The sequence below is a fragment of the Rheinheimera sp. F8 genome, from assembly GCF_001518915.1.
The window spans coordinates 1,286,750-1,400,972 of sequence record NZ_CP013656.1 but is presented as its reverse complement, the minus strand read 5'-3'; the positions used below and the strand labels follow the sequence as shown (position 1 = coordinate 1,400,972).

Below are 114,223 nucleotides of genomic sequence, written 5' to 3'. Positions count from 1 at the left end.
CTTGTGACATCGAGTTTAATATGACCTGCCTATTCCTATAGCTATGCCACTTCGGATCGTCATAACGTCCGATAATCTCTATATTCCCGTCCGCATCCAGATCTACAATTTGAATAGCAGTAAAGGGAGTCCAACGCTCATCCGTATAATCTGGAATACGATGAATTATAATTTGATTAGTCAACTTCGCTCTGTAGATACTCCTTTCAGCACCTTTAGATTCAAATTTTTTCAGATAATTTTGAATCTCTGCACCACAAACCGCTTGGGCGTATGACATTACCGGGCTCAGTAAACCAGCCAACAATATCCATATTTTTATTTTCACCCTACCACCATTCATACCCTAAATTTCAAGGATTATATTTCCCACAATTTTTTGCGTTTAACCTGCATTGTAAAAAACTTCGCTACGACTACCTTCAGTTTTGTTTATAGGGCTGCATACAGACAGTTCTTTACCAATCAGAGTAATGCCTTACTGCGCCTGATGGAACTGTTTGTCCAGCCGACGCACACTCAATCCAAGTCTGAAAACAGCATAACAATAAAGCCATTCTGTTAACATATAAAAAGCATATCCGGCCCTGTCGGGAATTCTTACCAGCTGTGCAAAGCCGTTTTCAAACAAAGGTTCAGTGACCTCATGGTCTCAACGACGCGTGCCCATGGCTTCACCACCAGCACATAGCGTTTTTGCTGCCGGGCTGAAACACGTCACTGGCAATAAAAAAGCCCTGTTTTTCAACAAGGCTTTGCTTCAATTAAAACACCGCGAATGCTTCAGTTGCTGTGTGATCAGAACCGGTAGCCCAGCGACAAACTCACAGTTCTTGGGTCACCGTAGTACGCGGTGATGGTTTGCTCGGCCGCCAGCAGCGGGAAGTTGTAACCGGCGATGCGGGTGATCTTATCGCCTAAGTTACGGCCCTGCAGTGACACATCCCAGTGACCATCGGCGGAATACCAGGTGGCACCGGCGTTAAACAGCGTGTAACCGCCGTAGTCCAGCATCGATGGCAGTTCAAAGATCTGTGTTTCGCTGCGGTGTGACAGGTTGGCATTCAGCACCAGTTCGCCGCCGTACATTGCCACTGTGTATTTGCCGCCTAAGGTGGCAGTCAGTTCCGGCGTGTTGGCAAAAGACCACAAACCAGATACGTCTGACGTAGTTTTAGTCACGGCATCATAAAACAGCACTTCGTTAAACTTGGCGTCGGTATAACCGACAATCAGATTAAATTGCAGTGCATCGGAGGCAACTGCAGTCGCTTCCAGTTCGATGCCGTTAATATCGGCACTGGCCGCGTTCAGTACTTGGGACGCTACCGTGTTATTGACGGCGCGTTGTACTGTCACCTGCATATCATCATAAGCCGAGGTAAATACTGCGGCATTTAAGCGCAGGCGACGGTCCAGCCATTCGCTTTTCACACCCAGTTCATAGGTATCAACCGTTTCTGGCTGGTACGGGTCGCCGGCATTCGGGTTGACTGACTGGTTGCCGCGCATATCAAAACCACCGGATTTAAAGCCGTCGGTATAAGAGCCGTACACCATCATGTTGTCATCGGCCTGATATTCAAAGCCCACGCGTGGCGAGAAATGGCTGAAGTTTTCGCTGCCTTTAAAATCAGATTGAGTGCCGATTTTGGTCGCACTAATACGTGGCAGTTTGTAACCGAGATAAACATAACGATAGACGTTGGCGTCTTTGTCATCTTCGGTGTAACGACCGCCCAAAGTGAACGACCACTGATCATTGACCTGATAAGTCCCCTGTGCATAACCGGCGAAAGAGTCAGTTTGCACACAACCACCGTTTTCAATGGTCACACCAAGGCCAGACACCAGCACAGTGCCAAAAGCACCACAGGCATCGCCTTCAAATGAATACAGGCCTGACGCAAACTTCAGCGGGCCGCTGTTATACAGGAACTGCAGCTCGTGTGAGGTTTGTTCATCTTCATAAAAAGCCGGTACGTCCAGCGACGGCAGTTTGGTGGCATCAAAGTCGATATTGGTGTCGGTGACGCCTTCACGTTTGGCCGTGATGGCTTTCATCGTCCAGTCGGCATTGATATCCCACGCCATCGTCAGCGAGTGACCTTCAGTACGCACCATGTTGGTGGCTGGCATGCTGGTGTTGGAGTCATACACATTTGACGGCGGAGTTTCTTTAGTCAGCAAACTAGGCGTTAAACGGTGGCCGCCTTTTGAATTCGAATCATCTTTGGTTTTGTCGTAGGCGAAGTTGAAACGCAAATTGTCCAGGGCTTGATACTGTGCGCTGAAACGGCCGGTGATGATGTCTTTGTTGTAGTTTTCTGCGCCGGTATTGAGGTATTTACCAAAACCGTCGCGGTCATAAAATGCCCCGGCAGCGCCAACAGAAAACTTATCAGTAATGGCTTTTTGCCCCGACAGTTTTAAATCACGTTGATGGTAGCTGCCGACAGTGCCGCGAATGGCAAATTCGTCTTCACCGCTCAGTGGCTTAGTGACATATTTGACCGCGCCACCAATAGTGTTACGACCGTATAAAGTGCCTTGCGGGCCACGTAATACTTCGATGCGTTCGACATCATAGATATCCATCGCCGCGCCTTGTGGCCGCGCCATGTACACGTCATCGATATAAATGCCGACGCCCGGTTCAAAGCCCCACAGCGGGTCTTGCTGACCAATACCGCGAATGTATGCCGTTAACGTACTATTGGTGCCACGCGACACCTGCAACGTGGTATTTGGTGATTGTTGCTGGATAGCCGTCAGGTTTTCGATACCTTTTTGCTTTAAGTCTTCCGCGCCAATCGACGTCACCGCCACTGGCACCGATTGCAGATTTTCGGCGGTGCGACGTGCAGTGACCTGGATCACTTCCAGTGCCGCCTCTTCTTTTTTCGCCGCAGGTTCAGCGCTTTGCTCAGCCGCATAAACGGGGCCCGCCAGCACGGCGCTGATAGTCAGTGCCAGCAACGCAGGTTTAAACGAAGTGTGAGTGGTACGGTGCAATTTATAATTATTCTGGGCCATCGGGCATCTCCTGCTGATCTCGGCTATCACTTATCTTTCTGATGTATTTCAGTTACTTGTTATATGTCCCCCGAACGGTCGGCTCTGATACTAACCCGCTTGGTTGCCGCTGTCATAAAAATCGGGGCACGGGTAAATCAGTGACGGCACGCTCAGACTGATAGCGTTACTTTAGGCTGAACTGATGAAATGTTAATCTGTACCTTAGTACTATAGAGATACCTGCCCTGATGGCTCAGACTCAGAAAAAACCGAAGCAAGGACCATTTTTATGCTGAGTTTAACCGGCTTGTTGCTTGGCCTCTGCCTGCTAATCTGGCTGACGATGCGGGGGCTGAACCTGTTTATTCTGGCGCCTTTGTGCGCGTTGTTTGTCGCTGTCACCAATGGCATTCCGTTTTGGCAAACGACTGGCAACGCCGATTTTATCCACGCCTACATGAACGGTTTTTCCGGTTTTGTCGCGGCCTGGTTTCTGATGTTTTTGTTAGGTTCGCTGTTCGGCAAACTGATGGAGCACAGCGGCGCCGCTGATGCCGTCGCCCTGTGGATCGTGAAAAAACTGGGCCGGGCGCATGCAGTCGCAGCCGTCGTGCTGGCCTGTGCCGTGCTGACCTACGGCGGTGTGTCGGTGTTTGTCGTGGCGTTTTCCGCCTATCCGATGGCCGTCAGTTTGTTTAAAGATGCCAACTTACCACGCCGTTTTATTCCGGCTGCACTGGGTTTAGGCTCTGTCACCTTTACGATGACCTCAGCCGGCTCGCCGGAAATTCAGAACTGGATCCCGATTCAATACCTGCACACCTCGCCTTATGCCGGCTGGGAAGTCAGTATTGTCGTGGCGATTTTTATGGCGGCTTTTGGGTATGCCTGGTTAAGCAAAATGATTAAAAGTGCCGTGGCGCAAGGTGAAGTCTTTATCGGCCGCGACAGCGACCCGCAACTGACCGACCGCGCCCTGCCGCATCCAATGATGGGGCTGATCCCGCTGCTGGTGGTGCTGGGCTTGTCGAACTGGCTGCATCACAGCCTGCAACAAGCCGCACTGATTGTGGCCTTAAGTGGCGGTGTGCTGGCATTGTATTTGTTGAACCGGCGTTTTATTCAAAGCCTCGATAAAGCATTGAACGAAGGTGTGATGGGATCTTTACTGGCGATTGGCAACACTGCCGCAGTCGTTGGTTTTGGTGCCGTCGCCAAACTAACACCGGCTTTTACTGAGATTGTCCAGACCATGACACATCTGCCAGGGCCAGAACTGTTAGGCGCAGCGGTGGCCGTCAGTGCGATTGCTGGCCTCACCGGCTCAGCCTCTGGTGGCCAGGCCATTGCGCTGCCAGAACTGGCACCAGTTTATCTGGACCGTGGCGTCGACGCTGAAGAGTTGCACCGTGTTGTCGCCATTTCCTCCGGCGCTTTGGATTCCTTGCCGCATAACGGTTATGTGGTGACGACGATTCGGGCGATTTGTGGCGAAACCCATCAACAGGCCTATTGGCCGGTGGCGGCGGTCACAGTAGTCGTGCCGGCACTTGGCACTGGCCTCGCGATTTTATTATTTCAGTGGTTTTAAACAGGATAGTTTCGCATGCGAAATCTAATAAAATCCGGCGCTCTTTTACTGAGTTTGGTACTGAGCTTGGCACTCAGCCTGCTCTGCGCTCTGTACAGTCAGGCCGCAGAGCTTCCGCTGGTGCAAAAACAACGCTTTGAACTGGCAAATTTTACTACCCAAAATGGCGTTGAATTAAAACAGGTGCAGGTCGGTTGGGAAGCCTACGGCAAGCTCAACGCCGACAAATCGAACGTGATTTTAATTACGCATTTTTTTTCCGGCACTTCGCATGCGGCCGGCCGTTATCAGGCGACAGACGCCGCCCCCGGTTATTGGGATGCCATTATCGGCCCTGGCAAAGCCATTGATACCAATCAATTTTATGTTCTTAGCGTTGATACGCTGGCCAATGTTAATGTCAAAGATCCCCACGTGATCACGACAGGCCCCGCCAGCATTAATCCAGCGACTGGTAAACGTTATGGCCTGAACTTTCCGGTGGTCACCATCACCGATTTTGTTGAAGTACAAAAAGCGGTATTGGACAGCCTTGGCATTCACAAACTGCATGCAGTGGTCGGTGCCTCGATGGGGTCTTTTCAGGCGATAGAATGGGCGCAGCGTTATCCTGAGCGGGTGCAGCGGCTGGTACCGGTGATCGGCACTGCTTATATGGACGCCTACAGCGCCATCAAGTTAGAACGCTGGGCTTATCCAATCAAAACCGATCCGCACTGGCAACAAGGCGATTATTACGACAAACCGCAGCAACCAACTGCAGGGCTTGCCATGGCGCTGGCCTGGATCACGTTAGATGCGTTAAATCCAGCCGGCTTTAACCAGAAATATCCGGATTTACGCGCAGATAAAGCCGCTCATCAGGATATCCGCGCCAGTTTCAGCGCATTGGACCAGTTGCTCGCGGTCGCCACACAACGCGCGGCGCTGCAGGACGCTAATCATTTGCTGTATCTGGTGCGCGCCTCGCAATTATGGCGCGCCGGCATGGGCGATAACTGGCAACAAGCCATCCAAAACATCAAAGCACCGGTGTTGTGGCTGCCCGCCGCCGGTGATTTATTGCTGACGCCGCAGATGGCGCAGCAAAGCCAGCAAGCGCTGAGCGCGGATGGCAGCCGCAACACAACGAACCAGCTGTCGCTTATTCCTGGTAAGAATGGTCATTTAGACGGTTTATTCAATATCCAGGCAGTCGCGCCTGAACTGAAAGCATTTTTACAACAACCGCTGTGATTACCCCTTTTCTTCCTTGTCCTGCCTGCCCCGGCGCAACCTGAATCAGACGCGCTGTTTGGGCCAACCGTGGCAAAGTTATGCCTCTTTGCCCGGTTTTTTCTTCTGTGCGAAATCTGTGCGATACTGCAAGTCCGGTTGTCTTGGATAAAGTGCTGTGCTGCGAATTTCTGCGTTGCTGAGCTTATTACTGACCACACTGTTCACAGCCAATCTTCAGGCCGCGCAAGTCGTTGTGCCGGCGAAAAATCAAGTGCTGCTGCGTTTCTGTTATGAAGATAAACCATTGGAACCCTACTACCGCGGCCACGGTGCAACGATCCCCAAAGACAATCCCGGCGCTACTATCGAACACTTACAACAGCTGGTAGCCAGCCTGCCAGGTATCAGCCTGCAGCTGGAACGCCGGCCCTGGAAGCGCTGCCTGGCCAAACTGGAAAGTGGCGAGACCGATGCTGTAGTCGCCAGCTACAGACCCGAGCGCGAATCCATTGGCCGCTTTCCGATGTTGGATTTACGGCCGGATCCACAGCGCGCTTTCAGCGAGCATCACACTTGTCTGGTGCAGAAAAGCGGCAGTTCCTGGCATTGGGATGGTAAAAGGGTCAGTGGTATCGACAGTCTGGTGGTCGCCCGGCCGCTGGGTTATGCCCCTTTGCTTGTACCGGGTCCGAAACAAGTACTGATGCATTACACCTTATCCGGCACGATGGACCTCGAACTGCTGCAGGCCGGCCGGGTGCATGCCGTCACCACTTTATGTCAGATCGCCGGACAGTCTGTGGTGTCACCGAACATCATTGATCGCGGTCTGGTAGTGATGCAGCCGGCATTACATGTCAATGTCGGTTATCTGCTGTTCAGTCACCAGTTTTATCAGCAACATCAGGCCAGTGCCGATGCGTTGTGGCGGCAGCTTGGATCTGACAAAGGCTCCGCCATTTACCGTCGTTATCTGTCCTGGTCCTATCTGCAACCAGCGCCGGTCACGCCCGCTGCCGTGCCCCCACCGGTGCAATAACAAACGTCGTTGGTCAGGCTGATAGCGCAGACTGTCCGCTTTTGTTGCCTGCATAGCGTTGCTTGCCCTATGCTAGCCTCATTGATGTGCCTTTTGTCAGGACAATTCCGATGAAATTATGCTTGCCATTCAGTCTGTTGTTTACTCTGTCCAGTTATGCCTTACAAGCGGCCCCGGCTGCGCCACTGACCGCCACCGACCTTTACCAGGTGCAAAAACCAACCGGTATGCAGGTATCACCGGATGGCCAACGCGCCGTATTCAGTCTGAACCGCTATGATCTGGCGAAAAATAAAAGCAACGCTGATCTGCATCTGCTGGAGCTGGGTTCCGGCAAACAAACCCAACTGACCTTTCATCCGGCGGCGGACAATCAGCCAGCCTGGAGCCCGGATGGCCGTCAACTGGTGTTTGTCTCCAAACGCGATGGTGAAAAAAACCAGCTGCAATTGTTGACCCTGGGCGCCGGCGAAGCGCGCCAGCTGACCGATTTACCGGTTGGCGTCAGCAATCCACGCTTTTTCCCGGATGGTAAAAAAATCCTGTTCAGCGCTGAAGTGCCGGCCGGCTTTGCCGGCGATTTTGCCTTGTTAAAAGCTGAGAAAAAACCGCTGCATTCGGCCAAAGTCAGTGAAAACCGCATGTATCGCTATTGGGATCATTTTCTGACCGACGACAAAGTCACACAGTTTTTTGCCTATGACCTGAACAGTGGTGAAGTACAGGCGCTGACCCCGGGCTGGACGCAATGGACCAGTCTGGATGGTGGGGTGGAATTTGATTTATCACCGGACGGCCAACAGCTGGCGCTCAGTGCTGTCAGTAGCAAACCGCCGTATAACAGCCTGAATTTTGATGTGTATTTAGTGCCGACTGATGGCAGCGGTAAAGCGGTGAATCTGACCGAAGCCAACCCGGCGGACGACAGTAAACCTGTGTTCAGCCCGGATGGTCGCAGCTTGCTGTACGGCGCACAAAAACGCACCGATTTTGGTAACGATAACGTTAAAATGACCCGCTTTGACCTCGCTGCCAAAACCGCCACAGTGCTGGCCGGCAATATTGATTTGTCGCCACAGCAATGGTTTTTCAGCAAAGACAGCCAGATGCTGTATTTCCTCGCTGAAGACAAAGCGCGGGTGTCGTTATTCTCAGTGCCAGCCGCCGGCGGACCGGTGAAACAAGTGCTGCGTCAGGCCAGTAATGAACAAGTGCAGGTGGCAGGACCGGCCCAGTTTGCGCTGGTGCAACATGGCATCAGCCAGTTGCCGGAGATTTTCCTGCTCGACAATAAAAGCCGCACATTAAAACAAATCAGCCAGATCAACAGCGCGCTGCAACAAAATACCCAATGGGGTAAAGTCGAAGAGATGAACTATCCGGGCTCGGATGGCAAACCAATCCAGATGTTTGTCATTTTCCCACCGAATTTTGATACCAACATACGCTGGCCGTTACTCAGTCTGTTACACGGCGGCCCGCATGGTGCATTTAATGATGCCTTTGGCACGCGCTGGCATCCACAGGTATTTGCCGCCATGGGTTATGTCGTCATTATGCCAAATTTCCACGGTTCTACCGGTTTTGGTGAAGCCTTTACCGCGTCGATCCACGGTGACCATGCGACCAAGCCGTTTTTTGACAGTGAAGCCGCCATTGATTACATGGCCTCACGCGGTTATATCGACGAAAGCCGTGTTGCCGCGGCCGGTGGCAGTTACGGTGGTTATCTGGTCAGTTGGATCGCCGGTCACAGCACTAAGTACAAAGCGCTGATCAATCACGCCGGTGTCTACGACCTGATGGCGCAGTTTGCCTCAGACAGCACACTACTGCGAACCTACGCTTATGCTGGCTCACCGTGGAAAGACAAAGACAATGTGCTCAAAGCCAGCCCGGCTATGTTCGCGGAAAACTTCAATACACCAATGCTGATCACCCATGGTGAACAGGATTACCGCGTGCCGGTCACGCAAGGTTTAGCGCTGTATGGTGTGCTGAAAGGCAAAGGCGTTGATGCCCGACTGGTGTATTTCCCGGACGAAAATCACTGGATCTTAAAACCACAAAACTCGATTTATTGGTACCACGAATTTGGTCAATGGCTGGAGCGTTATATTGGCAAAGGGCCAAGTGAATAATGATTTCAGCGAATAAAGGTACATAAGTTACATAATTTGACAATGTTGTGACTAAATGTTTCTAATGAGGGCTTACAAAAATGGAGCCCTCAGATGGAACTACAAACGACTTCGCTTGAACCTCGCACCACGCAAGTACTCTTCACTGGCAATGGCCGCGAATATTTTGGCATTTGGATCGTCAACCTGCTGTTATCAGTGCTGACTTTAGGCATTTATTCCGCATGGGCCAAAGTCAGAACCCTGCAGTATTTCTACGGTCATAGCCGTGTTGATGGTCAGGGTTTCCGTTATCTGGCAACCCCGCTGCAAATTCTGAAAGGTCGGTTGATTGCCGTTGCATTTTTCGCCGTCATTTCGCTGCTCAGCCATTTCTTTCCGATCTTTGCCCTGATATTCGCCATTGTATTTCTGTTTCTGACCCCATGGTTACTGAATCAAAGCCTCAAATTTAACTTCCGTATGACCAGCTACCGCAACGTGCGCTTTGGTTTTAATGGTACTTATCTGGGTTCATTGCTCAATTTTGTGATCTACCCATTGCTCAGTTTATTTACGCTGTTTCTGGCATTACCTCTGGCGATGCGGGCGCTAGACAAATACATCGTTCAGCACAGCACTTATGGTAAAAAATCGTTTCAGACTGCTCCGGATGTCAGTCCTTATTATGCCGCCACTTTCTTGTCTGGTCTGCTCAGCATGGGGATTGTCCTGCTGATGGGCTTCATCATTGGCACCAGTATTTATGCCGACCCAGCGGCGGCGGCCCCGGAAAACAGCATGCTGGTCACAGCAACGATGTTTTTCAGTTATGCGCTGATTGGCACGTTATCAGGGACGTTGTATCAGATTTGGATCCGCAACCACCTGTTCAGCCGGACCCGACTTGAAGGCCTGGTTGAACTGGAATCTACCGTACCTGTGTCAACAGCGCTGTATGTCGCCGTCACCAACCTGTTGTTATTACTGGTCACTGCCGGTCTGGCATTTCCTTGGACCAAAGTCCGTAAGGCGCAATTGCTGGCCGCTGGTACCAAAATCACCTTATATCCGGCGCTGGATCAGTTATACGATCAATTGAGTACACCATCCTCTGTTGTCGCTGAAGAACTTGCTGACTTGTACGACGTTGATTTTGCGTTGATTTGATGATGCAGATTATTCAAGGCAGCTATTTTTATCCGGGGCAAAACCGAAAGGTCGACGCAGAGTTGCGGCTGGACGACAGTCATTTTGAACTGTGGCAAACGTCTGAAGCCCTGTTGATCACGACTGGCTCTGTCAATACCTTACATCTGCAGGCGCTGATCCCTGGCTTGCCGGCAGAATGGCAATTGGCGGATGGCGCGCTATTTTGCGCTGCCGATGCCAGCTATCGGCCGGCCCGGCGCTCTGCTGCCGGATTCAGCGAAAAACTGGAGCAAAACAAAGGTTTAATTCTGGCATCTTTGTTACTGCTGCCATTGTTGGGCTGGTGGTGGTTAGCTGTTGGCATGCCAGCCACCGCCGAACGGCTGGTGCCGTTGTTTCCGGACAAAGTGTACCAAATCACCAGTCACCAGACTTTAAACATACTGGATCAGCTGCATCTGGAACCTTCAAAACTGCCTGCCGAACGTCAGCACCAATATCGTTCTCAGTGGCTGCAGGAATTGTCCGGCCTTGAATCGTTATTGCCGGCGCAAGGCCAATACCGTATTGAATTCCGCGACGGCGGGCGTATTGGCGCTAATGCTTTTGCCCTGCCCGATGGCACTATCGTTTTTACCGACCAGTTGATCGACCTGCTGCAGGACAAACCGGATGCGCTGGTGGCCGTGTTGTTGCACGAAGCAGGTCACAGTATTCACCGGCATGGCATGCAATTGCTGGCCCGCTCAATGGCATCAACAATGCTGCTGACCTTAGTGACCGGCGATTTGGAAGGGGTCGCTGATACGCTGATCGGTAGCGGCACAGCATTGTTAGATGCCGCATTTTCACGCGATATGGAGCGTCAGGCCGATTTGTTTTCGGCGCAGCAATTAATAGCGCGTGACAAATCCCCCGCCGCTTTTGCAGATGCGATCAGTGCGTTAAGCAAAAAAAGCAGCACCACGAGCCAACTGGAGTCATTGCTGCGTTATCTGAGCAGTCACCCGAGCAGTGATGAGCGGATCAACACGGCAACAAAATTGGCGGAAAAACCACAATAAACGCTTGATCCGGACGCGGTCACTGTTATGCTCGCGTCATTTTGACCGTGCCGGACTTTTTCATGACTATTCACGCGGTACTACCGAAGCCCGTTATGCAACTGGACCAGCAGCAACAGCAGGTCTGGTTACAGCTGCAACAATTGTCGGTGCAGGTCGCTACAGTTCCAGTCCGACAAGGGCTTTATATTTATGGCCCGGTTGGTCGTGGCAAAACCATGCTGATGGACTGGTTTTTCGACAGCACCGCAACGCCACGTAAGTTGCGACTGCATTTTCACCATTTTATGGCGGCGGTGCATCAGGAATTGCGCGCCAGGCAAGGTGAGGCTGACCCGCTGGTGCATGTCGCTCGCAGCTGGGCAGAGCAGTATCAGCTGCTGTGTTTTGATGAGTTTTTTGTCAGCGACATTGGCGATGCGATGTTACTCGCCACATTATGGCGCCAGCTGTTTGCCGAAGGTGTGGTTTTAGTCGCCACGTCGAACTGCGCGCCGGAAGACTTGTATCAAAATGGCCTGCAGCGCGCCCGCTTCCTGCCCTTTATCGATTTATTACAGCAACATTGCCACATTTGCAGTCTTGATGCCGGCATTGACTACCGCCGCCAGCAACAAACCGACTGGCGCTATCTCGGCATAAATAAAACGAGCGTCTGGCTGCAACAACAAGCAGAGCAGCTATTTGGCGCTGTTGAGCCCTGCCCGCTGATCCAGCTGCATGGCAGGCCGATCCCGGCGTTGTGGCGCAATGACCAGGTGATTGCCTTTGATTTTATGGCGCTTTGCAGCGGTCCACGCAGCCAGCTCGATTACATGACGCTGTGTCAGCCAGATCAGGGCAAGCAGGATCAAAGCAAACAGTATCGGGCCATCGCGCTGGCGGATATTCCGCAGTTTCTGCCCGAAAGCGACACCGCCATTTTACATGGTGTCGAAGAGAGTTATCAGCGCGAGCACAGCAATGTTTTTGTCAGCAAACTCGACAATGAAGCCCGCCGGCTGATCGCGCTGGTCGACGAATGTTACGAGCGCGGGGTGTTGTTACTCTGTACGGCAAGCACGCCCCCCGAGCAATGGTATCAGGCCAGTCAGCTCAGTTTTGCTTTTGAACGCACGGTATCAAGGCTGCATGAAATGCAGCGCTGGCCGGCTGCGGATCCGGCTTTCCAGACCTCACAATAGCGGGCGATTCAGTGGGCTTTGTGCCAGTTGCGGGCATAACCCAGGGTCTTAATTGTACGGCGGCGCGTTGCTTGCCGGTACCTACTTCCCCGATTTGAGTGTAGATACTCTGTTTCCGGTCAATGGTTCAGGTGCTTTTCGCTGAACAACAAACTTGAGTCGAAGGTAGTCTGGGTCTGCATGCAGGCCCAGATGCCAACCAGATATTTCCGCATTACGGCGCATTGTGCCTGGATTTTCTTTTTGCCACGCCCGGTTAACGCCTCATAAAACGCTCTGGCTCTGACATCATGACGAACTGCGCTCATTGCTGGCATGTACAGAGCTGCACGCAGATAGGCATTACCCGCTTTGCTCAGGCGCCCGGGTTTGTTGACGCTGCTACCAGATTCGGTTTTGCGTACGTCCAGTCCCGCATAACGACTGACCTGCGGGGCTTTCATCGTCGATGGCAATACGCACAACTCCGCCAATATCGCGATGGCACTGGTCTCGCCAATGCCTTTGGCGGCCGTCAGTCGGTCAAAGTGTGCAGCTAAGATTTCATTACTGACAATCAGTGTCAAAGCTGCCTGAGTCAGACGTTTGATGCGTCGTTCCAGTTGCTCAATGCCTTCCTGCTCGTCTTCAATCAGCATTGGCAACGTCATCCCTTTGGACATCAACGCATGCAAACGATTYTTTGCCTGAGTGCGACTGCCTGTTAACCGGTTGAGCTGCCGGCCAATATCGCGAAGTCCAAGCAGTTCATCTTGAGGCAGCGTCCATAAGCGCGGTCTCATGCACTGCGCGAACTCTGCCAGTAGTGCAGCATCGACCGCATCTGTTTTGTTGCCATTAAGCTTAAGCGCTGCAAAGTGATGAAAACTCTTGGGATTAATCACTGCCACGGGCAAATTTGCCTTCGCTAACGCCACCGCAAGGTCGAGATAATAAATCCCGGTTGCTTCCATCACGATGAGTTCAGGGGCTAGCTTTTGTAGCTTGCGCACCACAGCAGCATGGCCATCAGGTGTTTGGCTGAACTGTTCGGACTTACTGGTTTTGTCATCATCTCTGACTACCAAATCAACAGTCTTCGCAGCAACGTCAATCCCAACAAAACCACTCATATGCTTCCCCTTTGAACATCAAATAGGCCAGAATAGTCACCGGCTCCCCGACCTCGCACTTGATGCCCGGCTCGACCTTGTGATGCGAAGTCCTTGTAATACAAGGCTTCCGGATACTCTTCGAGTTGAGCAATGAGGCGGGGGGCTACTCTACGAACGAGGTCAGAATAAACAGCCTCAAGGTACGGACAGCCTCCCCGGTAAACTGGTTTTATTATCAATTCATTAAGGTTCAACATACAAGGTACGGTCAGCGAAGCCCGCTGGGCGTCACACGCCGTACATAACATATTGGGATTGTCCGCAAGTCACTCAGGCTGTGTGAAAACTGCTGATCACCTTTTGGTCTAAATGGTCGGTTTTTATGATCAATCATTCTGGATATACCTGAACTGTCGTAGGTCAGCAGCTCTAAACTTATCTGCATACGAATCAACCTAGTGTGCGCAGCCATGACAGAACATATCAAAGGTCAAGACAGATACCAGGTCACTCTGTTGCCGGAAGCGTTGGACGACTTTGTCAGTGGTGATAATCCAGTCAGAGTCATCGATATCTTTGTGAATGGTCTACAGCTTAAAGCGCTTGGCTTTGACGGCGTGGAAGCAAAACAAACCGGACGTCCCGGCTATCACCCTGCCACGATGTTAAAACTCTATATTTACGGTTATTTGAATCGTATCCAATCTTCACGTCGGCTGGAAAAGGAAGCCAATCGTAATGTAGAACTGATGTGGTTGCTGGAGCGGCTGACACCTGATTTTAAAACCATTGCGGACTTCAGAAAAAACAACAGTAAAGGGATTAAGAATGCTTGCCGTGCCTTTATTGACCTATGTCGACAGATGCAAATGTTCACGGATATCACTGTGGCCATCGATGGCAGTAAATTTAAGGCAGTGAACAGCAAACAAAATAACTTCACGCCGCAAAAAGCGAAAGACTATATAGCGAGGGTCGAACAAAGCATAAGTAACTATCTTGAAAAGCTCGATAAAGCTGACCGCGACGCACAGACTGATGTAAATGCTGAGTTAACCGCAACAAAACTGGCATGGCTAAAGAAACGTTTAGGCGAACTACAAGAAATCCAACAAACTGTTGAACAGCAACCAGATAAGCAACTGTCTTTAACCGATCCTGACTCCCGGTTAATGAAAACAAATAACATGAATCGGCAAGTCTGTTACAACGTGCAAACTGCGGTGGATACGAAGAATCATCTGATTGTTGCCCATGAAGTCACGAACACCACTGACCGTGGCCAGCTGCACTCGGTAACTCAGTTGGCTCAGGCAGCTGTTGGCAAAAAGGATATAACCGTACTCGCCGACAAAGGCTATTACAGCCGCAACGATATTAAAGCAGTGCTTGATACCGGAGCTGTAGCCCTGGTGCCAAAAGGTGATACTTCTGGCGCTGATCGCAAAGGCCTTTTTAACCGCTCGTTGTTTAAGTATGACCAGGAAAAAGATATTTATATTTGCCCGACAGGTAACGAGCTTCAGAATAGGTTTGTAGGTGTTGAAGACGGTTTGGAGCTGCAAATGTACTTTAACTGTATCGCCTGTCGCGACTGCAGTCAGCGTTCGAAATGCACCACATCCAAAGTAGCCGCAAGGCGTATAAAACGATGGGTTCATGAAGATGAAATGGAAGTTATGCAGGCAAGGCTGGATGCATTACCGCAAACTGCGCTTGTACGTAAGCAAACGGTAGAGCACCCATTTGGAACGATCAAAATGTGGATGGGAGCCACTCATTTCCTGATGCGACGATTTAAAAACGTCAGTACAGAAATTAGTTTGCATATTCTGGCTTATAACCTGAAAAGGATGATATCGATCTGGGGGACGGCAGGATTGGCCAGTAGGCTAGAAGAACTCTACGGCTAGCAGCACTTGCCATTTTTACCGCTGCTTAGCGCCGTATCGCAACAAATACCAGGCCATATAAACCTCCCTTTAATACCTGTCTAAAAATCACAGCATGTAGAGTCATTTGTAACGCTTGATGCTGGGGAACATGCCGCGATACAGCAAAAATGAGTTTTTACACAGCCTGGGTAGATACTCTGTTTCCGGTCAATGGTTCAGGTGCTTTTCGCTGAACAACAAACTTGAGTCGAAGGTAGTCTGGGTCTGCATGCAGGCCCAGATGCCAACCAGATATTTCCGCATTACGGCGCATTGTGCCTGGATTTTCTTTTTGCCACGCCCGGTTAACGCCTCATAAAACGCTCTGGCTCTGACATCATGACGAACTGCGCTCATTGCTGGCATGTACAGAGCTGCACGCAGATAGGCATTACCCGCTTTGCTCAGGCGCCCGGGTTTGTTGACGCTGCTACCAGATTCGGTTTTGCGTACGTCCAGTCCCGCATAACGACTGACCTGCGGGGCTTTCATCGTCGATGGCAATACGCACAACTCCGCCAATATCGCGATGGCACTGGTCTCGCCAATGCCTTTGGCGGCCGTCAGTCGGTCAAAGTGTGCAGCTAAGATTTCATTACTGACAATCAGTGTCAAAGCTGCCTGAGTCAGACGTTTGATGCGTCGTTCCAGTTGCTCAATGCCTTCCTGCTCGTCTTCAATCAGCATTGGCAACGTCATCCCTTTGGACATCAACGCATGCAAACGATTYTTTGCCTGAGTGCGACTGCCTGTTAACCGGTTGAGCTGCCGGCCAATATCGCGAAGTCCAAGCAGTTCATCTTGAGGCAGCGTCCATAAGCGCGGTCTCATGCACTGCGCGAACTCTGCCAGTAGTGCAGCATCGACCGCATCTGTTTTGTTGCCATTAAGCTTAAGCGCTGCAAAGTGATGAAAACTCTTGGGATTAATCACTGCCACGGGCAAATTTGCCTTCGCTAACGCCACCGCAAGGTCGAGATAATAAATCCCGGTTGCTTCCATCACGATGAGTTCAGGGGCTAGCTTTTGTAGCTTGCGCACCACAGCAGCATGGCCATCAGGTGTTTGGCTGAACTGTTCGGACTTACTGGTTTTGTCATCATCTCTGACTACCAAATCAACAGTCTTCGCAGCAACGTCAATCCCAACAAAACCACTCATATGCTTCCCCTTTGAACATCAAATAGGCCAGAATAGTCACCGGCTCCCCGACCTCGCACTTGATGCCCGGCTCGACCTTGTGATGCGAAGTCCTTGTAATACAAGGCTTCCGGATACTCTTCGAGTTGAGCAATGAGGCGGGGGGCTACTCTACGAACGAGGTCAGAATAAACAGCCTCAAGGTACGGACAGCCTCCCCGGTAAACTGGTTTTATTATCAATTCATTAAGGTTCAACATACAAGGTACGGTAAGCGCGAGCGCCACCGTACGAACTGGCCGTCTGCACCCGCTTGCTCCGCCGCTTAATGCCGCATAAGCTGCGTTTATCACTGCCACAAAACAACACCCGATGACCGCGTCCACCCAGCAAATCCAAACAGTTTTACAACCGCAACTGCAGCAATCGTTGCCGGGTTTTCAGCAGCGCGCCGCTTGCACTCAGTTGCAGCCCTGGGTGCAGTTGTACTGGTCGTTGCGCATACCGGCGGACAGTGGCGAGGTACCAAGCCATGCGCTGTATCCGGACGGCGGCAGCAATCTGACTATTGAATTTACCGCCGGCCAGCTGCCCCAAGCCTGGCTGCAGTATGCGCCAAAGCTGACGCACAGTCAGTTCCGCGCAGGTCAGCAGTTGCTCAGTGTGCGCTTTCAGCCGACCGGTGCTTTCCAGCTGCTTGGCATCAGTCCGGCCGAACTCACGGCGCCGCAGCTTGACCTGCAACTGGCCAATATAGCGGGGCTAACTCAGTTGCTGGACCTGTTAGCTGACCAAAGCGACGTCGCAGCGCAGCTGAATGCCATTGAATGCTGGTTACTGGGCTTGGCCGAAGCCATCATCTCTGGCCAACAGCTTGTACTGCATAGTCTGCAGCTGCTACAGCAGCCGGCGGCGGATTTACAGCACTTATATCAGCAGTTACCGAAAAGCCGGCGTCAGTATGAACGACGCTTTAAGCTGGAAACCGGTTTGTCACCGGCACAATTACAGCTGATGCTGAAGGTGCGGTTGGCGCGGTTTATCCTCAGCCAGAACCCGGCTGCCGAGCTTGCCAGCGTGGCGCAGCAGGCCGGCTTTTACGATCAGGCCCATCTGCATCTGCATTTTTATCGCCTGACCGGCCAGACGCCGGGCCAGTATAAAAAACGCAAGATGTCGCAAATCTCCAAGGCCGGGCGTTAGCAGATTTATAGACTGAGCACCTCAACCAATGGAGGTGTTTATGTCAGAACGTATCAGCCGGACTCAGGTTTACAAAATGCAGCCGGCACTGCTGCAACATATGATGGCTTTGGCCAAAGCGACTGAAGCGTCCGGCTTGCCGCACAGCTTGATTCACCTGATTAAACTGCGCGCATCGCAACTCAACGGCTGTGCTTTTTGCCAGCATATGCATGCCGGTGAAGCACGCAAAGACGGCGAGTTGCAGCAACGGCTGGATGTATTGCCGGCCTGGCGCGAAGTGGGTGGGGTGTTCACACCGGCCGAACAGGCCGCGCTGCGCTGGACCGAAGCGCTAACGCTGGTGGCGCAACACGGCGTGTCAGATGCTGATTTTGCTGCGGTTGCGGCAGAATACAGCGACGCGCAAATTCTGGATTTAACCGTGATGATCACTATCATCAACAGCTGGAACCGCATCGCTGTGGGCTTTCACTTTCAGCCGGATTTTTAACCTGAGGAATCTTTCATGCAGCAAACCAAGATCTTCACCACCACCGCCGGTCGGGCCCTGTTTGCCCTGTTTGCCCTGCTGCTCATGAGCCTGTCGGGTTTAGCCAGCGCCGCAGAACCGGCTTATCGCGAAGTTCCGGCGTATCGCACCGTACCGCTGCAGGCGTTTCCGGGCGACAAGGTGAGCAACCTGACTAGCTTAGATGCCAGCAAGCCGGTTTACATCAAAATGTGGGCAACCTGGTGCCAGCCCTGTATGCAGCAAATGCCGCATTTTCAGAAGCTGTATCAACAGTTTGGCGACAAGGTGAATTTTGTCGCAGTGAATATCGATATCAACGAAGCGCCTGAGGATATCCGGCAGGTGGTCAACAAGTTTGGCCTGACTATGCCGGTGTGGCGCGATGTTGAAGGCAAGCTGGCGGTGCAGCTGGGTTTAGTCGGCACACCGTTTTCAGTGCTGCTAAATACCGCCGGCGAGCAGGTTTACAGTACTCATGAGTCGGACCAGGCGCTGGATGGCTTTCTCGCGCGGTTAGCGCAAGGTCAGCAGTTGCCGCCGGCGTCCAGCGAAACCCTGAGCGCCGCAGCACAACAACAACGGCTGCAGCCTTTTTTAACCGGCGAGCATTATCTGTTTATCAGCGCCACCTGGTGCGACTGGTATTTAAAAGAGTCGCGGCCTGTGATGTCGGCGCAGTGCCAGCAGGCGCAACAGCAATTAAACGCGCTGGCGGCTAAGTTTCCCAAAGTGCGCTGGACCGGCGTCGTTAATCACCTGTGGACTGACGACAAAGCCTTGGCCGAATTTAATACACTGTACAAGATGCAGGTGCCGTTTCAGATTGACCACCATGGTGTGTTATTTCAACACTTTAACGTGCGGCAAATTCCGGTATTGTTAAAGGTCGCCAATGGCAAAGTGCTGCAGGAAATCACTGATTTCAGCAATCCGGCACAGGTGATGAGCCAGCTGGCGGCCCGTTAACTGCTGAACTGCAGCGGCATTGCCGGGGTTTAGTGGCTGGTACTGACATAAGGCCCGCATTGCTGCTCGAGTTGCGGCAGGCGTAAATCCTGCTGCGGGTTGAGTGCTGGTGCCGGCGTGATGCCGCTGCCGGCACCGGCTTGCTGTAACAGCAGCGCCGCGTTTTGCACCAGCCCCGGAATACGCAAAGGCGCCGCCAGTTGCTGCAGCTGTCGCAGATCTGCCGGTAGTACAGGCCGCGTAGTCTTACGCAAGGCCTGCAGCAGCGCCAGGTAGTGCTGTAATTCGGCCGGCGCTTTTTTATCGATAGTGCTGCTGATACTGCGGGCATAGCGGTCAAACGCCGGCCAGTCCTGCTGCGACACCACCACTGTCAGTAAATTCAGCGACGCCATCTGCAGGGAATAGCGTTCCTGCAACTGGGTATAACCATACATTGCCTGGCGTAACTGCTTCAGGGCCGGCTGGTACTGCTGCTGACGCCACAACACCAGGCCGAGATTGTTTTGCAGCAAAGCCACCAGCGCCGGCTGTTTGTACAGAGTTGCGGCCGCAAGGCTTTGCTCGAAATAGGTCGTGGCTTTGGCAAAATCGCCCTGAATGTAGCTGATTTGGCCGAGGCTCATGTCAACCCGCGCCTGTTCCACCGGCGGTAAATCAAAGTGGGCGCTGCATTGATACCAATAAAATGCTGCCGGATACTTCTGCTGCATAAAATTGACGAAACCGGCGGCCAGTAACAAATCGGTTTTACTCAGTCCTGCATTTAACAACGCATCAGCCCGGCGCAGGTTATGCTCAGCTTCGCCAAAACGCTGCAACCGGGTGTAGGCCCGCGCACTTAAGACCAGCCAGTCGCGCTGATACCAGGCCGGCGTATCGCTCAGTACCGGCAGCTGCGCTTCAAATAAGGCGATGGTCTCCGCAGGGCGGGTCAGCGCCGCCGCACGCGCTTCGTCAAAGGCGTCTGCCGCAGCACTGGAATGAGCGTGAAGTAAACACAAGGCCAACAGGATCTCTTTCATTATGCCTCTGAAATGAGACAAAGCAGGGACAAGGACAGGCCGCATATCTCGCCGTGGCAGGCCCGCTGGTTTATTGAAAAATAGCAGACAAGTTGGCCGACTGTGCAAGCCCGGAGCGTTCCGTTAATCTGAGGCATGACAATCGGCAAATCAGGGTATTCAGATGCAAACAACGACCGGTACCAGCCCTGGCGGCAACTGTTTATGTGGCAGCTGTTTATGTGGAGCGGTAACCGTTGAAATTCAGCTGCCACAGCCAGCATCAGCCTACGCGCCACGCCGCTGCGACTGCGACTTCTGCACCAGCCGCAACCTGCAGTATTTATCCGACGCCAAAGGCCAACTGCAGATCCACAGCTCCAGGCCGCTGCAGCGGCTCCGGCAAGGTTCAGCACAAGCCGAATTCCTCGCCTGCAGCCAATGCCAAACCATCGTCGCCGTCTGCTACCGCGAAGCAGAGATCTGCGTCGGCGCCGTTAACGCTTCTCTGCTGAAGCCGGGAAGCCCGTTTGCTGAAGCGGTGACAGTGCAACCCAGATTATTAGCAGCAGACACCAAAACCGAACGCTGGAAACAGCTGTGGACACCGTTGGTGGTGGAGGAGGGCGAGTGAGGTTGGTGAGGGGAATTGTTGGGTTATTCTGCTTTTGATGTGAGTAAATTGTCGAAGAGGAGTAAGCCGTACTTTATCTGGTGGGCATCTACTGCACGAAAATATGTTGATGGTGATAAGCCAGATAGGGCTGGTGGGCTTCCCGCAGTTTTAACCGCATATTAGAGTGGATGCCCAACACATCAGGTTGCTCCAGCAACGGGGACAACATGATGTCGCCACTCTGAGCGAAGCTGATAAAGCCTTTATCAAAAGCCTTGTCGAGATTGGCCAGCAGTAATAAACCGTTATTCGGATCCAGACGCTCTAAATTGTTGGCGGCGCGCCAGGGTTTGATATGTGAAGCGACCAGCATGGCCGGCATTGGATAACCAGTCACAGCGCAGCCTTGCCACTGTTGGATCAGGTTTTCACGGAAAAGACCCTGTCCTAATCGGGTGTTGACCAACACAGTTTTTTCAGTAGGCGACAAACCTGGGGACGCCATGATCTCGTCCACATCTGCGGCGACGTCCACCTGACCTAAGTCTGCCAAAAACTCGCCATAACTTTTTAACGCACTGCTGTACATCTTTTTGCCACGTTCATCCTGAGCTTTAAACTCCGCCAGTTCACGTAATGGCGTAGTGGTGCGCTGATATTGATGGAATGAGGCAAGGTCTGTCAGATTGCGATCGGCCAGTCCATGCGCTTTGGCCATTTTGCTCAAATTGCCTTGCACCGCATTCAGATAATTGCTGACGGTTTTTTCCGATTTACCCAGACTTTGCGCCCAGCGCTGATAAAGCTCCGGCAAACGTGTCAGATTCATCGTCAGCGCTAAACGCAGGTCGCTGCAAATAATACTGCTTTTGAAAAATTCAAAGAGTTCAGCGTCGAGGCTGGCATAAGCGATTTTACTTTTACTGAAGCGGTCGACCGTGCTGGCATCAATACCGGGTTGATAATGCAGATGCCAAAAGCCGTCGGAGCGTAAATGGAAGAATGGGTTTTCCGGTGTGTCGGCATCAGTCCCTGCCCGTAACCGCTGAAAATGGCTGCTGAAGCAATGCTTTAAGGCGTCATTGAATTCAATTTTGTTCTGATGGATAGCCCCGATACTGATTAAATCCATCACTGCCAGCAACATACAGACTTTATGTGGTTTGCTGTGGCCGTTTTGCCGGAGTGTGTTCAGATCCTGAAACTTCTGCAGGTAAAATTCGAGACTCATCCGTGATTGACCTATTTATCCCTTTTTCAGAACCACAGTCTGCCATGCCACATCGCTGCGGCCAAGGGTATCGCTGACTAAATCACTGACAAGGACTGGTGTCAGTAGCAGCTGATGCTGTTGTACCAGCGCGAGAATTTCAGCACTTGTTACCGGATAACTTAGACGGCCGTCATTAAAACTGCCGTGGCGCAGTGTCAGGACCAGCAAGCCGTCGTGCGCTAATAAACTGCATAACATTGGCAGAGTCTGCTGCCGTTCGTCAGACGACAGATGCATCCAGACGGCAGAAAGTAACACTAAATCAAACTGTTGCTGTAGCGCCTGCACTTTGGGTAAGTCCGGTAACAAATCCGACAACCATTGAATGGGTAGTTGTTGCGAGAGTTTTTCGGCCAGAACACGCAACGCATCTGCAGGTTCAACTGCAGTAACAGCAAAACCCCGGCTAGTCAGAAACCGTGCATCCCGACCAGAACCCGCACCAACATCAAGGGCCTTACCGGGCTTGATGTTATTCAGCAATGCTAACCACTGCTGATGCACTTCTTCTGCGTTGACCGATTCATATTGGTAGACAAATTCTTCTGCTTTGTCGTGGTAAAGGCTCATCACAACATCCTGTTTGAGACGGATTAGTTGAAATCATCACGCTACTTTACTGGGTGTATGGCTTGCTTACTATGCTGTTGTTGGTTGAATCTATATGACCTTGCAAGCCTCAAAGCTCCGCTCCAATTTCATCTAACCATGCCTGATATTCAGCACTGTGATCGCCACTAAAATTTGCCATGCCCGGTTTGGTTAAGGTGCCTTTGCTGTCGCCAATATAGCTTTTAATGATTTTTTGCGGTTTTTCATGCCATGACAGGTTAAAGGCAGCAAGTTTGGAGTAAAAACACATGTGGGAATAATCTGGCAGATGGTCGTGGATCCACCAGGCCAAAGCCTGCCACTGGCCGGTACGCTCGTAATAAGGCACAAATGAATTCACGACGATGCAGGCAGTTGCGCCCATGCAACCATCGGCATCACGATAGTCCCATATATGACCCGCATAATTGGCTTCATTCCGCGAGCAGTTGTACTGGTTGTTATTCTCCGCCCCTTTGGCATTCACTGCTGGCGAGCGATATGCCGAGCGAATACTGATGCGACCAAACTTGGTTTGTAATGGTTCTAACAGACGCTGGCATAATTCACGTCCGGCCGCGATTGCAACATCTGGATAATCCGGCATATTAGGGATGCCTTCGATTTGAGAGATCTCTGAATACAAAAAATCTCGCATAAAAAATGAAGGGGAGAGCTGTATACGGCCAAAGTCTTCCAGGCTTTTAACGGTTTTTGGGGTTTTCATCAATGTGCTCCTAGCTGATGCATGTTTATATCTTGTTCCGTTTTTGGCTGCAACTGAATGTACTGAAGCTATTTCGCCGATAGCCATATGCCGCAAATTTGATGCTGCAAGCAGCTCCCGGACTGGCCGACAGTTGTTTAAGCACGCCACCTTACCCACCGCATGAAAAAAGCCTTATTTGCTTCATATATTTTTTGGGGCTTGTTTATATTTCGCTATCCGGTAATGCCAGCTGTCTTTCACTGCGCCAGACCCGAATGAGTAAAACCTCGTTGGCCTGCCTGAGGTAGATCAGCCGAAATGGCGCATGGATCAATTCGCGAATTTGCTCCATGTTGAACTCGGGGACAATGCGGCCGGCGGCAGGGGGGAGAAGCAACATTTCGCTGCGCTGCAGCATAGCAGTGAAGAAATCTTTGCCAATATGTGGAACGCCCTGTTGCTGTTAGTACAGCTGAATCTGGCGCGCTATCACCCGTTACCTGCATATCTTCAATTGCATCTGCTGAGGTGAATAGATTTGCTATTCACCTCATTAATTGATTAGATTATCGATGTTATTCCCCTCAATCAGCAGGAGTCCTGTCTATGTGGATCTGGCAACAACCGGACTGGCCTGGCGGTCAGCAAGAGGTATCGCCGGCTTTTCGTTATGATCTGGCTGAACTGTCGCCGATGTTACGTGAGCTGCATTTTTTGCAAGGGTTACTGCTGGGTAAAATGGGTGTGCAGGCAAACGAGGAAGCTGCTCTTGATACCATGCTGGCAAATGTCCTCACGTCCAGCGCTATTGAAGGCGAGAAGCTGAATCACAGCGTGGTGCGATCGTCTTTGGCCCGTAAGCTTGGTATCGCAGAGCCGCAGCCATATGCAACAACGCTGCAATCTGATGGCCTTGCCGCTATGGTGACCGATGCAATTGGCAACTGGCAGCAGCCGTTAACTTTAGAGCGCTTATTGCAATGGCATGCCTGGTTGTTCCCGTCTGACAGTTCACTGGTGCAGCGAGTGCAGGGTGGTCAGCTGCGCGGTAATGAACCCATGCAGGTTGTTTCTGGTCGCATAGACAAGCCTAAAGTACATTTCGAAGCGCCCCCCCGGCAGCTGTTAGAGCGTGAACTGCAATGCTTTATCGACTGGTTTAACCGCTCAAGAGAAAGTAACGATTTAGACCCGTTGCTGCGCGCCGGCATCGCGCATTTCTGGTTTATCACTATTCACCCGATGGAAGATGGCAATGGCCGGTTAGCCAGGCTGTTGACCGACCTCGCGCTGGCGCAGGCAGAGCATCAGTCCATCCGCTTTTACGCCATGTCGGTTGCCATCCTGGAACGTCGAAATAGTTACTACGATATCCTTGAGCAAAGCCAACGAGGGGACACTGACATCACCGCCTGGTTAAGCTGGTTCCTCGATACATTGGCTGCCAGCATGCGCCAGGTGCTGGCGGATATCGAACAAACGCTGCAAAAAACCAGATTTTGGCAGCGCGTGGACCAAACCCGACTGAGCAAGGAACAAGTCAAAGTGCTGAACCGGTTATTGGACGGCGATTTCAGTGAAGGTATTAACAACAGTCAATACAGTAAAGTTGCCAAAGTAAGCCCGGCTACCGCTACACGCCATCTGGCCCAGCTGGTTGAGTTGGGGTGTTTGGTGAATACTGGGGCAGGGGGTAGGAGTACGCGGTATCGGCTGGCTCAGTCTTAGCTTCTGCAAAAACAAAACTGGCTACCTATGTGGTAACCAGTTGTCAGCGGCTGAATGGCTGTAGGCAGTTGTAAAGCTTTATAAATCATTAAGATATGATTTATAAAAGTGGCTTAGTCCTAGCCAGAAACATCACTCCACGTTCTGGATCTGTTTATTGAGTGAAAACTGTAAATCATTGATATATATAGTCATCAAGCGAAAACGTCTCTCGACTGGTAACCATACTGGTAACCATGTTTGTGATGCTGAATGAGGCAGTTTGGTTGGCCTTGAGTGGTGCGCATAGGACGATGCTATAGGTCATCAAATATCATAACTCCTTCGGTGGCCCAATGCTAGTTGTCACCGACTGTGATGGACTGAATCAGCGAACCGCAACTGTGTTGAGTCAGTAGTCTTGCAAGCATCCGACCTGTCATCGAACAAACAGCACAGTAGCTGCCACTCCACCACATCTTTCTGAATAGAGCTGGTTTACTGGCATATTATTTAACAGCGTGTGTTAACAGAATTTAAATGGGCTCAAGAAAAGAGTTGGGTAATTCTTATGCATGCCAAAATTACTGAAGATGCCATTCCTTTATCAGACCTTAAAATCACGTCCGAAATGTTGATTCTTCCAGTACAGGACACACCCGCTAATTCTGCTGAATAGTTGTATCGTGCAAAGTATCGAAGATTTTGAGAGGGCAAGGGTAGAGTAGAGTTTTGCTCTTGCTATAACATATGGACTAATGGATATTTGTGATGGGTACACTGTATCGTTAGAAGACGCCAAAAATGCATTAGGTATTAAGGAAATCGAATTGCGAACCGCAAAGTCCTTTCTTGAAGCCTTATGACTGATTTTCAGGTTGATCGCATATGCGCTAATATCGATTGCCGAGTTAACCAAGGACGATAATATGGCTCGTTTTATTTTTATATCTCTGACTCTCTTAATGATTTCTTGCAGCAAACAGGAATCCCCAGAAGAAAAAATAGAGAATTTTTACACTACACCGGATTACAACCTCTTAAGTTCTGCTGATAAGAGCTCAATGACGTCTGAAGAGTGGGAAAAGCTGGATTACAATCGTCTTAAACCTCGATTGTCAGGTGCAAGTCGGTATTTTGAGCTAGAGAGATTTCTTTATAGCAATTCCTCCTCAATTGTTCATCCACACACTGTTGATGGTGATAAAAAATTAATCAAAGTAACTTTTAAACACCCAGCGCTACTACATGAGCTTGGTTTTTTCAATGAGTTCGCTTTGGAGTATTCGAAAGACAAAATTGAACAAGCGCAGGTTAACTTTGAAAAAGGTTTGCTTACCGTGCAAACACTCGAATATACCACAACTGAAGAAACTTTTACTCTAAATAATGATGGTGTATTTCTTGATCTGGCAGGAGTAAAGGAAAGGAAGGAAAAATATCGAAAGATCCAGCTATTAACTGAATCTTTGAGGGAGATAGACCAGCTAATACTAAAAAACCATACACATTTTCATTTTAATAGCTCCGAGTACACAAAAGCGATTGAAGAACTCAGGCTCAGAGGTGAGCAGCAAGTTGCTTCTGACTTTCAAACATATAACAATACGATTAAGAAATTGGCAGAGCTTGATCCCGATTATATTGTCTCTATTGATCTTGGCCGTGCAGCTGATGCCTATAGACGACTGATAGTTATTCAAGCTGATAATTACTTTAAAAATGCTCTGACAATTTCGAAAGCAAAGGTTGCCGATTCGACATCTCGAGAAAAAGCTTTGTTTTTTGAGTGGGAATTAAAATCACCACCTGAAAGTAAATTATATGGAACATCGGCATCTTTTTCAGCGGTATTTTACGATGAAGTTGGAAGACAAATTGGATATCAAGAATTGATTTACAATGATGGTCCTAATGGGAATGGTATTGTAGCTGGGACAATAGGTTCTAAAATAGAAAGTCAAGCTATAGCTAGAAAGACAAGTCGAGTGGAAGTTAAATACCTACAGCCTGTTAGTGTGCCAATGATAAAGTGCTCACTCAATGTGCAGATACAATGCGATGAATTATGAGTATTTAGAATACTTGACTCACCTGCACGCTCCGAGTTAAGGAAAATTTATTAGCATGCTCAATATTTGTCTGTATGGTTCCATATCAGTAAATATGTGGTGGATTTCTGCATCGTGGGTATTTTCCGCAATACTTTCAAAGTGCTGACCAGTTCTGTGTCAGAAGCTAAGCTTTCCGAAAGATATATCAAACTTGAATAACTACCACTAGACACAAAGCAATATATTTAATAAGGTTAGTGAAAGATTGACTGTTTTATTTTTTTTGAAAAGAGAGAACTATGGCGAAAAAAGCAAGATTTTACGAAGTCACTACTAAAAATGGCTATGGCGAGCAAAAGAAAATAGTAAGCGCTCCAAAAAAATCACTGATAGCAAGTGTATTTGAGACTCCTGACGTCCAAGTTTCTAATATTGAATATTTAGGATTTAAAGAAGTAATCGCACGGCCGAATGCGGAAAATAATGATGTGAGCTTTGTTGTACCATCTTTAGATGGACTGACTATTGATAGAAATCAACCAGGGCACAAAACTTTATCCTTGCAATTTGACGATAAAGTAAAGCAAGTTTATAAATACCTTGATGCGTATCAATCAGGAGAGTTGAGTTAAAGTGAATAAGTAATACTCGCCTTTATGTAAGTTTTATTGCCAGTCATATTGAGTAATTTTTTTAAAATTGCCAATAAATGGGCTGTGTGTATTTTAACATGAATAGCAATAGGAAGGTAATGGAAGGTAATGGAAGGGAATCTGGTTGTAAAGATAACTGAAATGATTAAACTTGTTGATATATACAAGCTTGAAATTTTTGATGAAAATTTAAAAATCCGTAACCGAGCAATTGGAATTGATTTAACCAACCACGATGCCTTGTTACGCCATCTAGCTATTCTTGTTGTATATAGTCAACAAGCTCAATCAAACGTTGTAAAAAATGTTATTGAAAGCGGCTCTCTTGATAAAGTATTTTATAACTTCGATACTAAAAAAGTTTCTAAAATTAATCCATGCGATTTAGTTGACGAACACTGGGAAAGCATCAAGGGGATACGCCAGCAAACAAAAATATTTCAAATAGTTATGCTTGCTAGAAAAATACCTCTCATTAGCAATTCTTTGATGAATTCAAATATTTCAAAACATATCACTTGCAGTGATGACTTGAGTAATTTTTGGGCTGGATTTAGTACCCTAAAAAAGGAATTTCAACGTACTAGCATTCCATTTTTCAGAGAAACTACATCTCTGCTACATTTGCTAACTTCATTAGGGTATGACTGTATCAAGCCTGATTCAGCTGTATTAAAATCCGCACGAAAATTAGGCATCTTGTCGTCTGAAAATCCCAGTAACAAAGAATTAATCAATGTTGTAAAAACAATACAGTCTTATTCAATTCATATCAATAGAGCAAAGCCCCCTCCGGTACTTGATCTTTATTTATTAGTTCATGGAAAACAAACCGAGGCATCAAATTTTGTATCGAATGAATACTACCAGCATACATAAAAGACAAGTGTTATCTAACTAGTCTTTTTGTACGCTCTATCAAAGCCGTAAAAGCAGGCTCTAATTTCAGTTACTCGCTCTTAACTGCAAAACGATAGGCCAATTTACAATCCAGACCACAGGCTGCTTACCACCAGTTGAATTTTCAAATAACCACCAGTTTCGGCAATCATCCATTTAATTGATAGTCAGCTTTGAGCGAAAAACGGCAATTAACGCCTCAAACATCGGCTCAGATTGCTGCGTCCTTGTTATATGTTATTCGGATCATGACCCAAAATCCAAAGACACTAATGAATCACATTTCCAAACTCCGATCATTCTTATTAATTCTGTATAGCTCAGATTTCCTTTTATCAAACAATAAAGTTTCTCCACTACTATATCCCTCCGGCAGAGAATCCCTGAGATTAGAAATAAAGAAAAATTTTCTAACCTCTTTTAGCCATTTTGGATAATTATATTGCTTGGTGAATGGGTCAATGCATAAATTCAATTTTAGGATATCTTCGATGAGATTTGGTCTTTTTTTGATAGCTAAAAGAAACAGAGCCATGTGTGTTTCATTCAGATAGTCTTTGTCTCTTAGAAGGCTGACAAATAAATCAGAATTTTGATCGACGCTTATTGCATCAACATCCATCAGAGAAATTAGATTGTTGATCATCCATGTAAAAATTACTCTTTCTTCTTTCAGCATTCTTCGGAAAGAACAACTTATAAAATCATCAGAGATGAAGTGAATCAATTGATCCGACTTTATCTCGCGAGAGCGGAAATATTTATATAGGCCTTCAATGTTAGAGCGCGGTATTATTAGAGGATTATCATTTATGACGGCAAGCCCAACCCCAATAGACACCAAATATTCATCCTCCGACACAAGCAAATTATAAATATCATTAATAGTATAATGCTGATATGTCACCAAATAAGCAGCTATTACATTTTTCTTATCGAGCTTTGCTATATCCAATCTCTCTTGGATATTAGCTTTGCCATCTACTAGATTAATAATTTCTGCGCTCAATGAGTGTCTTAAACCATACGGATTTACGTACCTTGAAGCGTCAATGCAGGCATCCGTTACATCACCGGTAAAACTATAGGTATAGTCTGCGCCTTCTCTAAATAAATTTCCATTTTCAATTTTAGAAAGGTCAGCCTCATCGTTTTGATTGTTCAATGATTTATCGCCCATCTTCCCACTCTCTAATTTCATTGCCGCTCTGAATACAGAGGTCCGCCAGCTTCAGAACTTGTCTTTTAAATGAATTGTTTTCTATCTTAATAATGCAGCTATAGCTCTGAAACAGCATATTGATAGATGTTCCAAGAGACAGGCAGGGTGAATTCGTACTCAGATCTTCAGATATAAAATATCTATCATGTATTGGAATATTGGCTTTATAGATCTTGAATTCAGAAAATATTCCTTTTTTCTCAACCTGCTTAATAGCTTCCTTGAAATTAGACTCGTGTGTTTGTTTTTGCTCGACATTCTTGGGATCAGCAAGCTTGGTTAGGATCCTGATTTTCCTTCCATGCAACGATGCGAATGTATGAATTATGAAATCTATATCAGAGGGAAGAAAATACTGGTCAATTATAGTTATTCTTTTGCAATCAAGTCGATCAAATTCATTTCTAATTCTTGCTTGCATTACGGTTAAATTGTCAGATCCCCCCTCAATCATAGGGATCGTAGTTAATGGATCATAGTCTAATGACGTACTTAACTTCTTCTTCCGCTCTTTCCAGCTATTCACTATCGCCACCTATTGTAAATGATGAAGAGCTATGCGTCGGAACCGTCCCGCTATTTGTCTTTATGCTTCCTGATATGATTTTCATATTTATGTTAATCGATTTAACAAAATAACACTTTTCTTCAAATACAACTTCTTCGCCATGTTGAATGGATATCTCCATATAATCTGGGTCAAATCGGGTGCTGATTATTTTTGGTTCATCAGACAGCTTGAAACTACCTTTATCGTTTTCCCCCTCACTGCTAAGAAGAAAATTTACCTGACAATCTTGATACTCACCGAAAATGTCATTTATATGAAATTCAACTCCTGTTATATGATTCTTCTGATCTCTAACATTCTGCAAAGATGTTTCAATTCTTGTTGGTGTGTATATTGCAAAGGTATTCAGCAAGTGAGGATTCTTAGCTAAAGGAGTAATATATTCTTCCTCTAGTCTGGATATAGACTCTTTCTTTTCGCGAAGAAAATCTTCTATGAACTCACTCTCTATGGTTGAGTAGTAGTAGATTGCTTTTGAACATAATGAAATGAATGGCTTATATTCATTATCGCTAGCGTCATTGATTAAAAAATTTGCATCGCTTTGTTCCCATTGGAAAATCAAGATGTGTTTTTTTGCGTTTGCATTTATTTCTAAGCGCTTACTGCTAATCAGTTGATCAATTGCATCAAAGCTTGGCAAGTCAACAAAGAAGGCGTATATATCGCCTTGAATATTTTTTCTCTTCCATCCATCAATCACATAGTCTAAGCTCGTCAATTTCCAATAAATCGAATGACCATAAAAAATATTGTAATTGTCGTTAACTCTTTGACAGAAGAAAATAGTCCTATAAATACTTTCCATTTAAATTTATAGCCTTCAATACAGTCTTTTTAAACTTCCGATTTTGGTCGAGTGCTGATGCACACTGCATCGTATAACGCCTCAATAACCGCACGCTTTAGCGCGCCAAGCGCCGAATGAGCGAAGTTAATGGACTTGTTATATCTTCCTTGCGGAAGGAATTGCACGTGATACCCAATCACTTTTGTCTGTCTGAACCATAAACGGAATATAATCACACCCCATATGTCTAGCCACCGTTAAGCGGTGCTTACCATCTGCTACTAAGGCCATATCTTTACTTCCGTGCTTGACAAAAAACAATGGTGAAAGTGCTTTTTTATTTTCCCAAGCTTCAATAACACGAGCAATTTTTCCACTATCATGTATATCTTGCCACAATGTACCTTTATCATATATTTTTGGCTGGTAGATCCCACACCATACATCCGAATGCGAAGCTGTATAAATATCTATTCCTGCCTTCAAGATCTCATCACTGATATCATTAAACTGAATTGAGTGGGGAGTCGAATCCCAAATTGGAGTTACATTTGGAGTAGATTTTTTATAAGTAGAGATAAGTTCATCAGTAAGCCTCGATTTCCTCATAGCTCTACCTCTCTCTTCAAGAAATTTATTGATGTCTAGTTCAGTATTCATAAGATAAAACAATCCATTTTCAAAGGCAGGCTGCCCGCAAGCCGAACGTTTTTAAGCCTTATTTTCCGAATTTAGCTCGTACCAAACTAACGCTGATGTACCTCTATTTCAACAGATTTTTCTGGAGTTAGAAAATTTGCGACCGGCAAAACTTATACATACAGTACGCTAGTTGTTCTTGAATTTACTCAAGCTGGATCCTTGAGAATTTATCCAGCAGTTTGTACTAGTAAAAGAAGTAATTATTAGGCATTTATTACAACGCTGCATGTCCGTTTTGGCACAAAGCCGCCATCCGATAATGTGGTACTTTCCGTGAAAATGTTGGTGCGATTGATTTGCAACACGTGATAAGGGCAGGTTGCAATGAGGTGGTAAATCAAATGCAATTACCCATCTTAACTGACTATCAGGTTAGTTCGAAGATATTTTAGTGAATAAGTAAAACCTGATATAGCCACAAAGGTTCATATTTTATCTAACAATCACCAATTCCGACCAAATCGTCGTGCAAGTAGATGATAGTAAATTCCGTCCCAAGACCAATTCTGTGCTTTTGATTGCAATGAAGATAGTGTTTTTGCCATGTTGCTGGTTGATTTACTCGACTACATTCATCAGGTTGGTATTTGCTGCAATTGGTGATACCGCAAAGAATAGTTCATATTGCGTGCTGTCGTTTTCGCACAGTTCAGACATCATCACGCTTGCCTCTACATCTTTGGATCCATCTTTCTATTTTGGCATTAGCTTGTGACGAAATGCAGAAATCTCTTTTAGAGCAGGCATGAACCAACTGGCCGTTAATAGAATTAGCGTATTAAGTGAGGGATCGTTTGGTGGTATTGAACTGAACGGATTAATTTGGACGAATGCAAGTACACCCATTGACGATTCCGTTTGTTTTTTATTTTTTCCCCCTATGCTTTTTTAGCTTAACAGACTCAATGCAGCTTGAGGTCTCTGATTAGCTTGTCCAAGCAAAGAAGTTGCGGCTTGCTGTAAAATCTGCGAACGAGTGAGTTCAGCAGTTTCGCGTGCGTAGTCAGTGTCACGTATCCGGCTTCTGGCTGCAGAAACGTTTTCAGATACGTTGCTTAAGTTACGGATAGTAGATTGAAATCTGTTCTGTTGTGCTCCTAAATAAGCTCTGGCGCTATCAACTTTTTCTAATGCTCTATCAATAATTGATGTATTGAAATCAGTGCTACCGTAGGGTGTATTTCCAGATAAATTCCAAATACCGGTAAGCATAAAAAGTTCTTGTTCCCGCGCTGTAGCTTCGGTAGCTGTGGCAGCTAACCCTTCATAGGCAAACTGGAAAGTGGCGTCTTCTTCCACTCGAACACTACCGAATGAATTTGCATGAAGTACGTTCCGACCGAAGGTATTGTTAAAAGCATTTACGAAATCTTCTCGCGAACCGGTTGCAGTAAAATAGCTTGGAATTTTAGTCCAAGGGCCGTCATTCAGACGTACCACAATACCCGAGACAGTAGTACCAGGAGTACCAGCATAAACCGTCGGTGGTGTTACGAAATCGAAATGCTGATTCTGATTGTAAAAAACGCTATTCGAGTAACCATCAAATTCAGAACCTACATAAATTCGCTCTCCATCACTCTGAGACTTTGTCTGCGTAACATCTACTTCAGATACCCATAAATCACCAGTATTCATCGCACCATATGCTGTTAAGTCAATATCGATTGTTTGGCCAGCATTCGCGCCTACAAGAAAGGTACTTTTATAATTGCCATCCAGCAGTTTTTGGCCACCGAATTCGGTAGTAGTGGCTATGCGATCAATCTCTTTTTGCAGAGCTAAGACTTCCTTTTGCAGTGCTTCTCTGTCAGCAAACGAATTAATACCGTTTTCGGCCTGAACTGCTAAGACACGCATACGCTGTAGCGCATTGGTGATTTCTTCCATTGCGCCTTCTGCGACTTGAGCTAAGGAAATGCCGTCATTTGCGTTTTGAATTGCCTGATTTAAACCGCCAACTTGAGAAGTCAGGCGATTACTGATCTGTAAACCTGCAGCATCATCTGCTGCAGAGTTGATTCGCAATCCAGACGACAGACGTTCGAATGCTTTGGTCAAACTTACTCCGGAGCCGAGTAGTTGCCGCTGCGCATTTAGGGCAGATACATTTGTGTTGACGTACATTCCTGAGCTTTCCTTATTATAAGCATTTGAAGCAAGGCTGATCAGCCTAGGTGTAAATGCCTTATTTGTAAGGATGTATCGTCGCTACCTGTAGTATCTTTAGGTAAATATATTTGCAAATCGAGCTAAAGAAATTTTAAGTTGTGACGGTGTAAAGCTAAGGAACTTATCAGTTTTCTAGTTTGTGATGTCTTCGATGGAGTATTGAGCAGTATCTGGAATCAGATCTTTAAGGTCGCAATCTAGACCTTTAGCAAGTTTGAGAAGTGTGCCAATGCTTGGATTGATCGTTCCACGTTCAAGACGACTAACAAGACTAAGATCGAGACCTGCCTTTGAAGCTACGTTCATTTGCGTAAGTTTTTTCTGCTGACGCAAGCTACTCGCGTTGCGGCCCATTTGGGTTAAAAAGTCTTTCATGTCCATCATAAATCCCACCCATATAAGTGCGGACTATGATTAAAAACTAGGTTTAAAATCTACAGCGTAAAAGCCGTGGCGTTTGAGTCTAGGCTTATAAGCCTTTTTTATGTGATTAATCTTAAAACGTTAAATTGATAACGGCTAAATTTTTGGTAAATCCGACCATTTAGTCGTGTATGAAGGCGAAAGTAAGCTTCTTTTCATAGACCAATTTTGCTGCGTGCCTTTAGCAGCAAAAAAGATGGCATTCCTTTTGTGTTGCTGATTGATCTGGTCAATCACTGCCATCAGTGCTGGATTGCATTCGGAACCTGATTCATCTGCAAACAGTTGCTGCTGTAAGATATTTTCGTCATAAAAATCGGTCAGCATGACACCTGACTTAGCGTACCGATAACCATCTTTCCAGATCTTCGACAATAATTCGGCGGTTAAATGCAAAAAGTCTCGCGTATCGCTACTTGGGTAAACGAGCTGGCCTGAAGCGGAGTTTGCGTAATAAGGATCGGTTTGGTGGTCGCTAAACGGACTTGTACGGATGAAAACAGTCAGTTGCTTGGCCTTACATTGCTGTGCTCTGAGTTTTTCACAAACTCTATGAGTGTATTCTGAAACCGCCTCAATCATTTGTTTTTGGTCAAGAATTCGTTCGCTGAACGAGCGAGAGCTCACTATTTCTTTTTTCTTACTCTCTACTTCGATAAGGCTTAAACAGGATTCGCCATTTAACTCTTGCACTGTGCGTTCAACAACAACGGAAAATTGCTTTCTAATTTGTTTTGCTGGAGTGTCTGCGAGTTGCAATGCAGTGTGGATACCCATTTCGTTAAGACGTTTAGTGATTCTACCGCCAATGCCCCAAACTTCGCTGACAGGTAATAAAGCCATCAATTTTCGCTGTCTATCCCTGTCTGTTAGATCAACAACTCCACCGGTTTTACTCCATTTTTTGGCCGCGTGATTGGCTAATTTCGCCAAAGTTTTGCTTGGTGCAATACCTACGCAAACATGAATACCAGTCCAATTCAAAATTGTTGTTTTGACTTGTTTAGCAAATTCGTTGAGCTCTGTGCATGAGGAAATACCAGTGAGATCTAAAAAAGCTTCATCAATAGAGTACACCTCAACAGATGGCGCAAGTTGCTCCAGTGTCGTCATCACTCGTGCAGAAATGTCGGCATAAAGTGCATAGTTTGATGAAAATGCTACGACGCCATGCTTTTCTACCAGTTCTCTGACCTGAAAGTAAGGAACGCCCATTTTTATACCGAGTGCTTTTGCCTCCTTTGAACGAGCAACCACGCAGCCATCATTGTTTGATAGGACTACCACTGGTGTATTGGCCAAGTCAGGTCTGAACAACTTCTCGCAAGAAGCATAAAAGTTATTACAGTCTACTAGTGCAAAAACCTTACTCATAACTATTAATTCTTCGACGAGCGCGTCATCTGCCTTAGTACATTGGTTACCACACCAAAAATCTGCAGCTCTGCTTCGTCAGCAAGTTCTATTGGGGAGAAAGCGCTATTTCGTGGCACCAACATCAGCTTTGGCTTTAGTTGTAATTCTTTAACTGTAAATTCGTTATTCACCTGAGCAACAACGATATCACCATGCGCAGGACGCACAGAGCGATCCACTATTAGGATATCATTCGACAGGATTCCAGCCTCGATCATTGAGTCACCTTCAACGCGTACGAAAAAAGTTGCAGCAGGCCGTTTGACGCATAGCTCATTCAGATCGAGTGTTTGCTCTACGTAATCTTGTGCTGGTGACGGAAAACCTGCTGCTACTTTAGACATATACAAAGGCAACTTCACTATCGTCCTGCGCTCAATTTTTCCGAGAATACTAATATTCATAATCACTTAATAACTGTATATGTATACAGTTATTTTCGCATGCTATTATGAAATGTCAAATCAGTTCATTACTGGCAAAATGTACAAATCTTCAAGTAACGTGAGGTAGGTTTGTTGTGGAGTACAACTCAAATGCAAGCTGTGAGATCTCACGCAAGACTGGGCTAATGGCCTCTATTGTTAAGTGTTGCATTGCTGTGAGAGTTACCTTTCGATAAGTAATTTTAATCGATAATTCGTTCGCTGCTACTTGTTCGTAGTTACTAAAGGTTGAGCTGACACTCACTTTTTAGCATGAAGAGTTGGGGGCAGCTTACCTAGCACTTTCTAAGTGCTTGACTCGTTGCACACAGAAAGCAAAACATTCAGCAGAATGTTTGAGGCAAAAATTCGTGTAAGGTGAGTTTTGGTCAGTCGTATCATCTCTGTATGACCGCCCACAGACGGAGATACTTTTTGCTTGTGCCACTAATTCTATTCTCGATATTCAAGAGCTAACAACCAATAAGTTTACAAAAAATAAACGTTATCTGTTGCAAACTCATCTTCATCTGAAGATTAATTGGTCAGCTTTGCGAAGTTCGATCCCAACAGAAAACACTTCGTTTGCTATCTACCTTTTGAGAGCGTAGGTTGAAAAATCGCTGATAAAACCCTTCTGCTTTTACTCAACGTGATTCCTGAGATACATCGACTTAATAGTGAGATCTGACCATTCAGAATGTGGCAGATTGCTGCGAAACTTTAGGCAGGTCACATTAGTATTAGCAAATTACCATATGAATGAAATTTGCATATATGCAGCATTGTGCTCAAATTGATTTAGAGTCCAGTAGAGTTCAATTTCTGAGTCCAGCAATCGATTTTGCAAGGAATGAACATATGAATCAATTTCGGTAATTCTTATTTGAGTCGTAACAGTGAGTGAAAACTGATTAACTGTAATCCTCACTACTTAATTTTCCGCAGTTGAAAATTGGCGAAAGCCGATAGAACGTGCAACTCTCTTGCGACTTGTTACCCCAATTTTTGACGAGTTAATGAGCCAGATTTCTGACACCGATTGGTAAATTAGACCCTTAACAGATCCGAGCAGAATGCTTAGAAAAAAGAATTAATTTCCATAAAAATGTACGTCCAAAAATTAAACTAAAAGAAAATCTTTTAAAATTTGTCCTTTTGACAAGTTTAAACTTTATCTAAAGTTTGAAATCAGCGTTTTTCTGCAGAAAAATGGCATTTCTAACATTTACAGATATGAATAAACTTTTTTGTGGTTATTTTTTGAGCATTATTGTGTGATGTGATCTATTGACGAAAGATCACATCATTTAACTTTCATCATGACTTTTCAGTTCGTATTGTCGTTAGGTTGAGGAAGGATTCCTGACTTGCGATACATAAAAACTAAAATCTCAGACAGCATCCAACGGTTTTTCTTGAACCCCGCAAATGGTTTAGGAACTTCTTTATCCTTCGACATCCGGTCCCAAGTTGATCTTGAAATACCGGTGAGCTTACAACGTATACCCTCATCAATCGCTTTGTCTGTATGGCCAGCAAGTCTGAGTGCTTCAATTCTCTCTGCAGGTGAGGCTATTTGATACTTCTTTTCTGCATTTTTATTCTGATAAAACGGTTTGAATTCTGCGTTCACTTGTTTCATAAAATACACCTTACTACTGAATTTTGGACAAAAGGAAACCGCCAGATATTTGGTTCATATCTGGAAAAAGTTGGTTTTGGCTTAGTTAATGTTGGTTATTCGTTGTGAGCAAAGAGGCTGAATTCAGTCTGTCTGAGTGCATTGAATTCGTACTCAGCGCAGAACCAATCCATCAACTTTTTCAGGTTAGTCAGGTATCGGTTGAGCACACTGGTTGCCTTGAGTCGATGAATCTTAATTGAGTTTGTAATAAAATTGTATGTGGCAATTTTAATGTGATTGCCTTGGTCGTACTTAAAGATGCGCAACTCAAGAAGTGTAATTTGCCCTTTGGATGTCATTGTGTAGTCAAACTCGAATTGTCCTATTGGCTCGGATTGCTCATTCACTTGGAATGAACCGCAGTAGATGTTTTCGGTTTTTTTAGTCGCTTGCCATCTCGCAATCGTTGAAAAAAACGAGCAGAACTTTTTGTTCCGACTTATGGTTGGGTTGGTAATCTTAAAGACATCCATAAAATTTCCTCATGGTAAATTTAGGCAATAGCATTCGCCAAGCGCAGCCCAAATGGATTTGGTTTGCACTTCATTTCACTAGTTGATTTACAGTTTTTCTCTCAGTAGCTCAGCTACTGTCTGCTTGTTTGGATTTACAGGTTTGCTTTCAGTAGCTCAGCTACCGTCTGCTCAGTTGGATTTACAGTTTTGGTATTCGTAAGCGGTTACAACTTTGAGGCAGTGATTTCAAACACCTCCATTTTTAGGTAAGCCATAAAGTTGGTTTGCCACAGCTTAAACATCTCAAGACCTGCACTTAACTCAGAGCATTGATATAAGTCCTGATACACATTCTGGCCGACATCAAAATCGAGGCACTTTGCCAATTCAGTAAAGTCACCTTGGCCAACAAAACAGAAATCGGTGATGTATGAAATTTGCCAATGATTGCTGGTTAATAGTCGAAGACTAATCTCTACTGGATGGTAACCTCCGGTTTCAGGTGAATATGTGCTGTCGCGAAAATTCAATACAACGGATTTATCCGCTAAACTTTTTGGGATGAAATTCGCGAGCTGTTCTGCCAGTTCTGGATTAAGTGGCAGTTTGGAGGATGAAATTGTTTTCATCATTTCCTTCCTTATATTTACAGTTTTGCATTTTGTAAGAACGAGCGAATGTGCAGCGCTTGGTCAGGCTTATTAGTTCGCTCTTACTTGGGATAAAGATGAGTTTGCTGCAGCAGCGATTTAGGATTTCCGAGCAGTCTTTGGCTTAGTCGATGAGTGAACGGTGTCACTATCCAATTTATCGATTTGTTCGGTGCTATCAGTGCTATCAGTGCTCCGAAGAAACTGATCGAGTTCGCTTTTCTCGACTGCTTGGATAAGCAACGCAATAAGTGCAGGCAAATTACTCAATGCACCAACATCAATCGTTGGTTTGCCACTTTCAACTTCAAATGTTTTTCCGGCAAAACGCACCTCAAAATAAAAGTGGCCAGCATTGTCAAAAAACCACTGACGAACTTTTCGTGGTATCTGCTTGATGTGTTTGTCACCGGTAGTAGGATCGGTGATTGTCTTCTCTCGAATAAAGCTAAACGGCTGATTCGCTAGCTTGGCATTTACCATTGCTAACTGTTCTTCTAGCCGTTCAATTAGCTTCATCCGTTTGGCCAAAACTGGCGATTTGACGATTTCAGGACGAGCGATAGCCTTGAGCGAACTCAATAAAGTTGTGGTCATGATGTTTTCCTTTGGCTTAGATAAAGCCGATTTGTGGTTTGATGGCCTTGCGTTTGTTTTCTTCGTTCAACAGTTGCAGCGCTGATGAACGATGGTTTTGTGCTGGCAGAAACTTGATCCGCCGAGCGAGAATTGCAAAATCTCCAACTGTTAGATTTCGCAGCTGTTCAAGGTACGATTGCTCAGTGGCCGTGAGCGTTTTAACCGCGAGAAGCTGCTTATATAACTGCTGTACCTGATGCGTTTTCAGGTAATCGCAATCCAATTTGAAATCGAATCGTCGCAGCACTGCTTTATCCAGTAACGAATCAAAGTTGGTTGCAGCAAATAGCGGTTGCGTAAAACATTCCATTTGCGTCAGTAACTCGTTTACCAACTGAATTTCATACTGGTTGTGCAATCGTTCACGACTACTTAGCAGTGAATCGACTTCATCCAGCAGCAATATCTGTTTGTCACGATGCGCGGTCTGGAATAGGCGAGCCACATTCTTTTCGCTTTCACCAACGTACTTATCCAGTACATCGGAGCATTTCACTCGATTGATATCACGCTGACACTGTTGTGCTAAATAGTGTGCAAATGCCGTTTTGCCAGTACCAGCAGGACCACTGAGTAACACGCGAATAGGTTCATTTCGTTCAATCGCATAACGGATCTGTTCCAGTTCTGCTGCAGCCTGTTTGATGTTTAATAGGGTGATATCAAAATCAAGCGCTTGCTGATAACTCGGTTCGTCATTCCACAGATCTGCAGCACGTAAGCTCGACTCAACAACATCCATAATGATTTGTTCAGCCTCTTTGCCTTTACTACCAATGGTTTTGGCAACATGAGCAGCGTTGGCTATCAGAGCATGTGATAAGTTCGCCGTCGGCACTAATTGTTGAACAAACTTATTGGATACCTTTAAGCCTGCAAAGGCCTCAGTTGCTAGCGATTGCACCATTTGTCGTGTTGGTTGCGGAAATTCCAGTACCAACTTAAACCTGCGCAAAAAGCTCTCTTCAATACACTCCACATGGTTAGTGATCCAAATACTCGGCACATTGTTCTTCTCCAGTAACCGATGTAGTTGCTCTTTCGAATACTGTAAATCAGCAGATATAAACAGTGATTCACATTCATCGATCAAAAGCATGGACTGGTTATTGGCATTCAGCATCTGATTGATAAATTGCAGATAAGACACTCGCTGCTTATCAATCTTTGGTGCGCGCTCATCATCGGTAAACTGACCATCTTTGATACTGACGGCTCTCACTTCGAACAAGTAACGCGATAGATGGTCAGACAATGCGCGAGCAAATTCTGATTTGCCTACACCAGGCGGCCCATAAAAAAGTACATTTATTCCGGTTAATTCAGCGAGTACTGCATTTTCCAAATAGTTGCACACCAGATTGCTGTTGATGTGTGGAAATTCGTTGATATTGAAGGCTGCAGCATCGCTTTCAATAAGCACAGCAGATAGCAGCTCTTCTTTACTGGATATCTTGGTTTTACGTAGCTGCATTCGTAAATGCTCTGGTATTTCAAGATCTGACGGATGCATCAAGTTCATGTCTTTAAGTAGACCAAAGCCAAATAGGGTCTTTACGACTTCACGAGCTTGGTCAACATCAATGGCTAGTTGTTCACACAGTGAAATCTCCAGCTGATCGTGCAGGTCATTAGCTTCAACCGCAGACAACATATGTCTCAGTGGCGCATGAGCATTAAGTACCAAGATAAATGTCACTAACTCCAATGCATTGGCTGGCAGCGAAAGGCATTCGATTAGAAAGTTTGCGTTGTGCTCAATCAACTGTGTTGATTTAACCGACTTATCTGCAATCGCCAACTTAGCTACACATTCCTCAAAGCTCAGCTTCGAATAACGCAGTGCGCTGATACCAGACAGCCTTGCCAAGCTTGCTCGATGGATGCATTCATCAAGCTCTGTGAAGTCTCCACTCTGCAAAACGCCAATAGCATACCTGCAGGCTAAGAACTCAAAGCCTGTTCTTTGTTTTTTGACCATATCGTTTTCCTATAAAAGAGGAATATATGTTCTGTGTAATGCCTTTATATGAAAGGCAAAGGTGTTTATGTAAAAAAGGAAACTGTAAATTAATATCAAGTGGATTGTGGTTATATTATATAATTTTATATTAATCCTGTAATTAGGTGTTTTTGACACAGCTCGAATAGTTCAATCTAATAGCACTGTTAAAAATTAGGCTTTTTGTGAGTTGTTTAATGCGGAGGTAGTGGAATTGAATGATTTAAGTGCATCTAAATGTAAGTTAGAATCTTTTTCTAATCGTGAGGTCGTGAAAAATAAATTAATTCATGTTTTATCTGGTAGGTTTGTTTTTGTTAAAGATTTTTATTGTGAAATGCAAGGTTATTATGATGAGTTGTCAAATGCTATTTCAAGGTCTTATAACGAGAATGGGGGGATGTCTGAATCTGCAATGGAGGTTATGGCTGAATTCATTGCAAACAACTATAGCGGTGTTTCACACCAAATTAATTGTATTTTAAATGACAGAAGAATGTATAAGGTAGGACTAGATAAGGTTGAGTTTACTGTTGATTTGCCGAAAGAAAAATTTTGTGGCCTTGTTCGTTATTTGCAGTCTGATCCCGATGTTTGTGTCAAATCTTATAGTTTGCCCGCCCACAAGGCAAATAGAATAAAGTTTCTTCATTGCATAGAAGTAACCTGTGATGTCGCAAAGGTTGTACTTCATTATCAGCCGTTTGGCAGAAGTAAAGAACAGGAGAATCGATTTGCAAAAATCAGCTTAAATTTTAGTGGTAAAAGAAAATCTGGATTATCTCGGATAGTTGTATTGCTGAAACACTGGTTTGGCGATTCATACTATTCCGCATTGAAAAATGCTGTGCCAACTCATGTTGAAATGAGAGTAGACTTTAATGGCATTCATCCATGTATGCTGACATTTAGAGGAAATTCGAGAGGTAGATCAAAGTCTGATTATCAACCTAGGCATAAGCGATTAATGGAGTCAGCAATTGTTTCTTCACAAAGCTCAAAAGGGAAAAAAGCATACTTCAAGACATCTCAGTACGCTGCTGAAAATAATAAAAATATGGGTCTGATAATTGTTTCAAGATTTGAGTTTGTGGCAAAGCAATATAACTCTAACAATAAAGGCTTTAACGGTAAACGCAGATATTACAGCATGAATCAGTTGGATTGCAGTTTCTTCTATAAGAATGACCATGGCTTTAAGTTCTATGATATGAACTTTTTAAGTGATCCTGATCTAGGTCATGATGATTTTCAATGGCTAGTGCTGAGTATAGTCAATAGAGGATTCCACATGACATATGTAATGGCGCAACAGAGAATCAGAGTAGTTCTTGATCGGTATATTGTGGACACTTCGAAATTCATGGATGATATTACTCGCAGATTTGCCAAAAGTCTGAGAAATTGTAAAAACTTACTCTGTGATAGATAAACCTTCTGATAGCAATCGGTTTATTTTTACCCAACTTCAAGCACCTCAAGTTCCTATTGTGCTAGACAAATAAACAATAGTATTGATACGTTTATCCACGTATGAACAAATAGAGATTTAAAGTGAACCAGTTTGAAGAGCTCTGTAAGTTAGCATCATCGGAAAATTGGTGTTGGAAGCTATTCTGCACAACCTGCGGCCATATGCATTTTCGGTATGCGTTTGCTGAACTGGCTAATGGTAAATCACCAACGGATCCTGACTGGCCAATTCATGCCGAAAATTCTGAGTTTCGAACACTTGGTCAATACCCATACAGATTTAGCAAGGCACAAATACAGGCCATTCTAAAAATTTGTCATGATGCTGATTTATTGGCGATAGCTCAAATGTGTCGATTTCCAGATTGGCTTGGTTACCTTGGTCTAATCCTAAAACATTGTGAGGGAAATTCAGACTATCCGCAGCTTTCAGCAACTTGGTCTGCACAACTAGCTGACGTTGTAACAAGCGAAACACCTATTCATGCAAAGCTCTTAAATATAGCCAACGGCAAAGGTGAGCTTTCGATTGCTGATCTAGAAATGATTGAACAGAATATTGACATCAGATTTCGTTTCAAATCAATGCGAGATATCTAAACATGGCTGCATTTACTGGTACTCACAAGGAGTTTAAACGCATATCGGTCCACGCTTACGCAATCGGGTGCAACAACTGACTAAAAACCATAAGGCTCAAATTTCCGCCTGCCAGCATTGTGATGCAAAAGAAAATCTTGAGTCTGCTCATGTGCACGGTCGAGACAGAAATGACATTATTGAATCAATTCTGAGTCAAGATTCTATTGATGGTATTGTCTCTGTAAATATTGAAAAGTTCGAAGAACGTTTTATCGAAGAACATCAACCACTTGAAAAGTCTATCTTGATTCTGTGTCGCGAATGTCACCGCAAATATGATGCAAAACCCAAGCAAGCTAAACAGAAGCTTCACAGTGCAGAAAGCACGCCTAAAAATTCCACGAAACGCGCAGGTGTATTAACAATCACCTTTGAACCCTCAGATGAACAAGTTTTTAAACAAAAGCTTTTACTGAATAAGCAAGCCGTCATCGAGACTCGTTACGCCAATGGTACTGTTGAGTCAAAAGTTTGGAATGCCGATAGGTTTAATGCTTCATCCAACTTACTTGGTAATCTGCGTTCTCGTCCTGAATTCCGAGCAGGAAAATGGCAAGAAGCCGGTATCACTCGTGTTCATCTCTACTTCTCTAACGAGCCAAACTGATTTCGTATACTGAATTTTGTTGGCAAATATTCAGTTCATCAGCCAATGTAACTCTATAAATAGCTATAATAGTATCCATACAATGAATTTTATGAGAAAAATGGATACAGATGTATCTATTGAGGTGCTATGGAACACTTAAGCCTGTTGTCAGTCCACGATGTGCAAACTGATCTCTGTCAGTGGTTACGTGATCAGCGTAAGCAGCGTAAATGGTCACGAGACGACTTAGCGGAAAAAAGTTTAGTGCCTGCTGCCACGATTAAAAAGTTTGAAACAACCGGTCAGATCTCACTAAGACAATTTCTGATGTTGTGGCAATCGGTTGACGAGCTCTCGCGGCTGCAACAGTTAACGAATACAGGTCATGTAAAACCATTACCAACCAGCATTGATGAGGTATTAGCGAATGAGCCTCGATAAAAATGCATTCAAGCGAACCAACCGGTTAGATGTGTACCGCACTCTAGCGACTGGTGAGCAGGTATTGGTTGGCGTGATGGCGCAAAACCGTCAAGGTACGTTCTTTCAATATCAGGCGGACTATCTGCAAAAGTTTGGCAATTTGTCGCCGTTTAAACTCAAAGCTGATACTTCACTGCAACTTGCACCAGCTGAACCGCATTTCGGTTTGCATGGTGTATTTGCAGATTCCTTACCTGATGGTTGGGGCATGCTGCTGATGGACAGATTGTTTCGACAACATCAGTTACTGCCTTCACAAGTTACTGCAATGGATAGACTCGCCTTCGTAGGCAATCGCGGCATGGGTGCACTGTCGTTTCAGCCAGTGTCTGAACTTAGTATGCAAAATCCGCATGAGTATTTTGACCTGAATACTTTAGGCACAGAAGCACAGCTATTTTTTGATGGTCATACCGAAGATGTGCTGGCTGCGTTAGTACAGGCTGGTAGTTCTGGTGGAGCTCGTCCTAAAGCACAACTTTATTTTACACCAAACGATAGTCAGCGCTGCAGCACCACCACTTTTGAAAATGCTGAAGCTTGGTTGGTTAAGTTTACTTCTGAGCGATTAGCACTTGGTCATGAAGAAGGGATGTGCGAGGCTACTTATTTACAGCTGGCAAAAACTGTTGGTATTGATGTGCCTGGCTGGAAATTGCTTGAATCTACTGACGGTGCAGTAAAGCGACATTGGTTAGCATTAAAGCGGTTTGATGTAACTTCCAATAAGCATGTCGAAGGTCGCTTGCATTTGCTCAGTACCTGCGGACTGCTTGATGCTAATTTCAGACTGCCAAGTTTGGATTACGAAGATCTGATTAAAGTCAGTAGCGCACTCTGTAAAAGTCCTGCTGCAGGCCAACAACAATTTAAGCGTGCGGTATTTAACCTGTTTGCGCTGAATCAGGATGACCACAGCAAAAACTCTGCATTTTTACAGGATGACAACGGCCAGTGGCAACTCGCACCTTTTTATGATGTTACCTTTAGTCCATCCGCATATGGTGAACATGCAACTGCCTTTGTCGGCTATGGTAAAACACCCACGCTCAAAGCGATGCAAAAGTTAGCAGCACAAGCGAACTTTGCTAATTGGTCGCAAGCACAGCAAGTGATTAAAGAAGTAGTTGAACTGATGCAGCAATTCGCGGTGGTGGCTAAGGCGAATGGCGTTTCTGCAAACACGATTAAGCTTATTTCGAATCAGTTGGAGCGTGTCCGAATCGAAAACAGATCGATTTTCATGTAGAAAGTATCAAGCCTATCACTCCATTATGATGTTACGTATGAATGTTAGTTTGGTACCAAAACTTATGACAAGTTGTAAATAGACATAAGTTTTTTTATATTTAATGTAGGCAGGATATACTATGAGATTGTATCATTATACAAGTGTTGCAGCAGTTTATTCCATTTTGAAAAACAGAAAGATTTGGATAACCGATATTCGGTTTTTAAATGATTCAAAAGAATTACATATTGGAATGGAATTGTTGCTTAAAAATATCGTGTCTGCTTCTCCTAATATTTATTCTAACCATGAGTATTGGGAAATGGCTAAGTCGTTTTTGCTCAATGAAATATCTAATTCTAGAATGTGTGTTGTGGGGGAGGATCCATTATATGTTTTCTCATTAAGCTCCGATGGTGATTGCTTAAGTCAATGGCGAGCTTACGGCTCCTATGCAATTGAGTTTGATTCAACAATCATTGAAAGCGAAGTATCAAAGCTCCAAAAATGCTTATACCGAGATGATGAAAAATTAATTAGCGCTCAGGAGCATGCTTTGGATTCAATTGTCTCTACAAGCAATGCCTTCCGTAAATACAATGGTATGCACGGGCCAGACACAATTAATGCTTCTTTTTCGTTATATCTTCAAGCGGCTATTTACAAACACATTGGATTCCAAGAAGAAAAAGAATCCAGAATAATAATTTCTCCCTACATGCATGATTTCGAATATGAAGTGAAATACAGACCAAAAGGTGATTTGCTTGTACCATATGTAGAATTAGATTTACCTTTAGAGTGTATTAAATCGGTGACTGTTGGTCCTCACCCAAGTCAAGAATTGGCATTGGCATCGATGTCTGAATATGTCAGGGCAATTGAAAAGGATTGGCAGATTAGCCAAGGAAACATAGAATTTTTTATTGATGTAAAAGCATCAAAAATCCCATATCGTCCTGTGGGTTAACAAATTTTTTATCGCTGACTATTTTCGGGTGAAAACTGCGTGCAGTCATAACAAATAGAGAGTCTAATAAAATCAATAAAGCACTGCCGGCAGTGATTTGTTATGAACGTTTACGAAGCGTAAACAACCATCTAATTGGGCTGCTAGAAGAACACTCAAGCTATGTTCGTGAACATGGAGCAAACTTTTCCGAATTCGACAACGATGCCATTGTATATTCGTTTATAAATGTTTGACATGACGCGGACGTTGAGCAACCGTTGACTGTGATACCGCTAGAAGCCTTACTGATAAATAACTGAAGCTCCAATCTTAAGCGAAACTCAGACACCAGAATATGACGAAAAGCCATATATACACAGCTGTGTATGTGAAAATTCATTGAACTATACGGAATGACTGATGTAAAAATACTTAAGAGTTACATCAATTAACTGCGTCAAAGTATAAAATATTCTCATATATTAGGGTGTTTTTGGCCGGAGAATTCTGTTAAACATGCAGACAGTGTGCTACTTTATTAATCGTATTCTGCTAGCAGGCAAGTATTGAAGCGCAGGGTATGGAGAAGAACAGTTAGGCCGATTTTGATCTTTAAACGGTAGTTTTAAACAATGCGCATTAAAGTTTATTAGCGTTTATCATGAGGACTATTGACTGAAGGCGCTCTCGCAACTATGACTCATACGCTTTGTCTATAGCTAGGTGTAAAGTTATATATTATTTAGCAAAATTGGAATTAAGACATTTATCATAAAATAAATTTGCGTGTTTCTATCCACACTCGATTGGATTATCAAGGCAATAAATTCTAAGATGTTAATTGATTGCTTGTTGGAATTATATATTTAATTTCAGTTGTTAATACTATCATTGGCGAAATTTTTTAAAAACGGATTTTAACGTTACATATTGAAGAAAAGATATGACCGATAATTTGAATCAGTATTATACAAGAAATGAATTCAGTGACAGCCTTGTTAATACAATTAGCATGAATAATCCATTAATTGCTCTAGATTTGGGTTTTGGTTCAGGTGATCTATTACTTGCAGCTAAAAGAAGGTGGCGAAACATTAGTTTGGTCGGTATTGATCTAGATTCAAAAAATGTTACTGAAGCAAATGAAAAAAAATTAATCGAGGCAATCCATCTTGATGGTTTTTGTTTAGAACTTCCCGATTATATTAGATTAAATTACGGGAGTGTAGATTTACTATTATCAAACCCTCCATTCTATTCCAAAAGTATAGATAGAAACTGCAGGGAAGTTTTAAAAAAAGCTGGATTAGAGTTTTGCATTGGGAAGAATACAAAAACCATACCGGCAGAAATAATTTTTTTAGCACAAAACATTAGGCTTCTTACAGAAGAGGGCCAGATTGGCATAATACTACCGGCTGGTCTCCTAACCGGAATACGTTGGAGAAAGTTAAGAAAGCATATTTTCGAAAATTACAAGGTTAATGAAATAATACAACTTCCAAGGAACAGCTTTCATAAAACAGAAGCTGAAACATTTATACTTAATATCTCAATGAGGAAAATTGATGACTTCGTGTATGATATTAAAATCACAGATTACCTAAGTAAGAGTAGTATTTTTATAGAAAAATCTTGTGCAATTTTACGTGCAGATTACTCATATCACAATAAATCACATTCAACATTACCTGTTTACAAAAATGAAGATTACAAAATTTTTAGGGGTAGCCTCAGCAATAAGAGCTGTTCACTGAAGTATAAATTTCACATTCACACATCAGATCTCCCAGTAGCACCTACTGAAATCTATATTCCACAATTCGATGAAGAGCATGAAAGTTTTGCAAAATCCGGTGATATCTTAATAGCTCGTGTCGGAACCAGATGCATTGGAAGAATTGCATTTATTAAAGATGGAAATGCACCGGTAAGTGACTGCGTAATTGTAATTAGACCTAAAAACTTAGTAATTGGACAATATTTATGGAGTAAAATATCCTCCAGTGATGGTGTTGAATACATTACAAATTCAGCACTTGGTGTAGGTGCGAAATACATAACGCAAGAATATATTTGTCGGTTATTAGGATAAAAAAATGGAATTACCGGATAATTATGGAGTTTTCAAAAGTTTAGTAAAATCTAGAATTAGAACTTATTGCGATACGAAAATATGGCCATTTGATATTGAAGTTGTACATGCTTGGCTTGGGAATTTTGATAGCGAGATAGATGAATATGTTGCTTTACAATTACTTGATAGCCTTATAGTTCGCAGTAAAGAGATGGCTATATCAAGTTACCAAACACTGTTTAATTCTTTACTTTGGCAGGTATTAAAAGAAAATGATATTTTACGCGATACAGATTTGCTCGAATGGATTTCAAAGTTAAAAAGTGGAAGATTGGCCCATCTAATTAAATTTTTGCCAGTGAAAATTGAGAACGAACATGGTGAGTCCGGTAGCACTATTTACAGGATGTTATCCTCTATACTTGAAACTAACTATTACGCATTTACGCCATCTACCAATGCACCTAAGGCATTAATATTAATAGATGACTTTTTAGGTAGTGGCAGACAATTTACAGATCAGTTTGCGGCAGAGTTTAAACTTGATGAACAGATTAAACACATGACAATAATATACTGTCCACTCGTTGCTCTTGAGTCAGGAATTTGCAATCTGATCGAAAGATTTCCAAAATTAATAGTTCTACCATGTGAAGTTCTCAAAGACGAGCACGCCTTTTTAAATGTAAATCAAACATCTTTATTCAAAAACGACCAAAAAAATACGGTAAAAGATGTTATAGCTCATTTCATGACGATGAAAGAAAAATATGCGCCAAAAAGTAGCTACTGGATGGGTGATAATGATTCATGTATACCTATTGTTTTTCAATGGGGATGTCCAAACCAAGCACCTTCAATTCTTTGGCATCGAAGCGATCGTGGAAACTGGAATCAACTTTTTGGACGGAGGTTATAACTATGCTTCTAAATGAATTAATTAACAAACTATCAACAGCTCGCCTCGAATTCCAAAGCAATAATGGCAGTGTATTAAATAAATTTGTTGTTCCTTTCTTCATTGATCGGCTCGATTTAAGAAATTTGTCGCATTCAATTGCACTAGTTGGTTCTAGAGGCTCAGGAAAAAGTACATATATTCAACATTTTTCTCATGCAACTAGATTTGATGTTAATTTAAAAAATGTTGAACCAAATGAGTTGAAATACGTTTTGTTTTACTGGAAACCAGATATTGCATATTGCCAAGGGTTAAAGTCTAGCTGGCTAGGTGATGATGCTTTGAGATTTTTTTCTGTGCATTCGACTTTATCACTAGTTGAAGAAATATGTAAATTTGTGAAGAATGCATCTTTCCACTTTGAAAATATTAAAAATGAATTACTAGAAAATGGAAAGTTCTGGCGAGTTTTAACCATTATTTCAAAACAAAAAGTCTCAAACTTCAGTGATATTTTTACATGGATTTCTGACCAAAAATACCAACTTTCTACTAGACTGAATCCGGTTAATTTAGATGGGTTACCCTCGTTTGAAACAAAATATGTTGTTCAATACCTATTAGATTGTATAAGAAATGAGTGTTCTGATTTTTCTGAAACAAATTTTAAAATTTTTATCGACGAATTCGAGTTACTAACAGAAAATCAGCAGCGATTACTTAATTCTTACCGTAAGGAATCTACAAGTTCACTGAGTTGGAATGTAGCATATAAATCCAATGCAGCGCCAACGAATGAGACAACTACAGACCAATGGCTTCAAGCTCCTGATGATTACGTGTCCTATAATCTTGATGAATTCATAAAATCTGACTATAGAATATTTGCGGCTGAAATTTTTCTACTTACATTACAGAATGCGGGTATAAAGTGTAATATAGAAGAGTTGACTCCAGAGTTCTTAGGAAATAGAGATAATATTGAGTCTAGGAAGAACCCTAGTTACCAAGACTCAGTTGTAAGTTTATTGAACAGAATACTTCCTACTCCATCGGTTAAGGACATATCAAGTACAGCAGTAGCAAATACAGCGATTAGAAATAAGTTACTAAGATTACTAGAAACGTTGAGTTTTTCTAAAAATCAGATTGAAAAAATTTTTTCAGATCCGAGCTTTGCTATCACAATTTTGGGTACGCATAGGCAACGAAATTTCGATTTAAAAGAAATAGCTGCATACCTAAACGAAGAAAAATCAAATGAGAGAAATAGAAGATTTTTAGATAAAATTAAAAGTTATGAGTTTAGTACTTTAATTTCTTTAAACTTACAAAATGCTTCCGTTAATCTGCCTGTATATGCTGGTTTCGAACGTTTTATCACAATGACATCACCAAATGTCAGACACTTTAAAGAAATCTGTTTGAATGCTCTTAAAATGTCCAATGACATAGATAGCAAATTAAACTATATATATTTGGAAGATATTTCTCCCATTTCTCTATCAGGAATGCATTTAGGTGCTGTTTCAACTAGTTCCGATTTGGTTCGAGAAGTCATCAGTTATCCTCCATTTGGAAGAAAACTATCTCATCTTGTTAATAGAATTGGAGAGCTGTTCAGGATTTCTCAAAAAAGCAGCTACCAAACTGAGCCCGAAAGAACTGTTTTTTCTCTTAAATACGATTTTGCAGGCTCGGATGTAGATCTTGAGAATATCATTGAGTCAGCCCTTAGTTGGAGAGTAATTGTTGCAAGCGATTCTCGCAGGCAAAAGGACGAAGCTGATTCGTATAACATTGAATTCCAATTGAACCCAGTCTATGCACCAAAATTTGGCATATCTTATAGGAAGATGCGAGGTGTTCTATTAACTGTAGATGATTTTAAAACTATAGTTGCTGGTAGTTCCGAAGAGTTTGATAGTTTAAGGAAAAAATTTCAGATTAAGTGGAAATGCACTGAGGATGAGGTTGTTCAGGGTGTTTTATTATGATTTCAATTTATGATTGGTTAAATAAAACTGCCCATAAAATTACAAGTTTTGTAAGCGATAAGTATTATGACGTAACATTTACTAGTGCAGAAAGCTTGGATGAGAGAAGTGGTTGGGTTTCTGAATTCTGCAGTCGTGTCTCGCATAAATTAGTATCTGTTGAATACAATCCAGATCTAGTCAAACTTAAATTAGGTGATTCTATATATAATCTTGCTGATATTGCAAGTATACCGGTGTTGAAAGGTAAATATTTATTGGATGCTACATCTTTAGCGTTGCCAGAGATATTGCAGTTATTTCGCATTTTTGACATGAAAAAAGTCGATTTTGATGTTCTCTATGTCCAGCCGACTGGATACAGAGAGCACGTTTCAACTGATGTATCAGATTCAAAAGTTTTTGATCTGTCAGATGATGGTCATGGTCTACAATTAATTCCTCCTTTTGTAGGTACAACGGCTGATTCACAAATATTTGTGTGTCTCGGATTCGAAGGCCATAGACTTGGCACTTTAATCCACTGTGAAGAATACATAACGGATAAAACATTTTGCCTAATCGGAGTACCGGCTTTTAAATCTGGCTGGGAAAATATTACTCTATCGAATAATAGTGAACAGCTATCTAAGTTATTAGGCTACAACAAATTCGGGATTAGATATGCAGGTGCTAATGATCCTATATCTACTTATGAATCTATTAATAAGGTTTATTGTTCTCTAAGCTACGAGCGAAAAATCCTATGTTTAGTTCCAATTGGAACTAAACCTGCAACTATAGCAGCTGCGCAGTTTGCGATTAATAATAAAAATGTAATAGTGGCTTTTGATTTTGTTAGGAAGAAAAAGAATAGAACTGAAGGCTCAGATATAGTGCATATATGGAAATTTAAGGTTGATTAAATTTTTAGTAATTTCGTTAAGTTTTGAGTAGCTACTCACTCATAATTTAATCAATATTTGATAAGGTAACTATTTCTATTTTTTCACTATTGTTAAGTTATTTTTTGCATTTCAAATATATAAAATAATTAATTTTATTGCAGATGCATTGAATAAAGTGAAGATAATAATGAAAGATCTAATATGAACTCATCTCTAGAGTGAATTAGATCTTCCATATTTGTATCTACTTCTGAGTTAATATCTCATTACCATTCTGCTCTGCCCAAGCATTCCAAATTTCAACCTTAGAGTTAAAGCTTTCTGTCGCTTGAGCTACTGCTTCAGCAATCAGTGGTGATATCTCACTTTGAAATTTCTTTTCGACCTTAGCAAATGGCACAACTTTAATACCACGTTCTTCCAAGCCTTTTTTCATGGTATGTGTTTTCAGCAAGTGTAACTTGCCATTTTCAACATAGAAAAATTGGCTTTCTGGATTCAGCGTTTTGAACTTAGGTTTGGTTGGACGTTTTCCAGCTTCGACTTTTTCTTCAACCACTTCAGCAACGACATTGGTTGTCAGTTGCAGGCCGAGTTGCTCAAGAGAGAAACCTTGTGCTTTTGCCAGTTGTTTAATTTGTTCGATGGTATCAATTTCTTTTTGACGATCAGCGATGACTGATTGCAGTACTTCAATCGCTTCATGAATTTTGGCAACAGAGATTTCTTTGGCGGCTTTTTTCAGTTCTTTTTTATCAAGCAGAATAGACATGGTATTTCCATTGGTTGGTGAGATCGAATACCTTTAGGTTACTCAATTTCTGCGTGTCATGCACTATTGTTTGTTCATTCATATGGTTAAAGAGGCTTAAGTTATGGCAACTATTAAAACACGCGTATTCAAGGATGGCGCAAAATCTTTAATCAAGAAATTGCGTAGCGATGTCTCACCTGAACATTCAGCATTTAAATTTGTTGATCAATGTCTTGTGCTATTGGATGGCTTCGGCAAACAGAAGAAAAAAGATCAAATGGATGTAGCTGTAAAGCTGAATAAGTTGATCGATAAAATTTCCGATAAAGCTGATTTACCAAAATTGAAGAAACAGATCATCGATGCGGAAAAGTCGCGTCGTTATGCGTTACCGAAAAAGAAAATTACTTTAACCAAAGAAGTAGCTGCGCTATTGCAGTCATCAGTTGCTACTTATTTGAATAAGCGGCGAGTGTCTTATCAAGTTGCGGTTACCACACTGCTGGATTTGGCTGCTGACAAACTCACAGCTGCCGACGAAAAGGACAAAATCCGTAAAGCATTTTCCAAGGTGCATGTCGTCAAGAAACTGCCTGAACGGGTTAAAAGTGAGGTGACGGTAGCTCCTCCCGGCACCCTCGATAAAATGGTGATGGACGTAATCAAAGGTCAATAAATTCTGATGTCAGACTTTTGAGGTCAAAGTATTGCTCTAATCTGTCAGCAACTCTTTGATGAGCAATTCTGCGCTCTTCAAGGTAGTCGTGACGGTCATAAATACCCTCAACACCTTTGAGCTTATGGTTCAAACAACGTTCTGCCACATCACCTGAAATGCCTAACTTGGCACACATGGTGCGGAAGGTTCGGCGAAGGTCATGCACACTAAAACAGGTGATATCTCCCATCAAATTGGTTGGTTGAACCTTACGGCCAGCCTCATGACCAAAACATTTGGTGATTGCTCGGTTTAACGTATCTGAGCCAACATGAGGTTTTTTGCTGTGTTGTCTGGCTGGAAACACGTATTCAGAAAAACCAGCAAACACTTTAAGCGTCTTGAATAGCAGCATTGCTTGTGACGGTAATGGAATAGTGATGGGGACACCGGTTTTCATCCTTTCTTTTGGCAGGTGCCACAAGGCATTGTCTAAGTCGAATTCAGACCACTTGGCTTCACAAAGCTCCGATTTACGAACGCCTAACATCAAGAACAGGCAGCAAGCGATGTAGTTATCACGCCCAAAACTGCTGATGTTTTCGCGAAACACTCGAAACACTTCGGCTATTTCTTCTTCAGTCAAAGCCCTGCTTTTCGCTTCTTCGATGCCACCTGCATCATTCGTGGTAAAGGTTGCTGCAGGGTTGTTAGTTAGNCTTATCAAACTCAACAAAAAATCAGTGGTGATCGTCAGCGAAGACAAAAAACAATGGAAAGTGCCGCCTGCAATGGTCAATGTAGTGAAAAGTGTTTAGCTGTTAATCTGACCAGTCAATACGCCGTAGAGTGAACGGTTACTTGCTTGTGACGGTAATGGAATAGTGATGGGGACACCGGTTTTCATCCTTTCTTTTGGCAGGTGCCACAAGGCATTGTCTAAGTCGAATTCAGACCACTTGGCTTCACAAAGCTCCGATTTACGAACGCCTAACATCAAGAACAGGCAGCAAGCGATGTAGTTATCACGCCCAAAACTGCTGATGTTTTCGCGAAACACTCGAAACACTTCGGCTATTTCTTCTTCAGTCAAAGCCCTGCTTTTCGCTTCTTCGATGCCACCTGCATCATTCGTGGTAAAGGTTGCTGCAGGGTTGTTAGTTAGCAGACCGATCTTGATGCCATGCTGAAACAGCTGCTTCATATACATTAGAGCATCGTTGCAGACCGTTGGTCGCTTTGATTCGCGAATATTTACCAGTATTTTTCGGATATCCAATGGCGTGACGGACGCAACCGATAGCTCACCGATAACAGGATGAATATCTTTGCCGTAGATGCGATAGGGAATTTGTGGGTGTTTTAACCGTGGCCGCAGGTCATGTTCGAACCAGTCATCAAAAAGCCGATCGCAATTGTAGGCTTGAGCAGATTGCGCTCGGTTTTTCTCAACCAGTGGATCTTTGCCTTCATTCCTTAGCGCTGTCATTTCACCAGCTTTTCGGTTGGCTTCAGAAAGCGACATCTCAGGGTATTTACCAATAGTCATGTAGCGCCGTTTGCCATTGATGACATAGCGGAATTCCCAACTAGCCACACTGTATTGGTTCAGACGGAAGTAGAGGTTACTACCAACAGGCTTACGGACAGGTAAGCCTGCACTGATGATTTTTTTGAGCTCAGAAACTGTGATCATGCGGAAAAAGCTCCATAAATTCGACACTTATGGAGCTTATACTAGTAACCATTTTGATGTATTGCAATAGTGCAACTGGTAACCAAACTGGTAACCATCTGATTGGTGCTGCTTGGGTTATAAAGATACAGTATGATTATGTAATTATTTTTAAATCAGCTACTTATGATTCAATGAAGCAGTTTGAAACAGTTTGGAAATTTATTCGACATTCTGGATCTGCTCCCGCATCTGCTCAATCAACACCTTCAGCTCCACCGCCGTATTGGTGATCTCGGTAGAAATCGCCTTTGACGACAACGTATTCGATTCGCGGTTAAATTCTTGCATCATAAAGTCGAGACGACGGCCGATGGCGCCACCTTGTTTTAGGTGATGGCGGGTTTCTTTGATGTGGGCGTCGAGGCGGTCGAGTTCTTCGGCGACGTCGGATTTTTGTGCCAGGAAGGCCATTTCCTGCTCGAGGCGGTTTTGGTCCATCTCGGCTTTGATTTCCTGTAAGCGGGTCAGCATTTTGTCGCGTTGCCATTGCAGTGCTTGTGGCAGATGTACGCGTAAGTTGGCGACGTGGGTGGTGATTTGGTCGAGGCGATCACGGATCAGCTGTTCAATCGCCACGCCTTCGCGGCCACGGCCGGCGAGGAAATCTTTCATCGCGATGTCAAAACCGGCCAGCAATTCGGCTTGCACTGAGTCCATGTCTTCTTCTTGTGTTTCCATCACGCCGGGCCAGCGCAGGATGTCGGCGATATTCAGCTGGGCTTGCGGGCACTGCGCCGTTAACGCCTGCGCCGCTTTGATTAACTGGCCGGCGAAGGCTTCATTAATCTTTAAATCGCCGCTTTGCTGTGCTGCGTTATAACGCAGATTCACTTCCACTTTGCCGCGTTGCAGGCTCTGGCGCAGTTTGTCGCGCAGCAGGCTTTCCATGCCACGGAATTGCTCGGGTAACCGAAAATAACTCTCGAGATATCTTTGGTTAACTGAACGGATCTCCCATACGGCGTTGCCCCAGGTCGCTTTAATTTCGTGACGGGCAAAAGCGGTCATGCTGTGGATCATGCGATTATCCTTTTATACATCTGGAATAGCGGAAATTCCGAGTATACCCAGAACATCGGCGTTAGGCGAATATCGCCAAAATCATCGCAGATCCGGGCCTGTTTCGACGGTGTTGTCGTTAGTGGATGCGACGAGGCCCTCCGGATCTCAAAGCAAGAAGGGTATAGATGGCAGGATGATGGTGAAAGCCCTATAATGCCGCCATCATTTTTCGCTCATTCAGCGACCACCGAGGTTTCCCATGCGTCCAAGCGGCAGAACAGCCAGTCAGATCCGTCCTATCAGTTTCACCCGTCAATTCACTGCCCACGCCGAAGGTTCGGTGCTGGTTGAGTTTGGTAACACCAAAGTGTTGTGCACCGCGTCGGTTGAAGAAGGAGTGCCACGTTTTATGAAAGGCCAGGGTAAAGGCTGGATCACCGCGGAATACGGCATGCTGCCGCGTTCTACCCATACCCGCAACGACCGCGAGGCCGCCCGTGGTAAACAAGCCGGTCGCACCATGGAAATCCAACGTTTAATCGGTCGCGCCCTGCGCGCTGCAGTCGATTTAAAACTGCTCGGTGAAAACACCATCACGTTCGACTGCGACGTGATCCAGGCCGACGGCGGCACCCGCACAGCAGCCATCACCGGCGCTTGCGTAGCTTTATGTGACGCACTGAACTTTATGCGCGCCAAAGGCATGATTAAAACCAACCCATTAAAATACATGGTTGCTGCAGTGTCTGTCGGTATCTACAAAGGCGAACCTGTGGCTGACCTGGAATACGTTGAAGATTCAGCCGCTGAAACTGACATGAACGTGGTGATGACCGAAACCGGCAAACTGATTGAAATTCAGGGTACTGCCGAAGCCGAGCCATTCAGCTTCGAAGAAATGCAGGCGATGCTGGCGCTGGCGAAAGACGCGATCCGCGAAATCGTCGACGAACAAAAACGTGTTTTGGCATAACGAATCTGTCTAAAAGGTCTTCCGATGAAAGCTTTTCAACAAGAATTTATTGAATTTGCCCTGTCGCGTCAGGTGCTGAAATTTGGTTCATTTACGCTGAAATCCGGCCGTACCAGCCCGTATTTCTTTAACGCCGGTTTGTTTAATACCGGCGGCGATCTGGCGAAACTGGGCCGCTTTTATGCTGCGGCGCTGATGGATGCCGGCATTGATTTCGACGTGTTGTTTGGCCCGGCCTATAAAGGTATTCCGATCGCGACGACCACAGCCGTCGCCTTAGCGGAACACCATGACCGCGACGTACCGTACTGCTTTAACCGCAAAGAAGCTAAAACCCATGGTGAAGGCGGCAGTCTGGTAGGTTCGCCATTAAAAGGCCGCATCATGCTGGTCGATGATGTGATCACCGCCGGCACTGCGATCCGCGAATCGATGGAAATCATTCAGGCGCAGGGCGCGGAACTGGCTGGCGTGCTGATCGCACTGGATCGGCAGGAACGCGGCAAAGGCGAACTGTCGGCCATCCAGGAAGTGGAACGTGATTTTGGTACCAAAGTGGTGTCGATCATTGGTCTGAAAGACTTAATCCAATACCTCGAAGGCAAACCAGAAATGGCTGCGCATCTGGATGCGGTCAAAGCTTACCGCGCTGAGTTTGGCGTCTGAGATTGGCGTAGGGATCGGACAGATTTGTCTTCAGGAATTGTTAAGCTTAAGCTGCGATAAATGAAAGCGTTCTGTCATCTGTACAGGCCAGCGATGCTGGCCTGATTGTTTTAAAGCGGAGTCTGTGTTGATCAACAAACCAAACGGCAGCGGTGTTGGCCGCATTCTGAAAGCAACTGAATGTTCACGTAAAGGCTTTGTCGCCGCCTGGCGGTTTGAAGCGGCGTTCCGGCAGGAAGCTTTGCTTGCGATGCTGATGTTTCCATTATCTTTTGTGCTGGCTGAATCGGTTGGCCACTGGGCTTTGCTGGTCGGTGTGTTGTTATTGGTGCTGATAGTTGAGCTGCTGAATTCAGCAATTGAAGCGCTGACCGACCGTGTGAGTCTGGAACGCCATGAACTGTCCGGCCGCGCCAAAGACATGGGCTCTGCTGCGGTTACCTTAAGCCTGACTATTGTTGCCTTGGTATGGGGCGCAGCGATCTGGCAATTACTGCACTGAGTGAATGCGGGTGATGGTTCCTAAAATGGATACGCTGCAGCAATGCAGTTGTGCTATGGTGATATTTTACCAATGCCGGAGCTGTCCACCTGATGTTTGTGCGCAGGTTCTTTTTACTCCTTTGCTTATTGCATCCGCCGCTGTTTGCGGCGGAAACCTTTTGTTATGACGGACCTGTCGACAGCGTCAACCAACAACCTGTAGTAGTGGCCGGCCAGCGCATTTATGGTCAGCATACCGCCCGTGTAGCGGGCTGGGTATTGCAGCAATTACCTCAGGCGACTTTTATTAATTTGCCCTGGCAGCGTTGCCTCGCTCAAGTCCGGACCGGACGCGTGACCGGTTTGTTGTCGATAGGCTGGACGGCGGAGCGGGCAAAGGAATATCAGTTTCCCGAACGCAACGGCGCGCCGGATCCAAGCCAGGCCTTGTACGACGTGCCTTATCTGATTTTTGTACGCAAAGACAGCAAAGTGCAATGGGACGGTCAGCGTTTTCTCGGTCTGCAATATGGCCTGATCACACTGAAAGGTTATGTCGCCGAGCAACGGCTGCGTGACCTGAATGCGTTGTCACCGCTGGAGCTGGATATTAATCAGGGCGTTGATTTACTGTTGAATCGTCGCATCGACGGTTACGTCATTCCACCCGGTACCACCTTGCAGCAGTTCCGCCAACATCCGGCTGCGGCGCAGGTGCGCCAGCTCGAGCAGCCGCTTTTCAGCATGCCGCTGTATTTAGCCTTTTCGCCGAAATATTGTCAGGAAAATCCCGAACGTTGCCAGACCGTCTGGCGTCATCTGGCGGCGCAGCGTCAAGCCTACGAAGCCGCCCGGCAAAGTGCAGCCAGTGGTCAATAAACAGCTGGCACCGACCATTTCTGTGGCAACAAAGGTTCGCCTTGTGCTGTGTACAAGCTCAGCTGCGGCTGCGCGGACAAACCATACAGCAATATGCTGGTTTCGGGCGGCAGTTGCAGCAGGATCTGCTGACCATCGGCACTGAGTTCTGCCTGCACTTCGCGAATCTGCCCCTTTGCATTCATGCAATAAAACCCTGTGAGTGGAGTCGTGCGACCCTGCCAGCGTGCGGCGCCGGCTTGCACCGGCAATTGCAGGAAAGTGCCGGCGCTGTGGTGTTGCAGTGTTGCCAGCCACAAGCCGGCAGCGCGCTGGCCGCTGAGTAATGCAGCCAACGCCAGCACCAGTCGCCGCGCCAATTCGGCTTTTAAAGGCGGATGAATATCCTTCTCGTCGCCCAAATCAGCGGCCGACACTAAAGCACAGTTGGGTGTCACCGCAGCAAGTTGTTGCTGTGCGAGGCGCACCTGGACAAAACCATGTTGCAGGTCCGGCAAGCCCGGCTTGCCAAAGCCGGCGATTTGTACCAACAACAGCGGGAAATCCCAACCGGCGTAGCGGCGGCAACTGTGTAGCCATTGCTGCAGTTTGTCAGCATAGTGAGCAGCCTCTTTGCCCATCGCATCCTGCTCGCCCTGATACCACAACAACGCAGCAAAGGGCTGTTGCAGCCAGGGCGCCAGCTTTGCGGCGAATAAAGCGCCCGGTTGCCACGGGCTGCTGGCAGGAACAGAAGCTTCGGTCCAGGCGTCAATCGCAGAACCTGGCCAGCTCAAATCGACCAGACCGAGCATCATCGGGCTTTGCGAACTTAAAGTGCTGGCCACGTATTCATGACTGAAGTGATACAGCAGCGCCGGCCAGTGCGGATAACTGGCACTATTTTGTTGCAGCCATTGCCCGGTGCCGTGCAGATCGGCCGCATCGGTAACATAACAGCGTACGTTACACAAAGCGTCAGCAGCCGGAAGTTGCAGGGCTGCGGAAAGCTGGTCAGGATAGCGCGCCAGCGGCCAGCCAACATTGGACTGACCGGCAAATAACAGCAATTGGCCAAACCACAGGTCGTGCAAACTGATAAGCACAACGTCAGCCAACGTGATGGTGCAAGTCCAGGGGCCAGATGGCGGCTGTGGCGGAATGTCGACGCTGAAAACACCTTGGGCGTCGGTGTGGGTTTCGACCTGATAAAGCTTGTGTTGGGATTGTAAGGTGACGCGCAGAAGTTGCTTTGGCGCGGCAGTGCCGCTCAACTGCTGCGGCTCGTTATGTTGCAGCACCGCGCCTGATGACCATCTCGCGGTCAGGCGGATCATGCTCATCCGCGCCATGTTAGTCCTGCGCGAACAGTGCCGCTTTCAGTGCGGGCCACTGGCTGGCAAAACTCTGATGCGGCGGTTCTTTAAAACCGCTGCGGACATACTGAAGCAACCGGCCTTCGATAAAGGCGAGCAACAAATTGGCCACCGCCGCTTCGTCACCATGGCGTTTGCCGGTGCCGAGTTTACGCTCACGCAAGCATTGCTTCAGTTGTTTTTCCAGCCCGTCGAGCAGCTGACAGACCCGTTCGCGCAGCCGTTCCTGTTCACCCTGTAAGGCTTCACTGGTCAGCAGCCGGCATAAGCCGGGCCTGCGGCCGGCGAATTGCAGCAAAGCTTCCAGCATCAGCTGAATACGCGCTTCGGCTTGTTTGTGGGTTTGAAAAATGATGCGGAATTCGTGTTGCAGTTCGTGCTCAATCAGGTCAAGCAAGCCTTCAAACATCCGCGCTTTGCTGGGGAAATGACGGTATAACGCGGCTTCAGTGACGCCCACTTGCACCGCAAGTGCGGCGGTAGTAATACGCTGACCGGGGCTTTTTTCCAGCATCACGGCCAGCGCATCCAGAATTTCTGCTTTGCGATTGCTGCTTCTGGGCGTCGACATCAGCGGTTACGACCGGCCTGAGTGGCCAAATCCACCTTCACCGCGCTCAGAGGTGTCGAATTCTTCGACCAGTTCAAATTGCGCCTGCACGACTGGCATAAACACCAGCTGGGCAATGCGGTCGCCCGGCTGAATAGTAAAAGCGTTTTGACCGCGGTTCCAGGTTGAAATCATCAGCTGGCCCTGATAATCCGAATCAATGAGGCCTACCAGATTGCCGAGCACGATGCCGTTTTTGTGGCCCATGCCGGAGCGCGGCAGAATCGTCGCGCACAGGTTGGCATCGCCGATGTGAATGGCAAGGCCGGTCGGGATCAGTTCAGTCTGGCCTGGTAACAGCGTCAGCGGTTCGTCTAATAACGCACGTAAATCCAAACCGGCAGAACCTGGCGTGGCGTATTCCGGCAACGGGTATTCAGTACCAATGCGGCGGTCGAGGATTTTCAGTTCAATGCTTTTTTTCATGTTGGTATTGCTCATAAATCAGGGAAATTAAGGCTTGGGCCAGGTCGGTTTTGCTGCGTTGGCCCAGCGCGAATTCAGCCGTGTTGCTGTACACCGTGATGGCGTTTTGTTCGCTGTTAAAGCCAAGCGCCGGATCAGACACGTCGTTGGCACATATCAGGTTGAGGTTTTTCTTTTGCAGTTTTTGCCGGGCATATTCCGCGACTTTTTCTGTCTCGGCGGCAAAACCGACAGTAAAAGGCCGTTGCGTAGTGAGCGCCGCGACACTGGCGATAATGTCCGGGTTTTTCACCAACTGCAGCGTCAGGCCGTCATTGTCGGCAGTTTTTTTGATTTTCTGTGACGCGAGCGCAGCCACGCGAAAATCAGCTACAGCAGCGCAGCCGATAAAAATGTCGCTGTTAGGCGCTTGTTGCATGCTGCTGACATACATCTGTTCGGCGGTGGTGACATCAATGCGCGTTACACCGGTTGGCGTGGCCAATTGCACCGGGCCACTAATCAGCGTCACTTCAGCACCAAGTGCTGCAGCAGCGGTTGCGAGGGCATAACCCATCTTGCCGGAACTGTGGTTGCTGATGTAACGCACCGGGTCAATCGCTTCACGTGTCGGCCCGGCAGTAATGGTCACTTTCACGCCTTGCAGTGGTTGCTGCGCCGGTGCAGCCAGCACGCCAATCATGGCATCGACCAGCTGCAGCGGTTCCAGCATCCGGCCCGGCCCGACATCGCCGCACGCCTGTTCACCGGCATTAGGCCCAAATATGTGAATGTTTCGTGAAATTAAAGTTGATAAATTGGCTTGGGTCGCTATGTTCTTATACATCTGCTGATTCATCGCCGGTGCGATCGCCAGCGGCGCGTTGCTTGCCAGGATGCAGGTGGTCAGCAGATCATTTGCGAGGCCATGGGTGATGCGGGCGATCACGTCCGCCGAGGCGGGTGCTACTAAGATAAAGTCGGCCCATTTGGCCAGCTCGATATGGCCCATCGCAGCTTCAGCCGCCGGGTCCAGCAACGACTGGCCCACCGGATTGCCGGACAGTGCCTGTAGCGTCAGAGGGGTAATAAATTCAGCAGCGGCTGGCGTCAGGATCACCCGGACGTCAGCGCCACGCTCTTTAAGGCGGCGGACCAGATCTGCAGATTTGTAGGCAGCAATGCCACCGCTGATCCCAAGCAGGATCTTTTTACCAGCAAGGATGTTGTGCATAAGGAAACCATCAGCCAGAAACTGGCCGATAAGATACCACGAACTCAAGGACGAGTAATCATGACCATCAAGCAATGGCCGACGGCCGAACAACCGCGGGAAAAACTATTAAGTTACGGCGCCGGCGCTTTATCCGACGGCGAATTACTGGCCATTTTCCTCGGCCACGGCTGCGCTGGCCTCGATGCGGTGGCGATGTCGCGGCAGCTATTAAACGACTTCGGTGGTGTGCGGGCGTTTTTCGCTGCGCCACGCGGCCAGTTCTGCCGGCACAAAGGGCTTGGCGTGCATCGGTATGTGAAAACCCAGGCGGTGCTGGAGCTGTGTAAGCGCTGTTTATATCAGCATATGCAGCGCGATACGGTGTTCTCTGACCCCGGCATGGTGAAACATTATTTGCAATACAGCATTGGCCTTGAAACGCGGGAAGTCTTTATGACTTTGTATTTAGACAGCCAACACCGGCTGATCAAAGCCGAACCGTTATTTTATGGCACGATAGATGCCTCGCCGGTCTATCCGCGTATTGTAGTTCAGGCTGCTTTAGCGCATAATGCCGCCGCCGTTATTTTGGCTCACAATCATCCATCCGGAGTTGCTGAGCCGAGTCGCGCTGACAGAGCGATAACGGAGCGCCTGACCCAAGCTATGGCTTTGGTCGACATTAAGTTATTGGATCACTTTGTGGTCGGCGACGCCGAGGTCATATCCTTTGCCGAACGCGGCTGGCTTTAAGATCTGAAAGGATCAGCACGATCTATGCGTAAAGTTCAGGCATTATTGCTTGAGTTTTTTTAGCTGATCGTGTATAAATTGCGCCCTTTCAGAAATCCGGGGCATTCTTCTTGGCCAGAAGGATGACGATAGCTCGAGCTGAAGTAATTTTGGAGATTTATTGACATGTCTAGAGTATGCCAAATCACTGGCAAAGGTCCGATGGTAGGTAACCGTCGTTCACACGCCAACAACGCAACTAAGCGCCGTTTCCTGCCAAACCTGCAAACTCACCGTTTCTGGGTTGACAGTGAAAACCGTTTCGTCACGCTGCGCCTGACAACTAAGGCTATGCGTATCATCGATAAAAATGGTATCGATGCCGTTTTAGCTGACCTGCGTAAGCAAGGTCAAAAGGTTTAAGGAATTAGCAAATGCGCGATAAGATCCGTTTAGTTTCTTCTGCTGGTACTGGCTTCTTCTATACAACTGATAAGAACAAGCGCACCATGCCAGAAAAAATGGAAATCAAAAAATTCGATCCTAAAGTGCGCAAGCACGTGATTTTCAAAGAAGCGAAAATCAAGTAATCGGATTTATTTCCAAAAGCAAAACCCGGCCTTGTGTCGGGTTTTGTTTTTTTAGCCTGTGGTAAATCCGCAGCCGTTTGAAATACCTCTCTCTGAAACGATCGCAACACTCGAAGCCAGAGATCAGACAAATTGGCGACTGCAACTCTATCCGGTACACTGCCAGCATCTTCAGGTCATCAACGAATGCTATGCTGAGATTATCCCGTCAATCCTGGAACAATCTGATTATCTTCGGTGTGCTGGCACTGTTTTTCCTGTTTTACATAGCGCCCAGCCATCTGGCTTTTATGTTAAACCGCGACCAGACCATCAGCATCGTTGCGCCGGGTCAAAAACTGCTGCAAGTGCAGTTCCCGCGCGCGACGCTCAAGCAAGCCGGGCCGGCCTGGCGCTTCGAACCGCAACTGGAGCTGCCAGCAGCAGAAACGATTTTGCAGTATTGGCAAGATTTTCAGTTACCTGCCGCAAAAGAGGATGGCCCACAAATTCTGGCGCATGTGTGCCGCGTCTTGCTTTATCAAAGTGGTGAGGCGCAACCGATGCTGTGGCTCATTGCGGTTGACCAACAGCAATGGTATCTGCAGCATCAGCAAGTGTTATTCCCGATCGATCAGGCTACCGCTGACAAGCTGTGCCCGCCTTCTTTACGTTAAACCGGAGTTGTTATGCCTGAATTGCCAGAAGTCGAAGTCTCTCGGTTAGGCATCACGCCACACCTGTCGAACAGAACCATTCGTCGTATTGATGTGCGCCAGCCAATGTTACGCTGGCCGGTGCCGGCAGAAGTGATGAATGTGACGAATGCGCCGGTGCTAAACGTCAGCCGCCGTGCCAAATATTTGCTTATTGAAGTGCCTGGCGGCAGTATTATTTTGCACCTCGGTATGTCCGGCAATCTGAAGATCCTCAGCGCCGATACGCCCACCGGTAAGCATGACCATGTCGATATTGTGCTGGATAACCAGACCTTATTACGTCTGAACGATACCCGTCGTTTTGGTGCTGTGCTGTGGCAAGCAACCGGCACTGATCATCCGTTGTTAACCACTTTAGGGCCAGAACCACTGACGCCTGCGTTTCACGCGGAGCAGTTGTTCTCGCATTGCCAAAAACGCAGTAGCGCCATCAAACTGGTGCTGATGGATAATCATGTCGTGGTTGGCGTGGGGAATATTTACGCCAATGAATCCCTGTTTAAAGCCGGCATCTTGCCGACCAAACCGGCTAATCAACTGACTTTGGCGCAATGCGCAGTGTTGGTCGAAGTGGTGAAACAGATCCTGGCGCAGGCCATCACGCAAGGTGGCACCACGTTAAAAGACTTTAGTCAGGCCGACGGCAAACCGGGTTATTTTAAGCAGGAACTACTGGTGTATGGACGTGGCGGCGCAGCCTGTATCAGCTGCAACAGTCTGCTTGAGGAGATCCGTTTAGGCCAGCGCAGCACGGTGTTCTGCCGGCATTGTCAGGCCTAGCGGGTCGGCATTAAAACGGCTTTTTCGCGATCAGACGCCAGCGCCAGCCGGATAATTCCGGATTGTCGCTGACTGGTTTTGCCAAATCGATACTGATCACACTGCCGCGGCTGGAGTGGCTGGGTAACAGGCGGATGCCGATGCCATAACCGGCCAGATTCTGATCATCGTCCGGGCCTGCCGGTCGCTGCGGATTATCCCAGGCCCGCCCGGCATCAATAAAACCTGCCAATGCCACATCCAGCAACTGATACACATGCCAGTGCGTGATATAGCGGTACTCCAGCGACGCTATCGCGGCTTTATCGCCGGTTTGATAATAAAGCGGGAAGGCGCGCATGCCTTCGTCACCGCCGATGGTCATACGCTGGTCGCGAAACAGGTTTTTACCCACCGACCATTGCAGCTGAGCGATTAGTACTTGTTGTGCCGACAAATGCCGGACATAACGCAACTCGCTTTGAAACAACTGCTGCTCCTGCAACTGGTTACGGTGTAACTGTGAATAGCTGATTTGGCCGACTAACCAGCTGATATCATTGATCTCAAAGTTCTTTTGCACTTTGGCCTGCCAATGCCAGCCGCCTTGGTCTGCGCCCAGGCTTTCCAGCAAGCGACCTAGCCGCAGGGATGCCTGCCAGCCAAAATTGACATCCTCGACCCGGTTCCACAAAAAGAAGTTGGTGAGCTCGCGATAATCCGATTGTAAAAACTCCCAGCTGAGCCAGACCTGAGATAAATCGCGGTTCTCCGGCGGCGGCTGCGTACTGTCGTTGTTCAAATCAAATTTGCGTTCGTCCAGCGTCACACCGGTATTCAGGTGCTGCACACTGTCGCTGTCCCGCCAGAAACTCCAGCCGCTGCTTAATTCGATTAACTGTTGGTTACTTTTGTATTCGTTGTAGACATCTCCGCGGGCATATTCACTGATATCTTTGATTTCTTTGAAAATATCCAGATTGTAGGCGCGCTCGGAAGACAGCCGGTAAAAGGGTTTTGCCAGATTTAGCCGGTAACTTTCACCGTCTGAAGTATCGGCATATTGCATAGTCGTTTGCCAGTGACTGCCACTGATATTGGGGCTATGAAACTGCAGCTTGTAACCATCGCGCTCACTGTCGGTGAAGTATTCAATTTGTGCCTGATTGCCGGTGCCCCACAGGTTATCTTCGGCCAGGCCCAGATTGGCTTTGGTCGCGCCACCGGTGTGGCCGAGAGAAATTCGCGGCAATAGTGACCAGTTGTCCCAGGTTTGTACTGTGACCTGCACGGTCTGGCTGGCCGGACAATAGGCGTAGATAGTGATTTCGGCATGGCGCAAATATCGTCTGGCGCGCAACAGGCGTTCGGTTTCAGCCAGTACGGCTTGGTCCAACCGGTCGCCTTCCTGAAACAACAGGTCTTCACGCAGTGCGGACTCGCTGGTGATCACATGATACTCATTGGCAAAGCGGTGAAACCAGACGCTGTGTTTGTTGTTCAGATCAAAAATGTCGTTACGGGCAAACAGGACTTTAGCGATACGCCAATGTTGTGCCGCAGTGGGCAGGGTTTCAGTTGCAGAGAGTGTGGTGCAGTCCTCTGCAGCCATTGTTTTGCCGCTGAGCGTCAGCAATACAGCCATGCTCAGTAAGATCGGCAGGGATCGGATCCGTCGCATCACAGCTTCCTTGGTTCCGGAACGATGCGGCTCAGTTAATGCGCTTTGACACAGAAATGCAAGAGGGAAGATAAAATTGTGAGAAATAACAAGGAGATCAGCTCTGCCAAATGGCAGAGCTGAGCAGGCGACTTACATTTTGCCGTCTTTTTTCTTCAGTGATTTTAATAATGCGACCTGGCTCGGTGACAGCTTGATCACGCTGCCCGGATAAGCACGACCGGCGGGATAATCCCATTCACGTGGCCGTGATTCTTCAACGATTTTTTTGAAGCTGGCGCAAACTGAATTGGTTGGTTTAGCGCCAAGTTTTTTGGCGTAGGCTTTCAGATATTCGTCTGAGGCGCCTTCATTGGATAACAGGCAATAGCCTTCGGTAGAGTAAACAACTTCTTCTGATTCCTCAGCAAAAGCGATGTTGCTGGTCAGAGCCCCGGCTGCCAACAGGATGATAAGACTTTTTTTCATAGTTTTCCTCTTGTTATAACTGCACGTCAAAAATGACGTTCTGATTAACCCTAGCTGCTGAAAAATATTTTGCCAGCTTGTACCCAGATGAATTTTTCTGATTTCTTGCGACTGTACAGAAAAGCCGCTAAACTGCCGGCCAAACCAAGGGGTGCGAAAGCTGAGATGCCGCAAGGCAAACCCTTAGAACCTGATCCGGGTCATACCGGCGGAGGGATGGTGTGAAAACTTCCAGCTGCGCGCGCATGATCCCGGTCCCAACCGGAGTAAGTTGATGTTACGTGCATTCTCGCCTTTATCTGTCGGTCATTTTTCGTCTGTAACTCTTCAGCGTCCGCCGTTTTTACCGGCGTTATCTGCTATTGCCTTGCTTGTGTCCGGCGCAATACATGCTGAAGAGCAGGCTGTCACTGTGCAGGATGTCGAACGTATTGAGGTGCGTGGGGATTTTCGCCAGACCAATCTGCAAAAACTGCCGGGTAGTGTCGTCGTACTGGGCGAAACCGACATCAAACGCCAATCTGCGCAGCATCTTGATGATTTACTTGCCAATATCGCAAACTTGAACGCGTCCGCCGGCGCGTCGCGCAGTCGTTTTTTACAAATGCGTGGCGTGGGTGAGCGCAGTGAGTTTGTCGATAACATCAATCCATCGGTGGGCTTGCTGGTCGACGGCATCGACTACTCAGCCCTAGGACTGTTGTCGCTGGCCGACACCGCACAGCTCGAAGTATTCCGTGGCCCGGAAGCGACTCGTTTTGGCGCCAATGCACTGGCAGGTATGCTGAACCTGCAAACAGCTGACCCGATGTTTGCCAGCGAAGGTCGCGTACAACTGACCGCTGCGAATTACGACAGCTGGCAGGCCAGCATGACTTTAAATCAGGCGCTGACAGAACAATTTGCTGTGCGACTGGTGGCTGATCAGCAAAAATCTGATGGCTTTATCCGTAACGATTTTCTGCAACGCGAAGACACCAACGGCATCGATGAAACCACGTTCCGCTTGAAAACGCGCTACCAACCGAATCAGGATTTAACACTCGACTGGTTGTGGAACCATCACAACATCGACAATGGCTACGATGCTTTTTCGCTTGATCGTAATCGTACAACCTTGTCAGACCAACCCGGTCAGGATAAACAAGATGTCGATGCCAGCGCGCTGAAATTGCAGTACCAAGGTTTTGCCAGCGTAGATAGCCTGACACAGCTTAGCCTGTTAAAAGCCGACACTGATTATGGTTACGACGAAGATTGGGGTTATGTCGGGTTGCACCCGGATGAATATTCATCGACTGACCAATATTTACGCGATCGCGATTTTCTGAGTCTTGAACAACGGTTCATCAGTAAAAATCAACAAGGTCACAACTGGGTGGCCGGTCTGTATGCCAGCCAGCAAACGATTGATTTAACGCGCTTATATACCTGGCTTGAACAGAATTTTATCAGTGATTTCGAACGGCAGAATCTGGCTGTTTATGCAGAGAATGAACAGCAATTAGCATCAGACCTGACGCTGACTTATGGTGGCCGTTTGGAGCAATATCAGGATGAATATACCGACAATAACGGTATCCGTACTGAAGGTGATGACCAGATGTGGGGCGGCAAACTCAGCCTTGCCTATCAAGTCAGCCCGCTGAGTCAGATTTATGGCTTAGTCTCCAAAGGGTATAAGGTAGGTGGGGTGAATGGGGAAGCCCTGGCTGAAACCCTGAACCCCAAACTGACCGGGTTAAAGGATTTCTTACTCAGCAAAGCCACTTTCGCGCCGGAGCAGCTGATTAACGCTGAATTTGGCGTGAAAGGTCAAAATGCTGACCACACGCTGGTCAGCCGGGTCTCGGCGTTTTACATGTGGCGGGACGATATGCAGCTCAAAGCCTGGATTAATCAAGGTACGAAGTTTGTCGGTTATATCGATAATGCATTTAGTGGCCGCAATTATGGTCTGGAAACCGAAAACCGCTGGCAGCTGACCCCTGCGTTGGTGGCGCATTTCAGTGGTGCTGTGCTGAAGTCGGAGATCCGCGGTTTTGTCACCAAAGGTGGCCTCGATATGAGTGGTCGCGCTCAAGCGCAGGCGCCTGAGTATCAATTCAGTGTCGGCGCCGATTGGTCGCCGCTGGAAGCACTGCAAATTTCGGCGCAGTATGCACACAAAGATGGCTATTACTACTCAGATTCTGAAAACATCCGTGCTTCGCACAGTAATTTGCTGAATCTCCGGGCAAGCTATCAGTGGTCTCAGTGGGAATTGGCACTGTGGAGCCGCAATCTGCTGGATGAAACCTACGGTGTGCGTGGTTTTTATTTCGGTAACGACCCGCGTGATGGTTATACCGACCATTTATATGAGCAATTTGGCGAACCACGCCGGATCGGTCTGACCGCGACTTATCAGTTCTGAATCAATTAAAAGGACATCGTGATGCAACTTTCGATCGAAATCAGTAAATATCCGCTGACCAGCGATTACATCGAGCCTATTAAAGGTTTTATCGAAGAACTGAATAAAGAAGCCGGCCTGCACGTGCTGACCAATACCATGAGCACACAGATTTTTGGTGAATACGATACGGTGATGGCGGCGCTGCAACGCTGTATTCGCTGGTCGTTTGAACGTTATGGCAAAGTGGTGTTTGTCGTGAAGTTCCTGCACGGTGACCTGCGGCCATGATGGAACTGTGGCAGCAGTTGCTGAATCAATGGCAGCTACAGACAGCGCTGGAGCTGATTGCGACAGTGCTGGCGCTATCGTACACAGTGCTGGCGATCCGCCATAGCCTGTGGTGTTGGCCGGCAGCATTGGCCAGTACCGTGCTGACGTTGCAAATCATGCTGAGCGCGAATCTCTACACCGATGCACTGCTGCAGCTGTATTACGCCGGAATGGCGCTGTATGGCTGGTGGAACTGGCAGCAACTGCGCAATCAGAGCGGTCAGGCGCAGCAGGTGGTGGAGTGGCGTGGTTCGCAGCATCTGCTGCTCATCAGTCTGACGGCGGCTGCCGGTTTGTGTCTGGGCTTTGTGATGCAGCAATTCACCAGTACCGATTTTGCCTGGCTTGGTGCGCAAATCAGTTGTTTTGCCGTGGTGACAACCTACCTGGTCGCGAAGAAAGTCGTCTCCAATTGGTTGTACTGGATTGTCATTGATGCGGCTTCTATTTATATGTATCTGCAAAAAGATCTGTATTTTTTCAGTGCGCTTTTTGTTATTTATACGCTGACCGCAGCTTCGGGATATTTCGCATGGCGCAGCAACTACCGGCAACAGCAACTGAACAACGCATCTGGCATCTGTGTCAGCGGCTAGAGTTTTTTGCTAATCATGTGCCGCTGGCATTGCAAAAGCTGGCGGCCAGTAGCACCAATGACAATTATTATGTGCATACCCAGCGTGGTCATTATCTGGTGCGGCACTATAAACCTGGCGTGGCCGGCGTGTGCCGGCAACAGGAACTGCGCTGTCAGCATGCCGCAGCTGCCGTTGGCGTCGCGCCAGCGCCGTTGTGCCTGAACAACCACCAACGCATTCTGATCAGTGATTTTCTGACTCACAGCCGGCATTTTGACTGGGAGCTACACCATACGCATTTATTGCAGCTGGTGGAAAAACTGGTGCGGCTGCACAAGCTGAAAGTGCAGACGCCGGTGTTAGACCCCTTTATCTATCTGCAACAACTGCGCGACAAAGTGTTTAACGATGCCTGGAGTGCGGGTGATGAGCAGGACTGGCAACGACTTCGCACTGCAGCCAGCGCATTCAGCTTATTACCGGGTGACCAGGTGTTGTGTCATATGGATTTGCACAGCGGCAATATTTTGTTGCAGCACCAGCAGTTATGGCTGATTGATTATGAGTATTGCCAGCAAGCCGACAGTGCCTTTGATTTGGCAGCGTTATGTTTGAATCTGCAGCTGAATGCGAAGGAGCAGGAACAATTGCTGAGTCTATATCTGCAATTCCGCCCCCAAGCGCGGCAAGATTTAGCCGAGCGGTTGCAGTTAGCGTCATTGTTATATAGTGGGTTTTGCTGGTTGTGGTACAAATCGCTGGAAGGTGGTGCAGATAAAGCAAAACTGGCGCAACTTACATTACGCCAGTTCCCTTGTCAGCATTCAGATGCCGCCAAGACGCTCAGCTAACACCTTGTAACGCTTCACGTCTTCTTCTTCAAACATCGGTTTGCCTGCAGCATCCTTGTCGGCCGGTACTAATAAATTTTCCCGTGCCAGTCGTTCGACCCGGATATCCTGAATTGATAAAAAAGCCGCTACTTCGGCTACAGTCATTAAAGCCATGATGGTTTCCTGCGTGATGTATCTCAGTAATATAAGCGCAGATATTCTGGTTTGTGAATACTGATTGCCGGAACAGGCGAAATTTAAAACGATTAAGTCGGGAAATAATCCTTAGTTACACTTTATAAGGCGGCCAACGCTGTCGTTTGAGCGCATTCCAGTGGGCAGCCTTGTGTCAAATATGTTAAACAAGCAAAGTTGTAAATGTATGAGCATGAAGCAAAAAAATAACAGGAAGCGAAAATGGCAAATCGACCTCTCTCTCAATGGACCGCACTATTGGGCGCCGGCGCAATGTTAATCAGCGGCATCAGCCAGGCTGGTCAACCAGTGCAGGCTCCCGTGGCGGAACAAATCCCTTATACCGTAAAATCAGCCAACGGCGACCGCGTGGATCCGTATTACTGGATGCGCGATGACAAACGACAAGACCCGAAAGTGTTGGCGCATCTGCAGGCTGAAAACGCCTATTACCAACAATATGCCGATAAGTATCAGGATCTGACCAATAAACTGACTGACGAAATTATTGGCCGCATCAAGCAGGACGACAGTTCAGTGCCGGCGAAAAAAGGCGATTACAGCTTTTATACCCGTTATGAAACCGGCCAGCAGTATCCGGTGTATTTGCGGAAAGTGCTGAAAACCGGCGAAGAACAGGTGCTGCTGGACGTCAACAAAATGGCCGCCGGCAAAGATTTTTATCAGGTCGGTAATTATGCCGTCAGTCCGGATAATAATCTGGTTGCCTATGCCGAAGACACGAATGGCCGCCGCCAATACACGGTGCGGGTTCGCGACCTCAGAACCGGCAAAGATTTACCGGATGTTCTGACCGGCGTAGAAGCGTCGCTGGCGTGGTCATCCGACAGCAAGCATCTGTTTTATATTGAAAAAGACAAACAAACTTTATTAGGCAATAAAATCCGCCGCCATCAGCTCGGTGAAGCGGTGGCCAAAGACGTGCTGATGTATGAAGAAAAAGATACCAGCTTCTACACCGGTATCGGTAACAGCAGTGATGACCAGTTTGTTGTGTTGTGGCTGGGTAGTACGGTGTCCTCAGAGATCCGCGTACTTCCGGCCAACCAGCCAACAGGCGAGTTTAAGGCCATTGCACCGCGCCAGCGCGACTTCAAATACGAAGCGGACCATTTGGGCAAACGCTGGATCATCAGCACTGACTGGAATGCACCGAATAACCGCATCATGGCCGTGTCTGACGATCAAATCGGCGACCGCGCACGCTGGACTGAATTACTGGCGCATGACAAGAACGTGTTTATCGAATCTTTTCAGTTGTTTAACGACTATCTGGCAATTAACGAACGCAGTGAAGGTTTAAACCGCATCCGTGTGTTGCCGTGGCAAAACCCGGCGAAAGCCAGCTATATCAGTTCGGATGAACCTGTGTATGTCGCAGCAACCGATGTGAATCTGGAACAAAACACCGAATGGTTGCGCTACAGCTATACCTCGCTGACCACGCCGAATTCCGTTTATGAAGTGAATTTACGCAGTGGCGAAAAACGTCTGCTGAAGCAACAGGAAGTGTTAGGTGGTTTTGACCGCGCCAACTATCAGACCGAACGGGTCTGGGCTGAAGCCCGCGACGGTACCAAAGTGCCGGTCAGTTTGTTATACCGCAAAGGCTTTAACAAGGATGGTTCAGCGCCACTGTATCAGTACGCTTATGGCTCTTACGGCTCTTCATCTGCGCCAAGCTTCCGCGCCAGCGTGTTGTCATTAGTCGACCGTGGTTTTGTTTATGCCATTGCTCATATCCGTGGTGGCCAGGAAATGGGGCGTCACTGGTATGAAGACGGCAAATTACTGAAGAAAATCAATACCTTCACTGATTACATTGATGTCACCGACTATCTGGTCAAACAGCAGTATGCCGCGAAAGACAAAGTCTTTGGCATGGGCGGTAGCGCTGGTGGTCTGTTGATGGGGGCTGTTGCCAATATGGCGCCGGAGAAATACCGCGCTTTAGTGGCCAACGTGCCTTTTGTTGATGTGGTCACGACGATGCTGGATGAATCAATCCCACTGACCACCAACGAGTTTGATGAATGGGGCAACCCAAAACAAAAAGCCTATTACGACTATATGCTGTCCTATTCGCCTTATGACCAGGTGAAGAAGCAGGCTTACCCGGCACTGCTGGTGACAACAGGTCTGCACGATTCACAAGTGCAGTATTTTGAACCGGCCAAGTGGGTGGCGAAGCTCAGAACTGAAAAAACTGACGCGCAACCGTTATTATTCCGCACCAATATGGAAGCGGGTCACGGTGGTAAATCCGGTCGTTTCTCGCGGATGAAAGAAGTGGCGCAGGAATATGCCTTTATTCTGTCGCTACTGGATAAGAAATCCTGATATATCAGCAATATAAGATGTATAAAACAAAGCCCGGCGTGTTTGCCGGGCTTTTTTTTGCGATGGACTATATAACAACGCACAGATGTTGGTCGGCGACAAGGCTGGTAAACCGGTCGCAAATTTCAGGTTGTATTCACAATTGTCATGGAGCTGCCATAGACATATTTGCTTTAACTCAGGTATAAGAATCTGACGTCGTTGATGTTTTTCGGGACTGGACCGTAATTTACCCTTTGGCAGGGCAGGCGAATCATCTCAGTTACGCTACATTAAACGTTGACGAAACTGCCGTTGAAGATCAAATCAGATAATAACAAGTGAGATCCGCTATGAAACCATCTGGCACTGCGCTGGCGTTGTACACCAATTTTCTCGGGCAATCGCCCAACTGGTTCAAACTAACCATAATTGCCTTTCTGTTTTTGAATCCATTGGTATTTATTCAGAACCCTTATGTCGCCGGCTGGTTGTTGGTGCTGGAATTTATTTTTACGCTGGCGATGGCATTAAAGTGTTACCCATTATTACCCGGTGGCTTGTTAGCAATTCAGGCGATCGCAATGGGCATGACCAGTACTGAAAAAGTCATGCATGAAGTCTCCGTCAATATTGAAGTAATCCTGCTGCTGGTGTTCATGGTTGCCGGCATTAACTTCGTCAAAGATCTGCTGTTGTTTGTGTTTACCAAGTTGTTGTTGCGGGTGAAATCCAAAACCGGCATTTCGCTGGCGTTTTGTGTCATGGCGGCATTTTTATCGGCCTTCCTCGATGCGCTGACTGTGGTGGCCGTGGTGATTAGCGTAGCGGTAGGCTTTTACGCGATTTATCACAAAATATCGTCAGGCAAGACTTTTCTGGATAGTCACGATCACAATGCTGATGGTGAGGTCCGTGAGTTGTCGCGTACCGATTTGGAGAATTTCCGTGGTTTCCTGCGTAACCTGCTGATGCATGCCGGTGTCGGTACTGCCTTGGGCGGCGTAGCGACTATGGTGGGTGAGCCGCAAAACCTGATCATCGCAGAAGCGGTTGAGTGGGGTTTTGCTGAGTTTGCGCTGCGGATGTGTGCGGTCAGTGTACCGGTTCTCATTGCAGGTTTGTTGACCACTGCGCTGGTAGAGAAGCTAAAGTGGTTTGATTTTGGTTACAAAATGCCGGATGCGGTGCGCACAGTGCTGGTTGACTATGATGCACACCAAAGCGCAAAACTGACCGCTTCGGATATCTCCAAGCTTTGGGTACAAGGAGTTATTTCCGTATTGTTGATCCTGTGTCTGAGCCTGCATATTGCGTCGGTTGGCCTGATTGGTCTGATGGTGATTATCCTCGCAACCACTTTTTGTGGTGTCACCGACGAACATGCCATCGGCAATGCATTTAAAGAAGCGCTACCTTTTACCGCCCTGTTGGTGGTGTTTTTTGCCGTAGTCGCGGTAATTATTGACCAGCATCTGTTTACCCCAATCATTACCTGGGTACTGACGTTTGACGGGCAGTTGCAACTGGCAGTGTTGTTTATGGCAAACGGTGTGTTATCAATGGTCAGTGACAATGTCTTTGTTGGCACTGTTTACATCAACGAAGTAAAAGCTGCGTGGGAAGCGGGCCGGATCAGCCGTGAGCAGTTTGAAATGTTGGCTATTGCGATTAATGCGGGTACAAACCTGCCAAGTGTGGCGACGCCAAACGGCCAGGCAGCGTTCCTGTTCCTGTTGACCAGCGCGTTAGCACCGCTCATCCGGCTGTCTTATATGCGGATGGTGTGGATGGCAGTGCCTTATACCATTGTTCTGACGATTGTAGGGTTAGCGGCTACGGTGTTTGTGTTACCGGAAGTGACCCATTATTTCTACAGCGTAGGTTGGATCCATCACTATGTGCCGGGTGCGGCGCATTAATTCAGCGTTTGGATTTGGGCATTCATCGGCCGGAATGCCCTGTTGAGCGATTGGGGGCTTGTTTTCGCCCCCAGCCACCCAGACAAATCAGGATAACTTTTAATCTGTTGTGTGAGCCTGTACCGGGTTTTGACTGCGCATTGCACACACAACCCTGCTAAAGAGGCTATGACATGGTGTCGTTACTCCCCTGGATTTTGTCAGCGCCTCTGATCAGTATTTTACTGCTGCTGTGTGTCCGGCAGCTCAGCCGAAATCAACAAACCGCTGTTGCATTAGCAACGCCATTACTGGGCTTGCTGCTGTTAGCACCGTTGATGCCATCAGTCTTACAGGGCGAGGTGCTGCAACAACAATGGCAATGGTTGCCATTATTGGGGCTGCAATGGACGTTGCGCTTAGACGCACTGGCGCTGCTGTTTGTCCTGCTGATCTTCGGCATTGGCCTGTTGGTGATTTTCTATGCCCGCTATTACCTGAGCCCAAAAGACCCGATGGGCCGGTTTTATGCGTGCCTGCTGCTGTTTATGCAGGCGATGCTTGGCATCGTATTGTCGGGCAACGTTCTGCAACTCTGGCTGTTCTGGGAACTGACCAGTATCAGCTCATTTCTACTCATTAGTTACTGGTCGCATCGGTCTGATGCGCGCAAAGGCGCCCGCCTGGCGCTCACAGTGACGGCCGCCGGTGGTCTGGCGTTGCTGGTCGGCCTGGTGTTGCTCGGGCAGGTTGCTGGCAGTTATCAGCTTGATGTTATCCTCAGTAAAGGATCGGAGATTGTTGCTCATGCCCAATATCCGCTGATCCTGACCTTGGTACTGCTGGGCGCTTTTACCAAATCCGCCCAATTTCCGTTTCATTTCTGGTTACCCAATGCAATGGCGGCGCCAACGCCTGTCAGCGCTTATCTGCATTCGGCGACTATGGTCAAAGCCGGGATTTTCCTGTTGATCCGCTTATATCCGGCACTGGCAGGAACCGATTTGTGGTTCAGTCTGGTGAGTCTCGCGGGATTGCTGACACTGCTGACTGGCGCCTATTTCGCTTTATTTCAGCACGATATCAAAGGCCTGTTGGCTTACTCGACCATTTCGCATCTGGGGCTGATTACCTTGTTACTGGGGTTGGATACTGACCTCGCGACAGTCGCCGCCATTTTTCATATCATCAACCATGCCGTGTTTAAAGCGTCGTTGTTTATGGCTGCCGGTATTATCGACCACGAAACCGGTTCGCGTGATATGCGTAAGATCAATGGTTTATGGCATTTTATGCCAGTAACTGCCAGTCTGGCGATGGTGGCAGCTGCATCAATGGCGGGCGTGCCGCTACTCAATGGTTTTTTATCAAAAGAGATGTTTTTCAGTCAGACCTTGCATCAGAGTGTGCTGGGGTCACTCAGCTGGTTATTGCCGTTGCTGGCGACGGTCGCGGCGATGTTTTCAGTGGCCTATTCCGCCCGCTTTATCCACGACGTATTTTTTAACGGCAAGCCAATAGGTCTCGACAAAACCCCACACGAGCCGCCGCGGTATATGCGGGTGCCGATGGAGATTCTGGTGGCGCTGTGTATTGGCGTCGGTTTATTTCCACAGTGGCTGGTGGGCGATATTTTGCTGGCAGCCTCAACAGCTGCATTGCAGCAAGCGCCGCCGGCTTATAGCCTGGCGTTATGGCATGGGCTGAATCTGCCGCTATTGATGAGTGCAGTGGCGTTTTTTGCCGGCATTGTGCTGTATATCAACCGTAAACAGTTGTTTTTGTTTCAGGCCGGTTTCCAGTCGACATTGGCAATCTATCGCTTTGAAGCGCTGGTACAACGTCTGGTGCACACTTGTCGCCGGATCAGTCAATGGGCCGAGCCCGGTCGTCTGCAGTGGTACATTGCGATCATCCTGTGGGCGATGGTCTTGCTGGCGGGTTATCCGCTGTTGCAACTGACCGATTTACAGGGACCGCGGCCGACGCTGGCTCCGGACCTGCTGACTGCCGCGTTATTACTGGTGATGGTACTGGCTGCTGTTGCAACGGTGCTATGGCAACGACAACGGCTGCTGGCACTGATCATGGTGTCGGTGGTCGGGCTGATGCTGAGTTTGTTGTTTATCCGCTTTTCCGCGCCGGATCTGGCGTTAACCCAGCTGGCCGTGGAGGTTGCGACTGCGGTGTTGCTGATGCTGGCGCTGTATTTTTTACCGCACCGCAGCCAGAAACAAAGCGCACATTCGACCTTATTGCGTGATCTGGTACTGGCTGGCGCTTGTGCCATTGTGATCGGCAGCCTGGCGTATCTGATGCTGACACAACAGGTGGATTCGGTGTCGGCTTATTTTCTGGCCAATGCCAAAAGCGGTGGTGGCGGTACCAATGTGGTTAATGTGATCCTGGTCGATTTCCGTGGTTTTGATACCTTTGGTGAGATCACAGTGCTGGGGATTGCAGCGCTTGGAATTTACAAGTTGCTGACCGGCATTCCCCGGTTTAAACCCAGTGCTGACGCTGATGGCCGTAACTGGGCACTGGATGCGCATCCGTTGTTATTGCGGGTGGTATCTCAGGGCTTATTACCGCTGGCGCTGCTGGTGTCGGTATACATCTTTTTCCGCGGCCACAACCTGCCTGGTGGCGGCTTTGTGGCGGGTCTTGTCACGGCCGTTGCGCTGATATTGCAATACATTGCCCACGGTGTGGATTGGGTCAAACCACGGTTAAACCTGCGGTTTTCCGCGCTGATCGCGAGCGGCATTTTAATTGCGGGACTGACTGGTGCTTTCAGCTGGCTATTTGGTAAGCCGTTTTTAACTTCCTGGTTTGATTATTTCCAACTGCCATTGCTGGGGCAAATTGAGCTGGCCAGTGCGATGGCATTTGATTTAGGGGTTTACCTGACAGTGGTGGGTTCCACGCTGTTGATCCTGGCAAATCTGGGCAAGCTGACAACCAGATATAAACCGGAACATAAGGAGCAAACCTGATGGAATTATTACTGGCGGTGGCCATCGGCCTGCTAACCGGCTGTGGTGTGTTATTACTGCTGCGGGGGCGTACCTTTGCCGTAATGCTGGGCCTGACCATGCTGTCATATGCAGTGAATCTGTTTATTTTTGTCAGTGGTGGGCTGACTACTGGCGCCGGCGCTGTGCTGGGGGCTTCTGCTCGCTACGCTGATCCGCTGCCGCAGGCACTGGTGCTGACCGCAATCGTGATTGGTTTTGCCATGACCGCATTCCTGGTCGTGTTGGCGATCCGTTCGCGGGCCGAGCTTGGGCACGACGAATTGGATAACCAGCGCGCGCCGAAGCGGGGGATGCCCTGATGTCGCATATAGTCATTCTGCCGATTTTATTGCCGGCTTTGTTTGCGGTTTTATTGTTGCTGCAACCGCTGACGGGGGCTGCACAACTGCGACGTAGTTTTAGTGTCGTGGCAATGCTACTGACGTTGTTCGTCAGCTCGATGCTGTTGTGGCAGCAGACGAATGTGCCGGCACAGCATTATTTACTGGGTAACTGGGCGCAGCCGTTTGGCATTTTGCTGGTGGCGGACCAACTGTCGGTGCTGTTTGTCTGGCTGACGTCGCTGTTAGCGCTGGCGGTGACGCTTTACAGTTGCGGTGGCGATGATGAAAAAGGGGCGTATTTCCATACGTTATTGCATTTCTTGTTGATGGGGCTCAATGGAGCTTTCCTGACCGGCGATTTGTTTAATCTGTTTGTATTTTTTGAAGTGCTGCTGATTTCGTCCTACGGCTTGTTAGTGCATGGCGGTGGCAAAAAACGCATCCAGGCGGCGCTGCATTATGTGGTGCTGAATCTGGTCGGTTCGGCGCTGTTTTTACTGGCGCTGGCGCTGCTTTACGCAATGCTCGGGTCTTTGCATATGGCCGACATGGCGCAGCGCATCAGTATGCTGGAGCCGTCGCAGGCGTTGGCAGTGAAAGCGGCGGCGGCACTGTTGCTGATCGTGTTTGGTTTAAAAGCTGCGTTGTTGCCGTTTCATTTCTGGTTACCAGCGGCTTACAGTCAGGCCAATGCCAGTGTGGCGGCGATTTTTGCGGTGATGACTAAAGTCGGTATTTATAGCCTGCTGCGGGTGTTTGGTCTGTTGTTTGGCGCAACAGCCGGTACGCTAAGTGGTTATGGCGATACATTGCTGTGGTGGGGCGGCATGCTGACGATGCTGCTGGCCACGGCGATGGTGCTGGCTGCGGTGGATTTAAAAGGCATGGCGGCGGCGCTGGTATTGTTATCAGCCGGCACCTTACTGACTGCGCTGGGCAGTGGCGTGGCTGAAGTCAAAGCTGCTGCCTTGTTGTATGCCGTTCATTCCAGCTGGATTGGTGCGGTCTGGTTTTTATTGGCCGACCAGATAGGCCAGCAACGCGGTAGTGTCGGCGATCGCCTGGTGCCAGGCCCCAGGCTGGTCCAGGCGCAACTGTATGGTTGGTTGTTTGCACTGAGCGCACTGGTAGTGATTGGCATGCCACCTTTTTCTGGTTTTGTCGCCAAGTTGTGGCTGCTCCAGGGCATGACCAGTCACTCGTCGGGGATGTTGCTGATAGCGGTGCTGTTACTGAGTAGTCTGGCGGTTCTGATTGCATTGAGCCGGGCCGGCAGTATGCTGTTCTGGCGGGCCAACTCAGCGGCGCAGGATTTAAATCCGGCCAGCCGGCTGCCGGTGAGCGCAGTGGCTCTATTATTGTTATCTGGCCTGTCGTTGGTGCTGTGTGGCAACTGGTGGACCCAATTTTGCCTTGATGCCATTGCGCAGCTGCAGGCTGGCGCGGGAGTACACTGATGAAACAGACATTATTTGCCACGCCGTTGCGCAGCGCGTCGTTGCTTTTGGTCTGGTGCGCGCTGCACAACAGTTTCGCACCGCTGATTGTGTTGACGGGCGTTTTGTTGGCACTGCTGATCCCATGGATCAGTCGTGGTTTTCGTGAAACCCAGCCGGCAGTGCGCCGTTATGGCTTGTTGCTGCGGTATCTGCTGATAGTGTTATGGGACATTATCGTTGCTAATTTGCAGGTGATCAAAATCGTACTCGGGCCAAACAGTGCAATGCGGCCAGGTTTTGTCTTACTGCCACTGGACTTGACTGAGCCGTTGCCGCTGACAATTCTGGCTGGCACGATTTGCCTGACTCCCGGCACTGTCAGCGCCGAGCTACTGCCGCGTAATGCAGACAAGCCACAGTTTTTGTTATTACACGTGTTAGATCTACAGGATGAAGCGCGTTTGATCGCGGAGCTGAAACAGCGCTATGAAATGCCGCTGAAGGAGATTTTTGCATGTTCAGTCTGATCCTGATTGGCGTGATGAGTGTGATCGTGTTTGCGCTGCTGCTAAATGGCTTGTCGTTATTGCGGGGGCCGGATCTGGCTGACCGTTTGCTGGCACTGGATACCATGTACATCAACAGTATCGCGTTGTTGCTGGTGTACGGAGTTTACGTATCGACCCAGCTGTATTTCGAAGCAGCGCTGCTGATTGCGATGCTGGGGTTTGTCAGTACAGTTGCGATCTGCAAGTTTATGCTGCGCGGCGATATTATCGAGTAGGAGGCGGGATGAGCATACTGGAGTGGGTGATCAGTGTTTTTTTACTTTTAGGCGCAGTGTTTGTGTTGCTGGGGTCGGTGGCGCTGCTGAAGTTACCAGATTTTTATACCCGGCTACACGGTCCAACCAAAGCCACAACGCTCGGGCTCGGTAGCCTTGTTCTCGCGTCGCTGTTGTATTTTAATCTGCAGCAGCAGACGCTGAGCCTGCAACAACTGCTAATTGCGTTATTTTTGTTTATTTCAGCGCCTGTGACCGCGCATATGCTGATTAAAGTGGCGTTACATCATCAGCTGAAAGCCTGTGACAACGCGCAGGGACAGGACAGAATACCGAAAGACTGAATCCGTAAGGCTGGAATTTAGCTCGGTGAAGGTATCAGTTTTCGTCGAAACCGGCGCGGATCAATGTGGTTACCGCGACCAGTGCCGCTTCAGCCTGTTCACCGCTGGTAACCACATCAACATTTTTGCCCTTGCTGCTCGCCAGCATTAATAACGCCAGCACACTGCTGGCATCGGCGCTGCGGCCATCCTGCTGCAGTTCGATTTTGGCATCAAACTGCATACACAGCTGTGCCAATTTAGTGGCGGCACGGGCATGAAGGCCCAATTGATTGACGATGGTCACAGTGTCTTTAAAACTATTTGCCATGGTGACGAACTAACTCCCGGTGGCGGATTTGTACATCCTCGCGTAAAGCGCGGAAGCTTTCTGCCAAAGACTCAACAATATAAACCGAACGATGTTGTCCACCGGTACAACCGATGGCAATCGTCAGGTAACTGCGGTTATTGCGTTCGAGGTGTGGCAACCAGGTGCTGATAAAGCTGTTGATTTGCCAGGTATATTTAGCGACCACTGGCTGGGCTTCCAGATAATCTTTTACCGGCTGGTCTAAACCGGTCAGTATTTTCAGTTCCGGTTCCCAGTGCGGGTTAGGCAGGAAGCGGGCGTCAAATACAAAATCTGCGTCTTTTGGGATGCCGTATTTAAAGCCAAATGATTCAAATAACATCACCAGACGACCGGTTTTTTGCCCGAGGATCCGTTCGCGTAACTGCTCGGTCAGCTGATGCACGTTCAGTTCGGTGGTGTCGATATACAGGTCAGCGCGACTGGAGATGGGGTCAAGCAGCTGCTGCTCGCGCTGAATCGCTTCATCCAGTGACATCGCCTGATGCGACAACGGGTGTAACCGGCGCGTTTCACTGAAGCGCTTGATCAGACTGGTGTGGTCGGCGTCCAGATACAAGATGGTCAGTTCAACTTTACGTGGCAGGTAAGACAGGATCTCGGTGAGTTCCTCTGGTTCCTGCGGTAAGTTGCGCACATCAATACTGACGGCGACCCGTTCATATTGTCCCATCACCGCATTGGCGAGTGTGGGCAACAAATTGACCGGAATATTGTCAACGCAGTAGTAACCCAAATCTTCCATCACCCGTAACGCGACGGATTTCCCTGAGCCTGACCTGCCGCTGACAACCAATAGTTTCATTTGGGGGTGCCTGTGTCAGCATGGCTGAGCAGCAACTGATACAGAGCCTGATCAGTGCCGGCATGACGGATTTTTCGCGTCAGATCCTTTTGACTAAGCAGACGGGCGATGCCGGCTAACGTCGTCAGATGCGTCTGGCACTGATTTTCCGGAATGAGGATGGCGCAGAAGATATCCACAGCCTGGTTATCAATTGCATCGAACTGGATGGCATCCTGACTGACGACAAACACCAGTACAGGAGTCGTCACGCCTTTGAGCTTGCCATGTGGAATGGCAATGCCACCACCGATGCCGGTAGAGCCAAGCTTTTCCCGCGCCATCAGCGCTTCGAATACAGTGGACTCTGGCAATTCCGGCATATGCTGGTGTGCAAGCTCCGCGATGTACTCAAGGATGCGTTTTTTACTATTAAAAAGGACCGCACTTTTTGTGCAGTCCTCCGACAACATTGAGCTTAGGTTCATAAATCCAGAGTTCAGTGACGAGAAATTTTCTCTTTGTGTTTGATGACCTGACGATCCAGTTTATCGATCAACAGGTCAATCGCGGCGTACATGTTATCATCTTCACACTGCGCAAACACCTCTCCGCCGTTTAAATGCAGTTTGGCTTCGGCGATTTGTTTTAACTTCTCGACATTGAGCACGACATGCACATTGTTGATATGGTCAAAATGTCTCTCAAGCTTGGCAAATTTGCTGTCTACATATTCTCTCAGTGCTGCAGTAATTTCTACATGACGACCAGTTAGATTAATTTGCATAGACATTTCCTTCTTAGGTGAGCACTTACTTAGAGCAAGCTCTTACGTTGATTAGACGGCGGAATATAAAGAGATTCCCGATACTTGGCGATGGTACGCCGCGCGACGTTTATCCCCTGTTCCGACAGGATCTCGGCCATTCTGCTATCACTGAGCGGTTTGGCCGGATTTTCCGCCGCCACCAATTTCTTAATAAAGGCACGGATCGCGGTTGACGAACATTCGCCGCCGCTCTCTGTACTGACGTGACTGGAAAAGAAGAACTTAAGTTCAAAAATTCCGCGCGGGGTATGCATATATTTCTGGGTGGTGACCCGGGAAATCGTTGATTCGTGCATGCCGACCATCTCTGCCACATCATTCAGCACCATCGGCTTCATGGCTTCTTCGCCGTGTTCAAAAAACGCCTGTTGTTGCTGAACGATACAGTTGGCCACTTTTAATAACGTTTCGTTGCGACTCTCCAGACTCTTCAGGAACCACTTGGCTTCCTGCAGATGCGAGCGGATAAACTGGCTGTCTGATGAATTGCGTACTTGTCGCGACATCGCCGCGTATTGTTCATTAATTCGGATCTTCGGAAAGGCATCGGGATTCAGTTCGACCATCCAGCGGCCTTTAACTTTCTTCACCGACACGTCCGGCACCGTATACTGCTGTTCCTGCCGGATCACATCCGCGCCAGGGCGGGGATTCAGGCTGTGGATGAGTCGCATTACTTCACGCAGATCATCTTCTTTCAGTTTAGACACGCGCATCAGAGAACGGAAATCACGATTGGCTAAATATTCGCTGTGATGCTTAATTATTTCGCAGGTTTCTTTCAGGAACGGTGTATGCGGGTCAAACTGGCGCAACTGAATCAATAAACATTCCTGGATCGTGCGGGCACCCACACCAACCGGGTCAAAAAGCTGGATCCGTTTCAACACGGCTTCCACTTCGTCCGCTTCGATGTCATCAAGGCCCAGCGATTCGAGCACGTCCTCACAGCTGATAGTCAGCAGGCCGTTTTCGTCGATGGCTTCGATAATAATTTCGGCAATGGCACGGTCCGTTTCGCTAAACGGCGTCAGCTGCATTTGCCAGCGCAGATAATCCTGTAAGGTTTCCGTGGTTTCGCCCTGGAACACGGTATCTTCGTCAGGTGAGCCTGTACCGGAAACCGGGGCTGCACTGACCAGGTCGTCCCAGTTGCTGTCGAGGGGCAAATCTTCTTTGATGTTCTGTTCGGTCATCGACTCGCTGCTGTCCGGTACTTCTGGTTCAGCATATTCATCAGCGCTGTTATGTTCAGGTGCAGGGTCAGTATTCTGCAATTCATTGCCGCTGGGGGCTTCGGAAAAACTAAATTCATCTTCGGCTTCAAGCAGGGGGTTGGCATCCAGTGCTTCCTGGATTTCCTGTTGCAATTCAATGGTCGACAGCTGAAGCAGCTTGATGGCTTGCTGCAGCTGAGGCGTCATTGTTAGTTGCTGTCCAAGCCGAAGTTGTAAAGATGGCTTCATGTACTTCTTGTCACTCCTGACGACCAGCTGGGGACTGGTTTTTTGCTAACTATAGCCTGAATTGATCACCGAGGTATACATCTCTGACTTGCTGGTTGGCCAATACCTCAGCCGGTGTACCAGAGGCGATCAGCTCCCCATGACTGACGATATAGGCGATCTCACAAACATCAAGGGTCTCGCGGACATTATGGTCGGTAATTAACACACCGATGCCACGATTACGCAGGTGCTGAATGATTTTTTTGATGTCGAGCACTGAGATTGGGTCTACACCGGCAAAGGGCTCATCCAGCAGAATGAATGCCGGATTGGCCGCCAATGCCCGGGCGATTTCGACGCGACGCCGTTCGCCACCGGACAGACTCATGCCCAGACTGTTGCGGATATGGGTGATATTAAATTCATCCAACAGTTCGTCGGCAGTTTGTTCGCGCTGATCTTCGGTCAGATCTTTGCGGATTTGTAAGATTGCCATCAGGTTCTCAAACACCGTTAATTTACGGAAAATCGAGCTTTCCTGCGGCAGATAACCAATCCCCTGCCGGGCGCGGGCATGGATCGGATCAAAAGTGATGTCATTACCGCCCAAAGTGATTTGGCCTTTGTCAGACGGCACCAGGCCTACAATCATATAAAATGTGGTGGTCTTGCCGGCGCCATTTGGACCTAATAATCCAACAATCTGGCCGGCACCTACTTCCAGACTGACGTCTTTGACTACCTGGCGGCCTTTGTAACTCTTCGCCAGGTGCGCAGCAACAAGCTTTTTCACCCTATTTTCCTTCAGAGGTAAAGATAGTTGTGACCCGTTCTTTGCCTTTTTCACCTTCGGCACTGAGTTGTTGTTTCAACAGGTCATATTCAATTTTGGCGCTTCGTACCAGGCTGCCACTCTGGGTGATTTCCGCTTTACCGGTCAGGGTCAGCACCCGGGTCGCCATGGCATAACGAATTTCTTCGGCGCTGGCCTGGATCGGTTTGTCACCATCCAGCACTTGTGAGTACACCGCAGGTTGCCCAACAGCGATGAATACTTCTTTACCTTCTCCGGCGGAGCGATCGACTGTCAGCTTTTCCGCTTTAATCAATAAAGTGCCTTGTTTGACGATGACATTGCCGGAGTAAACCAGCATTTGCTGTTTCAGGCTGGCTTCGTTGCGGTCCGCGTTGACTTCAATAGGTTCGCTGAAGTCGGTTGTTTTTGCTGTAGCGGTTATACTGATTAGCAGCAGGCACAAACAACCCAGCTTATTGATTTTCATGTTGATATACCGTCCCCTGATGCTTGAACAGGCGCAATTTTTGCGCGGCTAAATCAGCTTGCAGACCCTGACCATGGATTTGAAAACTCTGGCCCAGTACCAGTACCGGATGGTCGGTTTGCAGCATTTGCGTATCGAGCAGCATTTCCAGCTGTTCGGTCTGAATTTGTTTAAACATTTCGTCAGAATGCAGGTTATCCACCTGGACATTCTGCTCCAGAATGACCTTATTATCCTGATAAAACACGCCCTGGGCACTGCTGATTTGCCAACGCGGCTGCCGATCTTCATACAGCGTGTAGGCCGGTTGTTCAAACTGGATCTGACCCAGCTGTTCAAAATGTGCCATCTGCGCGGCTTTGACCTGACCGGACAAATTGCCGTCTTTATCAAAACTGCGCCGGGTTAGCTGGTAGGCAACAAAATCCGGTACCAGTTCACGTTCGACTGGTTTTTGCTTTGGTTCATCAGCCGCTTCAATCCAGCTGTATAACACTGTGGCGCCGGTGAGTACCAGAAATAACCAGAACAATTGCCTGATCATGTGCTGCTTCCTGAAAAATTACCAAACTTGTGCTGAGAGAGTAATAACAGGTCACAAAGTTCGCGTACAGCGCCAAAACCACCCGGCAAGCTGGTCGTCAGAGTCGCCCGCTGGCGCAACAATGGATGCGCATCAGCGACGGCAACAGACAGACCCACATGTTGCATCACGGCCCAGTCAGATAAGTCATCACCTATGTATGCGATGTGTTGATCGGCCAGCATCATCTGCTGTTTTAATTGCTGATATGCCGGCATTTTATCTTCCTGGCCCTGAAAAATATGCTGTACCGTCAAAGCCTGCATACGTTTTTCGACGATCAATGAACGTCGTCCGGTAATAATAGCCACTTCAATGCCGGCCTGGCGCAGTGCTTTGACGCCGTAACCATCGCGTGTATGAAACGCTTTCAGTTCTTCGCCGTCGTTACCCAGATAAATACGGCCGTCGGAAAAAACTCCGTCAATGTCGCAAATTAACAGTTTGATCTGGCTTGCTTTTTCTTCTGCTTCGGCGCTTAAAGGCTGATAAAGTTCTCGATAACCCAATGTCATTCAGAGCACTCCTGCGCGCAATAAATCGTGCATGTTCAGTGCGCCGACCGGCACTTTGTTGGCATCGACGACCATCAGGGCATTAATTTTCTTTTGCTCCATAATTTTCAGCGCCTCAGCGGCCAGCAGCTCTGACCGGATTGTGACACAGTTCCGCGTCATCACGCTGACAATCAGCGTCTGATGAATGTCAATGCGCTGGTCAAGGATCCGCCGCAGGTCACCATCGGTAAAAATGCCGGCTAGTTGACCTTGCGCATTTAATACCCCAGTCATGCCGAGGCCTTTACGGGAAATTTCCAGCAGTGCGGCTGAAATGGTCGCTTGCTCGTCAACCAGTGGAATTTGATTGCCATCGTGCATCACATCACTGATGCGCAGTAACAGACGCCGGCCGAGACTGCCGCCCGGATGGGACAAGGCAAAATCATCAGCGGAAAAGCCCCGGGCTTCCAGTAAAGCAACGGCGATAGCATCACCCAATGCCAGCGCTGCGGTGGTGCTGGCAGTTGGGGCCAGACCAAGCGGGCAGGCTTCCTGTTCGACGCGGGCACACAAATGTATATCCGCCAGCTTTGCCAGTGTGGAGTCCGGGTTACCAGTCATCGCGACAATCGCAATACCCTGGCGTTTGAGTACCGGCAGTAACTTCAGAATTTCTTCGGTTTCACCGGAATTAGATAAGGCCAGCACCACATCGGCTTGGGTGATCATGCCGAGGTCACCGTGACTGGCTTCGCCCGGATGGACAAAAAAGGCCGGTGTACCTGTTGATGCCAGCGTGGCGGCAATTTTATTGCCAATATGGCCGGATTTGCCCATACCACTGACAATGACCCTGCCGCGCGTATTGAAGAATAAATGGCAGGCATCATTAAAGCTTTGATCTATATATATTTTAAGGCCAATGATTGCCTTAGCTTCGATATCCAGCACCCGCGTGGCGGTCTCGCAAAAATTCGTGCTCACCCCAATCCTCCAGCCCATTCGTGCCTGACACCACAGCTCTATTAAGCTGATATTCAGTTAACGCCGGCAAAATGCGAATTATAAGCAAATGCAATCAGCCAAAAGCTGAAAGCAGGCGTTGATAACGCAGCATTTTCCAGTTTCTGTCCGGTAATTGCAAAAAAACCTGAACCGATGGCCGTATTCAAGCAGCACAAGCTTGTTGCGATGACAACTTTTCAGCAGCTGATAAGTGGCCAGTGCCACACTTGTCGGAGCTACCGGTGAGGTAAAGGCCGACAGTTCTAAATTCTGCAACTGATAATTACAATTTTTCAGAGCGACGCCGGTGCTGAATGCGGTTAAAATGCGGTGATTAATTAGGCGTTTGCCTTGCATAGTACTGTCAGTCACCGTATATTGCGCCGTTTTTTCCCGCCTGCCAGTGCAGGGACCGGAATCAGCACTCCGGCCAGGAATGTGCATAGCGAGAAACGAATGGAGTTTGGTTTGGATAAGCCATTGGTTGATATTCAGAATTTGACTTTCCGCCGCGGCGATCGTGTCATCTATGACGACATGAGTATGCAATTTCAGCGGGGCAAAGTTACCGCGATCATGGGGCCAAGCGGCATCGGTAAAACGACACTGCTACGGCTGATAGGTGGTCAGTTAAAGCCGGACAGCGGCAAAATCCTGTTTGAGGGGGCTAATATTCCCACGCTCAGCCGGCAGGAGCTGTATCAGGCCCGCAAAAAAATGAGCATGTTATTCCAGAGTGGCGCGTTGTTTACCGAGATGTCGGTGTTCGACAACGTCGCATTTCCGATTCGCGAACATACCCGGCTGCCGGAAGCCATTATCCGCACAATGGTGCTGATGAAGCTTGAAGCGGTTGGGTTACGCGGCGCCCGGGATTTAATGCCGGCAGAACTCTCCGGTGGCATGGCGCGCCGCGCGGCACTGGCGCGGGCTATTGCATTAGATCCGCAATTGATTATGTACGACGAGCCATTTGCCGGACAGGATCCGATTTCAATGGGCGTGATAGTCCGGTTGATACGCTCCTTGAATGATGCGTTGGGGCTGACTTCTATTGTTGTGTCGCATGACGTCGCTGAAGTGATGAGTATCGCCGATTACGTTTATGTGGTGGCGGAACGTCGTGTCATTGGCCACGGTACACCCGAGCAGTTGCGCCAACACGAATCACCGCTGGTGCAGCAATTCCTGCAGGGACAAGCGGACGGGCCTGTGCCGTTCCACTTTAAAGCAGCCGATTATGCTACTGAATTAATGGAGTTAAGCCGCTGATGCTGAATCAAATCCAGCAGTTAGGTGCCAACACACTAGGTACGTTGCAGGGCCTTGGCCGGGCAACTCTGATGTTGTTTGGTGCCTTATGGGGGCGGCCACGGCCGCTGAAGAACTGGCATCTGTATATGAAACAGATTTATGTGGTCGGTGTGTTGTCATTGCTGATCATTCTGGTATCCGGCCTGTTTATCGGCATGGTGCTGGCGCTGCAAGGCTATACAGTTCTGGCTAAGTTCGGTGCCGAACAGATGTTAGGGCCTTTGGTAGCGCTCAGTCTGTTACGTGAACTGGGACCGGTCGTGACTGCGTTACTGTTTGCCGGTCGGGCGGGCAGTGCGCTGACCGCAGAGATCGGTCTGATGAAAGCCACGGAACAGTTGTCGAGTATGGAGATGATGGCTGTTGATCCGCTGCGTCGGGTCATCGCGCCTCGGTTCTGGGCCGGCGTCATCAGTATGCCATTATTGGCGCTGATTTTTAATGCGGTCGGCATTCTGGGCGGCCATCTGGTTGGTGTCGACTGGCTCGGTGTTGATGGTGGCGGCTACTGGTCTGCGATGCAGGCTAATGTCGATTTCCAGCAGGATGTCATTAATGGCGTGATCAAAAGTATCGTGTTTGCCTTTGTGGTGACTGTGATTGCGCTGCACAAAGGTTTTGATGCGGTCCCAACGTCGGAAGGGATCAGTCAGGCAACGACTCAGACTGTGGTGACAGCCTCACTGGCTGTACTGGGTTTTGATTTTGTATTAACCGCTGTCATGTTTGGTGGATGAGAAATGGCATCACGTAAATTAGAGTTATTTGTAGGTTTTTTTGTCGCATTGGCGATCGCAGCGTTGTTGTTATTGGCACTCAAAGTGGCCAATACCGGTGTCGCCGGTTCGGATCAGAGCTATCAGTTATTAGCTAAGTTTGAAAATATTGGCGGCCTGAAGGCGCGTTCACCGATCAAAGTCGGTGGTGTTGTGGTTGGACGGGTCGCGTCAATTCAGTTAGATCCGGAATCGTTTCAACCGGTGGTTACACTGGAGATCAACAGCAGTTATAACAATTTTCCGGAAACCAGTTCACTGGCGATCCTGACCTCAGGGCTACTGGGGGAACAATACATCGGATTACAGCCGGGTTTTGTCGATGAGAACGTTGAAATTCTGAAAAACGGTGACTACATCGAAGACACCAAATCCGCCATTGTGCTGGAAGAGCTCATTGGCCAGTTCTTATTCAATCGTGGGAATCAATGATGAAAGCATTATTCAAAGTATTGCTGGCGGCGACTGCGCTGCTGGCGTTTTCGCAGGCTCAGGCGGCAGACGCTGCAGTGCCGAAATATGACGACCCATACAAAATGATGGAAGTGCTGGCAGATAAAACCTTCCAACGTATTGCCCGGCAACAGGCTGACATCAAAAAGGATCCGGAAATTCTGCGTACAATCGTCACAGAAGAGCTGGTGCCTTATATCGACAGCCGTTACGCAGCTGGTTATGTCATTGGCAACGCAGTCAAACTGAATACAGTGCCGAAGGAAGATTTTAATACTTTTGTTGGCGCCTTCCAGAACTACATGGTTGGTACTTATGCCGGTGTATTTACCCAGTATCGCGATCAGCAAGTGATGATTGAACCGGGTCAACCGATTGAAGCCCAAAAGAAAATTATCACGATCAAAACCCGGGTGATCGACCCTGGTAAACCGGATATCAAAATCGAATTTAAACTGCGTCGCGTCAAAGGTGCGAGTAACTGGTTGGTCTTTGACATGGTCGCCGAAGGTATTTCTTTACTGGATAGCAAGCGTTCTGAACTGGGCAGCCTGATCCGTCAGCAAGGCTTGGTCAGCGTGGCTGCGCAGTTAGAAGAGAAAGCCAAAGCGCCGATCAAAGCGCCTGAGAAAGCGAAAAATGCTTGAGATCCGTCAGGAACAGCAAGTACTGGTATTCAGCGGCGAGCTGGATCGCAACACCGTCGTGCAGTTCTGGCCATTTAAACCATTGCAGAGTCTGCAGGGCAATGCGGTGTTTGACCTTGCCGCATTAAAGCATGTGGATACAGCAGGCCTGGCCTGGCTGATCCAGGTATTGTCGCAGGCAAAGGCAAAATCTCTGCAGGTCACGTTACGTGGCATGCCGGCGCAATTGCGTTCACTGGCTGCGGTCAGTGATGTATTAAGCCTTTTACCGACAGAGAGCTGAAAAGCACTCCGAGGCAGGATATAATGACAACCCGGCGCCAGTACGCCGGGTTTTATTTTTGGCGATTGTCCGGTTAACGGACGCTCGCAAACCACCACACTGTGGCACAAGGGTATCCAGATGGATTGTAAAGAGATTGAACAGCGGTTGCTTGAGCAGCTGCAACTGGCTGAAGTGTATGTGAAAACTGATGGCAGTCATTACTCTGTCACGGCCGTGGGCGATTGTTTTGACGGCTTGAGCCGGGTAAAACAACAGCAGCTGGTGTACGCACCGCTGATGAGTGATATTGCCAACGGCAGTATTCATGCCCTGCAAATTAAAGCCTTCACGCCAACCCAATGGCGTCGTGAAAAACTCCTTAACCCGCCGGTGTAAGCAAAGATGCAACAATTTTTAGTCAAAGGCGGCGCCCGCCTGCAAGGCGAAGTATCTATTTCCGGTGCGAAAAACGCCGCATTACCGATCCTGTTTGCAACCCTGCTGGCTGAACAGCCATCAGTGATCAGTAATGTGCCTGCGTTAAAAGATATCGACACCACATTTAAACTGCTGCGGATGTTTGGCGCCGTCGTTGAGCGTGACGCTGATCGGGTGACCGTCGACGCGACCAACATCACCAGTCAGCTGGCGCCATACGAGCTGGTGCGCACAATGCGCGCATCTATTCTGGCGTTAGGGCCATTGTTAGCCCGTTTTGGTTATGCCGAAGTATCGTTACCGGGTGGCTGCGCGATCGGTGCGCGTCCGGTCAATCTGCACATCGATGGCCTGCGTAAAATGGGTGCGCAGATTGTCGTGGAAAATGGCTATATCAAAGCGCGGGTTGACCGGTTAAAAGGCGCACATCTGGTGATGGACATGGTCAGTGTCACTGGCACCGAAAACCTGTTGATGGCGGCAACGCTGGCTGATGGTGTGACCATCATCGAAAATGCTGCCCGTGAGCCTGAAGTAGTTGATTTAGCTAATTATCTGATTGCTTTAGGAGCGAAAATCAGTGGTGCTGGCAGTGCAACAATCCGGATTGAAGGGGTGCCGTCGTTAGTCGGTGCCAAGCACAAAGTGCTGCCGGATCGGATTGAAACCGGCACTTTTCTGGTCGCTGCGGCCGTTACTGGCGGGGATGTGACCTGTACCAATACCGATCCGGCTGAACTTGAAGTCGTGATGGAAAAATTACGGGAAGCCGGTGCTGAAGTCACCACCGGGGCTGATTGGATCCGCCTGAATATGACTGGGCGTAGCTTAAATTCTGTCAACGTGAAAACAGTGCCACATCCGGGCTTTCCGACCGATATGCAGGCGCAGTTCACTGTGCTCAATGTGGTGGCAAGTGGAGTCGGCGTTGTTACCGAGACTATCTTTGAAAATCGCTTTATGCATGTGCCGGAACTGCAGCGGATGGGTGCGCTGATCCAGCTGGAAGGCAATACGGCTGTGTGTCAGCACACGCCACAGCTGAACGCCGCGCAAGTGATGGCGACTGATCTGCGTGCATCAGCCAGTCTGGTGATTGCTGGTCTGGTTGCGCAAGGCGACACTGTTGTTGACCGCATTTATCATATTGACCGTGGTTACGAGCAGATCGAGTTTAAGTTGCAGAAATTAGGTGCAGAGATAACACGGATTAACGCGCCGGTTTAATCACTCTGTATTATGTGCTTAAAAAAATGCCCGCGGTTGCGGGCGTTTTTGTTGTCAGCATTGACGTCTATTCAGCTTCAGGCCTTAAGCCTATCCGGCATTTGAGCGTCACTTTTTGACCTTGCCTTTCCAGTAATAAATCAATCTCTGAGCCAGGCTCGGTTTCAGCCACGATGTCCAAGGCCTGACCAACGCTCGTCAGTGCCTTATGATCGACCTGCAACAGAATATCGCCTTGTTGCACGCCGGCAGTATCAGCAGGACCAAAAGGCTCAACCTGGTCGATCAGCACGCCATAAAATGGCTGACCGGTTGATACCTGACGCTCGCCAGCAGCATTAACGACCGGAATACCATTCATCCCAAGCGCCCCCCGCACAACTCGCCCGTGTTTAATCAGCTTTTGCATCACAGTCGCGGCCAGTTTATACGGCACAGCAAAGAAAATTCCCTGCACTTCCAGATTGCGCTGACGCTGAAACGCAGCGGTATTAATGCCGACTAACACGCCATTACTATTGACCAGCGCGCCACCTGAGTTGCCTTCATTGATGGCCGCGTCCATTTGCATAAAATCGGTGTATGAATTGGTACTGAGGCCAGCCCGGCCTGTCGCGCTGATAATGCCTTGAGTGATTGATTGGCCCAGATTTAACGGGTTACCAATCGCAAGTACCAGGTCGCCGACTTGTGGCGCCAGTTCCGGATTTTGTGGAATAACCGGCAGATCTTCTGCTTCGACTTTCAGCACGGCAAGGTCGGTCATTTGATCCTGGCCGATCAACAGTGCATCGAGCTGCCGGCCATCCTGCAGCGCAACGACGATTTGGTCGGCACCGTGTACGACGTGGTAATTGGTCACGATATAACCATCGCTGCGCATGATCACGCCCGAACCCAGTGATTGATTCTGGATGACACGGCGCTCATACGAGCGCTCGTCCAATTGAGTACTGCGCGTATAAACATTAACTACTGCTGGTGCCGCGGCGCGGACTGCTCTGGCATAAGATATGGCGGCTGGCTCGGATTCTTCAGGCTGCAGCAGATGGGCAAGCTGCAATTGCCCGGACGGGGCAAGAAGCAGGTAAAGCAGTGCAAGTGCCAGCCCATAGGCCACGCCCTTAAAAATCAGCAGCAGGAAATTAGTCACGACAGTTCTATCTGAGCTCAGGAATGTTTCAGCATAGCATTGATGCCGGCAAAGCTGCAGCAGAAAAAACGTTACTGATCATGAAATTGGGCTTGTCGTGGCCTGCTTGGACATAGCCAGGCTTCAGCATTTTTGCAAATAAAAAGCCGGGTTGCCCCGGCTTTATCTGATGGTACGAATTAACGGATCAACGTATAGAATACAGTGTTATCCCGTTGAATTTGCAGAGCAATCACACCTTGCGCCCCTTCCAGGATAGTACGGAGCTGATTGATATTTTCAATACGAGTACGCCCCACACCGATAATCACATCGTTTTTCGCCAATCCTAGCCTTGCTGCCGGCGATCCGTCGGCAACTTCAACAATCAACACGCCCGCATCGCCGTCGGCAGTTTTACCGTTAGCAAAGTTGGCTCCAGCCAACATGTCATGCAAATTCGCTGCGGTGACATTAGCCTGATCCGCGGCAGAAAGTTTTACATCCAGCGAGACCTGTTTATCTTCGCGCAAAACACCAAGTTTGACCGATTTACCTACCCCGAGTGTACCAACTTTGGCACGCAGTTCAGACATGCTCTGGATTGGCTTACCATTCAGGCTTACGATCGCATCACCCGCTTTTATCCCCGCTTTTTCCGCGCCGGAATTTGGTGTTACTTTGCCAACAAACACACCTTTGTTGGTTTTTACGTTCATATTTTTTGCCAGTTCGGCATTCAGGTCATTCCCTTCAATACCGAGCACGCCACGTTTTACTTCGCCAAATTCAATAATTTGATTAACCAGATTTTTCATCATCGTCGACGGAATAGCAAAACCGATACCGATATTGCCGCCATTTGGTCCTAATATGGCGGTGTTAATACCAATCAGCTCACCTTTTAAGTTGACCAGAGCACCACCGGAGTTACCGCTATTGATCGCTGCGTCGGTCTGGATGAAATCTTCATATTTTTCAATATCAAGACCACCGCGGCCAAGCGCACTGACAATACCGGAAGTGACGGTTTGACCTAAACCAAACGGATTACCAATGGCGACGGTAAAATCGCCGACCCGCAGCGTGTCAGAATCCGAGACCGTGATAGCGGTCAGGTTGTCGGCTTTGATTTGCAACAGTGCGATATCGCTGTCCGGATCTTCACCGATTTTTTTTGCATCAAAAGTCCGGCCATCTTTTAAGGTGACCTGAATTTCATCGGCTTGATTAATGACATGAGAGTTGGTAACCACATAACCTTTGGCGGCATCAATGATGACGCCGGAACCCAAACCGCGGAATGGCTGAGAGCGGCGCATTTCGCCTTGACCAAAAAACTGTTGGAACGCATCCGGCACCCGTTGACGCACTTCGCGGTTGCCAGCAACGTTAATGTTGACGACGGCAGGGGTCACTTTGTCGAGCATCGGGGCCAGGCTAGGCATTTCGGTGCCGGCTTCGGCACCGAAGAAAGGGAGTTTAGCCGCTGCAGGGCTTGGTTGAGCTAACAGAAAAACTGCAAGAATACTTGCGGTGACAAAGGATAACTTCATATTCATAACGCACTTGTCTCCATCGGGTAACTGCCTCTGAAGACCGGTGCATTTTTAAAAAGTTTCAGTTTCCTGAATTTTTTTCTGTTGGGAAGGTTTTCATCAACCCGCTGGAATGGCCCGCATAATCAAGCGGTTGCTGTGCATGTGACACTTGTTTGCGTCGGCGTTCATCGATTTGGCCAAGCGATTTACGAATATGTTCCGCTGTATCTGTCGACAAATAATTCAAATGCGTCGGGCGTTGCACCGGGGCTTTGTCGACCAGCGTCATCTTGGTACTGGCCATATGGCGGACGATTTGTTCGTAGTTATCCTGCAACTGACTCATCAGCCGTTGGGTGGTCTCCAGATGGTCGGACACTTCCGTGCGATAATTTTGCAACTGGGATTTACTCTCTTCGAGTTCAACCTGCAGTTTGTTCTGATTAAATTGCCGGACACTGTAAAAACGGGCGGCTGCAGCACCAATCACTAAACCGGCTATCAGCCAAAGAATGGAAGACATCAACATAACAACTCCTGGAACTACGATTTACTGTCAAGTGTAACCGATCTTCTTATCGGTAGTGGTAAGGCATGTTACTATAAGCGTTAACTTTTCCCGGCCAGAACCTGCGCCCGCACTGCATTGTATGATGACGCCACAGCAAAAATATCAGCTTGATTTACAGCGCCCCGATTTTCAGTTTGATGCCGCTCAGCAACATGCCGTGTTGCAACTGCAACGCCTGTATGACGATTTTGTCAGTCACGCTCCTAAAAAAATTACTATTTTCAATAAGTTATTAGGGAAGAAGCCTGAATCAAACCCGCTTAAAGGTTTGTATTTCTGGGGCGGTGTTGGCCGTGGCAAGACCTATCTGGTAGATACATTTTTTGAATGTTTACCCGGGAACCGCAAACTGCGTGTGCATTTTCACCGGTTTATGCACAAAGTCCATGACGAACTGAAAGCGTTGGCGGGTGAGCCCAATCCATTGGAAAAAGTCGCGGACCACTTCAAACGTGATGTGGATATCATCTGTTTTGACGAGTTTTTTGTCTCGGATATCACTGATGCGATGATCCTGGGCACGCTGATGCAGGCCTTGTTTGCCCGCGGCATCACGCTGGTGGCGACATCGAACATTGAGCCGGATGGTTTATACCGTAATGGCTTGCAGCGCGCGCGGTTTTTGCCGGCGATTGCATTGATTAAACAATATACCGATGTAGTGAATGTCGACAGTGGGATTGATTACCGCTTACGCACTTTGCAGCAGGCAGAAATCTATCACGCGCCGCTCGATGAAAAAGCTGAGCAAAATTTGCAGCAGTATTTTTTGGCGTTGTCGGTCGAGCCGCGACAGCAGGATGGCCAGATTGAAATTGCCAGCCGCAAGCTGCAGTATCGACGTGAGGCTGATGGCATTATCTGGTTTGAATTCAGTGAGTTATGCGAAACGATGCGCAGCCAGTATGACTACATGGAACTGTCGAAAATCTACCATACGCTGCTGCTAAGCGGTGTGAAGCAGATGGGGCAGGGCAATGACGATGTGGCGCGCCGTTTTATCGCGTTGGTCGATGAGTTTTATGAGCGTAAAGTGAAGCTGATTATTTCGGCAGAATTGCCAATGGAGCAGCTGTACACGCAGGGAATTCTGTCGTTTGAGTTCCGGCGCTGCCTGAGCCGTCTGCAGGAAATGCAGTCACAGGATTATCTGGCGCTGGCCCATCTGCCGTAAAACACTGATTCGATCGAAAAAATCTGCACAAAACAGCTGTTTTTTGTGCAGCCTTCCTTTATAATCCGCCGCCGGCCCACGTTACAGCCTGATTCTGCCGTAGCCTGGCAGTTTGCAGTACTCGAAGGGGTACGATAAACGACGCAGCCTGAGTAGGTTGTGTAAGGTGTAACATATTTATTTTTGGGTAGTTTTTGATGAAAACTTTTACTGCTAAACCAGAAAGCGTAACTCGCGACTGGTTCGTTGTTGATGCCGCAGGTAAAACCCTGGGTCGTCTGTCAACTGAAATCGCTAGCCGTCTGCGCGGCAAGCACAAGCCAGAATACACGCCACACGTTGACACCGGCGACTACATCATCGTAGTTAACGCTGACAAAGTGACTGTAACTGGTAACAAAGCGAAAAACAAAATGTACTATTCTCACTCTGGTTTCCCAGGTGGCATCAAAGAAATTAACTTTGAAAAGCTGCTGGATAAAAAACCTGAGATGGTACTGGAGACCGCGATCAAAGGCATGCTGCCAAAAGGTCCACTGGGTCGCGCTATGTTCCGTAAGTTAAAAGTGTATGCAGGCGCCGAGCATCAGCACGCTGCCCAGCAACCACAAGTTTTAGACATCTAACGGGAGCATAGACATGGCACAGAATCAATATTACGGTACTGGTCGTCGTAAGACCTCTACTGCACGTGTATTCCTGAAAGCGGGTGCTGGTAACATCGTTATCAACCAACGTACTATCACTGAATACTTCGGTCGTGAAACTGCTCGTATGGTTGTTATGCAACCATTAGAGTTAGTTGAAATGGTTGGCAAGTTTGACATGTACATCACTGTTAAAGGTGGTGGTATTTCTGGTCAGGCTGGTGCTATCCGTCACGGTATCACCCGTGCACTGATGGAATTTGACGAATCTCTGCGTCCTGCGCTGCGTAAAGCTGGTTTCGTAACCCGCGACGCTCGTAAGGTAGAACGTAAGAAAGTCGGTCTGCACAAAGCGCGTAAGCGCCCACAGTACTCAAAACGTTAATTCGTTTTCCCGAAAAACCCGGCTTCTGCCGGGTTTTTTTTCGTCTGAAACAATGCTCTGCACTCTGGTAATTCGACAAAGTCCGGTAATACTTGTTTGCGTCCGGCATAAAACAGCTATGGTGATAAAGGTGCACGCTCTGCTCAGATGCGCTGCTGCTTATCGTTAGTAATTTGTAAAGCAAATTCAGTCTGTTGCCCACATTGTCCGGGATCAAAAAATTGCGAAAAAAAACTGCAGCTGGTCGCATAGAATCAGTGTAAATCCTTGTAACAGGCAGGGCTTTTCATTATGATCCGCCGTATTTTGCAACTTATAATAATCGCTGTAATTCAGCCGCTTAAACTGCTTAAGTTTTAAGCGTAAACGTGGAGATGAGTGGATGAGCAATGCGCCAGTTGATCATGGTCGCCGTCGCTTCCTGACCATCGCGACCTCTGTTGTAGGTGGTGTTGGTGCTGTTGGAGCAGCCGTTCCCTTTATTGCTTCCTGGAATCCGAGTGAAAAAGCAAAACAAGCCGGTGCGCCTGTTACTGCGAATATCGGCAAACTCGAGCCAGGTCAGTTAATTCGGGTGGAATGGCGCGGTAAACCGGTGTGGGTCGTGAACCGTACACCGGATATGTTAAAAAGTCTGGCGGCCGTTGAAGGTCAGCTACGGGATCCGAATTCTGACGAAGAACAGCAGCCGGCTTATGCGAAGAACCAGCATCGCTCGAAAAAACCAGAAGTGTTTGTCGCGGTCGGTATTTGTACCCACCTGGGCTGCTCTCCAACTTACAAGATGGCTGATTTTGATGCCCATGTTGAAGGGATCGCATCTGGTTTCTTCTGCCCATGTCACGGCTCCACGTATGACATGGCTGGTCGGGTGTTTTCCGGCGTTCCTGCGCCAAAAAACCTGATGATCCCACCATATATGTTCACTGATGACACAACGCTGGTTATCGGTGTTGACGAGGGGACTGCCTGATGTTTAAAAATTTCATGAGTTGGATTGAGTACCGCATGCCATTTATGGAGAAGATGAATCTCCATGTGATGCAGTACCCGGCGCCAAAAAACTTCAATTTCTGGTACTTCTTCGGCTCCTTAGCGATGCTGGTACTGGTAAACCAGATTGTCACCGGCATCTGGTTAACGATGAATTTCGAGCCTTCTGCTGAACGCGCTTTTGCTTCTGTTGAATACATCATGCGCGATGTCGACTACGGCTGGCTGCTGCGATATATGCACTCAACCGGTGCTTCTGCCTTTTTTGTAGTTGTGTATCTGCACATGTTCCGCGGCATGATGTACGGCTCTTACCAGAAACCACGTGAGCTGCTGTGGATCTTCGGTATGCTGATTTTTGTCGTGCTGATGGCTGAAGCTTTCATGGGCTACCTGCTGCCATGGGGCCAGATGTCGTTCTGGGGTGCTCAGGTTATTATTTCAATTTTCGGTGTTATTCCGGGGATTGGTGATGATTTAACGCTGTGGATCCGCGGCGACTACGTCATTTCCGGCGCAACATTGAACCGTTTCTTTGCGTTACACGTCATTGCGCTGCCACTGGTGCTGGTCATTCTGGTGTTCTTACACATCATTGCATTGCACGAAGTGGGCTCAAATAACCCGGATGGTATCGATGTTAAAGTACCAAACGAAGGGCAGAAATTTGAGAATAACGTCTCAGAGAAATTCACCTTCCATGAATATTTCACCAAAGGTGGCAAGAAAATCATCGTCGATGCGATTCCATTCCACCCATATTACACGGTGAAAGATATCGTTGGCGTGGTGGGCTTCCTGATTATCTTCTGTGCAGTGATTTTCTTTGCACCTGAAGGCGGTGGCTACCTGTTAGAAGCGCCGAACTTTGAACCTGCGAATCCGATGAAAACACCTGACCACATTGCTCCGGTGTGGTATTTCACGCCGTTTTACGCCATTCTGCGGGCGATTCCGGACCAGTTGTGGGGCGCGATCCTGATGTTCGCAGCCATCATTCTGCTGGCACTGTTACCGTGGTTAGATCGCTGTAAAGTGCGTTCAGTGCGCTACCGCTCAACACTGCACAAACTGAATCTGGTTAACTTTGTGATTAGCTTTATTGTGTTAGGGGTTCTGGGTGTATTACCAGCAACACCGACATATACACTGTTTGCACAGATCGCATCTTTTGCTTACTTCGGCTTCTTCGGTTTACTGTGGTGGTACAGCAAAAACGAAAAAACCAAACCATTGCCTGTGAGGTTGTCATAATGCTGAAAAAGTTATTCTCAGTACTGGCACTGGTGACGTCTGCTTCAGTGTTGGCTGCAGGTGGTGTTGCTGTCCACCTGGACAAAGCACCGATTAACCTGCATGACAAAGAATCATTGCAGCGCGGCGCTAAGATGTTCCAGAACTACTGTCTGGGTTGTCACCAGATGGAGTACCAACGTTATTCACGTACGTTCCGGGATTTAGGTATTCCGGATGACGTCGGGATGAAAGAGCTGGCGTTTACGGCAAATAAAGTCGGTGATTTCATTAAGAACTCAACGCCAAAAGCCGATTTGGCCAGATGGTTTGGTGCGCCGCCACCGGATCTGACCAACGTGGCCAGGGTGCGTGGTCCGGATTGGATTTACACCTACCTGCGCTCGTTTTATGCAGACCCGACACGTCCATTTGGCGTGAACAACGAAGTGTTCCCACTGGTTGGTATGCCGCATGTGCTGCAGGAATTGCAGGGTATTCCGCATAAAAAACACGAAACACAGATGGTCGATGGTGAGTCGAAAGAAGTTTATGTCGGTATTGTCGCCGATGGATCAGGTGAACTTAGTCCGGAAGAATATGACCGTGCTGTAGCAGATCTGGTTAACTATCTGGAGTACACTGGCGAGCCTTCTAAACTTGAATCCCACAGCCTGGGTATTAAAGTAATGATCTTCCTGTTTATTTTCTTTGTGTTGGCATTCCTGCTGAAGAAAGAATACTGGAAAGACGTTCATTAAGCGCCACGCGCTGTCAGTATAAGGGGCCGCAAGGCCCCTTTGCCTTTTTCGGAGGAAGCCATGGCGAGCAACGCCAGCAGACGTAATACAATGACTTTGTTCAGTGCCGCAGCCGATATGGATAGCCATCACGTGCGGATGGTGCTGGCCGAAAAAGGCATCAGTGCAGATATTCTGGTCGTCCATCCCGGCAACCTGCCGGAAGACGTGTATGAAGTGAATCCATATGGTAGTTTGCCCACACTGATTGATCGCGATTTGGCGTTGTATCAGGCCGATATCATCATGGAATATCTGGACGAGCGTTTTCCGCATCCGCCATTACTGCCGGTCTATCCGGTCGCGCGTGGCCAAACCCGGCTGATGATGTATCGCATCAAACGCGACTGGTATGGTCTTGCTAATAAGATTCTGGCCGATGCACCCGGCGCAGCCGATGCCCGGCACGATTTACGTGAAAGTCTGTTATCGACCGCGCCGATTTTTGCTGACTCACCGTTTTTTATGAGTGACGAATTCAGCTTACAGGACGTATACCTGTCAGCGTTGTTATGGCGCCTGCCACTGCTTGGCATTGAGTTGTCCGGCCCTGGCAGCAAACCAATTAAAAATTATATGCTGCGGATGTTCGAACGCGATGCCTTTCAACAGTCACTGACTGAAGCAGAGCGCCGTATTCATCCCGGTATGTATTAAGAGAATTCATCATGCAAATGACTCCAAACCGGCCTTATCTGTTGCGTGCTTTTTACGAGTGGATTGTCGATAACAACTGCACACCTTATCTGGTCGTTGATGCCACTATGCCTGGCGTGAAAGTACCATTGCAGCATGTCAAAGATGGTCAAATTGTGCTGAATATCAGCCCGGGCGCTATTGGCAATTTATTGCTGGGTAATGATGCAGTGACTTTTAATGCCCGGTTTAGCGGCAATCCGTTTGCGCTGTATATTCCACAGCGTTCTGTGCTGGCGATTTATGCCCGTGAAAATGGCGCTGGCACTATGTTCACGCCGGAAGAAGAATGGCAGGAAGATGAGCTGGATGACGCGGATACTGACGTTGAAGAAGCCGCAGTCAGTGACAGCCCGGAACCCGGTCCGGATGATGACAAGCCGAAAAAAGGCAGCCATTTACGGGTAGTGAAATAGGCATTGCCTGTGTAAACCAAAAAGCCGCTCTATGCGGCTTTCAGACTGCTGACAAAGGCCTGGACGTAGATCCAGGCCTTTGATCTAATAGAGGGAGTCCAAACAGGAGCTGCCCTCATGCTCAGAGATATCTCCCCGCAACAACATCAGCTTGAAATGGTGACACTGGAACAGCTGGTGCCACAAAACCATCTGGTTCGTAAAATCGATACCACCATAGATTTTGAGTTTATCCGTACTGAAGTCGCTGATTTGTATTGTAAAGACAATGGCCGGCCGGCGATTGACCCGGTGATGCTGTTCAAAATCATGCTGCTTGGTTATTTGTTTGGCGTGCCCAGTGAGCGCCGGCTGATGCAGGAGATTGAGGTCAATGTGGCCTATCGCTGGTTTTTGCGTTTGTCGCTGACCGATAAAGTACCGGACGCTTCAACGCTCAGTCAGAACCGTATTCGCCGTTTCAACGGGACTGATGTGTTCCAACGGGTCTTCGACCGGATTGTTGAGCAGGCCATTGCCAAAAGGTTGATTGGCGGCCGCGTGCTTTACACCGACAGCACGCACTTAAAAGCCAGTGCCAATAAGAATAAATCCATCAATAAGTTAGTGGCAGCCAGTACCTCGGCCTATGTCGACCAGCTCGACGGTGCGGAATGCAATGTCTGCTGGCGGGTGCTGCGCAAAACATCAAGAAAATGGCGTTACTGCTGGCCGCCTGAGCCAGTCTCAAGCCTAAATCTCTATCAACCAAGCCAAATGCCAGCTCATTCAACACCAGCCCAATCAAATTCAACAACCCACAACATTATTAAGCCATGACCACTGACGGAGAATGCACCACTCCTGAAAAGCGCAAACCCCAGAAAACTGGGGTTTGTCATTAATCTGAAAGCCGCTCTATGCGGCTTTTTTATTTTCGGGCCCGGCAATTCAGTGCACCACGACTTTTCGCACGACCACAGGTTTTTTCACGACTACCTGCTTAACCACCACGGTCTTCGGCACCGGCTTTGCCACCACCACATGCCGGTGATGTGCCGGATGCACCACACAACCTGACAGTACCACCATCGCGAATAAGCCCATCAGCCAGACTCTTATCACCGCACCCGTTAACTTTTGCATCTAAGGTCCTTTATCGTGTTGGTTATTTACGGACTGAGTGTAGTGATTAACACGTCAATCAGGTGAAAAGGCAGGTAAAGGTTTGGTAAATCTCTTACGGGAACGCAACGCTCCAGCAAGGTCGCACAGACGCTATCACCAACCGATATCAATGTTTCATCAGGTTTTTCAAGTTGATTTTATTTAGGCTGAATTTGTGTTGTTGCAACAGTTGTTGAACTACAGAAACAAAAATATTACATTTCGAATTTTCAAATTGAGTTTATCTGCTTTGATTTTGGCAGACTTTTCACACAGGACGTGTTGCTGATGCATATCCCCACTGATCGTTTCCCTTTCTGGCAACAACCCAAAATAATTCTTGGCGTGATAACTCTGGTTACCTTAGCACTGGGCATGCTGATATCCGGTTTCTTTTCTGCCTCACCTGCATCATTACAGCAGCAGACCAGCCGGATACAGCAGGGGACTCTGGACAATCAAATCAGTGCCTTTGGCGTTTTAGTCCCGCAAAAAGTGCAAAGTCTGATCGCAATGACCGAAGGCCGGGTGTTGCAGCTGGCGCAAAGGCCCGGCGCTATGCTTGACGCCGGGCAGCCGATTTTGCAACTGGTCAATCCAAAATTACAGCGCCAGCTGGAAGAGCAGGAGCTGGCATTACAAGCGCAGCAGGCCGAATTTTTATTGCTGCAGCAGCTGGAGCAAGAACAGTTGCAACTGCAGCATGATTTACGGCTGGCCCAGGCCGAGCAACAACTGTTGCAAACCCAGCTGGCCGCCAAACAAGAGTTGTATCAAAAGCAAATTGTCTCAGCGCTGGATTTTGCCCAAAGCGAAGCATTGCTGACGCAGGCCAAACAGAAAGTACTGCTGGCCGAAGAAAAACTTAAAGGCTTTGCCAGATCCAGCCAAAACCGGCTGTCTGCAGCGGAACTCAACCGGCAACGCGCGGAAAAACAACGGGATATTGCCAAACAGGATGTGCTGGCGTTGGCCGTCAGCAGCGATATCAGCGGCTAGCTGATTGCGCTCGATGAAAGCTTAAAACCGGGCAGTCAGGTGGTGGTGGGGCAAGCTTTGGGGCAAGTAGCTGAGCCCGGGCAATTGTTAGCGGAGCTGAAAATCGGTGCTGTCGATGCGGCTTTAGTCAAACCCGGCCAGGCGGTGACGCTGAATATCAAAGGTAAACCCATGCTCGGTGAAGTCAGCTGGGTGTCGCCTAATGTGGTGGACAACTTTTTACGGGTTGATGTGACCCTGTTAAGTGACCTACCAGATACCGCCCGCGCCAATATTGAAGTCAAAGCTGATATCAATGTTGGGTCCCAAGAACAAACCCTGCTCAGCGACCGCGCTTCGTACATTCAAAAACCACAACAACGCCAGGCGCTGTTTGTCTGGGATGCGTCTTCGGCACAGTACCAGCGCCGCGAAGTACTGATCGGCAGTCTGACCGCCAAACAAATGCAGCTGTTAGATGGCGTCAAAGCCGGTGAACAAATTTTATTGCAGGTGCCGGCGGCACTGTTAAACAACGAAGTAATTGCACCGGAGGACCTCAATGGCTGAAGCCAATAACACAGCAACGCATCAGGCGGAAACCCTCATCGACATCCGGCAGGCATCTAAAGTCTTTACTCAGGGTAAGCTGCAACTGCCGGTGTTACAGGCACTGGATTTTCAGGTAACACGTGGCGAGTTTGTCGCGATTGAAGGCCGTTCCGGCAGTGGTAAATCAACCTTGTTATCGATTATTGGCTTGCTAGATTGCTTTTCAGCCGGCGAGTATTTGCTGCTTGGTCAGTCGGTGCCGGGGTTGTCGGCTTACCAGCATAGTGTGCTGCGTAACCGACATATTGGCTGGATTTTTCAGAACTTTAACCTGATTAGCAGCATGACAGTGGCAGAGAATGTCAGTTTACCACTGCGGTATTTAGCCGGCGTCAAAGCAGCCGAGTACCGCAGCCGGGCGGCGCAAGTGCTGGCGCAGGTGGAACTGTCTGACAAGCTGGATGCGTATCCCGAGCAGTTATCCGGCGGTCAGCAGCAACGGGTGGCAATAGCGCGGGCGCTGATTACTAACCCGAGCTTGTTATTGGCGGATGAACCAACCGGTAACCTCGATTCGCAAAGCGCGGAAATTGTGATGAACCTGCTGAGCAAGCTGCACCAGGATGGCGCGACTGTGCTGATGGTAACGCATGACCCACAGCTGGCAGCAAGAGCGCAGCGCCGTTTGTATCTGGCTGATGGTCAGTTTGTCGCAACAGCAACACAGCCAACTGCTGTTATGGCAGCGACTACCTCAGTCAATATGCCAGCGACTGAGCAGAGGGCCAGCTGATGCATGTGCTGTTCACGCTGAAGTTTAGCTGGCGCTTATGGCGGGGCCAGCGCCTGCAATGGAGTTTACTGGCGCTTGGCTTAGGCTGTTTCAGTGCATTATTGTTGCTGTTACTGCAATTAGGGCCGCAGCTGCGCACACCGTTGCCGGGCTGGGCGCAACCGGCAGATTTAGTGGCGACTGTACACCGCACCGACCCGCAAGGTCGTTATCGGCCCGTTAGCAATGCGGAGTTGTACCGGTTAAAGCAGCGGCCAGAGGTAGTTGAGTTGGCCATTGCCCGTTTTAAACCCAGTGAGTTACGAATCGCAGAACAGAATATCGACCGCACACAGCTGATGTTTTACAGCGAAAATCTACCAGAAGTGCTGGGGCTTAAAACTCCATTTTTTTCACAACAAACCGGTCAATCGCAGCCGGTTTACTTAAGTCATTGGTTATGGCAACTATTGGGCAAGCCAGAAGTTCAGGGGCTGGAAGTGCTGGTGCGTAACAGTGATAAACGCTATCTGGTTGCTGCGGTGTTACCTCCTGCTATGGACCGCTTTACCGAAAAACGACCGGGTTTATGGTTACCATGGGAGGACCGGTTTTTATCATTACTGGACAGTGATAAAGGCCACGATGTCAGCAAAGGTCCAGGCCCGAAAGCACTGGCGATGACAGAAAATCTGCCAAATAGTATTGGCTTTATTCGGCTTAAAGGTCCGGTCGATTTGTCTGTGCTGACCGAAAACTATGATGCAACGCCGGTTGAATGGTTAGGTCTGCAAGCTTTTAAAATGATTGAAGATAAACACCAGGCCGACATTATTCCCGGGATTGAGCTTTTTCCGGAACAACGTGCTGACCTGCTACAACAGTTCTGGCTGCTATGTTGCCTGACTTTGTTATGTGGCGCCGTGGTGGCTATTAACCTGGTGTTTTGCCTGATAGGCCAGCTGGTGCAGCGCCAACATGAAATGGGTATGCGTCAGGTGTTGGGTGCCCGTAGCCGACAGCTAAGTCGGCAGCTGGCGCTGGAGCAGTTACCGCTTTGGTGCGCTGCTGTCGCTACTGGTGGGTTGTTGTATTGGCAAGGGGCTGGCTTGTTGGCTGGGCTCAAGGTGTATCAGCAGTATTTTGGCAGCGCTGGCGTGCCTTTTGATTGGGGTTATGCCGCCATTGCCGTGTTGGTGCTGACTGTATTTTTACTGCTGTGCAGTCAGCTGCCACTGCTATGGCTGCTGCGCCGCGCCCGGATGTTTCGTAATCGCCAAGGCCAGCGTAACTTGTTGCAGCAACGGCTGGCGTGGGCGCAGCAGGTGCTGCAACTGAGTTTTGCCGGTCTGGCGTTGGTGCTGGCGTTGTCGCTGCAGTTTCAATTGCTACAGCAGGAAAAGGCTATCAGCCGCTGGTTGCCATTTGAAGAGCTGCAGTTGCAGTTAAACCCTGGCATTCAGCCTGATGCGAAGCTGCAACGTGGTGAGTTCGGGGTTTATACTCCAGAGCAAATCGCATTATCTGTGCCCTTTACTGAGCCTGAAGAACGAAAACTGACGACGACAGTCGCGGGGCACAGCCTTGAGATGTTTGTCGGCAGTATGATGGTCAGCAGCAGTTATTTGCAATTTTTAGGTGCTGAGCTGTTAGCAGGTGATATGGCAACAGACATCGATGGGATTATAATTAACCAGGCATTGGCGGATCCTTTGCTGGAGCCTGGCCAGACCTATGCAGATTTACCCGGCATGAGTTTGAGCTACATGGCGCCCTTCGAAGTGCAGGTACAAATCCGCGGAGTGGTGAAAGACTTGCCGCATCGCGGTGTCGCTGCAGCACCAATGCCGATGATGTACACCCAACTGAAACCTAATGGCTGGGGGCCGCACAAATATCTGACCCTCACCACAAATCTAAAGTTAGTCGACGAAGTGACTACAGCACTGGAAGACTGGGCTGACCGGCAAGGCCAGGATTTAGACATCAGCTACCGGGGCACTTTAGCCACTCAACTAGAGCAAATGAATGAACCTTATTGGATTTTTGCCCGCATTTCTATGCTGTTAGCCGGCGTGATTAGCCTGCTCGCCGCGTTAAGTTTGTATTACCAGCTGAAAACTCAGCTGCTGTTAGAGCAAAGTGTGCTGGCAACCAAACTGGCTGTTGGCGCCACAGTGCCGGGTTTAATCAGCCGCTTATGTGGCCATCAGCTTGGGTTATTACTATTCAGTGTGCCGGTATGCGCTGTGTTGCTATGGGGGCTTTCGCCCTGGCTCAGCGGCAAACTCGGGGCGCCGGTGTTTCAGCACAGCGCTGTGTTGCCGGCGCTGGTGATGATGCTGGCACTGGTGCTGCTGGCGACCGCGCTGCCGGCGCTGCGCTTGTTGCAAAAGCCCATCGCCTTATTGTTGCAGGGCCGGGCCACCTGAAGCGACTTGCCAGAAGGCGCGCATCAGTGGTTCGTGCAGGCGTTTGGATTGCATACAGATGCCTAAATCAAAAGGGGCAAACTGGTAATCCAGCGCCAGCACGCGCACCCGGTCACGCACCGGGCTGTGCTGCACTACAGGATCAGGCGCGATGGCCACACCGGTGCCCAGCGCGACCATACTGACCATCGCCTCATGGCCTTCCACTTTGGCGACAATATTCGGCGTGATGCCCTGGTATTTGAGCCAGGCATCGAGGCGGCTACGCGCCGGGCCATGTTCCGGCACGATCAGCGGGACTTTGTCCCAGTCCACAGTCGCTTCACTCAATAAATCATTGACCTTGCAGGGGATCACCGGCGCAATCAGCTGCAGCGGTAATTTGGCGATACTGGCAAAGGCAATATTCAGCGGTAAATTCGGCGGATACACGGCCAGCGCAATATCGGCTTCGTCGTTTTTGACTTTATCCAGCGCCAGTGCGGCGTCGCCGGTGGTCAGGCTGATTTCGGCCTTGGGGCAAAGCAGGCGGAATTTATCCAGAATGGCCGGCAAATGGCTGTAGCTTGCGGTGACGGTACAAAACAGCCGGAGCTCGCCCTGCAGTGCGTCTGACGTTAACGACAAATCCACCTGCAGCTGATGCCAGTCGGCCAGATATTGCTTCACAAACTGCTGAAAACGCACACCTGCCGGCGTTAACCGCACTGACCTTTTGTCGCGGCTAAATAACTGCACACCTAAATCATCTTCCAGCCGCTGAATAATCCGCGTCAACGTCGACGGCGACACATACAGCTGTTCACTGGTTTTACTGAAATTCAGGCTGCTGGCCAGATGCAGGTAAAGCTGGGCGCTGCGGATATCCATCAGATGCTGATTCTTAATTGCAAAAAGTGAAATACTGTTTTGAGAATATATCACTTCACGCAATGAAACCAGCGTCGTATGCTGGCTTTATCAAAACAGCGCACAGAGCGTTGTTCTGCCAGAAGTGCTGAAGTGCTTGTTGCACTGTCAGACCGGCAAACCAGAATTTTCAGGATCGACACATGGCTAATTATTTCAACACACTGAACTTACGCCAGCAGTTAAAGCAGCTGGGCAAATGCCGTTTCATGCAAAAAGCAGAGTTTGCAGACGGTTGTAACTTTATCAAAGGTTGGAAAGTAGTCATCGTTGGCTGTGGTGCTCAGGGTTTAAACCAGGGCCTGAACATGCGCGATTCTGGTGTGAATATTTCTTATGCACTGCGGGCTGACGCCATTGCGCAAAAACGCAAATCTTTCCTGCAAGCCAGTGAAAATGGTTTCACCGTAGGCACTTACGAAGAATTAATTCCAACGGCGGATCTGGTGCTGAACCTGACGCCGGACAAACAGCATACTTCGGTCGTTAAAGCCGTAATGCCGCTGATGAAACAAGGCGCGACGCTGGCTTATTCACACGGTTTTAATATCGTTGAAGAAGGCACCCAGATCCGCAAAGACATCACCGTCATCATGGTGGCGCCGAAGTGCCCGGGTACTGAAGTGCGCGAAGAATACAAACGCGGTTTTGGTGTACCGACGCTGATTGCGGTGCATCCGGAAAACGACCCGAATGGCAACGGCCTGGCGATCGCCAAAGCATACGCTTCTGCTACCGGCGGCGACCGTGCCGGCGTGCTGGAATCCAGCTTTGTGGCTGAAGTGAAATCAGATTTGATGGGCGAACAGACCATCCTGTGCGGCATGTTACAGACCGGTGCGATCCTGGCTTATGACAAGCTGGTTGCTGATGGTTACGAAGCCGGTTTTGCTGCCAAGTTAATCCAGTTCGGCTGGGAAACCATTACCGAAGCGCTGAAACATGGTGGCATCACCAACATGATGGACCGCCTGTCGAACCCGGCGAAAATCAAAGCGTACGACTTAGCTGAGCAATTAAAAGGCATTCTGCAGCCGCTGTTCGCCAAACATATGGACGACATCATCTCCGGTAAATTCTCCGAGACCATGATGGCGGACTGGGCGAACGATGACAAACAACTGTTTGGCTGGCGCGAAGAAACCCGTCAAAGCGGTTTTGAAAATGCACCGGTATCTAGTGAAAACATCGCAGAACAAGATTATTTCGACCGGGCGATTTTGTTAGTCGCCATGGTTAAAGCAGGGGTAGAGCTGGCGTTTGATACCATGGTGGAAGCCGGTATTGTCGAAGAATCTGCTTATTACGAGTCTCTGCACGAGACGCCACTGATTGCCAATACCATTGCGCGGAAACGTCTGTATGAGATGAACGTGGTGATCAGTGACACTGCCGAATACGGTAACTACCTGTTCAGCAACGCTGCAGTGCCGATGCTGCGCGACCTGGTGAACAACATCAGCCCTGAACTGCTCGGCAAAGGTTTAGCTGCAGGCAGCAACGGTGTTGATAACGTGCGATTGATTGAAGTAAACGATGCCATCCGCAATCACCCGGTGGAAATCGTTGGCAAGACATTACGGGGTTACATGACCGCGATGAAGCGGATTGTAGTTAGCGCTTAAGTAGCGCTACCAACCCCACACTGAGTTTTTTACGTGGACCTTGGTTGTTTGCCCGGCTTTGCCGGGCTTTTTTTTGGCAATTTCCCTACGGGCCAACGCTTTGCGTTATTAAAAATTGCTCCAGGCAATTTATTATGTGCACCATCTATGGTGCTACATGACATTTAGCGGGTAGGGTGTTTAGAGCAACGCGAAACACACCAGACATTGCACTGTTATACGTCCACATCCAACTGATAAAACAGAAGGTTCTTAATGAAATCGATCGCGCTCATCGCCCATGACGGTAAAAAAGCTGAACTGTTGGATTGGGTCGCCACTCATGCCGGTTTTTTCCAACATAAAACCTTATACGCAACCGGCACAACGGGACGGCTGATCAGCGACAAATTGCAGCTGCCAGTGCATTGTTTTGCCAGCGGGCCTTTGGGCGGCGACCAGCAAATCGGCGCTTTAATTGCCGAGCAAAAAATCGACTGGCTGGTGTTTTTCTGGGATCCCTTGAGTTCTCAGCCGCATGATCCGGATGTCAAAGCGCTGATCCGCCTCGCCGTGGTATGGAATATCCCGGTGGCATGTAACAAAGCCACCGCGGATTTTATTGTGCATTCCAGTTTGTTCCAGACCGATTATCAGCGCTCGGTGCCGGATTTCAGTGCGCATCAGCGTCGGTTTGATCCGGCGAAATGATGGTGTTCGGGTGAGTCTGGAGCTGGGTAACCAAAGCGGCAGCGAAGTGCAAGTGATGCAGTGAATGGCGGCTATGAGTGCAGGCTGTGTAAAAACTCATTTTTGCTGTATCGCGGCATGTTCCCCAGCATCAAGCGTTACAAATGACTCTACATGCTGTGATTTTTAGACAGGTATTAAAGGGAGGTTTATATGGCCTGGTATTTGTTGCGATACGGCGCTAAGCAGCGGTAAAAATGGCAAGTGCTGCTAGCCGTAGAGTTCTTCTAGCCTACTGGCCAATCCTGCCGTCCCCCAGATCGATATCATCCTTTTCAGGTTATAAGC

The 114,223-nt window shown here is 48.0% G+C and carries 117 protein-coding genes, 1 pseudogene and 1 riboswitch (1 of these 119 only partly in view); of the genes and pseudogenes, 71 read left to right on the top strand and 47 right to left on the bottom strand.

Features of this window, described 5'->3' with window-relative positions:
• A protein-coding gene (locus ATY27_RS06460; RefSeq protein WP_208932103.1) for a hypothetical protein crosses the window boundary here: on the bottom strand, positions 1-280 show its 5' end (the start). It extends 296 nt beyond the left edge of the window; 280 of the gene's 576 nt are visible here — the first part of the coding sequence; the start codon lies at positions 278-280; its stop codon lies beyond the left edge, outside the window.
• Positions 281-798: 518 nt separating this feature from the next.
• A complete protein-coding gene (locus tag ATY27_RS06455) occupies positions 799-3,036 on the bottom strand; it encodes a TonB-dependent receptor (protein WP_208932104.1) in 2,238 nt (745 codons plus the stop codon).
• Positions 3,037-3,307: 271 nt separating this feature from the next.
• On the opposite strand from ATY27_RS06455, the gene ATY27_RS06450 reads away from it, so the two are divergent.
• The 7 genes from ATY27_RS06450 to zapE (ATY27_RS06420) all read left to right on the top strand — a co-directional run bounded on the left by ATY27_RS06450 (position 3,308) and on the right by zapE (ATY27_RS06420) (position 12,386).
• The gene (locus ATY27_RS06450; protein WP_208932105.1) at positions 3,308-4,609 is read left to right on the top strand and encodes a GntP family permease; all 1,302 of its coding nucleotides are present in this window, start codon (positions 3,308-3,310) and stop codon (positions 4,607-4,609) included.
• Between the two features lie 15 nt (positions 4,610-4,624).
• Positions 4,625-5,845 carry a homoserine O-acetyltransferase gene (locus ATY27_RS06445; RefSeq protein ID WP_208932106.1) on the top strand — a complete coding sequence of 407 codons (1,221 nt, stop codon included), beginning with the start codon at positions 4,625-4,627 and terminating at the stop codon, positions 5,843-5,845.
• Positions 5,846-6,002: 157 nt separating this feature from the next.
• Positions 6,003-6,866 (top strand): amino acid ABC transporter, encoded by an 864-nt coding sequence (locus ATY27_RS06440; RefSeq protein ID WP_208932107.1) that lies wholly within the window; start codon positions 6,003-6,005, stop codon positions 6,864-6,866.
• A 110-nt stretch (positions 6,867-6,976) separates the two neighbouring features.
• Complete coding sequence (locus ATY27_RS06435; RefSeq protein ID WP_208932108.1) at positions 6,977-9,007, top strand: S9 family peptidase; 2,031 nt, start codon at positions 6,977-6,979, stop codon at positions 9,005-9,007.
• Positions 9,008-9,100: 93 nt separating this feature from the next.
• Complete coding sequence (locus ATY27_RS06430; protein WP_208932109.1) at positions 9,101-10,156, top strand: YjgN family protein; 1,056 nt, start codon at positions 9,101-9,103, stop codon at positions 10,154-10,156.
• Complete coding sequence (locus ATY27_RS06425) at positions 10,156-11,202, top strand: M48 family metallopeptidase (protein ID WP_208932110.1); 1,047 nt, start codon at positions 10,156-10,158, stop codon at positions 11,200-11,202. The genes ATY27_RS06430 and ATY27_RS06425 overlap by 1 nt, the downstream gene beginning before the upstream one ends.
• Positions 11,203-11,264: 62 nt before the next feature.
• A complete protein-coding gene (zapE, locus tag ATY27_RS06420; RefSeq protein ID WP_208932111.1) occupies positions 11,265-12,386 on the top strand; it encodes a cell division protein ZapE in 1,122 nt (373 codons plus the stop codon).
• A gap of 119 nt (positions 12,387-12,505) precedes the next feature.
• Here zapE (ATY27_RS06420) and ATY27_RS06415 read toward each other — a convergent pair whose 3' ends face one another.
• Entirely contained in the window at positions 12,506-13,498 is a 993-nt protein-coding gene (locus ATY27_RS06415; RefSeq protein ID WP_208932112.1) for an IS110 family transposase, read from the bottom strand.
• 452 nt (positions 13,499-13,950) lie between these two features.
• Between ATY27_RS06415 and ATY27_RS06410 the strand changes: the two genes are divergently transcribed.
• The gene (locus tag ATY27_RS06410) at positions 13,951-15,393 is read left to right on the top strand and encodes an IS1182 family transposase (RefSeq protein WP_208930740.1); all 1,443 of its coding nucleotides are present in this window, start codon (positions 13,951-13,953) and stop codon (positions 15,391-15,393) included.
• A 189-nt stretch (positions 15,394-15,582) separates the two neighbouring features.
• Here ATY27_RS06410 and ATY27_RS06405 read toward each other — a convergent pair whose 3' ends face one another.
• Positions 15,583-16,575 carry an IS110 family transposase gene (locus tag ATY27_RS06405; RefSeq protein ID WP_208932112.1) on the bottom strand — a complete coding sequence of 331 codons (993 nt, stop codon included), beginning with the start codon at positions 16,573-16,575 and terminating at the stop codon, positions 15,583-15,585.
• 351 nt (positions 16,576-16,926) lie between these two features.
• Here ATY27_RS06405 and ATY27_RS06400 point away from each other — a divergent pair, with 351 nt between their 5' ends.
• From ATY27_RS06400 to ATY27_RS06390, 3 genes are read left to right on the top strand one after another with little or no spacing between them, the layout of a single operon-like run.
• The gene (locus tag ATY27_RS06400) at positions 16,927-17,757 is read left to right on the top strand and encodes a helix-turn-helix domain-containing protein (RefSeq protein WP_208932923.1); all 831 of its coding nucleotides are present in this window, start codon (positions 16,927-16,929) and stop codon (positions 17,755-17,757) included.
• A gap of 40 nt (positions 17,758-17,797) precedes the next feature.
• Entirely contained in the window at positions 17,798-18,250 is a 453-nt protein-coding gene (locus tag ATY27_RS06395; RefSeq protein ID WP_208932921.1) for a carboxymuconolactone decarboxylase family protein, read from the top strand.
• Positions 18,251-18,265: 15 nt separating this feature from the next.
• A complete protein-coding gene (locus ATY27_RS06390; protein WP_208932918.1) occupies positions 18,266-19,237 on the top strand; it encodes a TlpA disulfide reductase family protein in 972 nt (323 codons plus the stop codon).
• Between the two features lie 29 nt (positions 19,238-19,266).
• Here the strand turns inward: ATY27_RS06390 and ATY27_RS06385 are convergent, their stop codons facing one another.
• Positions 19,267-20,262 carry a tetratricopeptide repeat protein gene (locus ATY27_RS06385; RefSeq protein WP_208932911.1) on the bottom strand — a complete coding sequence of 332 codons (996 nt, stop codon included), beginning with the start codon at positions 20,260-20,262 and terminating at the stop codon, positions 19,267-19,269.
• 163 nt (positions 20,263-20,425) lie between these two features.
• Here ATY27_RS06385 and ATY27_RS06380 point away from each other — a divergent pair, with 163 nt between their 5' ends.
• Positions 20,426-20,875 (top strand): hypothetical protein, encoded by a 450-nt coding sequence (locus ATY27_RS06380; protein WP_208932910.1) that lies wholly within the window; start codon positions 20,426-20,428, stop codon positions 20,873-20,875.
• An 88-nt stretch (positions 20,876-20,963) separates the two neighbouring features.
• Here the strand turns inward: ATY27_RS06380 and ATY27_RS06375 are convergent, their stop codons facing one another.
• From ATY27_RS06375 to ATY27_RS06365, 3 genes are all read right to left on the bottom strand, one after another.
• Positions 20,964-22,088 (bottom strand): HNH endonuclease, encoded by a 1,125-nt coding sequence (locus tag ATY27_RS06375; protein WP_208932908.1) that lies wholly within the window; start codon positions 22,086-22,088, stop codon positions 20,964-20,966.
• Between the two features lie 15 nt (positions 22,089-22,103).
• Entirely contained in the window at positions 22,104-22,700 is a 597-nt protein-coding gene (locus ATY27_RS06370; RefSeq protein WP_208932906.1) for a methyltransferase domain-containing protein, read from the bottom strand.
• A 109-nt stretch (positions 22,701-22,809) separates the two neighbouring features.
• On the bottom strand, positions 22,810-23,535 hold the full coding sequence (locus ATY27_RS06365) for a hypothetical protein (RefSeq protein WP_208932904.1): 726 nt from the start codon (positions 23,533-23,535) through the stop codon (positions 22,810-22,812).
• Between the two features lie 220 nt (positions 23,536-23,755).
• Here ATY27_RS06365 and ATY27_RS06355 point away from each other — a divergent pair, with 220 nt between their 5' ends.
• From ATY27_RS06355 to ATY27_RS06335, 5 genes are all read left to right on the top strand, one after another.
• Entirely contained in the window at positions 23,756-23,962 is a 207-nt protein-coding gene (locus tag ATY27_RS06355; protein WP_208933545.1) for a hypothetical protein, read from the top strand.
• A gap of 74 nt (positions 23,963-24,036) precedes the next feature.
• On the top strand, positions 24,037-25,158 hold the full coding sequence (locus tag ATY27_RS06350; RefSeq protein ID WP_208932901.1) for a Fic family protein: 1,122 nt from the start codon (positions 24,037-24,039) through the stop codon (positions 25,156-25,158).
• A 908-nt stretch (positions 25,159-26,066) separates the two neighbouring features.
• Positions 26,067-27,209 carry a hypothetical protein gene (locus ATY27_RS06345; RefSeq protein ID WP_208932900.1) on the top strand — a complete coding sequence of 381 codons (1,143 nt, stop codon included), beginning with the start codon at positions 26,067-26,069 and terminating at the stop codon, positions 27,207-27,209.
• 281 nt (positions 27,210-27,490) lie between these two features.
• The gene (locus tag ATY27_RS06340) at positions 27,491-27,823 is read left to right on the top strand and encodes a hypothetical protein (RefSeq protein ID WP_208932899.1); all 333 of its coding nucleotides are present in this window, start codon (positions 27,491-27,493) and stop codon (positions 27,821-27,823) included.
• Positions 27,824-27,952: 129 nt separating this feature from the next.
• On the top strand, positions 27,953-28,723 hold the full coding sequence (locus tag ATY27_RS06335) for a hypothetical protein (protein WP_208932898.1): 771 nt from the start codon (positions 27,953-27,955) through the stop codon (positions 28,721-28,723).
• Positions 28,724-29,021: 298 nt separating this feature from the next.
• Here the strand turns inward: ATY27_RS06335 and ATY27_RS06330 are convergent, their stop codons facing one another.
• The 13 genes from ATY27_RS06330 to ATY27_RS06265 all read right to left on the bottom strand — a co-directional run bounded on the left by ATY27_RS06330 (position 29,022) and on the right by ATY27_RS06265 (position 41,877).
• On the bottom strand, positions 29,022-29,945 hold the full coding sequence (locus ATY27_RS06330; protein ID WP_208932897.1) for a hypothetical protein: 924 nt from the start codon (positions 29,943-29,945) through the stop codon (positions 29,022-29,024).
• On the bottom strand, positions 29,914-30,492 hold the full coding sequence (locus ATY27_RS06325; protein WP_208932896.1) for a hypothetical protein: 579 nt from the start codon (positions 30,490-30,492) through the stop codon (positions 29,914-29,916). Before ATY27_RS06325 ends, ATY27_RS06330 begins: the two co-directional genes overlap by 32 nt.
• Positions 30,485-31,345 (bottom strand): hypothetical protein, encoded by an 861-nt coding sequence (locus ATY27_RS06320; RefSeq protein WP_208932895.1) that lies wholly within the window; start codon positions 31,343-31,345, stop codon positions 30,485-30,487. Before ATY27_RS06320 ends, ATY27_RS06325 begins: the two co-directional genes overlap by 8 nt.
• Before the next feature lie 138 nt (positions 31,346-31,483).
• The gene (locus ATY27_RS06315) at positions 31,484-31,987 is read right to left on the bottom strand and encodes a ParB N-terminal domain-containing protein (RefSeq protein WP_208932894.1); all 504 of its coding nucleotides are present in this window, start codon (positions 31,985-31,987) and stop codon (positions 31,484-31,486) included.
• A 930-nt stretch (positions 31,988-32,917) separates the two neighbouring features.
• Complete coding sequence (locus tag ATY27_RS06305) at positions 32,918-34,156, bottom strand: flagellin (RefSeq protein WP_208932893.1); 1,239 nt, start codon at positions 34,154-34,156, stop codon at positions 32,918-32,920.
• A 177-nt stretch (positions 34,157-34,333) separates the two neighbouring features.
• Entirely contained in the window at positions 34,334-34,585 is a 252-nt protein-coding gene (locus tag ATY27_RS06300; protein ID WP_208932892.1) for a helix-turn-helix transcriptional regulator, read from the bottom strand.
• 135 nt (positions 34,586-34,720) lie between these two features.
• Positions 34,721-35,998 (bottom strand): translesion error-prone DNA polymerase V subunit UmuC, encoded by a 1,278-nt coding sequence (umuC, locus tag ATY27_RS06295; protein WP_208932891.1) that lies wholly within the window; start codon positions 35,996-35,998, stop codon positions 34,721-34,723.
• Positions 35,999-36,003: 5 nt separating this feature from the next.
• Positions 36,004-36,444, bottom strand: coding sequence for a translesion error-prone DNA polymerase V autoproteolytic subunit (gene umuD / locus ATY27_RS06290; RefSeq protein ID WP_208932890.1), 441 nt, complete (start codon positions 36,442-36,444; stop codon positions 36,004-36,006).
• A 1,351-nt stretch (positions 36,445-37,795) separates the two neighbouring features.
• Positions 37,796-38,110 (bottom strand): hypothetical protein, encoded by a 315-nt coding sequence (locus ATY27_RS06285; RefSeq protein WP_208932889.1) that lies wholly within the window; start codon positions 38,108-38,110, stop codon positions 37,796-37,798.
• A gap of 95 nt (positions 38,111-38,205) precedes the next feature.
• Entirely contained in the window at positions 38,206-38,625 is a 420-nt protein-coding gene (locus ATY27_RS06280; protein ID WP_208932888.1) for a hypothetical protein, read from the bottom strand.
• Positions 38,626-38,831: 206 nt separating this feature from the next.
• The gene (locus tag ATY27_RS06275) at positions 38,832-39,239 is read right to left on the bottom strand and encodes a DUF2787 family protein (protein ID WP_208932887.1); all 408 of its coding nucleotides are present in this window, start codon (positions 39,237-39,239) and stop codon (positions 38,832-38,834) included.
• A gap of 117 nt (positions 39,240-39,356) precedes the next feature.
• Positions 39,357-39,854, bottom strand: coding sequence for a DUF6641 family protein (locus ATY27_RS06270; RefSeq protein WP_208932886.1), 498 nt, complete (start codon positions 39,852-39,854; stop codon positions 39,357-39,359).
• A 16-nt stretch (positions 39,855-39,870) separates the two neighbouring features.
• Entirely contained in the window at positions 39,871-41,877 is a 2,007-nt protein-coding gene (locus ATY27_RS06265; protein ID WP_208932885.1) for an ATP-binding protein, read from the bottom strand.
• Positions 41,878-42,106: 229 nt separating this feature from the next.
• On the opposite strand from ATY27_RS06265, the gene ATY27_RS06260 reads away from it, so the two are divergent.
• The 10 genes from ATY27_RS06260 to ATY27_RS06215 all read left to right on the top strand — a co-directional run bounded on the left by ATY27_RS06260 (position 42,107) and on the right by ATY27_RS06215 (position 53,148).
• Positions 42,107-43,330: a hypothetical protein gene (locus ATY27_RS06260; RefSeq protein WP_208932884.1), complete on the top strand. Its 1,224-nt coding sequence runs from the start codon at positions 42,107-42,109 to the stop codon at positions 43,328-43,330.
• Positions 43,331-43,452: 122 nt separating this feature from the next.
• Positions 43,453-43,971 (top strand): hypothetical protein, encoded by a 519-nt coding sequence (locus ATY27_RS06255; RefSeq protein WP_208932883.1) that lies wholly within the window; start codon positions 43,453-43,455, stop codon positions 43,969-43,971.
• A gap of 67 nt (positions 43,972-44,038) precedes the next feature.
• On the top strand, positions 44,039-44,620 hold the full coding sequence (locus ATY27_RS06250; protein ID WP_208932882.1) for a hypothetical protein: 582 nt from the start codon (positions 44,039-44,041) through the stop codon (positions 44,618-44,620).
• 129 nt (positions 44,621-44,749) lie between these two features.
• Positions 44,750-45,043: a helix-turn-helix transcriptional regulator gene (locus ATY27_RS06245; RefSeq protein WP_208932881.1), complete on the top strand. Its 294-nt coding sequence runs from the start codon at positions 44,750-44,752 to the stop codon at positions 45,041-45,043.
• The gene (locus ATY27_RS06240) at positions 45,030-46,334 is read left to right on the top strand and encodes a type II toxin-antitoxin system HipA family toxin (RefSeq protein ID WP_208932880.1); all 1,305 of its coding nucleotides are present in this window, start codon (positions 45,030-45,032) and stop codon (positions 46,332-46,334) included. Before ATY27_RS06245 ends, ATY27_RS06240 begins: the two co-directional genes overlap by 14 nt.
• Before the next feature lie 121 nt (positions 46,335-46,455).
• Positions 46,456-47,286 (top strand): DUF2971 domain-containing protein, encoded by an 831-nt coding sequence (locus tag ATY27_RS06235; protein ID WP_208932879.1) that lies wholly within the window; start codon positions 46,456-46,458, stop codon positions 47,284-47,286.
• Between the two features lie 925 nt (positions 47,287-48,211).
• Positions 48,212-49,363 (top strand): N-6 DNA methylase, encoded by a 1,152-nt coding sequence (locus ATY27_RS06230; protein ID WP_208932878.1) that lies wholly within the window; start codon positions 48,212-48,214, stop codon positions 49,361-49,363.
• Positions 49,364-49,367: 4 nt separating this feature from the next.
• Complete coding sequence (locus ATY27_RS06225) at positions 49,368-50,264, top strand: hypothetical protein (RefSeq protein WP_208932877.1); 897 nt, start codon at positions 49,368-49,370, stop codon at positions 50,262-50,264.
• Between the two features lie 2 nt (positions 50,265-50,266).
• Positions 50,267-52,243, top strand: a complete 1,977-nt coding sequence (locus ATY27_RS06220) for a hypothetical protein (protein WP_208932876.1) — start codon at positions 50,267-50,269, stop codon at positions 52,241-52,243.
• Positions 52,240-53,148: a hypothetical protein gene (locus ATY27_RS06215; protein WP_208932875.1), complete on the top strand. Its 909-nt coding sequence runs from the start codon at positions 52,240-52,242 to the stop codon at positions 53,146-53,148. Before ATY27_RS06220 ends, ATY27_RS06215 begins: the two co-directional genes overlap by 4 nt.
• Before the next feature lie 226 nt (positions 53,149-53,374).
• On the opposite strand, the gene ATY27_RS06210 is transcribed toward ATY27_RS06215, so the two are convergent.
• Positions 53,375-53,902: an H-NS histone family protein gene (locus ATY27_RS06210; RefSeq protein ID WP_208932874.1), complete on the bottom strand. Its 528-nt coding sequence runs from the start codon at positions 53,900-53,902 to the stop codon at positions 53,375-53,377.
• Between the two features lie 103 nt (positions 53,903-54,005).
• Here ATY27_RS06210 and ATY27_RS06205 point away from each other — a divergent pair, with 103 nt between their 5' ends.
• Complete coding sequence (locus ATY27_RS06205) at positions 54,006-54,560, top strand: hypothetical protein (protein WP_208932873.1); 555 nt, start codon at positions 54,006-54,008, stop codon at positions 54,558-54,560.
• Here the strand turns inward: ATY27_RS06205 and ATY27_RS06200 are convergent.
• The 3 genes from ATY27_RS06200 to ATY27_RS06190 form a co-directional block, all read right to left on the bottom strand.
• Positions 54,547-55,308 (bottom strand): site-specific integrase, encoded by a 762-nt coding sequence (locus ATY27_RS06200; protein ID WP_244151410.1) that lies wholly within the window; start codon positions 55,306-55,308, stop codon positions 54,547-54,549. The genes ATY27_RS06205 and ATY27_RS06200 overlap by 14 nt on opposite strands.
• Before the next feature lie 48 nt (positions 55,309-55,356).
• A complete protein-coding gene (locus ATY27_RS06195) occupies positions 55,357-56,238 on the bottom strand; it encodes an integrase arm-type DNA-binding domain-containing protein (RefSeq protein ID WP_208932871.1) in 882 nt (293 codons plus the stop codon).
• A 201-nt stretch (positions 56,239-56,439) separates the two neighbouring features.
• Positions 56,440-57,300 (bottom strand): YicC/YloC family endoribonuclease, encoded by an 861-nt coding sequence (locus ATY27_RS06190; protein ID WP_208932870.1) that lies wholly within the window; start codon positions 57,298-57,300, stop codon positions 56,440-56,442.
• Between the two features lie 241 nt (positions 57,301-57,541).
• On the opposite strand from ATY27_RS06190, the gene rph reads away from it, so the two are divergent.
• The 4 genes from rph (at position 57,542) to ATY27_RS06170 (ending at position 60,283) form a co-directional block, all read left to right on the top strand.
• The gene (gene rph, locus ATY27_RS06185; protein WP_208932869.1) at positions 57,542-58,255 is read left to right on the top strand and encodes a ribonuclease PH; all 714 of its coding nucleotides are present in this window, start codon (positions 57,542-57,544) and stop codon (positions 58,253-58,255) included.
• Positions 58,256-58,279: 24 nt separating this feature from the next.
• Complete coding sequence (gene pyrE, locus ATY27_RS06180) at positions 58,280-58,921, top strand: orotate phosphoribosyltransferase (RefSeq protein WP_208932868.1); 642 nt, start codon at positions 58,280-58,282, stop codon at positions 58,919-58,921.
• A gap of 130 nt (positions 58,922-59,051) precedes the next feature.
• Entirely contained in the window at positions 59,052-59,423 is a 372-nt protein-coding gene (locus tag ATY27_RS06175; RefSeq protein ID WP_208933442.1) for a diacylglycerol kinase, read from the top strand.
• A gap of 92 nt (positions 59,424-59,515) precedes the next feature.
• Entirely contained in the window at positions 59,516-60,283 is a 768-nt protein-coding gene (locus ATY27_RS06170; protein ID WP_208932867.1) for a transporter substrate-binding domain-containing protein, read from the top strand.
• Here ATY27_RS06170 and ATY27_RS06165 read toward each other — a convergent pair.
• From ATY27_RS06165 to coaBC, 4 genes are read right to left on the bottom strand one after another with little or no spacing between them, the layout of a single operon-like run.
• Positions 60,277-61,614: a sialate O-acetylesterase gene (locus ATY27_RS06165; RefSeq protein ID WP_208932866.1), complete on the bottom strand. Its 1,338-nt coding sequence runs from the start codon at positions 61,612-61,614 to the stop codon at positions 60,277-60,279. The genes ATY27_RS06170 and ATY27_RS06165 overlap by 7 nt on opposite strands.
• 1 nt (position 61,615) lies before the next feature.
• Positions 61,616-62,209: a nucleoid occlusion factor SlmA gene (slmA, locus tag ATY27_RS06160; protein WP_208932865.1), complete on the bottom strand. Its 594-nt coding sequence runs from the start codon at positions 62,207-62,209 to the stop codon at positions 61,616-61,618.
• Between the two features lie 6 nt (positions 62,210-62,215).
• Positions 62,216-62,674: a dUTP diphosphatase gene (dut, locus tag ATY27_RS06155; protein ID WP_031566718.1), complete on the bottom strand. Its 459-nt coding sequence runs from the start codon at positions 62,672-62,674 to the stop codon at positions 62,216-62,218.
• Complete coding sequence (gene coaBC / locus ATY27_RS06150; RefSeq protein WP_208932864.1) at positions 62,658-63,887, bottom strand: bifunctional phosphopantothenoylcysteine decarboxylase/phosphopantothenate--cysteine ligase CoaBC; 1,230 nt, start codon at positions 63,885-63,887, stop codon at positions 62,658-62,660. Before coaBC ends, dut begins: the two co-directional genes overlap by 17 nt.
• A gap of 60 nt (positions 63,888-63,947) precedes the next feature.
• Between coaBC and radC the strand changes: the two genes are divergently transcribed.
• The 5 genes from radC to mutM all read left to right on the top strand — a co-directional run bounded on the left by radC (position 63,948) and on the right by mutM (position 66,669).
• Positions 63,948-64,622 carry a DNA repair protein RadC gene (gene radC, locus ATY27_RS06145; protein ID WP_208932863.1) on the top strand — a complete coding sequence of 225 codons (675 nt, stop codon included), beginning with the start codon at positions 63,948-63,950 and terminating at the stop codon, positions 64,620-64,622.
• A gap of 165 nt (positions 64,623-64,787) precedes the next feature.
• Complete coding sequence (rpmB, locus tag ATY27_RS06140) at positions 64,788-65,024, top strand: 50S ribosomal protein L28 (protein ID WP_208932862.1); 237 nt, start codon at positions 64,788-64,790, stop codon at positions 65,022-65,024.
• Positions 65,025-65,035: 11 nt separating this feature from the next.
• Entirely contained in the window at positions 65,036-65,191 is a 156-nt protein-coding gene (rpmG, locus tag ATY27_RS06135) for a 50S ribosomal protein L33 (RefSeq protein WP_031566726.1), read from the top strand.
• Positions 65,192-65,382: 191 nt separating this feature from the next.
• Positions 65,383-65,847, top strand: coding sequence for a hypothetical protein (locus ATY27_RS06130; protein WP_208932861.1), 465 nt, complete (start codon positions 65,383-65,385; stop codon positions 65,845-65,847).
• Between the two features lie 12 nt (positions 65,848-65,859).
• On the top strand, positions 65,860-66,669 hold the full coding sequence (gene mutM, locus ATY27_RS06125; RefSeq protein WP_208932860.1) for a bifunctional DNA-formamidopyrimidine glycosylase/DNA-(apurinic or apyrimidinic site) lyase: 810 nt from the start codon (positions 65,860-65,862) through the stop codon (positions 66,667-66,669).
• Between the two features lie 10 nt (positions 66,670-66,679).
• Here the strand turns inward: mutM and ATY27_RS06120 are convergent, their stop codons facing one another.
• Both ATY27_RS06120 and ATY27_RS06115 read right to left on the bottom strand, forming a co-directional pair.
• Positions 66,680-68,329, bottom strand: a complete 1,650-nt coding sequence (locus tag ATY27_RS06120; RefSeq protein WP_208932859.1) for a BamA/TamA family outer membrane protein — start codon at positions 68,327-68,329, stop codon at positions 66,680-66,682.
• Between the two features lie 132 nt (positions 68,330-68,461).
• The gene (locus ATY27_RS06115) at positions 68,462-68,797 is read right to left on the bottom strand and encodes a hypothetical protein (RefSeq protein ID WP_208932858.1); all 336 of its coding nucleotides are present in this window, start codon (positions 68,795-68,797) and stop codon (positions 68,462-68,464) included.
• Between the two features lie 137 nt (positions 68,798-68,934).
• Positions 68,935-69,031: riboswitch (TPP riboswitch) on the top strand.
• Positions 69,032-69,071: 40 nt separating this feature from the next.
• On the opposite strand from ATY27_RS06115, the gene ATY27_RS06110 reads away from it, so the two are divergent.
• Genes ATY27_RS06110 through ATY27_RS06095 form a run of 4 tightly spaced genes read left to right on the top strand, consistent with a single transcriptional unit; the run spans position 69,072 to position 72,954 of the window.
• Positions 69,072-71,213 carry a TonB-dependent receptor gene (locus tag ATY27_RS06110; RefSeq protein WP_208932857.1) on the top strand — a complete coding sequence of 714 codons (2,142 nt, stop codon included), beginning with the start codon at positions 69,072-69,074 and terminating at the stop codon, positions 71,211-71,213.
• A gap of 21 nt (positions 71,214-71,234) precedes the next feature.
• Positions 71,235-71,483, top strand: a complete 249-nt coding sequence (locus ATY27_RS06105) for a YkoF family thiamine/hydroxymethylpyrimidine-binding protein (RefSeq protein WP_208932856.1) — start codon at positions 71,235-71,237, stop codon at positions 71,481-71,483.
• On the top strand, positions 71,480-72,121 hold the full coding sequence (pnuC, locus tag ATY27_RS06100; protein ID WP_208932855.1) for a nicotinamide riboside transporter PnuC: 642 nt from the start codon (positions 71,480-71,482) through the stop codon (positions 72,119-72,121). Before ATY27_RS06105 ends, pnuC begins: the two co-directional genes overlap by 4 nt.
• Positions 72,058-72,954 (top strand): phosphotransferase, encoded by an 897-nt coding sequence (locus ATY27_RS06095; RefSeq protein ID WP_208932854.1) that lies wholly within the window; start codon positions 72,058-72,060, stop codon positions 72,952-72,954. The genes pnuC and ATY27_RS06095 overlap by 64 nt, the downstream gene beginning before the upstream one ends.
• Here ATY27_RS06095 and ATY27_RS06090 read toward each other — a convergent pair.
• Positions 72,928-73,110: a helix-turn-helix domain-containing protein gene (locus ATY27_RS06090; RefSeq protein ID WP_208932853.1), complete on the bottom strand. Its 183-nt coding sequence runs from the start codon at positions 73,108-73,110 to the stop codon at positions 72,928-72,930. The genes ATY27_RS06095 and ATY27_RS06090 overlap by 27 nt on opposite strands.
• A 243-nt stretch (positions 73,111-73,353) precedes the next feature.
• Between ATY27_RS06090 and ATY27_RS06085 the strand changes: the two genes are divergently transcribed.
• The 8 genes from ATY27_RS06085 to ATY27_RS06050 all read left to right on the top strand — a co-directional run bounded on the left by ATY27_RS06085 (position 73,354) and on the right by ATY27_RS06050 (position 83,300).
• Positions 73,354-75,492 carry a S9 family peptidase gene (locus tag ATY27_RS06085; protein WP_244151409.1) on the top strand — a complete coding sequence of 713 codons (2,139 nt, stop codon included), beginning with the start codon at positions 73,354-73,356 and terminating at the stop codon, positions 75,490-75,492.
• A 332-nt stretch (positions 75,493-75,824) separates the two neighbouring features.
• Positions 75,825-77,393, top strand: a complete 1,569-nt coding sequence (gene nhaB, locus ATY27_RS06080) for a sodium/proton antiporter NhaB (RefSeq protein ID WP_208932852.1) — start codon at positions 75,825-75,827, stop codon at positions 77,391-77,393.
• 173 nt (positions 77,394-77,566) lie between these two features.
• Positions 77,567-80,368: a monovalent cation/H+ antiporter subunit A gene (locus ATY27_RS06075; protein ID WP_208932851.1), complete on the top strand. Its 2,802-nt coding sequence runs from the start codon at positions 77,567-77,569 to the stop codon at positions 80,366-80,368.
• On the top strand, positions 80,368-80,709 hold the full coding sequence (locus ATY27_RS06070; RefSeq protein ID WP_208932850.1) for a Na+/H+ antiporter subunit C: 342 nt from the start codon (positions 80,368-80,370) through the stop codon (positions 80,707-80,709). Before ATY27_RS06075 ends, ATY27_RS06070 begins: the two co-directional genes overlap by 1 nt.
• Positions 80,709-82,190 (top strand): monovalent cation/H+ antiporter subunit D, encoded by a 1,482-nt coding sequence (locus ATY27_RS06065; protein ID WP_208932849.1) that lies wholly within the window; start codon positions 80,709-80,711, stop codon positions 82,188-82,190. Before ATY27_RS06070 ends, ATY27_RS06065 begins: the two co-directional genes overlap by 1 nt.
• The gene (locus ATY27_RS06060) at positions 82,190-82,699 is read left to right on the top strand and encodes a Na+/H+ antiporter subunit E (RefSeq protein WP_208932848.1); all 510 of its coding nucleotides are present in this window, start codon (positions 82,190-82,192) and stop codon (positions 82,697-82,699) included. The genes ATY27_RS06065 and ATY27_RS06060 overlap by 1 nt, the downstream gene beginning before the upstream one ends.
• A complete protein-coding gene (locus ATY27_RS06055; RefSeq protein WP_208932847.1) occupies positions 82,687-82,956 on the top strand; it encodes a K+/H+ antiporter subunit F in 270 nt (89 codons plus the stop codon). The genes ATY27_RS06060 and ATY27_RS06055 overlap by 13 nt, the downstream gene beginning before the upstream one ends.
• 8 nt (positions 82,957-82,964) lie before the next feature.
• Positions 82,965-83,300, top strand: a complete 336-nt coding sequence (locus ATY27_RS06050; RefSeq protein ID WP_208932846.1) for a Na+/H+ antiporter subunit G — start codon at positions 82,965-82,967, stop codon at positions 83,298-83,300.
• A 34-nt stretch (positions 83,301-83,334) separates the two neighbouring features.
• Here the strand turns inward: ATY27_RS06050 and ATY27_RS06045 are convergent, their stop codons facing one another.
• From ATY27_RS06045 to ATY27_RS06000, 10 genes are read right to left on the bottom strand one after another with little or no spacing between them, the layout of a single operon-like run.
• Positions 83,335-83,610 (bottom strand): HPr family phosphocarrier protein, encoded by a 276-nt coding sequence (locus tag ATY27_RS06045; protein ID WP_208932845.1) that lies wholly within the window; start codon positions 83,608-83,610, stop codon positions 83,335-83,337.
• A complete protein-coding gene (gene rapZ, locus ATY27_RS06040) occupies positions 83,600-84,457 on the bottom strand; it encodes an RNase adapter RapZ (protein WP_031566769.1) in 858 nt (285 codons plus the stop codon). The genes ATY27_RS06045 and rapZ overlap by 11 nt, the downstream gene beginning before the upstream one ends.
• On the bottom strand, positions 84,454-84,909 hold the full coding sequence (gene ptsN / locus ATY27_RS06035) for a PTS IIA-like nitrogen regulatory protein PtsN (RefSeq protein WP_208933440.1): 456 nt from the start codon (positions 84,907-84,909) through the stop codon (positions 84,454-84,456). The genes rapZ and ptsN overlap by 4 nt, the downstream gene beginning before the upstream one ends.
• Before the next feature lie 26 nt (positions 84,910-84,935).
• Positions 84,936-85,223 (bottom strand): ribosome hibernation promoting factor, encoded by a 288-nt coding sequence (gene hpf / locus ATY27_RS06030; protein ID WP_031566773.1) that lies wholly within the window; start codon positions 85,221-85,223, stop codon positions 84,936-84,938.
• Positions 85,224-85,252: 29 nt separating this feature from the next.
• On the bottom strand, positions 85,253-86,731 hold the full coding sequence (locus ATY27_RS06025; protein ID WP_208932844.1) for an RNA polymerase factor sigma-54: 1,479 nt from the start codon (positions 86,729-86,731) through the stop codon (positions 85,253-85,255).
• Positions 86,732-86,780: 49 nt separating this feature from the next.
• Positions 86,781-87,506, bottom strand: a complete 726-nt coding sequence (gene lptB / locus ATY27_RS06020) for an LPS export ABC transporter ATP-binding protein (RefSeq protein WP_208932843.1) — start codon at positions 87,504-87,506, stop codon at positions 86,781-86,783.
• 1 nt (position 87,507) lies between these two features.
• Complete coding sequence (gene lptA, locus ATY27_RS06015) at positions 87,508-87,996, bottom strand: lipopolysaccharide transport periplasmic protein LptA (protein WP_208932842.1); 489 nt, start codon at positions 87,994-87,996, stop codon at positions 87,508-87,510.
• On the bottom strand, positions 87,983-88,540 hold the full coding sequence (lptC, locus tag ATY27_RS06010; protein WP_208932841.1) for an LPS export ABC transporter periplasmic protein LptC: 558 nt from the start codon (positions 88,538-88,540) through the stop codon (positions 87,983-87,985). Before lptC ends, lptA begins: the two co-directional genes overlap by 14 nt.
• A complete protein-coding gene (gene kdsC, locus ATY27_RS06005) occupies positions 88,537-89,094 on the bottom strand; it encodes a 3-deoxy-manno-octulosonate-8-phosphatase KdsC (protein ID WP_208932840.1) in 558 nt (185 codons plus the stop codon). Before kdsC ends, lptC begins: the two co-directional genes overlap by 4 nt.
• Entirely contained in the window at positions 89,095-90,063 is a 969-nt protein-coding gene (locus tag ATY27_RS06000) for a KpsF/GutQ family sugar-phosphate isomerase (RefSeq protein WP_244151407.1), read from the bottom strand. It abuts the gene before it with no gap.
• Positions 90,064-90,552: 489 nt separating this feature from the next.
• Between ATY27_RS06000 and mlaF the strand changes: the two genes are divergently transcribed.
• From mlaF to murA, 7 genes are all read left to right on the top strand, one after another.
• Entirely contained in the window at positions 90,553-91,356 is an 804-nt protein-coding gene (mlaF, locus tag ATY27_RS05995; protein WP_244151406.1) for a phospholipid ABC transporter ATP-binding protein MlaF, read from the top strand.
• Positions 91,353-92,135, top strand: coding sequence for a lipid asymmetry maintenance ABC transporter permease subunit MlaE (mlaE, locus tag ATY27_RS05990; RefSeq protein ID WP_208933438.1), 783 nt, complete (start codon positions 91,353-91,355; stop codon positions 92,133-92,135). Before mlaF ends, mlaE begins: the two co-directional genes overlap by 4 nt.
• A gap of 3 nt (positions 92,136-92,138) precedes the next feature.
• Positions 92,139-92,606, top strand: a complete 468-nt coding sequence (gene mlaD, locus ATY27_RS05985; protein WP_208932838.1) for an outer membrane lipid asymmetry maintenance protein MlaD — start codon at positions 92,139-92,141, stop codon at positions 92,604-92,606.
• Positions 92,603-93,274 carry an ABC transporter substrate-binding protein gene (locus ATY27_RS05980; RefSeq protein ID WP_244151405.1) on the top strand — a complete coding sequence of 224 codons (672 nt, stop codon included), beginning with the start codon at positions 92,603-92,605 and terminating at the stop codon, positions 93,272-93,274. The genes mlaD and ATY27_RS05980 overlap by 4 nt, the downstream gene beginning before the upstream one ends.
• Positions 93,267-93,557, top strand: coding sequence for an STAS domain-containing protein (locus tag ATY27_RS05975; protein WP_208932837.1), 291 nt, complete (start codon positions 93,267-93,269; stop codon positions 93,555-93,557). The genes ATY27_RS05980 and ATY27_RS05975 overlap by 8 nt, the downstream gene beginning before the upstream one ends.
• Positions 93,558-93,677: 120 nt before the next feature.
• Complete coding sequence (locus tag ATY27_RS05970) at positions 93,678-93,935, top strand: BolA family protein (protein ID WP_208932836.1); 258 nt, start codon at positions 93,678-93,680, stop codon at positions 93,933-93,935.
• 6 nt (positions 93,936-93,941) lie between these two features.
• Entirely contained in the window at positions 93,942-95,204 is a 1,263-nt protein-coding gene (murA, locus tag ATY27_RS05965) for a UDP-N-acetylglucosamine 1-carboxyvinyltransferase (RefSeq protein ID WP_208932835.1), read from the top strand.
• Positions 95,205-95,271: 67 nt separating this feature from the next.
• Here the strand turns inward: murA and ATY27_RS05960 are convergent, their stop codons facing one another.
• From ATY27_RS05960 to ATY27_RS05950, 3 genes are all read right to left on the bottom strand, one after another.
• Positions 95,272-96,357: a trypsin-like peptidase domain-containing protein gene (locus tag ATY27_RS05960; RefSeq protein WP_244151404.1), complete on the bottom strand. Its 1,086-nt coding sequence runs from the start codon at positions 96,355-96,357 to the stop codon at positions 95,272-95,274.
• Between the two features lie 179 nt (positions 96,358-96,536).
• Positions 96,537-97,898, bottom strand: a complete 1,362-nt coding sequence (locus ATY27_RS05955) for a Do family serine endopeptidase (RefSeq protein ID WP_208932834.1) — start codon at positions 97,896-97,898, stop codon at positions 96,537-96,539.
• 58 nt (positions 97,899-97,956) lie between these two features.
• The gene (locus ATY27_RS05950; RefSeq protein WP_208932833.1) at positions 97,957-98,406 is read right to left on the bottom strand and encodes a YhcB family protein; all 450 of its coding nucleotides are present in this window, start codon (positions 98,404-98,406) and stop codon (positions 97,957-97,959) included.
• Between the two features lie 124 nt (positions 98,407-98,530).
• Here ATY27_RS05950 and zapE (ATY27_RS05945) point away from each other — a divergent pair, with 124 nt between their 5' ends.
• From zapE (ATY27_RS05945) to ATY27_RS05905, 9 genes and pseudogenes are all read left to right on the top strand, one after another.
• Positions 98,531-99,622, top strand: coding sequence for a cell division protein ZapE (zapE, locus tag ATY27_RS05945; RefSeq protein ID WP_208933435.1), 1,092 nt, complete (start codon positions 98,531-98,533; stop codon positions 99,620-99,622).
• Positions 99,623-99,819: 197 nt separating this feature from the next.
• On the top strand, positions 99,820-100,248 hold the full coding sequence (rplM, locus tag ATY27_RS05940; protein ID WP_208932832.1) for a 50S ribosomal protein L13: 429 nt from the start codon (positions 99,820-99,822) through the stop codon (positions 100,246-100,248).
• A gap of 13 nt (positions 100,249-100,261) precedes the next feature.
• Positions 100,262-100,654: a 30S ribosomal protein S9 gene (gene rpsI, locus ATY27_RS05935; RefSeq protein WP_208932831.1), complete on the top strand. Its 393-nt coding sequence runs from the start codon at positions 100,262-100,264 to the stop codon at positions 100,652-100,654.
• Between the two features lie 382 nt (positions 100,655-101,036).
• Positions 101,037-101,627, top strand: coding sequence for a ubiquinol-cytochrome c reductase iron-sulfur subunit (gene petA / locus ATY27_RS05930; RefSeq protein ID WP_208932830.1), 591 nt, complete (start codon positions 101,037-101,039; stop codon positions 101,625-101,627).
• Positions 101,627-102,901, top strand: a complete 1,275-nt coding sequence (locus ATY27_RS05925) for a cytochrome bc complex cytochrome b subunit (RefSeq protein ID WP_208932829.1) — start codon at positions 101,627-101,629, stop codon at positions 102,899-102,901. The genes petA and ATY27_RS05925 overlap by 1 nt, the downstream gene beginning before the upstream one ends.
• Positions 102,901-103,641 carry a cytochrome c1 gene (locus ATY27_RS05920; protein WP_208932828.1) on the top strand — a complete coding sequence of 247 codons (741 nt, stop codon included), beginning with the start codon at positions 102,901-102,903 and terminating at the stop codon, positions 103,639-103,641. Before ATY27_RS05925 ends, ATY27_RS05920 begins: the two co-directional genes overlap by 1 nt.
• A 60-nt stretch (positions 103,642-103,701) precedes the next feature.
• Positions 103,702-104,337, top strand: coding sequence for a stringent starvation protein SspA (gene sspA, locus ATY27_RS05915; protein ID WP_208932827.1), 636 nt, complete (start codon positions 103,702-103,704; stop codon positions 104,335-104,337).
• A 17-nt stretch (positions 104,338-104,354) separates the two neighbouring features.
• Positions 104,355-104,792 (top strand): ClpXP protease specificity-enhancing factor, encoded by a 438-nt coding sequence (locus tag ATY27_RS05910; RefSeq protein WP_208933434.1) that lies wholly within the window; start codon positions 104,355-104,357, stop codon positions 104,790-104,792.
• A gap of 117 nt (positions 104,793-104,909) precedes the next feature.
• Positions 104,910-105,437 (top strand): annotated as a pseudogene (locus ATY27_RS05905) (transposase); the annotation flags it as partial.
• A 285-nt stretch (positions 105,438-105,722) separates the two neighbouring features.
• Here the strand turns inward: ATY27_RS05905 and ATY27_RS05900 are convergent.
• Positions 105,723-105,917: a hypothetical protein gene (locus ATY27_RS05900; protein WP_208932826.1), complete on the bottom strand. Its 195-nt coding sequence runs from the start codon at positions 105,915-105,917 to the stop codon at positions 105,723-105,725.
• A 309-nt stretch (positions 105,918-106,226) separates the two neighbouring features.
• On the opposite strand from ATY27_RS05900, the gene ATY27_RS05895 reads away from it, so the two are divergent.
• From ATY27_RS05895 to ATY27_RS05880, 4 genes are read left to right on the top strand one after another with little or no spacing between them, the layout of a single operon-like run.
• Positions 106,227-106,937, top strand: a complete 711-nt coding sequence (locus ATY27_RS05895; RefSeq protein ID WP_208932825.1) for a hypothetical protein — start codon at positions 106,227-106,229, stop codon at positions 106,935-106,937.
• On the top strand, positions 106,938-107,486 hold the full coding sequence (locus tag ATY27_RS05890; RefSeq protein WP_347876419.1) for an HlyD family efflux transporter periplasmic adaptor subunit: 549 nt from the start codon (positions 106,938-106,940) through the stop codon (positions 107,484-107,486).
• Complete coding sequence (locus tag ATY27_RS05885; protein ID WP_208932823.1) at positions 107,479-108,261, top strand: ABC transporter ATP-binding protein; 783 nt, start codon at positions 107,479-107,481, stop codon at positions 108,259-108,261. Before ATY27_RS05890 ends, ATY27_RS05885 begins: the two co-directional genes overlap by 8 nt.
• Positions 108,261-110,672 carry an FtsX-like permease family protein gene (locus ATY27_RS05880; protein ID WP_208932822.1) on the top strand — a complete coding sequence of 804 codons (2,412 nt, stop codon included), beginning with the start codon at positions 108,261-108,263 and terminating at the stop codon, positions 110,670-110,672. Before ATY27_RS05885 ends, ATY27_RS05880 begins: the two co-directional genes overlap by 1 nt.
• On the opposite strand, the gene ilvY is transcribed toward ATY27_RS05880, so the two are convergent.
• Positions 110,646-111,542, bottom strand: coding sequence for an HTH-type transcriptional activator IlvY (gene ilvY, locus ATY27_RS05875; RefSeq protein ID WP_208932821.1), 897 nt, complete (start codon positions 111,540-111,542; stop codon positions 110,646-110,648). The genes ATY27_RS05880 and ilvY overlap by 27 nt on opposite strands.
• Positions 111,543-111,724: 182 nt before the next feature.
• Here ilvY and ilvC point away from each other — a divergent pair, with 182 nt between their 5' ends.
• Positions 111,725-113,206, top strand: coding sequence for a ketol-acid reductoisomerase (gene ilvC / locus ATY27_RS05870; protein WP_208932820.1), 1,482 nt, complete (start codon positions 111,725-111,727; stop codon positions 113,204-113,206).
• A 255-nt stretch (positions 113,207-113,461) separates the two neighbouring features.
• Entirely contained in the window at positions 113,462-113,896 is a 435-nt protein-coding gene (locus ATY27_RS05865; protein WP_208932819.1) for a methylglyoxal synthase, read from the top strand.
• Positions 113,897-114,223: the final 327 nt, after the last annotated feature.

What these genes read in the sequence shown, in the direction of transcription:
- ATY27_RS06455 (WP_208932104.1), bottom strand. Translation starts at nt 3,036, where the DNA reads ATGGCCCAGAATAATTATAAATTGCACCGTACCACTCACACTTCGTTT.
- ATY27_RS06450 (WP_208932105.1), top strand. Translation starts at nt 3,308, where the DNA reads ATGCTGAGTTTAACCGGCTTGTTGCTTGGCCTCTGCCTGCTAATCTGG.
- ATY27_RS06445 (WP_208932106.1), top strand. Translation starts at nt 4,625, where the DNA reads ATGCGAAATCTAATAAAATCCGGCGCTCTTTTACTGAGTTTGGTACTG.
- ATY27_RS06435 (WP_208932108.1), top strand. Translation starts at nt 6,977, where the DNA reads ATGAAATTATGCTTGCCATTCAGTCTGTTGTTTACTCTGTCCAGTTAT.
- ATY27_RS06430 (WP_208932109.1), top strand. Translation starts at nt 9,101, where the DNA reads ATGGAACTACAAACGACTTCGCTTGAACCTCGCACCACGCAAGTACTC.
- ATY27_RS06425 (WP_208932110.1), top strand. Translation starts at nt 10,156, where the DNA reads ATGATGCAGATTATTCAAGGCAGCTATTTTTATCCGGGGCAAAACCGA.
- zapE (WP_208932111.1), top strand. Translation starts at nt 11,265, where the DNA reads ATGACTATTCACGCGGTACTACCGAAGCCCGTTATGCAACTGGACCAG.
- ATY27_RS06410 (WP_208930740.1), top strand. Translation starts at nt 13,951, where the DNA reads ATGACAGAACATATCAAAGGTCAAGACAGATACCAGGTCACTCTGTTG.
- ATY27_RS06400 (WP_208932923.1), top strand. Translation starts at nt 16,927, where the DNA reads ATGACCGCGTCCACCCAGCAAATCCAAACAGTTTTACAACCGCAACTG.
- ATY27_RS06395 (WP_208932921.1), top strand. Translation starts at nt 17,798, where the DNA reads ATGTCAGAACGTATCAGCCGGACTCAGGTTTACAAAATGCAGCCGGCA.
- ATY27_RS06390 (WP_208932918.1), top strand. Translation starts at nt 18,266, where the DNA reads ATGCAGCAAACCAAGATCTTCACCACCACCGCCGGTCGGGCCCTGTTT.
- ATY27_RS06385 (WP_208932911.1), bottom strand. Translation starts at nt 20,262, where the DNA reads ATGAAAGAGATCCTGTTGGCCTTGTGTTTACTTCACGCTCATTCCAGT.
- ATY27_RS06380 (WP_208932910.1), top strand. Translation starts at nt 20,426, where the DNA reads ATGCAAACAACGACCGGTACCAGCCCTGGCGGCAACTGTTTATGTGGC.
- ATY27_RS06375 (WP_208932908.1), bottom strand. Translation starts at nt 22,088, where the DNA reads ATGAGTCTCGAATTTTACCTGCAGAAGTTTCAGGATCTGAACACACTC.
- ATY27_RS06370 (WP_208932906.1), bottom strand. Translation starts at nt 22,700, where the DNA reads ATGAGCCTTTACCACGACAAAGCAGAAGAATTTGTCTACCAATATGAA.
- ATY27_RS06365 (WP_208932904.1), bottom strand. Translation starts at nt 23,535, where the DNA reads ATGGCTATCGGCGAAATAGCTTCAGTACATTCAGTTGCAGCCAAAAAC.
- ATY27_RS06355 (WP_208933545.1), top strand. Translation starts at nt 23,756, where the DNA reads ATGGATCAATTCGCGAATTTGCTCCATGTTGAACTCGGGGACAATGCG.
- ATY27_RS06350 (WP_208932901.1), top strand. Translation starts at nt 24,037, where the DNA reads ATGTGGATCTGGCAACAACCGGACTGGCCTGGCGGTCAGCAAGAGGTA.
- ATY27_RS06345 (WP_208932900.1), top strand. Translation starts at nt 26,067, where the DNA reads ATGGCTCGTTTTATTTTTATATCTCTGACTCTCTTAATGATTTCTTGC.
- ATY27_RS06340 (WP_208932899.1), top strand. Translation starts at nt 27,491, where the DNA reads ATGGCGAAAAAAGCAAGATTTTACGAAGTCACTACTAAAAATGGCTAT.
- ATY27_RS06335 (WP_208932898.1), top strand. Translation starts at nt 27,953, where the DNA reads ATGGAAGGGAATCTGGTTGTAAAGATAACTGAAATGATTAAACTTGTT.
- ATY27_RS06330 (WP_208932897.1), bottom strand. Translation starts at nt 29,945, where the DNA reads ATGAAATTAGAGAGTGGGAAGATGGGCGATAAATCATTGAACAATCAA.
- ATY27_RS06320 (WP_208932895.1), bottom strand. Translation starts at nt 31,345, where the DNA reads ATGGAAAGTATTTATAGGACTATTTTCTTCTGTCAAAGAGTTAACGAC.
- ATY27_RS06315 (WP_208932894.1), bottom strand. Translation starts at nt 31,987, where the DNA reads ATGAATACTGAACTAGACATCAATAAATTTCTTGAAGAGAGAGGTAGA.
- ATY27_RS06305 (WP_208932893.1), bottom strand. Translation starts at nt 34,156, where the DNA reads ATGTACGTCAACACAAATGTATCTGCCCTAAATGCGCAGCGGCAACTA.
- ATY27_RS06300 (WP_208932892.1), bottom strand. Translation starts at nt 34,585, where the DNA reads ATGATGGACATGAAAGACTTTTTAACCCAAATGGGCCGCAACGCGAGT.
- umuC (WP_208932891.1), bottom strand. Translation starts at nt 35,998, where the DNA reads ATGAGTAAGGTTTTTGCACTAGTAGACTGTAATAACTTTTATGCTTCT.
- umuD (WP_208932890.1), bottom strand. Translation starts at nt 36,444, where the DNA reads ATGAATATTAGTATTCTCGGAAAAATTGAGCGCAGGACGATAGTGAAG.
- ATY27_RS06285 (WP_208932889.1), bottom strand. Translation starts at nt 38,110, where the DNA reads ATGAAACAAGTGAACGCAGAATTCAAACCGTTTTATCAGAATAAAAAT.
- ATY27_RS06280 (WP_208932888.1), bottom strand. Translation starts at nt 38,625, where the DNA reads ATGGATGTCTTTAAGATTACCAACCCAACCATAAGTCGGAACAAAAAG.
- ATY27_RS06275 (WP_208932887.1), bottom strand. Translation starts at nt 39,239, where the DNA reads ATGATGAAAACAATTTCATCCTCCAAACTGCCACTTAATCCAGAACTG.
- ATY27_RS06270 (WP_208932886.1), bottom strand. Translation starts at nt 39,854, where the DNA reads ATGACCACAACTTTATTGAGTTCGCTCAAGGCTATCGCTCGTCCTGAA.
- ATY27_RS06265 (WP_208932885.1), bottom strand. Translation starts at nt 41,877, where the DNA reads ATGGTCAAAAAACAAAGAACAGGCTTTGAGTTCTTAGCCTGCAGGTAT.
- ATY27_RS06245 (WP_208932881.1), top strand. Translation starts at nt 44,750, where the DNA reads ATGGAACACTTAAGCCTGTTGTCAGTCCACGATGTGCAAACTGATCTC.
- ATY27_RS06240 (WP_208932880.1), top strand. Translation starts at nt 45,030, where the DNA reads ATGAGCCTCGATAAAAATGCATTCAAGCGAACCAACCGGTTAGATGTG.
- ATY27_RS06235 (WP_208932879.1), top strand. Translation starts at nt 46,456, where the DNA reads ATGAGATTGTATCATTATACAAGTGTTGCAGCAGTTTATTCCATTTTG.
- ATY27_RS06230 (WP_208932878.1), top strand. Translation starts at nt 48,212, where the DNA reads ATGACCGATAATTTGAATCAGTATTATACAAGAAATGAATTCAGTGAC.
- ATY27_RS06225 (WP_208932877.1), top strand. Translation starts at nt 49,368, where the DNA reads ATGGAATTACCGGATAATTATGGAGTTTTCAAAAGTTTAGTAAAATCT.
- ATY27_RS06220 (WP_208932876.1), top strand. Translation starts at nt 50,267, where the DNA reads ATGCTTCTAAATGAATTAATTAACAAACTATCAACAGCTCGCCTCGAA.
- ATY27_RS06215 (WP_208932875.1), top strand. Translation starts at nt 52,240, where the DNA reads ATGATTTCAATTTATGATTGGTTAAATAAAACTGCCCATAAAATTACA.
- ATY27_RS06210 (WP_208932874.1), bottom strand. Translation starts at nt 53,902, where the DNA reads ATGTCTATTCTGCTTGATAAAAAAGAACTGAAAAAAGCCGCCAAAGAA.
- ATY27_RS06205 (WP_208932873.1), top strand. Translation starts at nt 54,006, where the DNA reads ATGGCAACTATTAAAACACGCGTATTCAAGGATGGCGCAAAATCTTTA.
- ATY27_RS06195 (WP_208932871.1), bottom strand. Translation starts at nt 56,238, where the DNA reads ATGATCACAGTTTCTGAGCTCAAAAAAATCATCAGTGCAGGCTTACCT.
- ATY27_RS06190 (WP_208932870.1), bottom strand. Translation starts at nt 57,300, where the DNA reads ATGATCCACAGCATGACCGCTTTTGCCCGTCACGAAATTAAAGCGACC.
- rph (WP_208932869.1), top strand. Translation starts at nt 57,542, where the DNA reads ATGCGTCCAAGCGGCAGAACAGCCAGTCAGATCCGTCCTATCAGTTTC.
- pyrE (WP_208932868.1), top strand. Translation starts at nt 58,280, where the DNA reads ATGAAAGCTTTTCAACAAGAATTTATTGAATTTGCCCTGTCGCGTCAG.
- ATY27_RS06170 (WP_208932867.1), top strand. Translation starts at nt 59,516, where the DNA reads ATGTTTGTGCGCAGGTTCTTTTTACTCCTTTGCTTATTGCATCCGCCG.
- ATY27_RS06165 (WP_208932866.1), bottom strand. Translation starts at nt 61,614, where the DNA reads ATGGCGCGGATGAGCATGATCCGCCTGACCGCGAGATGGTCATCAGGC.
- slmA (WP_208932865.1), bottom strand. Translation starts at nt 62,209, where the DNA reads ATGTCGACGCCCAGAAGCAGCAATCGCAAAGCAGAAATTCTGGATGCG.
- dut (WP_031566718.1), bottom strand. Translation starts at nt 62,674, where the DNA reads ATGAAAAAAAGCATTGAACTGAAAATCCTCGACCGCCGCATTGGTACT.
- coaBC (WP_208932864.1), bottom strand. Translation starts at nt 63,887, where the DNA reads ATGCACAACATCCTTGCTGGTAAAAAGATCCTGCTTGGGATCAGCGGT.
- radC (WP_208932863.1), top strand. Translation starts at nt 63,948, where the DNA reads ATGACCATCAAGCAATGGCCGACGGCCGAACAACCGCGGGAAAAACTA.
- rpmB (WP_208932862.1), top strand. Translation starts at nt 64,788, where the DNA reads ATGTCTAGAGTATGCCAAATCACTGGCAAAGGTCCGATGGTAGGTAAC.
- rpmG (WP_031566726.1), top strand. Translation starts at nt 65,036, where the DNA reads ATGCGCGATAAGATCCGTTTAGTTTCTTCTGCTGGTACTGGCTTCTTC.
- ATY27_RS06130 (WP_208932861.1), top strand. Translation starts at nt 65,383, where the DNA reads ATGCTGAGATTATCCCGTCAATCCTGGAACAATCTGATTATCTTCGGT.
- mutM (WP_208932860.1), top strand. Translation starts at nt 65,860, where the DNA reads ATGCCTGAATTGCCAGAAGTCGAAGTCTCTCGGTTAGGCATCACGCCA.
- ATY27_RS06120 (WP_208932859.1), bottom strand. Translation starts at nt 68,329, where the DNA reads ATGCGACGGATCCGATCCCTGCCGATCTTACTGAGCATGGCTGTATTG.
- ATY27_RS06115 (WP_208932858.1), bottom strand. Translation starts at nt 68,797, where the DNA reads ATGAAAAAAAGTCTTATCATCCTGTTGGCAGCCGGGGCTCTGACCAGC.
- ATY27_RS06110 (WP_208932857.1), top strand. Translation starts at nt 69,072, where the DNA reads ATGTTACGTGCATTCTCGCCTTTATCTGTCGGTCATTTTTCGTCTGTA.
- ATY27_RS06105 (WP_208932856.1), top strand. Translation starts at nt 71,235, where the DNA reads ATGCAACTTTCGATCGAAATCAGTAAATATCCGCTGACCAGCGATTAC.
- pnuC (WP_208932855.1), top strand. Translation starts at nt 71,480, where the DNA reads ATGATGGAACTGTGGCAGCAGTTGCTGAATCAATGGCAGCTACAGACA.
- ATY27_RS06095 (WP_208932854.1), top strand. Translation starts at nt 72,058, where the DNA reads ATGGCGCAGCAACTACCGGCAACAGCAACTGAACAACGCATCTGGCAT.
- ATY27_RS06090 (WP_208932853.1), bottom strand. Translation starts at nt 73,110, where the DNA reads ATGGCTTTAATGACTGTAGCCGAAGTAGCGGCTTTTTTATCAATTCAG.
- ATY27_RS06085 (WP_244151409.1), top strand. Translation starts at nt 73,354, where the DNA reads ATGGCAAATCGACCTCTCTCTCAATGGACCGCACTATTGGGCGCCGGC.
- nhaB (WP_208932852.1), top strand. Translation starts at nt 75,825, where the DNA reads ATGAAACCATCTGGCACTGCGCTGGCGTTGTACACCAATTTTCTCGGG.
- ATY27_RS06075 (WP_208932851.1), top strand. Translation starts at nt 77,567, where the DNA reads ATGGTGTCGTTACTCCCCTGGATTTTGTCAGCGCCTCTGATCAGTATT.
- ATY27_RS06070 (WP_208932850.1), top strand. Translation starts at nt 80,368, where the DNA reads ATGGAATTATTACTGGCGGTGGCCATCGGCCTGCTAACCGGCTGTGGT.
- ATY27_RS06065 (WP_208932849.1), top strand. Translation starts at nt 80,709, where the DNA reads ATGTCGCATATAGTCATTCTGCCGATTTTATTGCCGGCTTTGTTTGCG.
- ATY27_RS06060 (WP_208932848.1), top strand. Translation starts at nt 82,190, where the DNA reads ATGAAACAGACATTATTTGCCACGCCGTTGCGCAGCGCGTCGTTGCTT.
- ATY27_RS06055 (WP_208932847.1), top strand. Translation starts at nt 82,687, where the DNA reads ATGTTCAGTCTGATCCTGATTGGCGTGATGAGTGTGATCGTGTTTGCG.
- ATY27_RS06050 (WP_208932846.1), top strand. Translation starts at nt 82,965, where the DNA reads ATGAGCATACTGGAGTGGGTGATCAGTGTTTTTTTACTTTTAGGCGCA.
- ATY27_RS06045 (WP_208932845.1), bottom strand. Translation starts at nt 83,610, where the DNA reads ATGGCAAATAGTTTTAAAGACACTGTGACCATCGTCAATCAATTGGGC.
- rapZ (WP_031566769.1), bottom strand. Translation starts at nt 84,457, where the DNA reads ATGAAACTATTGGTTGTCAGCGGCAGGTCAGGCTCAGGGAAATCCGTC.
- ptsN (WP_208933440.1), bottom strand. Translation starts at nt 84,909, where the DNA reads ATGTTGTCGGAGGACTGCACAAAAAGTGCGGTCCTTTTTAATAGTAAA.
- hpf (WP_031566773.1), bottom strand. Translation starts at nt 85,223, where the DNA reads ATGCAAATTAATCTAACTGGTCGTCATGTAGAAATTACTGCAGCACTG.
- ATY27_RS06025 (WP_208932844.1), bottom strand. Translation starts at nt 86,731, where the DNA reads ATGAAGCCATCTTTACAACTTCGGCTTGGACAGCAACTAACAATGACG.
- lptA (WP_208932842.1), bottom strand. Translation starts at nt 87,996, where the DNA reads ATGAAAATCAATAAGCTGGGTTGTTTGTGCCTGCTGCTAATCAGTATA.
- lptC (WP_208932841.1), bottom strand. Translation starts at nt 88,540, where the DNA reads ATGATCAGGCAATTGTTCTGGTTATTTCTGGTACTCACCGGCGCCACA.
- kdsC (WP_208932840.1), bottom strand. Translation starts at nt 89,094, where the DNA reads ATGACATTGGGTTATCGAGAACTTTATCAGCCTTTAAGCGCCGAAGCA.
- mlaD (WP_208932838.1), top strand. Translation starts at nt 92,139, where the DNA reads ATGGCATCACGTAAATTAGAGTTATTTGTAGGTTTTTTTGTCGCATTG.
- ATY27_RS05980 (WP_244151405.1), top strand. Translation starts at nt 92,603, where the DNA reads ATGATGAAAGCATTATTCAAAGTATTGCTGGCGGCGACTGCGCTGCTG.
- ATY27_RS05975 (WP_208932837.1), top strand. Translation starts at nt 93,267, where the DNA reads ATGCTTGAGATCCGTCAGGAACAGCAAGTACTGGTATTCAGCGGCGAG.
- ATY27_RS05970 (WP_208932836.1), top strand. Translation starts at nt 93,678, where the DNA reads ATGGATTGTAAAGAGATTGAACAGCGGTTGCTTGAGCAGCTGCAACTG.
- murA (WP_208932835.1), top strand. Translation starts at nt 93,942, where the DNA reads ATGCAACAATTTTTAGTCAAAGGCGGCGCCCGCCTGCAAGGCGAAGTA.
- ATY27_RS05955 (WP_208932834.1), bottom strand. Translation starts at nt 97,898, where the DNA reads ATGAATATGAAGTTATCCTTTGTCACCGCAAGTATTCTTGCAGTTTTT.
- ATY27_RS05950 (WP_208932833.1), bottom strand. Translation starts at nt 98,406, where the DNA reads ATGTTGATGTCTTCCATTCTTTGGCTGATAGCCGGTTTAGTGATTGGT.
- zapE (WP_208933435.1), top strand. Translation starts at nt 98,531, where the DNA reads ATGACGCCACAGCAAAAATATCAGCTTGATTTACAGCGCCCCGATTTT.
- rplM (WP_208932832.1), top strand. Translation starts at nt 99,820, where the DNA reads ATGAAAACTTTTACTGCTAAACCAGAAAGCGTAACTCGCGACTGGTTC.
- rpsI (WP_208932831.1), top strand. Translation starts at nt 100,262, where the DNA reads ATGGCACAGAATCAATATTACGGTACTGGTCGTCGTAAGACCTCTACT.
- petA (WP_208932830.1), top strand. Translation starts at nt 101,037, where the DNA reads ATGAGCAATGCGCCAGTTGATCATGGTCGCCGTCGCTTCCTGACCATC.
- ATY27_RS05925 (WP_208932829.1), top strand. Translation starts at nt 101,627, where the DNA reads ATGTTTAAAAATTTCATGAGTTGGATTGAGTACCGCATGCCATTTATG.
- ATY27_RS05920 (WP_208932828.1), top strand. Translation starts at nt 102,901, where the DNA reads ATGCTGAAAAAGTTATTCTCAGTACTGGCACTGGTGACGTCTGCTTCA.
- sspA (WP_208932827.1), top strand. Translation starts at nt 103,702, where the DNA reads ATGGCGAGCAACGCCAGCAGACGTAATACAATGACTTTGTTCAGTGCC.
- ATY27_RS05910 (WP_208933434.1), top strand. Translation starts at nt 104,355, where the DNA reads ATGACTCCAAACCGGCCTTATCTGTTGCGTGCTTTTTACGAGTGGATT.
- ATY27_RS05900 (WP_208932826.1), bottom strand. Translation starts at nt 105,917, where the DNA reads ATGCAAAAGTTAACGGGTGCGGTGATAAGAGTCTGGCTGATGGGCTTA.
- ATY27_RS05895 (WP_208932825.1), top strand. Translation starts at nt 106,227, where the DNA reads ATGCATATCCCCACTGATCGTTTCCCTTTCTGGCAACAACCCAAAATA.
- ATY27_RS05885 (WP_208932823.1), top strand. Translation starts at nt 107,479, where the DNA reads ATGGCTGAAGCCAATAACACAGCAACGCATCAGGCGGAAACCCTCATC.
- ATY27_RS05880 (WP_208932822.1), top strand. Translation starts at nt 108,261, where the DNA reads ATGCATGTGCTGTTCACGCTGAAGTTTAGCTGGCGCTTATGGCGGGGC.
- ilvY (WP_208932821.1), bottom strand. Translation starts at nt 111,542, where the DNA reads ATGGATATCCGCAGCGCCCAGCTTTACCTGCATCTGGCCAGCAGCCTG.
- ilvC (WP_208932820.1), top strand. Translation starts at nt 111,725, where the DNA reads ATGGCTAATTATTTCAACACACTGAACTTACGCCAGCAGTTAAAGCAG.
- ATY27_RS05865 (WP_208932819.1), top strand. Translation starts at nt 113,462, where the DNA reads ATGAAATCGATCGCGCTCATCGCCCATGACGGTAAAAAAGCTGAACTG.